110 protein-coding genes, 2 tRNA genes, 1 pseudogene and 2 riboswitches (1 of these 115 only partly in view) are annotated in these 110,252 nt (G+C 62.1%); of the genes and pseudogenes, 55 read left to right on the forward strand and 58 right to left on the reverse strand.

The window, feature by feature from the left end:
* Positions 1-48 precede the first annotated feature (48 nt).
* From N6L27_RS13885 to N6L27_RS13920, 8 genes are all read right to left on the reverse strand, one after another.
* Complete coding sequence (locus tag N6L27_RS13885) at positions 49-1,062, reverse strand: GlxA family transcriptional regulator (protein WP_271907884.1); 1,014 nt, start codon at positions 1,060-1,062, stop codon at positions 49-51.
* Positions 1,063-1,080: 18 nt separating this feature from the next.
* Complete coding sequence (locus N6L27_RS13890) at positions 1,081-1,977, reverse strand: homocysteine S-methyltransferase family protein (protein WP_271907885.1); 897 nt, start codon at positions 1,975-1,977, stop codon at positions 1,081-1,083.
* A complete protein-coding gene (locus tag N6L27_RS13895) occupies positions 1,974-3,044 on the reverse strand; it encodes an alcohol dehydrogenase family protein (RefSeq protein WP_271907886.1) in 1,071 nt (356 codons plus the stop codon). The genes N6L27_RS13890 and N6L27_RS13895 overlap by 4 nt, the downstream gene beginning before the upstream one ends.
* A 45-nt stretch (positions 3,045-3,089) precedes the next feature.
* A complete protein-coding gene (locus N6L27_RS13900; protein ID WP_271907888.1) occupies positions 3,090-5,537 on the reverse strand; it encodes a GcvT family protein in 2,448 nt (815 codons plus the stop codon).
* A gap of 15 nt (positions 5,538-5,552) precedes the next feature.
* Positions 5,553-5,924: a GFA family protein gene (locus N6L27_RS13905; protein WP_271907889.1), complete on the reverse strand. Its 372-nt coding sequence runs from the start codon at positions 5,922-5,924 to the stop codon at positions 5,553-5,555.
* Between the two features lie 10 nt (positions 5,925-5,934).
* Positions 5,935-6,504 carry a helix-turn-helix domain-containing protein gene (locus tag N6L27_RS13910; RefSeq protein WP_271907891.1) on the reverse strand — a complete coding sequence of 190 codons (570 nt, stop codon included), beginning with the start codon at positions 6,502-6,504 and terminating at the stop codon, positions 5,935-5,937.
* 190 nt (positions 6,505-6,694) lie between these two features.
* Positions 6,695-7,150 (reverse strand): GAF domain-containing protein, encoded by a 456-nt coding sequence (locus N6L27_RS13915; RefSeq protein WP_271907893.1) that lies wholly within the window; start codon positions 7,148-7,150, stop codon positions 6,695-6,697.
* A gap of 97 nt (positions 7,151-7,247) precedes the next feature.
* Positions 7,248-8,420, reverse strand: a complete 1,173-nt coding sequence (locus N6L27_RS13920) for an acetyl-CoA C-acyltransferase (protein WP_271907895.1) — start codon at positions 8,418-8,420, stop codon at positions 7,248-7,250.
* 95 nt (positions 8,421-8,515) lie between these two features.
* Between N6L27_RS13920 and N6L27_RS13925 the strand changes: the two genes are divergently transcribed.
* The 3 genes from N6L27_RS13925 to N6L27_RS13935 all read left to right on the forward strand — a co-directional run bounded on the left by N6L27_RS13925 (position 8,516) and on the right by N6L27_RS13935 (position 11,220).
* Positions 8,516-8,860 carry an STAS domain-containing protein gene (locus tag N6L27_RS13925; protein ID WP_271907897.1) on the forward strand — a complete coding sequence of 115 codons (345 nt, stop codon included), beginning with the start codon at positions 8,516-8,518 and terminating at the stop codon, positions 8,858-8,860.
* Between the two features lie 35 nt (positions 8,861-8,895).
* Entirely contained in the window at positions 8,896-9,345 is a 450-nt protein-coding gene (locus N6L27_RS13930; RefSeq protein WP_271908142.1) for an ATP-binding protein, read from the forward strand.
* A 300-nt stretch (positions 9,346-9,645) separates the two neighbouring features.
* Positions 9,646-11,220 carry a gamma-glutamyltransferase family protein gene (locus N6L27_RS13935; RefSeq protein ID WP_271908143.1) on the forward strand — a complete coding sequence of 525 codons (1,575 nt, stop codon included), beginning with the start codon at positions 9,646-9,648 and terminating at the stop codon, positions 11,218-11,220.
* A 37-nt stretch (positions 11,221-11,257) separates the two neighbouring features.
* Here the strand turns inward: N6L27_RS13935 and hspQ are convergent, their stop codons facing one another.
* Entirely contained in the window at positions 11,258-11,584 is a 327-nt protein-coding gene (gene hspQ / locus N6L27_RS13940) for a heat shock protein HspQ (RefSeq protein WP_271907898.1), read from the reverse strand.
* Between the two features lie 337 nt (positions 11,585-11,921).
* Between hspQ and N6L27_RS13945 the strand changes: the two genes are divergently transcribed.
* Positions 11,922-12,509, forward strand: a complete 588-nt coding sequence (locus N6L27_RS13945; protein WP_271907899.1) for a transglycosylase SLT domain-containing protein — start codon at positions 11,922-11,924, stop codon at positions 12,507-12,509.
* Positions 12,510-12,702: 193 nt separating this feature from the next.
* Here the strand turns inward: N6L27_RS13945 and N6L27_RS13950 are convergent, their stop codons facing one another.
* The 4 genes from N6L27_RS13950 to N6L27_RS13965 form a co-directional block, all read right to left on the reverse strand.
* On the reverse strand, positions 12,703-13,287 hold the full coding sequence (locus tag N6L27_RS13950; protein ID WP_271907901.1) for a LolA family protein: 585 nt from the start codon (positions 13,285-13,287) through the stop codon (positions 12,703-12,705).
* A gap of 80 nt (positions 13,288-13,367) precedes the next feature.
* Positions 13,368-16,388 carry a DNA translocase FtsK gene (locus N6L27_RS13955; RefSeq protein ID WP_271907902.1) on the reverse strand — a complete coding sequence of 1,007 codons (3,021 nt, stop codon included), beginning with the start codon at positions 16,386-16,388 and terminating at the stop codon, positions 13,368-13,370.
* Positions 16,389-16,503: 115 nt separating this feature from the next.
* Complete coding sequence (locus tag N6L27_RS13960; protein ID WP_271907903.1) at positions 16,504-17,682, reverse strand: aminotransferase class I/II-fold pyridoxal phosphate-dependent enzyme; 1,179 nt, start codon at positions 17,680-17,682, stop codon at positions 16,504-16,506.
* Positions 17,683-17,791: 109 nt separating this feature from the next.
* On the reverse strand, positions 17,792-19,123 hold the full coding sequence (locus tag N6L27_RS13965) for an amidase (protein ID WP_271907905.1): 1,332 nt from the start codon (positions 19,121-19,123) through the stop codon (positions 17,792-17,794).
* 110 nt (positions 19,124-19,233) lie between these two features.
* Between N6L27_RS13965 and N6L27_RS13970 the strand changes: the two genes are divergently transcribed.
* Positions 19,234-20,460, forward strand: a complete 1,227-nt coding sequence (locus N6L27_RS13970; protein WP_271907907.1) for an FAD-dependent monooxygenase — start codon at positions 19,234-19,236, stop codon at positions 20,458-20,460.
* A 24-nt stretch (positions 20,461-20,484) separates the two neighbouring features.
* Here the strand turns inward: N6L27_RS13970 and N6L27_RS13975 are convergent, their stop codons facing one another.
* The 3 genes from N6L27_RS13975 to N6L27_RS13985 are packed head-to-tail and all read right to left on the reverse strand — an operon-like array spanning position 20,485 to position 22,268.
* Entirely contained in the window at positions 20,485-20,673 is a 189-nt protein-coding gene (locus N6L27_RS13975) for a Trm112 family protein (protein WP_271907908.1), read from the reverse strand.
* Positions 20,670-21,314 (reverse strand): LON peptidase substrate-binding domain-containing protein, encoded by a 645-nt coding sequence (locus tag N6L27_RS13980; RefSeq protein ID WP_271907909.1) that lies wholly within the window; start codon positions 21,312-21,314, stop codon positions 20,670-20,672. Before N6L27_RS13980 ends, N6L27_RS13975 begins: the two co-directional genes overlap by 4 nt.
* Before the next feature lie 27 nt (positions 21,315-21,341).
* Positions 21,342-22,268 (reverse strand): tetratricopeptide repeat protein, encoded by a 927-nt coding sequence (locus tag N6L27_RS13985; protein ID WP_271907911.1) that lies wholly within the window; start codon positions 22,266-22,268, stop codon positions 21,342-21,344.
* A gap of 119 nt (positions 22,269-22,387) precedes the next feature.
* On the opposite strand from N6L27_RS13985, the gene N6L27_RS13990 reads away from it, so the two are divergent.
* On the forward strand, positions 22,388-22,864 hold the full coding sequence (locus tag N6L27_RS13990; RefSeq protein WP_271907913.1) for a DUF6653 family protein: 477 nt from the start codon (positions 22,388-22,390) through the stop codon (positions 22,862-22,864).
* 143 nt (positions 22,865-23,007) lie between these two features.
* Here N6L27_RS13990 and N6L27_RS13995 read toward each other — a convergent pair whose 3' ends face one another.
* Positions 23,008-23,796: an exodeoxyribonuclease III gene (locus tag N6L27_RS13995; protein WP_271907915.1), complete on the reverse strand. Its 789-nt coding sequence runs from the start codon at positions 23,794-23,796 to the stop codon at positions 23,008-23,010.
* Between the two features lie 231 nt (positions 23,797-24,027).
* Positions 24,028-24,714, reverse strand: a complete 687-nt coding sequence (locus N6L27_RS14000; protein ID WP_039184779.1) for a response regulator transcription factor — start codon at positions 24,712-24,714, stop codon at positions 24,028-24,030.
* Between the two features lie 172 nt (positions 24,715-24,886).
* On the opposite strand from N6L27_RS14000, the gene ribA reads away from it, so the two are divergent.
* Positions 24,887-25,975, forward strand: coding sequence for a GTP cyclohydrolase II (gene ribA, locus N6L27_RS14005; RefSeq protein ID WP_271907917.1), 1,089 nt, complete (start codon positions 24,887-24,889; stop codon positions 25,973-25,975).
* A complete protein-coding gene (locus tag N6L27_RS14010; RefSeq protein WP_271907918.1) occupies positions 25,975-26,484 on the forward strand; it encodes a L,D-transpeptidase family protein in 510 nt (169 codons plus the stop codon). Before ribA ends, N6L27_RS14010 begins: the two co-directional genes overlap by 1 nt.
* A gap of 20 nt (positions 26,485-26,504) precedes the next feature.
* Here the strand turns inward: N6L27_RS14010 and N6L27_RS14015 are convergent, their stop codons facing one another.
* Positions 26,505-27,155: a YggS family pyridoxal phosphate-dependent enzyme gene (locus tag N6L27_RS14015; protein ID WP_271907919.1), complete on the reverse strand. Its 651-nt coding sequence runs from the start codon at positions 27,153-27,155 to the stop codon at positions 26,505-26,507.
* Positions 27,156-27,277: 122 nt separating this feature from the next.
* Complete coding sequence (locus N6L27_RS14020; protein WP_271907920.1) at positions 27,278-28,285, reverse strand: porin; 1,008 nt, start codon at positions 28,283-28,285, stop codon at positions 27,278-27,280.
* 311 nt (positions 28,286-28,596) lie between these two features.
* Here N6L27_RS14020 and N6L27_RS14025 point away from each other — a divergent pair, with 311 nt between their 5' ends.
* From N6L27_RS14025 to N6L27_RS14045, 5 genes are all read left to right on the forward strand, one after another.
* Positions 28,597-29,082 (forward strand): DUF3576 domain-containing protein, encoded by a 486-nt coding sequence (locus tag N6L27_RS14025; RefSeq protein WP_271907921.1) that lies wholly within the window; start codon positions 28,597-28,599, stop codon positions 29,080-29,082.
* A gap of 88 nt (positions 29,083-29,170) precedes the next feature.
* Positions 29,171-31,735, forward strand: a complete 2,565-nt coding sequence (leuS, locus tag N6L27_RS14030) for a leucine--tRNA ligase (protein ID WP_271907922.1) — start codon at positions 29,171-29,173, stop codon at positions 31,733-31,735.
* The gene (gene lptE / locus N6L27_RS14035; RefSeq protein ID WP_271907923.1) at positions 31,722-32,237 is read left to right on the forward strand and encodes an LPS assembly lipoprotein LptE; all 516 of its coding nucleotides are present in this window, start codon (positions 31,722-31,724) and stop codon (positions 32,235-32,237) included. Before leuS ends, lptE begins: the two co-directional genes overlap by 14 nt.
* Positions 32,234-33,262, forward strand: coding sequence for a DNA polymerase III subunit delta (gene holA, locus N6L27_RS14040; RefSeq protein WP_271907924.1), 1,029 nt, complete (start codon positions 32,234-32,236; stop codon positions 33,260-33,262). Before lptE ends, holA begins: the two co-directional genes overlap by 4 nt.
* Positions 33,263-33,338: 76 nt before the next feature.
* Positions 33,339-33,929: a glutathione S-transferase family protein gene (locus N6L27_RS14045; RefSeq protein ID WP_271907925.1), complete on the forward strand. Its 591-nt coding sequence runs from the start codon at positions 33,339-33,341 to the stop codon at positions 33,927-33,929.
* On the opposite strand, the gene N6L27_RS14050 is transcribed toward N6L27_RS14045, so the two are convergent.
* On the reverse strand, positions 33,902-35,101 hold the full coding sequence (locus N6L27_RS14050; RefSeq protein WP_271907926.1) for a TIGR03862 family flavoprotein: 1,200 nt from the start codon (positions 35,099-35,101) through the stop codon (positions 33,902-33,904). The two genes, N6L27_RS14045 and N6L27_RS14050, sit on opposite strands and share 28 nt — an antisense overlap.
* Before the next feature lie 68 nt (positions 35,102-35,169).
* Between N6L27_RS14050 and N6L27_RS14055 the strand changes: the two genes are divergently transcribed.
* Complete coding sequence (locus N6L27_RS14055) at positions 35,170-35,463, forward strand: HNH endonuclease (protein ID WP_271907927.1); 294 nt, start codon at positions 35,170-35,172, stop codon at positions 35,461-35,463.
* Here N6L27_RS14055 and N6L27_RS14060 read toward each other — a convergent pair.
* The 4 genes and pseudogenes from N6L27_RS14060 to N6L27_RS14075 form a co-directional block, all read right to left on the reverse strand.
* Positions 35,460-35,672, reverse strand: a complete 213-nt coding sequence (locus N6L27_RS14060) for a hypothetical protein (protein WP_241482658.1) — start codon at positions 35,670-35,672, stop codon at positions 35,460-35,462. The genes N6L27_RS14055 and N6L27_RS14060 overlap by 4 nt on opposite strands.
* A 195-nt stretch (positions 35,673-35,867) precedes the next feature.
* Positions 35,868-36,152: pseudogene (locus N6L27_RS14065) on the reverse strand (VOC family protein); the annotation flags it as partial.
* Positions 36,143-36,754, reverse strand: coding sequence for an enoyl-CoA hydratase/isomerase family protein (locus tag N6L27_RS14070; protein WP_271907928.1), 612 nt, complete (start codon positions 36,752-36,754; stop codon positions 36,143-36,145). The pseudogene N6L27_RS14065 and the gene N6L27_RS14070, both read right to left, overlap by 10 nt.
* Positions 36,751-37,500 (reverse strand): SDR family oxidoreductase, encoded by a 750-nt coding sequence (locus tag N6L27_RS14075; protein WP_271907929.1) that lies wholly within the window; start codon positions 37,498-37,500, stop codon positions 36,751-36,753. Before N6L27_RS14075 ends, N6L27_RS14070 begins: the two co-directional genes overlap by 4 nt.
* 135 nt (positions 37,501-37,635) lie before the next feature.
* On the opposite strand from N6L27_RS14075, the gene N6L27_RS14080 reads away from it, so the two are divergent.
* The 5 genes from N6L27_RS14080 (at position 37,636) to lpxK (ending at position 43,712) form a co-directional block, all read left to right on the forward strand.
* Positions 37,636-39,159, forward strand: coding sequence for a DUF2125 domain-containing protein (locus N6L27_RS14080; protein ID WP_271907930.1), 1,524 nt, complete (start codon positions 37,636-37,638; stop codon positions 39,157-39,159).
* A gap of 122 nt (positions 39,160-39,281) precedes the next feature.
* Positions 39,282-40,628, forward strand: coding sequence for a TldD/PmbA family protein (locus N6L27_RS14085; protein ID WP_271907931.1), 1,347 nt, complete (start codon positions 39,282-39,284; stop codon positions 40,626-40,628).
* Positions 40,615-41,418 (forward strand): inositol monophosphatase family protein, encoded by an 804-nt coding sequence (locus N6L27_RS14090; protein WP_271907932.1) that lies wholly within the window; start codon positions 40,615-40,617, stop codon positions 41,416-41,418. The genes N6L27_RS14085 and N6L27_RS14090 overlap by 14 nt, the downstream gene beginning before the upstream one ends.
* 112 nt (positions 41,419-41,530) lie before the next feature.
* Positions 41,531-42,724, forward strand: coding sequence for a 3-deoxy-D-manno-octulosonic acid transferase (locus N6L27_RS14095; RefSeq protein WP_271907933.1), 1,194 nt, complete (start codon positions 41,531-41,533; stop codon positions 42,722-42,724).
* Positions 42,711-43,712 (forward strand): tetraacyldisaccharide 4'-kinase, encoded by a 1,002-nt coding sequence (gene lpxK, locus N6L27_RS14100; RefSeq protein ID WP_271907934.1) that lies wholly within the window; start codon positions 42,711-42,713, stop codon positions 43,710-43,712. Before N6L27_RS14095 ends, lpxK begins: the two co-directional genes overlap by 14 nt.
* 77 nt (positions 43,713-43,789) lie before the next feature.
* Here lpxK and N6L27_RS14105 read toward each other — a convergent pair whose 3' ends face one another.
* Together N6L27_RS14105 and N6L27_RS14110 are read right to left on the reverse strand one after the other, a co-directional pair.
* A complete protein-coding gene (locus tag N6L27_RS14105; protein WP_271907936.1) occupies positions 43,790-44,461 on the reverse strand; it encodes a DsbA family protein in 672 nt (223 codons plus the stop codon).
* Positions 44,458-44,985, reverse strand: coding sequence for a DUF721 domain-containing protein (locus N6L27_RS14110; RefSeq protein WP_271907937.1), 528 nt, complete (start codon positions 44,983-44,985; stop codon positions 44,458-44,460). Before N6L27_RS14110 ends, N6L27_RS14105 begins: the two co-directional genes overlap by 4 nt.
* Before the next feature lie 84 nt (positions 44,986-45,069).
* Between N6L27_RS14110 and mutY the strand changes: the two genes are divergently transcribed.
* Together mutY and N6L27_RS14120 are read left to right on the forward strand one after the other, a co-directional pair.
* Positions 45,070-46,134: an A/G-specific adenine glycosylase gene (mutY, locus tag N6L27_RS14115; protein WP_271907938.1), complete on the forward strand. Its 1,065-nt coding sequence runs from the start codon at positions 45,070-45,072 to the stop codon at positions 46,132-46,134.
* Positions 46,135-46,218: 84 nt separating this feature from the next.
* Complete coding sequence (locus tag N6L27_RS14120; protein WP_271907939.1) at positions 46,219-47,352, forward strand: alkane 1-monooxygenase; 1,134 nt, start codon at positions 46,219-46,221, stop codon at positions 47,350-47,352.
* Between the two features lie 3 nt (positions 47,353-47,355).
* Here the strand turns inward: N6L27_RS14120 and N6L27_RS14125 are convergent, their stop codons facing one another.
* From N6L27_RS14125 to N6L27_RS14140, 4 genes are all read right to left on the reverse strand, one after another.
* Positions 47,356-48,744, reverse strand: coding sequence for an adenylate/guanylate cyclase domain-containing protein (locus N6L27_RS14125; RefSeq protein ID WP_271908144.1), 1,389 nt, complete (start codon positions 48,742-48,744; stop codon positions 47,356-47,358).
* Between the two features lie 195 nt (positions 48,745-48,939).
* Positions 48,940-50,043 carry a site-specific DNA-methyltransferase gene (locus N6L27_RS14130; RefSeq protein ID WP_271907940.1) on the reverse strand — a complete coding sequence of 368 codons (1,104 nt, stop codon included), beginning with the start codon at positions 50,041-50,043 and terminating at the stop codon, positions 48,940-48,942.
* Positions 50,044-50,150: 107 nt separating this feature from the next.
* A complete protein-coding gene (locus tag N6L27_RS14135) occupies positions 50,151-50,768 on the reverse strand; it encodes a ribonuclease HII (RefSeq protein ID WP_271908145.1) in 618 nt (205 codons plus the stop codon).
* Between the two features lie 98 nt (positions 50,769-50,866).
* On the reverse strand, positions 50,867-51,382 hold the full coding sequence (locus N6L27_RS14140; protein WP_271907941.1) for a hypothetical protein: 516 nt from the start codon (positions 51,380-51,382) through the stop codon (positions 50,867-50,869).
* Positions 51,383-51,549: 167 nt separating this feature from the next.
* Between N6L27_RS14140 and N6L27_RS14145 the strand changes: the two genes are divergently transcribed.
* From N6L27_RS14145 to N6L27_RS14155, 3 genes are all read left to right on the forward strand, one after another.
* The gene (locus N6L27_RS14145; protein ID WP_271907942.1) at positions 51,550-51,843 is read left to right on the forward strand and encodes a hypothetical protein; all 294 of its coding nucleotides are present in this window, start codon (positions 51,550-51,552) and stop codon (positions 51,841-51,843) included.
* On the forward strand, positions 51,815-52,516 hold the full coding sequence (locus N6L27_RS14150) for a winged helix-turn-helix domain-containing protein (protein ID WP_271907943.1): 702 nt from the start codon (positions 51,815-51,817) through the stop codon (positions 52,514-52,516). Before N6L27_RS14145 ends, N6L27_RS14150 begins: the two co-directional genes overlap by 29 nt.
* Before the next feature lie 138 nt (positions 52,517-52,654).
* On the forward strand, positions 52,655-54,229 hold the full coding sequence (locus N6L27_RS14155; RefSeq protein ID WP_271907944.1) for a DUF427 domain-containing protein: 1,575 nt from the start codon (positions 52,655-52,657) through the stop codon (positions 54,227-54,229).
* Between the two features lie 126 nt (positions 54,230-54,355).
* Here N6L27_RS14155 and N6L27_RS14160 read toward each other — a convergent pair whose 3' ends face one another.
* Both N6L27_RS14160 and N6L27_RS14165 read right to left on the reverse strand, forming a co-directional pair.
* On the reverse strand, positions 54,356-55,390 hold the full coding sequence (locus N6L27_RS14160; RefSeq protein ID WP_271907945.1) for an ACP S-malonyltransferase: 1,035 nt from the start codon (positions 55,388-55,390) through the stop codon (positions 54,356-54,358).
* Positions 55,387-57,576 carry a dehydrogenase E1 component subunit alpha/beta gene (locus tag N6L27_RS14165; RefSeq protein ID WP_271907946.1) on the reverse strand — a complete coding sequence of 730 codons (2,190 nt, stop codon included), beginning with the start codon at positions 57,574-57,576 and terminating at the stop codon, positions 55,387-55,389. Before N6L27_RS14165 ends, N6L27_RS14160 begins: the two co-directional genes overlap by 4 nt.
* On the opposite strand from N6L27_RS14165, the gene N6L27_RS14170 reads away from it, so the two are divergent.
* The 10 genes from N6L27_RS14170 (at position 57,553) to N6L27_RS14215 (ending at position 65,116) form a co-directional block, all read left to right on the forward strand.
* Positions 57,553-57,786: a hypothetical protein gene (locus N6L27_RS14170; protein ID WP_271907947.1), complete on the forward strand. Its 234-nt coding sequence runs from the start codon at positions 57,553-57,555 to the stop codon at positions 57,784-57,786. The genes N6L27_RS14165 and N6L27_RS14170 overlap by 24 nt on opposite strands.
* Positions 57,787-57,828: 42 nt before the next feature.
* Positions 57,829-57,915, forward strand: a tRNA-Leu gene (locus N6L27_RS14175).
* A gap of 369 nt (positions 57,916-58,284) precedes the next feature.
* Entirely contained in the window at positions 58,285-60,126 is a 1,842-nt protein-coding gene (locus tag N6L27_RS14180) for a M10 family metallopeptidase C-terminal domain-containing protein (RefSeq protein WP_271907948.1), read from the forward strand.
* 173 nt (positions 60,127-60,299) lie between these two features.
* Positions 60,300-60,914 (forward strand): ribonuclease D, encoded by a 615-nt coding sequence (locus N6L27_RS14185; protein WP_271907949.1) that lies wholly within the window; start codon positions 60,300-60,302, stop codon positions 60,912-60,914.
* Positions 60,911-61,879: a KpsF/GutQ family sugar-phosphate isomerase gene (locus tag N6L27_RS14190; RefSeq protein WP_271907951.1), complete on the forward strand. Its 969-nt coding sequence runs from the start codon at positions 60,911-60,913 to the stop codon at positions 61,877-61,879. Before N6L27_RS14185 ends, N6L27_RS14190 begins: the two co-directional genes overlap by 4 nt.
* 19 nt (positions 61,880-61,898) lie before the next feature.
* Entirely contained in the window at positions 61,899-62,498 is a 600-nt protein-coding gene (lptC, locus tag N6L27_RS14195; protein WP_271907952.1) for an LPS export ABC transporter periplasmic protein LptC, read from the forward strand.
* Between the two features lie 3 nt (positions 62,499-62,501).
* Positions 62,502-63,014: an LptA/OstA family protein gene (locus N6L27_RS14200; RefSeq protein WP_271907953.1), complete on the forward strand. Its 513-nt coding sequence runs from the start codon at positions 62,502-62,504 to the stop codon at positions 63,012-63,014.
* Positions 63,014-63,772 carry an LPS export ABC transporter ATP-binding protein gene (lptB, locus tag N6L27_RS14205; protein ID WP_039184848.1) on the forward strand — a complete coding sequence of 253 codons (759 nt, stop codon included), beginning with the start codon at positions 63,014-63,016 and terminating at the stop codon, positions 63,770-63,772. Before N6L27_RS14200 ends, lptB begins: the two co-directional genes overlap by 1 nt.
* Before the next feature lie 268 nt (positions 63,773-64,040).
* Complete coding sequence (gene hpf, locus N6L27_RS14210; RefSeq protein ID WP_271907954.1) at positions 64,041-64,598, forward strand: ribosome hibernation-promoting factor, HPF/YfiA family; 558 nt, start codon at positions 64,041-64,043, stop codon at positions 64,596-64,598.
* A gap of 53 nt (positions 64,599-64,651) precedes the next feature.
* A complete protein-coding gene (locus tag N6L27_RS14215) occupies positions 64,652-65,116 on the forward strand; it encodes a PTS sugar transporter subunit IIA (RefSeq protein ID WP_260016615.1) in 465 nt (154 codons plus the stop codon).
* A gap of 318 nt (positions 65,117-65,434) precedes the next feature.
* On the opposite strand, the gene N6L27_RS14220 is transcribed toward N6L27_RS14215, so the two are convergent.
* The 8 genes from N6L27_RS14220 to cysQ all read right to left on the reverse strand — a co-directional run bounded on the left by N6L27_RS14220 (position 65,435) and on the right by cysQ (position 74,500).
* Complete coding sequence (locus tag N6L27_RS14220) at positions 65,435-66,871, reverse strand: sulfotransferase family 2 domain-containing protein (protein ID WP_271907955.1); 1,437 nt, start codon at positions 66,869-66,871, stop codon at positions 65,435-65,437.
* A gap of 6 nt (positions 66,872-66,877) precedes the next feature.
* Complete coding sequence (locus N6L27_RS14225; RefSeq protein WP_271907956.1) at positions 66,878-68,578, reverse strand: DUF5927 domain-containing protein; 1,701 nt, start codon at positions 68,576-68,578, stop codon at positions 66,878-66,880.
* Complete coding sequence (locus N6L27_RS14230; RefSeq protein ID WP_271907957.1) at positions 68,575-69,561, reverse strand: glycosyltransferase family 2 protein; 987 nt, start codon at positions 69,559-69,561, stop codon at positions 68,575-68,577. Before N6L27_RS14230 ends, N6L27_RS14225 begins: the two co-directional genes overlap by 4 nt.
* Before the next feature lie 193 nt (positions 69,562-69,754).
* Positions 69,755-70,795 carry a glycosyltransferase family 2 protein gene (locus tag N6L27_RS14235; protein ID WP_271907958.1) on the reverse strand — a complete coding sequence of 347 codons (1,041 nt, stop codon included), beginning with the start codon at positions 70,793-70,795 and terminating at the stop codon, positions 69,755-69,757.
* A 2-nt stretch (positions 70,796-70,797) separates the two neighbouring features.
* Positions 70,798-71,781, reverse strand: coding sequence for a UDP-glucose 4-epimerase GalE (galE, locus tag N6L27_RS14240; RefSeq protein WP_271907959.1), 984 nt, complete (start codon positions 71,779-71,781; stop codon positions 70,798-70,800).
* A gap of 49 nt (positions 71,782-71,830) precedes the next feature.
* Complete coding sequence (gene galU / locus N6L27_RS14245) at positions 71,831-72,724, reverse strand: UTP--glucose-1-phosphate uridylyltransferase GalU (RefSeq protein ID WP_271907961.1); 894 nt, start codon at positions 72,722-72,724, stop codon at positions 71,831-71,833.
* A 178-nt stretch (positions 72,725-72,902) separates the two neighbouring features.
* A complete protein-coding gene (locus N6L27_RS14250; RefSeq protein WP_271907962.1) occupies positions 72,903-73,703 on the reverse strand; it encodes a 3-deoxy-manno-octulosonate cytidylyltransferase in 801 nt (266 codons plus the stop codon).
* The gene (gene cysQ / locus N6L27_RS14255; protein ID WP_271907963.1) at positions 73,703-74,500 is read right to left on the reverse strand and encodes a 3'(2'),5'-bisphosphate nucleotidase CysQ; all 798 of its coding nucleotides are present in this window, start codon (positions 74,498-74,500) and stop codon (positions 73,703-73,705) included. Before cysQ ends, N6L27_RS14250 begins: the two co-directional genes overlap by 1 nt.
* Before the next feature lie 111 nt (positions 74,501-74,611).
* Between cysQ and N6L27_RS14260 the strand changes: the two genes are divergently transcribed.
* Positions 74,612-75,433, forward strand: a complete 822-nt coding sequence (locus tag N6L27_RS14260; protein ID WP_271907964.1) for an ABC transporter permease — start codon at positions 74,612-74,614, stop codon at positions 75,431-75,433.
* A 265-nt stretch (positions 75,434-75,698) separates the two neighbouring features.
* Here N6L27_RS14260 and N6L27_RS14265 read toward each other — a convergent pair whose 3' ends face one another.
* Positions 75,699-76,346 carry an alpha-ketoglutarate-dependent dioxygenase AlkB family protein gene (locus N6L27_RS14265; protein WP_271908146.1) on the reverse strand — a complete coding sequence of 216 codons (648 nt, stop codon included), beginning with the start codon at positions 76,344-76,346 and terminating at the stop codon, positions 75,699-75,701.
* Complete coding sequence (locus N6L27_RS14270; protein WP_271907966.1) at positions 76,306-77,406, reverse strand: acyltransferase family protein; 1,101 nt, start codon at positions 77,404-77,406, stop codon at positions 76,306-76,308. The genes N6L27_RS14265 and N6L27_RS14270 overlap by 41 nt, the downstream gene beginning before the upstream one ends.
* A gap of 308 nt (positions 77,407-77,714) precedes the next feature.
* Here N6L27_RS14270 and dnaK point away from each other — a divergent pair, with 308 nt between their 5' ends.
* The 3 genes from dnaK (at position 77,715) to radC (ending at position 81,948) form a co-directional block, all read left to right on the forward strand.
* The gene (gene dnaK / locus N6L27_RS14275; protein ID WP_271907967.1) at positions 77,715-79,661 is read left to right on the forward strand and encodes a molecular chaperone DnaK; all 1,947 of its coding nucleotides are present in this window, start codon (positions 77,715-77,717) and stop codon (positions 79,659-79,661) included.
* Between the two features lie 77 nt (positions 79,662-79,738).
* Entirely contained in the window at positions 79,739-80,899 is a 1,161-nt protein-coding gene (gene dnaJ / locus N6L27_RS14280) for a molecular chaperone DnaJ (protein WP_271907968.1), read from the forward strand.
* A 284-nt stretch (positions 80,900-81,183) separates the two neighbouring features.
* Positions 81,184-81,948: a RadC family protein gene (gene radC / locus N6L27_RS14285; protein WP_271907969.1), complete on the forward strand. Its 765-nt coding sequence runs from the start codon at positions 81,184-81,186 to the stop codon at positions 81,946-81,948.
* A gap of 38 nt (positions 81,949-81,986) precedes the next feature.
* On the opposite strand, the gene N6L27_RS14290 is transcribed toward radC, so the two are convergent.
* Positions 81,987-82,062 (reverse strand) — tRNA-Lys (locus N6L27_RS14290).
* A gap of 187 nt (positions 82,063-82,249) precedes the next feature.
* Here N6L27_RS14290 and dapF point away from each other — a divergent pair.
* From dapF to N6L27_RS14305, 3 genes are all read left to right on the forward strand, one after another.
* Complete coding sequence (gene dapF, locus N6L27_RS14295; RefSeq protein WP_271907970.1) at positions 82,250-83,092, forward strand: diaminopimelate epimerase; 843 nt, start codon at positions 82,250-82,252, stop codon at positions 83,090-83,092.
* A complete protein-coding gene (gene mtaB, locus N6L27_RS14300; protein ID WP_271907971.1) occupies positions 83,089-84,351 on the forward strand; it encodes a tRNA (N(6)-L-threonylcarbamoyladenosine(37)-C(2))-methylthiotransferase MtaB in 1,263 nt (420 codons plus the stop codon). The genes dapF and mtaB overlap by 4 nt, the downstream gene beginning before the upstream one ends.
* Positions 84,352-84,544: 193 nt before the next feature.
* A complete protein-coding gene (locus N6L27_RS14305; protein ID WP_271907972.1) occupies positions 84,545-84,982 on the forward strand; it encodes a glyoxalase superfamily protein in 438 nt (145 codons plus the stop codon).
* Between the two features lie 79 nt (positions 84,983-85,061).
* On the opposite strand, the gene N6L27_RS14310 is transcribed toward N6L27_RS14305, so the two are convergent.
* From N6L27_RS14310 to N6L27_RS14330, 5 genes are all read right to left on the reverse strand, one after another.
* Positions 85,062-85,850, reverse strand: a complete 789-nt coding sequence (locus tag N6L27_RS14310) for a cytochrome c1 (protein WP_271907973.1) — start codon at positions 85,848-85,850, stop codon at positions 85,062-85,064.
* Between the two features lie 19 nt (positions 85,851-85,869).
* On the reverse strand, positions 85,870-87,204 hold the full coding sequence (gene petB / locus N6L27_RS14315; RefSeq protein ID WP_271907974.1) for a cytochrome b: 1,335 nt from the start codon (positions 87,202-87,204) through the stop codon (positions 85,870-85,872).
* Positions 87,205-87,216: 12 nt separating this feature from the next.
* The gene (gene petA, locus N6L27_RS14320; protein ID WP_039147478.1) at positions 87,217-87,777 is read right to left on the reverse strand and encodes a ubiquinol-cytochrome c reductase iron-sulfur subunit; all 561 of its coding nucleotides are present in this window, start codon (positions 87,775-87,777) and stop codon (positions 87,217-87,219) included.
* 211 nt (positions 87,778-87,988) lie between these two features.
* Positions 87,989-88,591 (reverse strand): glutathione S-transferase, encoded by a 603-nt coding sequence (locus N6L27_RS14325; protein WP_271907975.1) that lies wholly within the window; start codon positions 88,589-88,591, stop codon positions 87,989-87,991.
* A gap of 88 nt (positions 88,592-88,679) precedes the next feature.
* On the reverse strand, positions 88,680-89,303 hold the full coding sequence (locus tag N6L27_RS14330; protein ID WP_271907976.1) for an FMN-binding negative transcriptional regulator: 624 nt from the start codon (positions 89,301-89,303) through the stop codon (positions 88,680-88,682).
* A 158-nt stretch (positions 89,304-89,461) separates the two neighbouring features.
* A riboswitch (FMN riboswitch) is annotated at positions 89,462-89,610 on the forward strand.
* Between the two features lie 78 nt (positions 89,611-89,688).
* Between N6L27_RS14330 and N6L27_RS14335 the strand changes: the two genes are divergently transcribed.
* Positions 89,689-90,126 (forward strand): 6,7-dimethyl-8-ribityllumazine synthase, encoded by a 438-nt coding sequence (locus N6L27_RS14335; RefSeq protein WP_271907977.1) that lies wholly within the window; start codon positions 89,689-89,691, stop codon positions 90,124-90,126.
* On the opposite strand, the gene N6L27_RS14340 is transcribed toward N6L27_RS14335, so the two are convergent.
* Genes N6L27_RS14340 through thiB form a run of 3 tightly spaced genes read right to left on the reverse strand, consistent with a single transcriptional unit; the run spans position 90,123 to position 93,311 of the window.
* Positions 90,123-90,815, reverse strand: coding sequence for a thiamine ABC transporter ATP-binding protein (locus N6L27_RS14340; protein ID WP_271907978.1), 693 nt, complete (start codon positions 90,813-90,815; stop codon positions 90,123-90,125). The genes N6L27_RS14335 and N6L27_RS14340 overlap by 4 nt on opposite strands.
* The gene (locus N6L27_RS14345; RefSeq protein ID WP_271907979.1) at positions 90,802-92,358 is read right to left on the reverse strand and encodes a thiamine/thiamine pyrophosphate ABC transporter permease ThiP; all 1,557 of its coding nucleotides are present in this window, start codon (positions 92,356-92,358) and stop codon (positions 90,802-90,804) included. Before N6L27_RS14345 ends, N6L27_RS14340 begins: the two co-directional genes overlap by 14 nt.
* Positions 92,334-93,311: a thiamine ABC transporter substrate binding subunit gene (gene thiB / locus N6L27_RS14350; protein WP_271907980.1), complete on the reverse strand. Its 978-nt coding sequence runs from the start codon at positions 93,309-93,311 to the stop codon at positions 92,334-92,336. The genes N6L27_RS14345 and thiB overlap by 25 nt, the downstream gene beginning before the upstream one ends.
* 32 nt (positions 93,312-93,343) lie before the next feature.
* A riboswitch (TPP riboswitch) is annotated at positions 93,344-93,435 on the reverse strand.
* A gap of 232 nt (positions 93,436-93,667) precedes the next feature.
* On the opposite strand from thiB, the gene aroC reads away from it, so the two are divergent.
* Together aroC and N6L27_RS14360 are read left to right on the forward strand one after the other, a co-directional pair.
* Positions 93,668-94,768, forward strand: coding sequence for a chorismate synthase (aroC, locus tag N6L27_RS14355; RefSeq protein ID WP_271907981.1), 1,101 nt, complete (start codon positions 93,668-93,670; stop codon positions 94,766-94,768).
* Between the two features lie 86 nt (positions 94,769-94,854).
* A complete protein-coding gene (locus N6L27_RS14360; RefSeq protein WP_271907983.1) occupies positions 94,855-96,009 on the forward strand; it encodes an AAA family ATPase in 1,155 nt (384 codons plus the stop codon).
* Between the two features lie 3 nt (positions 96,010-96,012).
* On the opposite strand, the gene N6L27_RS14365 is transcribed toward N6L27_RS14360, so the two are convergent.
* The gene (locus N6L27_RS14365) at positions 96,013-96,429 is read right to left on the reverse strand and encodes a MerR family transcriptional regulator (RefSeq protein ID WP_271907984.1); all 417 of its coding nucleotides are present in this window, start codon (positions 96,427-96,429) and stop codon (positions 96,013-96,015) included.
* A 73-nt stretch (positions 96,430-96,502) separates the two neighbouring features.
* Between N6L27_RS14365 and N6L27_RS14370 the strand changes: the two genes are divergently transcribed.
* Complete coding sequence (locus N6L27_RS14370) at positions 96,503-97,141, forward strand: cation transporter (protein ID WP_271907985.1); 639 nt, start codon at positions 96,503-96,505, stop codon at positions 97,139-97,141.
* Between the two features lie 114 nt (positions 97,142-97,255).
* Here the strand turns inward: N6L27_RS14370 and N6L27_RS14375 are convergent, their stop codons facing one another.
* A complete protein-coding gene (locus tag N6L27_RS14375) occupies positions 97,256-98,758 on the reverse strand; it encodes a malonate--CoA ligase (RefSeq protein ID WP_271907986.1) in 1,503 nt (500 codons plus the stop codon).
* A gap of 94 nt (positions 98,759-98,852) precedes the next feature.
* Between N6L27_RS14375 and N6L27_RS14380 the strand changes: the two genes are divergently transcribed.
* Positions 98,853-99,788, forward strand: coding sequence for a DMT family transporter (locus N6L27_RS14380; protein ID WP_271907987.1), 936 nt, complete (start codon positions 98,853-98,855; stop codon positions 99,786-99,788).
* A gap of 104 nt (positions 99,789-99,892) precedes the next feature.
* Here the strand turns inward: N6L27_RS14380 and N6L27_RS14385 are convergent, their stop codons facing one another.
* Positions 99,893-100,597, reverse strand: coding sequence for an SDR family oxidoreductase (locus N6L27_RS14385; protein WP_271907988.1), 705 nt, complete (start codon positions 100,595-100,597; stop codon positions 99,893-99,895).
* A 96-nt stretch (positions 100,598-100,693) separates the two neighbouring features.
* On the opposite strand from N6L27_RS14385, the gene N6L27_RS14390 reads away from it, so the two are divergent.
* Entirely contained in the window at positions 100,694-101,530 is an 837-nt protein-coding gene (locus N6L27_RS14390) for a LysR substrate-binding domain-containing protein (RefSeq protein WP_271907989.1), read from the forward strand.
* A gap of 3 nt (positions 101,531-101,533) precedes the next feature.
* On the opposite strand, the gene N6L27_RS14395 is transcribed toward N6L27_RS14390, so the two are convergent.
* Positions 101,534-101,905: an SPW repeat domain-containing protein gene (locus tag N6L27_RS14395; RefSeq protein WP_271907990.1), complete on the reverse strand. Its 372-nt coding sequence runs from the start codon at positions 101,903-101,905 to the stop codon at positions 101,534-101,536.
* A gap of 113 nt (positions 101,906-102,018) precedes the next feature.
* Entirely contained in the window at positions 102,019-102,999 is a 981-nt protein-coding gene (locus tag N6L27_RS14400; RefSeq protein WP_271907991.1) for an AraC family transcriptional regulator, read from the reverse strand.
* Between the two features lie 137 nt (positions 103,000-103,136).
* Between N6L27_RS14400 and N6L27_RS14405 the strand changes: the two genes are divergently transcribed.
* Positions 103,137-103,661 (forward strand): DUF4142 domain-containing protein, encoded by a 525-nt coding sequence (locus N6L27_RS14405; protein WP_271907992.1) that lies wholly within the window; start codon positions 103,137-103,139, stop codon positions 103,659-103,661.
* On the forward strand, positions 103,652-103,981 hold the full coding sequence (locus tag N6L27_RS14410) for a cupredoxin domain-containing protein (RefSeq protein WP_271907993.1): 330 nt from the start codon (positions 103,652-103,654) through the stop codon (positions 103,979-103,981). The genes N6L27_RS14405 and N6L27_RS14410 overlap by 10 nt, the downstream gene beginning before the upstream one ends.
* Positions 103,982-104,056: 75 nt before the next feature.
* Here N6L27_RS14410 and N6L27_RS14415 read toward each other — a convergent pair whose 3' ends face one another.
* A complete protein-coding gene (locus N6L27_RS14415) occupies positions 104,057-104,923 on the reverse strand; it encodes a branched-chain amino acid aminotransferase (RefSeq protein ID WP_039184938.1) in 867 nt (288 codons plus the stop codon).
* A 162-nt stretch (positions 104,924-105,085) separates the two neighbouring features.
* Here N6L27_RS14415 and N6L27_RS14420 point away from each other — a divergent pair, with 162 nt between their 5' ends.
* From N6L27_RS14420 to dxs, 6 genes are all read left to right on the forward strand, one after another.
* Complete coding sequence (locus N6L27_RS14420) at positions 105,086-105,589, forward strand: MarR family winged helix-turn-helix transcriptional regulator (protein ID WP_260016650.1); 504 nt, start codon at positions 105,086-105,088, stop codon at positions 105,587-105,589.
* 6 nt (positions 105,590-105,595) lie between these two features.
* The gene (locus N6L27_RS14425) at positions 105,596-106,297 is read left to right on the forward strand and encodes a response regulator (protein WP_271907994.1); all 702 of its coding nucleotides are present in this window, start codon (positions 105,596-105,598) and stop codon (positions 106,295-106,297) included.
* Positions 106,298-106,519: 222 nt separating this feature from the next.
* The gene (locus N6L27_RS14430) at positions 106,520-107,446 is read left to right on the forward strand and encodes a histone deacetylase family protein (RefSeq protein ID WP_271907995.1); all 927 of its coding nucleotides are present in this window, start codon (positions 106,520-106,522) and stop codon (positions 107,444-107,446) included.
* A complete protein-coding gene (locus N6L27_RS14435) occupies positions 107,443-107,685 on the forward strand; it encodes an exodeoxyribonuclease VII small subunit (protein WP_019297546.1) in 243 nt (80 codons plus the stop codon). Before N6L27_RS14430 ends, N6L27_RS14435 begins: the two co-directional genes overlap by 4 nt.
* A 3-nt stretch (positions 107,686-107,688) precedes the next feature.
* Positions 107,689-108,573, forward strand: a complete 885-nt coding sequence (locus N6L27_RS14440) for a polyprenyl synthetase family protein (RefSeq protein ID WP_271907997.1) — start codon at positions 107,689-107,691, stop codon at positions 108,571-108,573.
* Positions 108,574-108,615: 42 nt separating this feature from the next.
* A protein-coding gene (gene dxs, locus N6L27_RS14445; protein WP_271907999.1) for a 1-deoxy-D-xylulose-5-phosphate synthase crosses the window boundary here: on the forward strand, positions 108,616-110,252 show its 5' portion. It continues 292 nt past the right edge of the window; the window shows 1,637 of its 1,929 coding nt (coding positions 1-1,637); its start codon is at positions 108,616-108,618; its stop codon lies off the right edge, out of view.

The raw sequence follows: 110,252 nt of genomic DNA on the forward strand, positions 1-110,252 counted from the left end.
TCACGAACAGGCGGCGCAAAATGCATCAAAAACGTCAGGCTGCCAGGATTATTCTCCGGCCTTCAGGTTTTTTTCCGATCCGTCCTCACCCAGCCGCCGGCGCTTGCGCAGGGCAAAGGGCGTAATGCCGAAAAAGCTTTTGTAGAGACTGGAAAACCCGTTCGGGAACCCGCAGGCCAAACCGATTTCCCGCACGCTCATCGTCGTGTTGAGTAACAGGTTGTTGGCCTTTGACAGCCGCATTTCGCGGTAAAAGCCGTTGGGAGTGGTTCCCAGGAAGGTTTTGAACTTGCGCTCTAGAGAACGCGTGGAAATACCCAATTCATCAACGATATCGCTGATCGGCACCGGCTCCTCGATGTTGTCCTGCATGATGCGGATGCAGTGGTCCAGATCACTGTCGCCGGTGATGGTCGGCTTGGCGCCGGCAAAGGGCTGCAGCGAGGAGAAATCGCGCACCTGTTCATGCAGCATGATGTTTGCAACGGTCATCTGAGCTGCTGCAGACGTGAGCCGCCCGACAAGCGCCAGGATGATATCGACAGTGGAGCCCATGCCTGCACAGGTCACTACCATCCCGTCCTCGCTGGCCAGCGCGTGGCTGGAGTCGTTCAGCCCCATTCGCTCTCGCAGCAGGGCAGAGTTTTCCCAATGGGTCGTCAGCCGCCCGGCAGCACCCCCCTGGTCGCGAATGTAGCGCGCTGCGGCCTCGGCCAGCAGATAGACTTTGATATCGCGGCAGGTGTAGCTGGAGATCACCCGCCCCAAGCTGAGGCCCGGATGATCCGGGTCCGAATTGCCAAGGAAAAAGGCGAAATCAGCGTCCGGCTTGGCCGCGAAGGGTTCGGTATCCACGCTGAGGCCTGCCCGGCAGCCCACACGGCCGCCCTGCAGCGAGCGGACGGTCCATTTGAACGGCGGCTGGGCCAGCACGCGGTTGGCGATCCGCAGCACCTCCAGAATCGCCGACATCTCGATCAGAACGAAACCTTCGGTAACGATGATGTCGATGTTCCAGACCCGGGCCGGGTCTGCCGCTTTGAGTTTTTCCGGAGCTGCCATGCTGATCCCCTCCCCTGGTCAGACGATCCGATGCCCGGCCGCGCGCAAGCAGCGGGCCAGTTCGGCAATATGGTCCGGGCCGACTTCGCAGCAGCCGCCGACGATGGTGGCGCCTTGGGAAACCCAGCCCATGGCAAATTCCGCGTAGGCCCCGGGCCCCAGATCCTGGCGCTGCTCCAGCGCGTCCACGGTTGGGGCATCCTGCAGGAAGCCTTCGGATATCCGGGTGAAGCCGTTGGCATAGGCGCCGAAGGGCTTGCCGAAGCCCTTCACGATTTCCAGGCCTGCGCCGACAACCTCGGGGCGCGAACAGTTGAGAAGAACCGCCTCCGGCTGGAATTCCCCGACCACCGGCGCGAGGTCTGCCAGCGGCTCGCCGGAGCGCAGCAGCGTTCCGTCCTCATCGGAAACCGAGGCCGCCAGCCACACCGGTTTGGCCGTGCCGGCGCATCCGAGCAAGGCGCCCCTGGCCTGCTCAACCGAGGAGACGGTTTCGATCAGGAACAGATCCGCCTGCGGCTCCAGCAGCTGAACAAGCTCTGCGTAGACAGGTGCGGCCTGCTCATGCGGCGGACAGATGTCAGGCCGGTAGGAGGCAATCAGCGGGCCAAGAGAAGCGGCAACGCGTCCAGAACCGTATGCGTCGCGCGCGGCAGTTGCCTGGGAGGCAGCCTTCGCCAAAAGTTCCTCGAAATGCCGCTCGATACCTGCGCGGACCAGGCGGTCGCGCAGAACCGCATAGGTGTTCATCGTGGCGATTGTGGCGCCCGCGGCAAAATAGTCGGCGTGAATGCCGCCAACAACATCCGGACTTTCGATCATCACGGAGGTTGACCACAGCGGCGTCGCGCGGTCACCGGACCGTTTGACAACCTCCTGCCCGATCGAGCCATCAAGTAGGATGATATCTGTCATGGGGCCTCCTGCGGCGGAATCAAAACCAGTTTTCCCGGAAATGCCTTGCTCATGAAATCCGCCTGCGCCCTGGCGATGTCCTGCAGCGGATAAGTTGCTGAGACCAGCGGGCGAATTGCACCAGAATTGATCAGCTCCACCAGTTCGGCAAAGACCGCGCGGGGGGAGAAGGTGCAGCCGTGGATTGTGATGTCGCGCAGGTAAATCTCGCGCAGGTCCGCTGTGACGATCGGGCCAGCAATGGCGCCGGAGACCGCGTAGTGCCCGCCAGGCCGAAGCGCCTGTATCAGCGCGGGCCAGGCCGGGCCGCCGACCACATCGATGACAGCGTCATAGTAGACCGCTTCAGGGGTATCATCACGGCCAATGATGCTGCCCGCCCCCATCGCAATGACGGCTTCCGCTTTTGCGGGTGATGTTTGGCCGGTGACATCTGCACCAAGGTGGGCTGCCAGCTGCACCGCAGCCAGCCCGACCCCGCCGGAAGCGCCGGTCACCAGCACCTGCTGGCCATCAGAAACACCGGCGCGGTGCAGCAGATTCCAGGCGGTTCCATAGGCACAGGGCATCGCCGCAATCTCGGTATCGGCCAGGGGAGAGGCGCTGACATCAAACAGCTCTGTTGCGTCCAGCAGACAGTATTGCGCGAAAGCGCCATCAAGCTCTGATCCGAGGGCAACAAATGCCACGGGATTGTCCGGCTGCGGCCGAGGGATATTGATCTGGCTGGTGACCCGCTGCCCCAAGCGGATGGCCTCGGCACCGGGGCCGGTCTGAACCACCACGCCGCACAAGTCGCCGCCCTGTATCCGGGGAAAACTCAGGGCGCCGCCCCAACCGCCGGCCTCGATCTCTGCGTCATCGACGACAGCATCCGTGGCCCCCGTCACGTCTGACGAATACCAGCCGATCCGGGTGTTGATGTCGGTGTTGTTGACGCCGGCTGCCAGAACCTTGACCAGCACCTGCCCCGGCCCTGGGACCGGAACAGGAATATCTTCACGCCATTCGAGCGCATCCGGCCCGCCATGCCGGGTCAAATAGACGCCTTTCATCATCTGGGCCATCTCTGAAGCCTCCTGAGTTAAGCGTAACGGGCCGACCATAGTACATCAGGCGCGCAAGCGCTCGTTGGCCGGATCCCACAATGGTTCGTCCTTCTGAACCACCGCACGGCACTTCTCGCCGTAGATCTCGACCTCCAGCTCGGTGCCAGGCACCGCCATATCGCTGCGCACCATGCCCAGCGCGATGGAGGCGTTCACACGGTAACCCCAGTCGCCCGAAGTGGTCTCGCCCACGATCTCGCCATCCTTCCAGATGCAGGACATGTAAGGCGCGTCTGCGTCGCCAGCCTCGACGATAAGGGTCACAAAGGACTTCTTCGCGCCCTGCTGCTTTTCATTCTGGATCGCAGCCTTGCCCGGGAAGTCCTGCGGCTTGTCCAGTTTGACGAACCGCTCCAGCCCGCCCTCAAGCAACGAGTAGTCGGTGCTGAGGTCACCCTTCCAGGTGCGGTAACCCTTCTCGATCCGCAGGGAGTTCAGCGCATACATGCCGAACGGCTTGGCCCCGCCTGCCAGCAGGGCATCATAGATTGCCGGCTGATGCTCATTGGCGCAGTGCACCTCCCAGCCCAGTTCGCCTGCATAGGACACCCGCGCCAGGAAAGCAGGCTTGCCTGCAACGGTGGCTTCCTGATGGGTCAGCCAGCCGAGCGACAGGTCGGCGTCGGAGATACCTGCGAACAGTTCACGCGACTTCGGGCCGGTAACAATCATGGTCGCGAATTCGGTGGTGTGGTCGGTCAGCGTCAGGCCATCGGGCAAGGCCTTCTTCAGGATCTCGAAGTCGTGCCACTGTGCCGAACCTGCGGTGATCATGGTGAAGTGATCTTCGCCGTGACGAACACAGGACATCTCGGTCAGGATGCGGCCGCGGTCGTCTGAGAAGTAGACCAAGTTCATCCGTCCCACTTTCGGCAGGCCGCCGGTCACCAGGCCGCGCAGGAATTCTGCAGCGCCTTCGCCGCTCAGGTTGAAGCGGGAGAAGCCCGGCAGGTCCAAAACGCCAACACCATCGCGGACCGCTTCGCATTCTTCTTTGATGCGCTGCTGCCACGGGCCGGAGCGGCCCCAAGTATGGGTGGCTTCCTCGGAGATGTCGTCACCCGATTGCGCGAACCAGTTGGCACGCTCCCAGCCGTTGTAGGCGCCCATCACGCCGCCCAGTTCTTTGATCCTAGCGTGCACCTGGCTGACTTTCTTGTCGCGCGCAGCAGGCCATTCGTGGTGCGGGAAGTGCATGGCGTATTCGTTGCCGTAGACTTCCATGCCTTTCTTGTCGCAATAATCCTGGTCGGTGTAGTCGGTGTAGCGGCGCGGATCGACTGACCACATGTCCCACTCGGTCTGACCGTCTACGATCCATTCCGCCAGCACCTTACCGGCGCCGCCGCCTTGGGCAATGCCGAAGGTAAAGACACAGGCCTCGAACGCGTTTTCGACACCCGGCATCGGGCCGATCAGCGGCAGACCGTCGGGGGCGTAGGGGATCGGGCCATTGATCACGCTGGACACGCCGGAGGAGGCCATCAGCGGCACCCGCTCCATCGCGTCGGTCACGATGTCCTCGATCCGGTCCAGATCGTCCGACCACAGCTGGAACGAGAAATCGTCCGGCATCTGGTCGTCCTCGGTCATCCAGTGGCCTTTGCAATTCGGCTCGTACGGCCCAAGGTTGTAGCCATTCTTCTCCTGGCGCAGATAATAGGAGACATCCACGTCGCGGATCAGCGGAAGTTTCTTGCCGGTATCCTTGGTGTGGGCTTCGATTTCCGGGATCTGCTCAGTCAGCAGATACTGGTGGCTCATCACCATCATCGGCACAGTACGGCCGCCGTACTCCTTGAACCACTCACCCACACGCTGGGCATAATAGCCGGCGGCGTTCACGACATAATCGCATTCAATATCGCCTTTGCCGGTGTGCACGATCCAGGATTTGTCTTCCTTCTGGGTCACGCCAGTGGCCGGGCAGAAGCGAATGATCCTCGCGCCCATATCGCGGGCGCCTTTGGCCAGCGCCTGCGTGACCTGCGCCGGGTCAATGTCGCCATCCGACGGATCCCACAGCACCCCTTCCAGATCGTGGGTCTCCAGGAACGGATAGTTCTCCTTGGCCTGCTCCGGGGTCCAGATTTCCATCCCGATGCCCTGATAACGACCCATGGAGCAGGCGCGCTCGAACTCCTGCATCCGCTCCTTGGTGTGCGCCAGACGGATCGAACCGGTCTGGTGGTAGTTCATCGGATAGTCGACCTCCTCCCCAAGGCGGGAATAGAGCTCGGTCGAATAGCGCTGCATGTTCATGATCGACCAGGAGGTCGAGAAGGTCGGGACGTTGCCGGCCGCGTGCCAGGTCGAGCCGGCGGTCAGTTCGTTCTTTTCCAGCAGCACACAATCGGTCCAGCCTTTCTTCGCCAGATGAAAAAGCGACGAGCAGCCAATGACGCCGCCGCCGATGATGACCACTCGGGCCTTGGTTGGAAAATCAGACATGTTCGCTCCCTAGTCTCAGTCTTCTTGCGGCACGCCGTCCGCAATCCGGTAGTAGTCGCCCTTGGAGGCGGTAAAGATGTGCTTTTCGACGCTGAGACCGGTGTTCCCGTCGACAGCGCCCAAAGCGAAACTGGTGGTGTCTTCCGCCGTTCCTTTCCAGAACAGGAAGGAGCCGCAGCGCTGGCAGCTGCCGCGCTTGGCTTGCGGTGTTGCCTCAAACCAGCTCACCGGTCCGATAATCGTGAGGTCTTCATCACACACTTGGGCAGAGGCCCAGATACCGCCGGATTGTTTGCGGCACTGGCTGCAATGGCACATTGAGGCGCCTTTCGGCTGGGCCGAAGTTTCAAAACGAATGTCGCCGCAGAGGCAGGATCCCTTGATCATCATCTTTCTCCTAGTAGACCGGCGGCGCGATCACCCAGACCGCCACCGCAGGTGCGTCGTAAGGGTTAGACCATTGATAAGGCTCATGCTTGATCCGGAAGCTGTCGCCGGGGCCGACAGTGAAGCTGCGCCCCCCGATCATCAGGTCCAACTTGCCTGAAATCATATAGCCGACCTCCTGTGTAGGCCGGTTGGCTGGCGTTTGCATCTTTGAGCGCGGCTGGAAAGTAGAGTGCACCATTTCGAAGTCATCGGTCAGGTCCGGCGACAGCAGTTCTTCGATCAGCCCTTCCTCGCCAGAGCCCATCGGGCGGCGGGATCCGGCCCGCACAACATAGCCATGTTCCTCTGCCGGGGCTCCTGCATGAGCAAACAGCATCGACATCGGCACGCCCAGCGCTTGGGCAATCTGGCGCAAGTCAGAGATTGAAGGTTCGGACATGTCCCGCTCAACCTGGCTCAGCCAGCCGACGGAGCGGTTCAGTATCGCGGCGATATCCGACAGCGTCAGCCCGCGCGCCTTCCGCAGGGCCCGGATGTCGGCCCCGAGTGTTGCTGCTGCCACTATCTGGTCGTTCACCGGTTCTCTCCTCAGCTCGTGAAAAATTCATCTCCTTTTTCACGATGCATCGGGTTCATGAAATTTCCAAGGCTTTTTTCACGAAACGGGTAGGCTGCATGAAAAAACCCAGCGCCTTCAGGCGCCGGGCAGCTACTTTCGGAACAAAAAACTCTGTGGCAGAGGCCGCAAAGCCCTTTGCACAGGCGAATCAGATACGGCTGAACACCTGCCGCAGAATTGCAGTCATTTGATCTGCATCCTCCTGCACGAAGGCCTCCGGCTGGTCGCTGTCGATGTCAAAAACCCCGATCAGTTCCCCTGCAGAATTCCAGACCGGCAGCACCAGTTCTGACCGGGTGGAGGAGGCACAGGCGATATGGCCGGGGAAGGCATCGACATCCGGCACCAGCTGCACCTTGCCGGTGCGCGCGGCGGCACCGCAAACACCCCGGGAGAACGGGATCTGCAGGCAGCCGTGGCCGCCCTGATAGGGGCCGATTTTCAGCAGCTCCGGCGCCACGGCCCGGTAAAATCCGGTCCAGTCAAACCGATCGTCAGCGTGATGCACCTCGCAAGCGACGGTGGCCATAAGCGCCACTTCATCCGTCTCACCTTCAGTCAGCGAGGCGATGGTCTTGGCTAGTATTGTGTAATCGGCCCGCATGGGCAGCTCTCCTGAAACGCAGCGGAGGGGGCTGTGTGCCCCCTCTAGACCTGACGGTCAATTCACCCCGAGGATATTTCGGGCCGGATGAAAGGGATCACACCCGCTCGATTGCGATTGCAGTGCCTTCACCGCCACCGATGCAAATGGCTGCGACGCCGCGCTTAAGGCCCCGCTTTTCAAGAGCGTTCAGCAAGGTGACCATGATTCGCGCGCCGGAGGCGCCGATCGGATGGCCCAGCGCACAGGCGCCGCCGTTCACGTTCACCTTATCGCGGGGCAGGCCCATTTCGTGCATGAATGCCATCGGCACGACGGCAAAGGCCTCATTCACCTCCCAAAGGTCGACTTCCTCGACCTTCCAGCCGATGTTCTTGAGCAGTTTCTGGGCGGCCGGAACCGGAGCGGTGGTGAACCAGCCCGGTGCCTGCGCATGGCTGGCATGACCCAGAATGCGGGCGCGGACCTTCAGGCCCTGTGCTTCTGCCGCATCGGACGAGGCAAGAACCAGAGCCGCTGCGCCATCCGAGATCGAAGAGGCGTTGGCCGCGGTTACAGTGCCGTCCTTGCGAAACGCAGGCTTCAGTGTCGGGATTTTTTCCGGGCGTGCCGATTTCGGCTGCTCATCAGCAATCGTGACAACTTCGCCCTTACGGGTTTTCACAGTCACAGATGCGATTTCACCGTCAAAAGCACCGCTTTCCTGTGCCTCCAGCGCGTTGGACAAGGATTTAAGGGCGTATTCATCCTGGGCCTCTCGGGTGAACTGGTACTTTTCTGCACAATCTTCAGCAAAGGTGCCCATCAGGCGGCCCTTGTCATAGGCGTCTTCCAAACCATCCAAGAACATATGGTCGATAACCTGGCCATGGCCGATACGGGCTCCGCCGCGCATTTTCGGCAAGATGTAGGGGGCGTTTGTCATGCTCTCCATACCGCCGGCAATCATCGTATCCGCGTGGCCCAGCGCGATCTGATCAAAGGCGATCATCGCGGCCTTCATGCCGGAGCCGCACATCTTGTTGAGGGTCGTGGCCGGCACATCTTCGCCAAGCCCAGCTGCAAAACCGGCCTGTCGCGCAGGCGCCTGCCCCTGGCCTGCAGGCAGCACACAGCCCATGAGCACCTCATCCACGGTGGCAGATCCAGCGCCTTCCAAGGCCGCCCGGATCGCCGCACCACCCAGTTCTGCAGCCGTCACCCCGTCGTACATGCCCTGGAACCCGCCCATGGGCGTCCGGGCCGCTCCGGCGATAACAACATCTTTCATGCAATTTTCCTCCAATCGTCGAAATTATACCTACAGAAAAGTAAGCTTTGCGGTCTAGAGTGCTGCCTAATGACGTTACATCCCGGGGGATCAAAATGAGCCTGACGACCACCATGACGGACGGTGCACAGATCGTCAAAGTCAATGCCGAGCGCATTGATGCCGCCATGGCTATCCAGTTCAAGGAAGACATGCGCACGGAAACCGAAGCCGGACCGGAGCGCGTCATTCTGGACCTGTCCGAGGTGCAGTTTATTGATTCCAGCGGACTGGGAGCGATCGTCGCGGCCATGAAACAACTGGGCGGCAGCCGCAGGCTTGATCTGGCCGGCCTGACCCCAATGGTTGAAAAGGTTTTCAGGCTGACCCGCATGGACACGATCTTTGATCTCTACAGTTCGCTGAGTGAAGCAACCGCCCCGGCCAGCGCGAACCCTTGAAGACGACTGCGCTGGCGGCGCAAAGCGAGAAATTGATGGTAAAAACCTTTGCCTGCTCGTTCACGGCCACTAATCTGGATGCCCGCTCTGGCGTCTCATCCGTTGTGGACCGGTTGCGGACCCTGGGAATTCCAGCGGCCCGGGCGGACGAGGTGCAAATTGCGCTGACTGAAGCTGTCAACAACGTGGTCGAGCATGCTTATGCAGAGAATGACCCCGGGGACGTCCGAATCAAGGCAGAACTTTCTCCAGAACGCCTGTGGGTCAGCATTCAGGACGCTGGTGCCCCCTATCCAGGCGGCCAGTTGCCTGAAGGGAAACCTGCCGATGTCAATGTTCCTGCCAAGAATTTACCGGAAGGCGGATTTGGCTGGTTCTTGATCAGGGAACTCGCGAGCCAAGTTCAATATGAGCGTTCCGAAGGCAGCAACAGCCTGTCACTCTGTTTTGAGATCCAAGTCACCAATCCTTCGGCTGAACCCTGAGACATATCCAGCGAAACTCGCGCCTGAGTAAGCGCAACTTTAACGCTTTGCCACAATCGCGCCGCATTGCCGGCCAACCCCGGCCCAATAGATATGCGAATCCTTACCTGTAGCTGAAAAGAGCTTCCCCTGGTGCCGTGTGTTCTTGCCCCCACCAGAGCACGGCACCGGGGACATCTCTCAACAGCCTATAATTCTCTTCCACTGATGTGACGCTCCGTCTGCTCCGAGCAGCGGCAATTTGATTTGCCTTCAGGCCGCTCATCCCTAGGCTTGTCGTGTCAAAGCGGAAAGAGAGCCATGCGAGACTTCCATTTACCCGGCCGTTCGGCTGTTTTTGCAACTTCCGGGATGTGCGCCACCTCGCATCCGCTGGCGGCCCGCGCGGCTCTGGACATTCTTCAGCGCGGAGGCAATGCCATGGACGCGGCTTTGGCCGGAGCTGTACTGCTCGGCATCTGCGAGCCGCAAATGACCGGTATCGGCGGAGACTGCTTTGTACTGTATTCAAGGCCCGGGCATGGCATCCGGGCGTTGAACGGCTCAGGACATGCACCTCAAGGTGCTTGTGCTGCAGACCTGCGAGCAAGGGGCCTGACGGCGGTGCCGTTGACCAGCGCGGACGCAGTGACCATTCCAGGCGCCATGGATGCTTTTTGCCGGCTTGCAGAAACTGAAGGACAGTTAGGGCTGGACACCCTGCTGCAGCCCGCCATCCACTACGCCGAACTCGGCGTTCCAGTTGCGCCACGCACCGCTTTTGACTGGAAAAACAGTGCTGATACCCTGCAGGGCGCGGCACGCATGCATTACCTGACTGACAGCCGTGCCCTGAGATCCGGAGAGGTGTTCCGCGCGCCAGGTCAAGCCGAAGTGCTACGACGAGTCGCGAAGCACGGGCGCGATGCATTTTATTCGGGGGAAGTGGCGGAGGACATGATTGCTGCATTGTCAGCTTACGGCGGCACACACACTATGCAGGACTTTGAAGCAGCAGACAGCTTTGCCACGTGTCCGGTTGAAGGCTACTACAAGAATAGCTGTCTGGCCGAACACCCGCCCAACGGGCAAGGTGCGACGGCGATCCTTCTCCTGAATATCCTCAAACACTTTGATCTTGGCAGCTTGGATCCTTTCGGGGCGGAGCGCGCGCATCTCGAAGCGGAGGCGGCCAAACTGGCCTATGACGCGCGCAACCGGTTCCTGGCAGACCCAGACCACACCTCACGGCTCGGCCACATGCTTTCGCCTGAAACCGCAGCGCGGCTTGCGGCTCTGATTGACCCAAAGCGTGCGATCCCTGCCGCTGCTCCGCTGACCGAAGCCGTGCACAAGGACACCGTATATATTACCGTGGTAGACAAAGACCGGATGGCCGTGTCGCTGATTTATTCGATTTTCCATGGTTTCGGCTCTGGTATCGCCTCGGAGAAGTATGGCATTTTGCTGCAGAACCGCGGCGCAGGCTTTACGCTTGAGGAAGGTCATCCGAACGAGCTTGGTCCCGGTAAACGGCCGATGCACACGATCATTCCAGCAATGCTGAAGCAGGGGGAAGATGTGATCATGCCCTTCGGCGTGATGGGCGGCGGATACCAGCCGACTGGCCACGCAAGGCTGGTATCAAACCTTTTGGATTTCGATATGGACCTGCAATCCGCAATCGATGCCCCGCGATGCTTTGCCGATGGCGGTGTTTTGAAGGTTGAGCGCGGCTATTCTGCTGCAGTCTGTCAGCAGTTGTGCGAATTGGGGCACCAAGTTGAAACTCCGGACACTCCGCTGGGCGGTGCGCAGGCGATCCGTATCAATGACTCTGGCGTGCTGGAAGGCGGCAGCGACCCGCGCAAGGACGGCTGTGCTTTGGGCTACTGAAGCCTGAAGTTCGTTCCTCAAGAGCCAGATACAGATTTCAGTTCAGCTGATAGTGCAGAGAATAGGCACCGCCGTCAAAATTGCCAAACATTTCAGGCACGTCAGGATGACCAACAGGCTCGCCGGAGTAATCCGCAACGAGGTTTTGTTCGGAAACGTAAGCGACGTAGTAGCTTTGGTCGTTCTCGGCCAGAAGATGATAAAACGGCTGCTCCTTGATCGGCCGGCTGTCCTCCGGGATCGCTTCATACCACTCTTCGGTATTCGAGAACTCTGGATCAACATCAAATACGACACCGCGGAAGGGATGCTTCCGGTGACGGACGACCTGCCCAAGATTGTATTTTGCGCGTGTTCTCATCATGGTCTTATAGCCCCCGTTCTATCTAAATAGCGCGTGAGCCGGGGAAAAGTCCAACTCTTGAGACTAATTTTCAGGGAAACAGACTGTGGAGGCCGCTTTGACAGTGGCAAAGACACTCCATTTTCAGGTTCCGCTTCTTGCCTGCTTGGGAAAGAGTGACGGCAAGCGCCCGCCCCCCTTCGAATGGAGCAAGTGAATTTGCGGGAGAGGTACGTTTCGGTACGAGGTTTTCCCGCAACTGCCGCGGCTGTCGTTTCCGGAAATGTGATTTCCTCGCCTACGACAATCCGCTAAACTTGCCGCAAAACAAACCCAAAACAAAAAATGGGCAGAGGCAATGAGCAGACTCATCAGCGCCCTCGTTCTCCTCATGGCGGTTGCGTCTTGCGGAGGCGGGCACAAAGCGCCGCCGCGCAATTTGGATAATGCATGCAGCATCATCCAGCAGCGCCCTGAATACTTGAAAGCCTTCCGGGCAACCCAGCGCCGTTGGGGTGTTCCTGTGCATGTGCAAATGGCAACCATCTATCATGAAAGCCGGTTCCGCGGCGATGCCAGGACACCGCATCAGTACTTGCTGGGGGTGATCCCGGTCGGGCGTCAATCCAGCGCGTATGGCTACAGCCAAGCCCTGGACGGGACCTGGGACGATTACCGTAGCGACACCGGGCGGCGGCGTGCAAAACGCGACCGGATTGGTGACGCCACGGACTTCATGGGCTGGTACATGCGCAAGAGCCTCGAGAAGAACGGCATCCCTCTTTATGATGCGCGGAACCAGTACCTGGCCTACCACGAAGGCCACAGCGGCTATGCCCGCGGCAGTTACCGCTCCAAGGCCTGGCTCATGCGCGTTGCCGGTCAGGTCGAAACGCGGGCCCAGACATACCAGGCGCAACTGGCCACCTGCCGCAAGTTCCGTTGAAACACAGAACGCAGGCTCTCACGGCCGCTTAAAAAGCTTCCTTTGGCCAACTCTCAACCATTGGAACAAGCAGCGCGCAATGCGCGCTGCGTTTCCGTGTTCATTTCGCCGTTGGAGCAGCGGGAACACAGTTAGGCGCGTGCCGCTGCAACAGAGCCAGCGCAGCGGGCTTCTCTTGGCGGGCAGTCCTGGCTCAGCGAGAGCGGCCGGTGGTCACGAAAAGGCTTGAGGACAGCTTAACGCCGGTTTCCATCGCCCCCAGGATAACGGTCGTCTGACCTCCGGCGCCGTCGTGGATAACCCACTTGCGCAGTTCCACCGGACTGCCTGTGAACATCATTTCGATGCTGCCATAGTCCGGGTTTTCCGGGTCCTGCGCCCGAACAATCGTTGAAGTGCCATCAAAGCTGTGCCCAACCACCATGTTGGCTCGGCCCAGATCCACTCTGCGGTTCAAAATGATCGACAGCGGTGTCCTCTTCAGCGGATAAGTTTCAGGGGGCTGATTTGATTTCGGATCGTGGATCACCACAGCGCCGCCGCCGGCCACAACGGTGCCGCCACCTTTGCCGTCATATTCAAACCGCATTCGCCCGGGCCGGTGCATATACAGCTTGCCTGTAGACAGGCTTCCATCGTCATTGATTTGGGTGAAGGGTGACGATGCCGTGGAAATTCCGTTCAGGTAACGGGAAATCTCGTTGAGGCTCAGTTTCTCCGCCGCCCAGGAGGCCGGGGCAATGAGGGTCAGCGCAAGCGCAAGTGCAATCCTTTTCATGGGGTCAACATATGCTCGCTGCTGCAGAAGTGAAGATGCCGGCGCCTTCACAGCACCGGCATCGGCAGAAATTTGTCAGCTTACTGTTCAGGAACCAGAATTTCCCGCTTACCTACATGGTTGGCGGCAGAAACGACACCCTCATCCTCCATCTGTTCCACCAGGCGCGCTGCCTTGTTGTAGCCGATCGCCAGCTTGCGCTGGATGTAGGAGGTGGAGCATTTGCGATCCTTGACTACGATCGCAACAGCCGTGTCATAGAGTGCGTCCTCGGTGTCGGTATTGCCGCCGGTGTTCAGCCCCAGCACCGCGTCGATATTGTCAGCCTTGTCCTCATCCGGACCATCCAGCACACTGCCTACATAATCCGGCGGACCGAATTGCTTCAGGTGGTTTACCACCTCCTCGACCTCTTCATCTGAGCAGAACGGACCGTGGCAGCGGGTGATCTTGGCGCCGCCCGCCATATAAAGCATATCGCCCATGCCCAGGAGCTGCTCAGCGCCCATCTCGCCCAGGATGGTGCGGCTGTCGACCTTGGAGGTCACCTGGAAGGAAATCCGGGTCGGGAAGTTGGCCTTAATCGTGCCGGTAATCACATCGACCGAGGGGCGCTGGGTTGCCATGATCAGGTGAATGCCCGAGGCTCGCGCCATCTGCGCCAAACGCTGGATGCAGGCCTCGATCTCCTTGCCCGCGACCATCATCAGGTCGGCCATCTCGTCGACGATCACCACGATGTAAGGCAGCGCCTTGGGTTCAAACTCTTCGGTCTCAAACACTGGTTCGCCGGTGTCATCGTCAAACCCGGTCTGTACCGTCCGCGAGAACATCTCACCCTTGGACAAAGCGTCCTTCACGCGGCCGTTGTAGCCTGCAATGTTGCGCACGCCCATCTTGGACATTTTGCGGTAGCGGTCCTCCATCTCGCCGACCACCCACTTGAGGGCAACAACCGCCTTCTTCGGGTCGGTTACAACGGGCGAAAGCAGATGCGGGATACCATCATAGACGGAAAGTTCCAGCATCTTGGGGTCGATCATGATCAGGCGGCATTCATCGGGTGTCAGCTTGTAAAGCAGCGACAGGATCATGGTGTTGATCGCCACCGACTTACCGGAGCCGGTGGTGCCCGCGATCAGCAGGTGAGGCATCTTGGCGAGGTTCGCGACCATGGCGTCGCCGCCGATGTCCTTGCCCAGTGCCAACGGCAGCGCGTGGTTGCCATCCCCGAAGTCACGGGAAGACAGGATTTCGCGCAGAACCACCTTCTCGCGCTTCTCGTTCGGCAGTTCGATGCCGATCACGGTGCGGCCAGGCACAGTCGAAACCCGCGCCGACAGCGCAGACATGGACCGCGCGATGTCATCTGCAAGTCCGATCACTCGAGAGGCTTTGAGACCCGGCGCGGGCTCAAGCTCGTACATGGTGACAACAGGGCCGGGACGAACTGAGACGATTTCGCCCTTCACACCATAGTCATCCAGCACTGTTTCCAGCATCCGGGCATTTTCTTCCAGCGCTTCATCGCTCAGATGATGGCGTTCGATGCTGACCGGGTTGGTCAGCAGGTTCAGCGGCGGCAGTTCGAAATCACTGCTGCTGTCGTCAAACGCAAGGTTGGGCTGGGCTTCTGCCTTGGCGCGCGCTGAGGGTTGAACCGGCTTGCGTGCCGGTTTCTCAACCACCGCCTTACGCGGTTCAGCAACCGGCAGATCAACGGTCAGCATCGGCCCCGGTGCTTTTGGCTTTGGGAGCGTGTCCTGGAGCGGAGCCGTTGCTTCAGGAAGGGTCTCCGCCGGCACATGGTCCGGAGTCAGCATCCCAGGCACGCTGTTAAAGCCGCCGCTGGCATCTTCCTGCTGTTCGGTAGTTTCAGGCGCCTGCGGTACATAAACTTCTTCTTCTGCCGCCTGCCAAGACAGCGGCGGCTCTTCAGTCATTGGCGGCGCAGCCATTTGTGCTGCGGTCAGAGGCGGCTCTGCAGGAAGTCCCCCCTGTGCGGCTGCGGGATTGAAAATCAGAGGTGCCGGCCGTTGTCCGCGGCCCTTTGTCAGCGGCAGGTTTGGATCCAATTCCGGCGGGGTATCAGCCGCACGGCGAATCCTTACCGCGTTGGCAATTTTCCTGGAGATCCGGTCTTCGCCATCAGCCCCATCGTCATACTCCTCTTCACCGGAATATTGCAGATCGGCCGCGTAAGCTTCTTCAGGTGCCGGCGAAACAGGAGCAGCCCGGCGGATCAGCCCCGGAACACGCGACAACAGCCCACCCTTGGAGGGCGCCTCGGGCTCCTCCTCAAGGCTGTCAGCCGCATAGGTATCTTCTGCATAGTCCTCGAACATCTCGGGATCGTCGCCGGCGCCTGCGTAGGCCTCCGCTCCGTCGTCATGAATACGTTCGGCCCGTTCCTTGCGGTAGGTCATTGCGGCCTGCAGCCCGCTGGAGGCACCGCGGCCAAGCAGGGCCGCGACAGCACCGTACCCAAGAATCAGACCGATCATCACTTTGTGCAGGCCCTTTTTCACCTCAGGCCAGGTGAATCCCAGCACCACGCAGCCAAGTGCCAGCATACCTGCAGCACTCAGCAGCGACATGATCTTAACCATAAAGTGCAGGCCGACCGGCAGCAGGGCCAGCAACGCGCCTAGGAATGTGTAGCCAACCATGCCGCCAAGGCCAAAATCATAGTTCTGCTGCCAACTGGTGCTGGCGTTCAGAGTTTCCATGTGCAGGGCCACCACCAGCAGCCACGGCACTGACAACAGCAGAGGCCAGATCACCCGGTCCTCACCCCGGTGCAGAACAAACCGCAAGCCCCAGGCCGACAGAAACAGCGGCATTGCCCAGCTGGCCTTGCCGAACAGGGTGATCAGGATAAAGGAGACAGATGCGCCCGGGCGGCCCAGCCAGTTCTGTACCGGAGCGTCGGTGGACACCGTCCAATTCGGGTCTTCGGGCGTGTAAGAGCCGAGCATGGCCGCAACCATCAACCCCGCCAGGATCAGGGCAATCCCGATCAGTTCCTTGCCGCGCTTTTCAATGGCCGCCTGCATATTGCTGTCGAGCAGCGGATCGCGGCTGCGGGTTTGAAATGCCATGCCTACCTCAGTTCCGTTTCATTCGCCCCTGCCCCGCTGTTCACCGATGGGTCAAAGGCCTGTCCGTTCTTAGTTTTGGCTGAGCGGCCCCCAGCCGAGGGCCGCTCAGCAGAATTCAGTAAAGACAGCCGCGCAACGTCCTAAGCGCTTTGCGGGTGTCTTCGGCGGGGGCGACCAGCGCCACCCGGATGTAAGTTTCGCCCGGGTTCTGGCCGGTCGCGCCCTGCGCCAGATAGGCGCCGGGCAGCACCCGCACCCCGGTTTCCTTCCACAGCTTCAGCGCAGCCTGCTCGCCGTCTTCCACCGGAAGCCACAGGAAGAAGCCCGCCTCGGGCGCCATGTAGCCGTTGAGGCCGTCAAAGACCTCATCGGCAATCTTGTACTTCTCCTGATAAAGCACGCGGTTCTCTGCCACATGGGCCTCATCCGCCCAAACCCGGGCGGCGGCGGCCTGCAAGGGACCCGGCAACGGCGCACCGGAATAGGCACGCAACTGTTTAACCCGCTTGATGGTTTCCGGCCCGCCGGCAATCAGCCCCGATCGCAGACCCGGCAGATTCGAACGTTTCGAAAGCGAGTTGAACAGCACCACACGTTCGGGATCGGCGCCCAGTTCCCGCGCAACGGTCAGCGCACCCACGGGTGGGTCATCGCGATAGATCTCGGAGTAGCATTCATCCGCGAAGATGCGGAAGTCGTATTTCTCGGCCAGCTGGATCAGCCGGGTCCAATAGGCGCGCGAGGCCACGGCGCCCTGCGGGTTGGCGGGCGAACAGATGTAGGCGACCGCCGTGCGGTTCAGAACATCCTCCGGCAGGTCTTCATAGTCCGGCAGATGGCCGGTCGCTGCTGTTGCCGGGACAAACACAGGCTCTGCCCCGACAGAAATCGTCGCCACCATATAGACCTGATAGAAGGGGTTCGGGATCAGCACCACTGGCTTTTGCCCGTTCCTCTGCTCCGGGCACAGCGCCATGGCGGCATTGTAGAGCCCCTCGCGGGTGCCGTTCAGCGCCATTACTTGAGTCTCGGGGTCCTTGATCACACCATAGCGGCGGTGGATCCAGTCCGAAATCGCACCGCGCAGCTCCGGCGTGCCGTCATTGTTGGGGTACTGGTTAAATCCGGCGGCATTTTTTGCAATGACATCCGTAACCCATGCCGGAAAGGCATGTTTCGGCTCGCCAATGGTCATATGCACCACATCCCCGCCGGGGGTGTGGTGGTCCAACAGCGCTCTCAGGCGCGGAAACGCATAGGCTGGCAGGTTCGAAAACCGCTCAGGAAAATCCATATCTTATGCCTCGGTCACGGGATCATTGGCGCCCCGTTTGCGCCTAAGGTTACAGGGGGCGGGCGGACGCGTCCACCCGGTGATGCGGCCGATGGGCCGAATGTGGCTTTCAGGCCAAGGCAACCTTGATCGCTGCACCGGTGCGCAGCAGGGCTTCCTCGCAGTCCGGCTGCCCCAGCACCTGCAGGCCGCAGCTGGACGTGCCGGTGGGCAGCGACAGGCCGCACAGCCCCATCAGGTTGCCGATCCGGGTGTTACGCAGCGCCATCAGGTTGGATTGGATGTAATAGTCGTGGTCGCTCTGCAGCCGGTCCAGGTTGGGCGGCAGGATCGGCGATACAGGGCTGAGCACCGCTTCATATCCGGCCACCGCCTGATCCCAGGCCATGCGGCACTGCTCCAGCTTGGCCCAGGCAGCGACATAATCCGAACCACTGAACTGCGCACCGGACCGAAAGCGTTCCAGAATTTCCGGGAACATCAGCTGCGGAGACGCTTCGATCACGTCCTTCCACAATCCATAGGCCTCAGTGGTGTAGAGAATCGGGCTGAGGCCCATCGCCTCGTCCAGCGCAGGCACCTCAAGCGGCACGATCTCTGCCCCCGCGCATTTCAGCCTTTCCAGAGCTTCGATGTGGGCGGCGGCAACTTTAGGATCGAGATCGTCCTGCGCCACGTTCTGCAAATCAGCAAACCGTCGGCCTTTCAGTGAGCCTGGGTTGCGCAGGTCAGGCCCCCCGGTCCCTTCCAGCACGCCCAGCAGCAGCCCGGCATCTTCGACTGACCGAGCCAGCGGGCCGACGGTGTCAAACTTCAGGCACAGCGGCACGACACCCTCCAGCGTGATCCGGCCGGAAGTTGTCTTGAGCCCCACAAGATCGTTCCAGGCAGAGGGGATTCGCACCGAACCGCCCGTATCAGAGCCAATGCCGCCCGCGGCAAGCCCATATGCCACCGAGGCAGCCGCACCGGAAGATGACCCGCCGGGCGCGGCCTTCTGGTCGTTCACGCAGGGCGGTGTTTCCTTGACCGGGTTAAAGCCAAGGCCGGAGAACGCCAGCTCGCTCATGTGGGTTTTGCCGAGGCAGACCGTGCCCATGAGCGTTGCATTGGACAGCACGGCCGCATCCTGATCCGGCACTCGCCCCTTAAGCAGATCCGAACCGGATTCGGTTGCAGTGCCTGCGCTGTCGAACAGGTCCTTCCAGCTGATCGGCACCCCGTCCAGCAGCGAGCGGCGCAAACCCAGACCGGCGCGTTCCTCAGCAGCCTCTGCCTCGGCTAGGGCACGTTCATGCGTGACTTGGGTGTAGATCCGGTCATTCAGCGGATGGGCGTCTATTGCATCCAGATAGCAGCGGGTCAGCGCCACTGGGCTGATTTCACCTGCCTCAATCCCCCGCCCCAGATCGGCAGCCGTCATTGTCAGCCAGTCATGCATGCACCCTCTCCCCGCAAACCGTTGCCGGTGACGGTAGCTGCAGCAGGACGCAGGTACAATCCCACGCTTCCGGCATGGACAATCCTGCCAGCAGGCGCATATTGCGGGGCATGAAAAATGCGTCCGATATCCTGATCGTGGGCGGCGGGCTGAATGGTCCGGCGCTGGCCCTGGCCTTGGCCCAGACCGGTCACAGCGTTACTGTTGTCGACTCGCTGACCCCAGACAAATTCGCCGATGAAGGATTTGACGGCCGCGGCTATGCGCTGGCGCTGGCCTCGCAGCGGCTGTTGCAGCAGACCGGCGTCTGGCAGCATGTAGGCGACAACGCGCAACCCATGCTGGAGATCAAAGTGACGGATGGCCATGCGGGCCACGGGCCGTCGCCGTTCTTCATCCACTTCGACCACGCGGAGCTGGAAGAAGGCCCGATGGGATACATGGTCGAGGACCGCTTCCTGCGCCGCGCGTTCCTGCAGGCGATGGAGGATGCGCCCGGGATTACACTGGCGTCCGGACGCACCGTGGTCGCGCAGGTGCCGGATCAAACCGGTGTCACAGTCACGCTGGATGACGGCGGAGAACTGCGCGGCCAGGTCCTGGTCGGCTCTGACGGGCGCCGCAGCGGCACCGCTCAGCGCGCGGGAATCAAGCGCACGGGCTGGGATTACGGCCAGACCGCGCTGGTCTGCGCTATCGACCACGAAAAGCCGCACCATGGCATTGCCCATCAATTCTTCATGCCGCCCGGGCCATTGGCGATCCTGCCGCTGCCAGGCAACCGGTCATCAATTGTGTGGAGCGAGCGGACCGAAACCGCCAAGGCAATCCACGCCCTGGATGACGCGGATTATATCCAGGCGCTGCGGCCCCGGTTCGGCGATTTCCTGGGGGAGATTTCCCTGGCGGGCAAACGCTTCACCTACCCGTTGAACCTGACCATCGCCAACAGTTTCATCGGCGACCGCCTAGCGCTGATCGGCGATGCCGCGCACGGCATGCATCCTATTGCCGGTCAGGGCCTGAACGCGGGTCTGCGCGATGTTGGCGCATTGGCAGAAGTGATCACCGAGGCGACACGGCGCGGCGAAGATATCGGCTCCTCCTTGGTGATGGAGCGCTATCAGCAATGGCGCCGGTTCGACACCGCCTCGCTTGCGGCCGCAACTGACGTTTTCAACCGGCTGTTTTCCAACGACAACCCGCTGCTTCGGCTGGGCCGGGACATCGGCATGGGGCTTGCGGGGGCCGTCCCCGGCCTGCGCCGCGGTTTCGTGCGCGAGGCGGCAGGCCTGACCGGCGATTTACCGCGGCTGCTGAAAGGGCAGGCGATTTAAGCGGAATTAGTGCCGCCGGCCGGATCAATCCAGCTCGCGCGCCTCATCCACCAGCATCACCGGAATACCGTTGCGGATCGGGAAGGCCAGGCTGGCTGCGCGCGAAACCAGCTCCTGCGCCTGGGCGTCGTATTCCAGCACTGTCTGGGTCAGCGGACAGACCAGTGCTTCCAGCATCCGCCGGTCAAAGGCTGGCGCCTGTGTTTCGGTCATTGCAGGGTTTCCTCCTGAGAGCCGCCGCGCAGGGCAAACTCGATCAAAGTGACAAGCGTTTCCCGCCTTGTGGCAAGGCATGGCGCCTCAAGCAAGGCCTGTTTGTCCTCGGTATCGAACTCGAGCAGCATCGCCAGAGAATTGATCAGCAATTCGTCATCCGCATCCTTCAGCGCTTCCCAGTCGGTAGACAGATTCCGGGCGGAAAAGAAACGGTCAAGAAGATCCAAGAAGGAAGTGCGGTCAAGGGTTTCATCCGCCTCGCAGCGCCCCAGGTCCCTGTCGAACCCCGTCCAGCTTACATCGCAGCGCCGGTAAGGCGTGAATCCGTTTGTCTCACGGGTAATCCTGAACCGGGAAACCCCCGACAGCGTGACAAGGTACCGTCCGTCTTCTGTTTCAGAGAACTGTGTCACCCGGCCGGCACAGCCGATGCTGTGAAGCTCTTCTCCGTTACCGTGCGGGGGAGGACAGGGTTGAACCATGCCAATCAGCCTTTGCCGTGTTTTCAACGTATCTTCAAGCATTTGCAGGTATCTCGGTTCGAAGATATGCAATGGCAAACGCGACCGGGGCAGCAGAAGCGCCCCGGGCAAGGGAAACACGGCGATCGTGTCCGGCAAATCGGCAGGCTGGATCATGGGAGAGAGTGTAGTGCTGCCCCGGTCTTAGGCAAATATCATTGAGCTCAGTTTGCGGCGCCCGTTCAGCACCACCGGGTCATTCGGCTTCAGTGCGTCGAAGATTGTGAACAGCTGCGTCTTGGCAGCACCATCGTTCCACTCGCTGTCACGGCGGAACAGTTCCAGCAGCTCTGCAACCGCCGCCTCTGCATCCCCTGCTGCATGCAGCGCCTGCGCCAGATCGAACCGGGCCTGATGGTCCTCCGGGCTGGCGTCCACCGCGGCACGCAGTTCAGCCACCGGACCGGCATTTTCCGCCTGCCGCGCTAGCGCGATTTGCGCGTGAACCGCCTCGATCTCAGCCGCATTGGAAATCTCCGCAGGCGCGCCGTTCAGAACCGCTTCGGCCTGATCCAGTTCACCCAAAGCGATATGGGCGCGTGCCAAACCGCCATAGGCGGCAGCATTCTTGTCGTCTTCGCCCAGGATCGCCGCGAAGGTCTGGGCCGCATCTGCGACAGCACCTTCGGCCAGCATCTGCTCTGCCGCTTCCAGCGCCTCCCCGAGGCCGCCATCGGCAGTGCCGCCTGCGGCCTCAATCACCTTCTTCACAAAGGCATCGATTTCGGATGCAGGCAGCGCACCCTGGAACATGTCGACAGGTCGCCCCTGGACAAACGCCACAACCGTCGGAATCGACTGCAGCGGCAGGCCTTGCTGTGCCAGAGCCTGTGCCAGGCGCTGATTCTCATCCACATTGATCTTGGCCATGGTGGCCGCGCCCTTAGCTCTCGTGACAGCTGTTTCCAGCATCGGTCCCAGAGTCTTGCACGGGCCGCACCAAGGCGCCCAGAAATCCACAATCACCGGCGCCTGCATGGATGCTTCCACCACATCCTGCATGAAGGTGGCTTCGGTCACGTCTTTGATCAAATCGTCCGCCGGTGCGGTGCTACCAAGAATTTCGCTCATCAGATTGTTCTCCGCTAGGAACTTGCCCCCTATATGGAATCCTGTGCGCCAGAAACCAAGAGAGGAGTTGGCCATTGGCCCGTCACTGGTTCGATCTGTTTGCCTTATCAGAGCGTCTGATGAGGATGGATGACGCCGCCTGGGCACGGCATGCAAACCCGTGGAGCGTCTACAGCCGCATGTCGGTGCTGCCACTGATGACCCTGGCCATCTGGTCCCGGATCTGGCTGGGTTGGGTTGCCCTGCTGCCGGTTCTGCTGGTGCTGTTGTGGACTTGGTTGAACCCGCGCGCTTTTTCGCGGCCTGCCGGCACCGATAACTGGGCCTCCCGCGGCACCTTTGGCGAGCGGGTGTTTCTGAACCGGGTGCAGGTTCCTGTTCCACAGCATCATGTAAAGTGGGCAATGGGCCTCGCCTGGGTGTCGGGCATCGGTGTGCTTCCCTGGGTTTTTGGCCTTTGGACTTTGAACCCCGGCATCACCTTGGCTGGGCTGACCCTGATGATTGGTGGCAAGTTGTGGTTCGTCGACCGGATGGTCTGGCTCTATCAGGACATGCAGGAAAAACATCCGGACTATGCCCGCTGGCTGCTCTGAATAGAAACTCTCCCGCCTCAGCTGCAAGCCTAGCTGCACCATAACCTCGCGGCGAACCTCCTCTGCTCAGCAGCTCAGTAGCACGCCGAACAGAAAAGAAACATCCCACGGATATTTGAGATCAGGCGGGAGAGCTCCGTCCCTTAAAGATCGAAGGTAGCGAACACCGGCGCATGATCGCTTGGCTTCTCCCAGCCGCGCGCATCGCGGAGTATTCGGCTGGAATGCGCCGCTTGGCTGATATCCGGCGTCGCCCATACGTGATCCAGACGGCGCCCCTTATCGGCGGCATCCCAGTCTTTGGCCCGGTAGCTCCACCAACTGTATAGGCGGCCTTCGGGGATGTCGTTGCGGGTCACGTCCAGCCACCCGCCGGCGTCCATCACATCGGCAAAATGCTCTACTTCAACCGGCGTGTGGCTGACGACTTTCAGCAGCTTCTTGTGATCCCAGACATCATCCTCGCGCGGGGCAATATTGAGATCGCCAACCAGAATCGACTTCTCCGGCTTCTCTGCGTGAAACCAGTCGCGCATGCCTGTCAGATAATCCAGTTTCTGGCCGAACTTCTCATTCTGCTCCCGGTCCGGCACATCGCCGCCCGCCGGCACATAGAAGTTTTGGATCACAACCCCGTTTTCCAGCCGCCCCGCAACATGCCGGGCATGGCCCAAGCCTGCAAAATCCTTGTCGCCAATGTCCTCAATTGGCAGGCGCGACAGGATCGCGACCCCGTTGTAACCTTTTTGCCCGCGGGCAATCATGTGCGTGTATCCCAGAGCCGCGAAGCCTTCCAACGGGATTTTGTCCACGGGACTCTTGCATTCCTGCAAACACAGCACATCCGGCCCTTCCTCCTGCAAGAGCTTCTGCACAATCGGCTCGCGCAGGCGGACAGAGTTGATGTTCCAAGTGGCAAGAGTAAATGGCATTTCGCGCCTCGTGATGTCATGCGGGTTTGGCGGCGATACTGCCTGTGCGTGCCTGGAAGTGCCAGAGACGTTTTCACGACCCGCCAAAATACCGGAACAAAAAAGGCCGGGCCCAAAGCCCGGCCAAGTCCAACAGGGAGGTGCATATCATGACCCGGATATGCGCGGGTGTAAGGCCATTCTAAAGATGTCCCTCAGGCTGCTCTTTGATCTGGCTCAACGCCAGCAGTATCAGGCGACCAGGCGGTATCCCCCGGACTCAGTTACCAGCAAGCGCGCATTCGAAGGATCGGGTTCGATCTTCTGCCGCAGGCGGTAGATGTGGGTTTCCAGTGTGTGGGTGGTCACACCTGCGTTGTATCCCCAGACCTCATGCAGCAGCACATCACGCGGCACAACACCATCGCTGGAGCGGTACAGGAACTTGAGAATATTGGTTTCCTTCTCCGTCAGCCGTATCTTGCGCTCATCTTCGGTGATCAGAAGTTTCATCGACGGTTTGAATGTATATGGCCCAAGCGCAAAGACGGCATCTTCCGACTGCTCGTGCTGGCGCAGTTGCGCCCGGATACGGGCCAGCAGCACAGGAAACTTGAAGGGCTTGGAAACATAGTCGTTTGCGCCCGCATCCAGTCCCAGGATCGTATCTGCATCTGTGTCGTGGCCGGTCAGCATCAGAATCGGTGACTTCACCCCTTGTTTCCGCATCAGGCGGCACAATTCGCGGCCATCGGTATCAGGCAGGCCGACATCCAGAATGATCAGATCGTACAAAGCCTCCTTGGCGCGCTCCATAGCGCTTTGACCATTCTCAGCTTCGAACACGTCAAAGTCTTCAGTCATCACCAGTTGCTCGCTCAAGGCCTCTCGCAGGTCCTCGTCGTCATCAACCAGCAGAATTTTCTTCAGTTGCGCCATCGGCTCGCCCTCCTGTTCTCCTGACCACACATGCGCATCCCTTGCACCCGCGGCAAGATTTGCTGCAAAACTCTCACGCCGACGTGTCCATGGCATGGAAATTGTTTCACATCCGTTGCATTTAGGCGTAAAGACAGCGAGCTTTGTTACAAAATAACATCGGAAACCCCGCATGAGCCTGATGCCCACAATGATCGAACTGTTGGCCCGTGCCCGGGTCGATCTGCGCATGGGACTGCCGGTTGTCTTGACCAACGGAAGCGAGGCCGCACTGGCGATTGCCGTGGAAGCTCTTACCGACGCACGCCTTTCGGACTTACGGTCCCTGGGGCCATTGTCCCTGGCTCTGACCGCGCGTCGCGCGAAAACGCTAAAGGCGCGGGTTTATGACGAAGATACTGCGCGTGTGGAAGTGCCAGCATCCGAAGGGCGCAAATGGATCCAGGCGCTTGCAGACCCGTCGGGTGATCTGGATACACCGATGAAAGGCCCGCTTTCCAGCGTGCGTGGCGGCAGTGCCGATCTGCACAGGCTCGCAATTGCCTTAGCAAAATCCGCCCGCATGCTGCCGGCTGCCGTTCTTGTGCCTTTGAACGGTTCCTCGGCATTTGCGGCAAGCCACGGTCTGACGCTCATTTCACGCAGTGCGGCGGAACCACTGCTGAGCGAAAGCTCCCCGCTGCATCCGGTGGCAGCTGCCCGCCTGCCAATGACGGCTGCCGAGGCTGGGCGGCTCCATATCTACCGTCCCGAAGATGGTGCGGAAGAGCACTATGCGGTGGAAATCGGCCGGCCTGACCGCAGCAAACCAGTCCTTGCCAGACTGCATTCGGCGTGTTTCACCGGTGATGTTCTGGGTTCTTTGAAATGCGACTGCGGACCGCAATTGCACGGTGCTTTGGCACAAATGGGAACAGAAGGCGCAGGTGTGCTTCTGTACCTCAATCAAGAAGGCCGCGGCATTGGCCTTGCCAACAAGATGCGGGCCTACTCACTGCAAGACCAGGGCTTTGACACAGTAGAAGCCAACCACCGGCTCGGCTTTGAAGATGATGAACGGGATTTCCGGCTTGGCGCTGCCATCCTGAAGAAAATGGGCTTCTCACAGGTGCGGCTGCTGACCAACAACCCGAACAAGATCGCAATGATGGAAAAAACGGGCATTCAAGTGACTGAACGGGTGCCACTGAAAGTGGGGGAAAACGCCCATAACCAGCATTATTTGGCCACCAAGGCCCGCAAGTCCGGGCATATGCTGTAGTGACGCCTGCTGATTTGGTCCTGACCCCGGCAGGCGTCCGTTTTATGGGACGGATGCTGCCCTGCACAATCGGCAGAGGCGGGCTGTCAGGTAACAAGCGTGAAGGCGATGGTGCGACGCCGGTGGGAACGCACAGAATAGCAGGGATGTTTTTCAGGCCGGACCGCATGCCCCGGCCGGCTCCTTGGGCGGTCCCGATTGGCCCCCGAGACCTATGGTCAGATGATTCCGCAGATGCCTTCTATAACCTTCAGGTGCGGGCACCCTATGGTTTCAGCCATGAAAACCTGCGCCGCGCAGACCCGCTGTACGATCTGGTTCTGATCACCGACTGGAACTGGCCAGATGCCATTCCCGGCAAGGGATCAGCCATTTTCATCCATCAGTGGCGCCGCCCCGGTTACCCCACAGAAGGGTGTATCGCTTTTTCCAGAACGGACCTTCACTGGCTCGCTGCCAGGGTGCAAATCGGCACAAAGATCATTGTTCCTGATTTGGCTGGCGCCTGAGCTTTTCAAAAGAATTCGCTTCAGTACGTGCGTTCGCCGAAAATTGCTGATCCGACCCTTACGTGCGTCGCACCAAGGGCAATCGCTGTCTCGAAATCTCCGCTCATCCCCATGGACAGGCCTTGCAAGTCATTCCGCTCTGCGATCTTGGCAAGCAGCGCGAAATGCAAACCTGGCTCCTCAACCACTGGCGGGATGCACATCAGGCCCTTCACCGGCAGATCCAGCTTGCGGCACTCGGCAACAAAGGTATCCGCATCGGCTGGCATCACGCCTGCTTTCTGCTCCTCTTCGCCAGTGTTCACCTGGATAAACAGGTCCGGGCATTTCCCCAGCTCCTGCGCCAAGCGCGCAATTGTATTGGCCAGTTTGGGACGGTCCACCGAATGGATGCTGTCAAACAGCTCCATCGCCTGGCGGGCCTTGTTGGTTTGCAAGGGGCCGATCAGGTGCAGATCAATCCCGTCGAATTGCTCAGCGAAATCCGGCCATTTGCCGGCTGCCTCCTGCACCTTGTTCTCGCCAAAGCAGCGGTGGCCCTGCTGCAGCACCGCTTCCACCCGCTCATTCGGCTGCACCTTAGACACCGCAATCAGCTGCACGCTGCCTGGCGCGCGGCCAACCTTGGCTTCAGCCTTGGCAATTCTGGATTTGATCTCTGCAAGCGGCATGGGTCCGGCCTCATCACTGTTTGGCCGCAAAGAACACTGTTTGCCGGGAAATGTTAAGGGGCAAAAGAAAGGGCGGGTCCCGAAGGAACCCGCCCCGAAATTCACGCTAGGCGTGCTTCAGCTTAGAAGCTGAAGTGCAGACCTGCCTGCAGGGAGTTGTCGTTGGTGTCGGCTGCGGTGTTCACGTAGCCAGCAACGAAGGTCACGCCGCCGCCCAGGTCATACTCGTAGTTGATGCCGAAGGAGGTGCCGTCGGTGCGGTCCATGCCAGTAACAACGTCGGTTTCGATGTCGGTGGAGTTCACCCACGCAACGATGTTCGAGGCTGCGCCGATTTCGGCTTCACCTGCCAGGGTCACAGAGTCAGCAGTTTCGGTGGTGCCGTAGGACAGGGTTGCACCGAACTGACCGAAGTCGCCGCCGATTGCAAAGAAGCCCATGCCGTCGCCGGAGCTCTCAGTGCTGCCGTCGGTCTTGGTTACAACTGCACCGTTGTCTTCGGACTGGTATGCACCGGTCACGAAGTAGTCACCGAAGGAGTAGCTCACCATCACAGCAGTACGCTGCAGGCCGTCTGCGGAACCCAGGGTGGTGCCACCGTTGGACTGAGAGTAGGAGATGTGGCCGGAGAAGCCGCCTGCAGAGTAGAGTGCTTCAACACCGTTGCGGCCAGCGCCTGCGGAGGTGAAGGTGTCCCAGTTGAAGTTGTTGCCGATGGCCAGGGAGTTGAAGCCCATGCCGTCGATGCCGGTGCCAACAGAGGTGGTGTTCAGGTACAGGCCCGGTGCGGAGTCGATCGCGCCCCAGATGTTGCCAACGTTCACACGCAGGCCGCCGTATGCGACGTGGAACTGCGGTGCGGACCATGCAGCCACACCCGGGGTGCCGTCACGGCTTTCGGCCTGGGCACGGATACGGCCACCAACGGTCACGCCACCATCAGTTTCGGTCGACGCGTCGAACTGCAGACGGAAACGGCTGGTGATGTTGGTGTCGGAACGGCCGGCAACTGCGTCGTTTGCTTCGTTCCAGTCCAGGCCAAAGCGGCCATAGCCGGACACTTTAACTTCTGCCGCGGCCATGCCTGCGGTGGCGATCAGCGCGGTGGTCGCGAAGAGAACCTTTTTCATAGTTTTTCCCTCGGTTTCTATTCCACTGCCCAAACCGGGGAATCCGGCGTGGGTATGCCAAGGGGTTTCGCTCTTTCGCCCCCGTTTTGGCAAGACTTGCGAAAGCCGGGCGAAACGATGCGGCTGTGGATGGTGCAGCTTTGCCACAGTCCACCCTGCCTGGGTGCCTGAATCAGCCCTGATCCGCACTTCAGGAAGCACCCAACATATGAAATCCTACGCAGGAGCAGAGTCATAGAGACCAAAGCCCTTGCTCCGCCGGCGCCGCTTGCGTTAGGTGTTCGCGCAGAAAAATGGCTCCGGGAGCGGTTATGAAATTCGGAAAGACCCTGCGGGTATCAGTGATCGGCGCGATCTGTCTCAGCCTGGCGGCGTGCGGCGGCAACAGAAGCGGCAAGGCGCCGGCAAGCACAGCCCGGACCACCAGCCACAAGGAAGAGATCCAAGGCGAAGCGACGAAATCCTCCGTCTTTGACTTCCTGAATGCCAAGCCAGACCAGACCGTTCAGGTAAACCGTTACCTGTGGACCGCCAGCCTGGATGTGCTGAGCTTCCTGCCGGTTCAGTCGGTTGACCCCTTCACCGGAGTGATCGTGACTGGTTACGGTACCCCGCCCGGCGGCGGACGTTCGTACCGCGCCACCATTCACATCAAGGATCCGGCGCTGGACGCACGCTCCCTGAATGTTGCATTGCAATCCAAAGGCGGCCCGGTCAGCGCCAGCACCACCCGCGCGGTCGAGGATGCCATTCTGTCCCGCGCGCGCCAGCTGCGCATCGCTGACGGAAAACTCTGACGCGCTGCCCTCTGGAAACACCAGCAAAACCCCATTATCAGAAGCGCCGGGCCACCAGCCCGGCGTTTTTATGCAAAGGACCGCTCTGATGCCGCGTTACTCCGCCACCGAAATCGAAGCAAAATGGCAGGACGCCTGGGAAAAGGCCGGGATCTTCCAGGCCAAGCGTACCGGCGGCAAGCCGAAGTACTATGTGCTGGAGATGTTCCCCTACCCGTCGGGCAAGCTGCACATGGGGCATGTGCGCAACTACACGATGGGTGACGTGATCGCGCGCTATAAGCTGTCTACTGGCCATAACGTGCTGCATCCGATGGGTTTTGACGCCTTTGGCATGCCGGCCGAGAACGCTGCAATGGCCTCGGGCGGGCACCCCAAGGACTGGACCTATTCGAACATCGATACCATGGTCGAGCAGATGAAGCCGCTGGGCCTGTCGCTGGACTGGAGCCGGATGTTTGCCACCTGCGACCCGGAATATTACGGCCAGCAGCAGGCGCTGTTCCTCGACTTCCTGGAGAAGGGCCTGGTCTACCGCAAGAACGCGGTGGTGAACTGGGACCCGATTGACATGACCGTGCTGGCCAATGAGCAGGTCGAGAACGGCCGCGGCTGGCGCTCTGGCGCGCTGGTGGAGCGGCGCGAGCTGACCCAGTGGTTCTTCAAGATCTCCGATTTCTCCGAAGAACTGCTGTCGGCGCTGGACGGCTTGGAAAACTGGCCCGCCAAGGTCCGCCTGATGCAGGAAAACTGGATCGGCAAGTCGCGCGGCCTGCAGTTCTCGTTTGAGCGCACCGATGGCGGTGAGCCGATTGAAGTCTACACCACCCGCCCCGACACACTGATGGGCGCATCTTTTGTCGGCATCTCGCCCGATCATCCCATCGCCAAGGCGCTGGAGACCGAATCGGACGAGGTTGCAGCCTTTGTCGCCGAGTGCCGCAAGGGCGGCACCACCGAGGAAGCCATCGAGACCGCCGAGAAGCTGGGCTATGACACCGGCATCCGCGTCAAGCATCCGCTGAACCCGGAGTGGGAACTGCCGGTCTGGATCGCCAACTTCATCCTGATGGATTACGGCACCGGCGCGATCTTCGCCTGCCCGGCGCATGACCAGCGCGATCTGGACTTCTGCCGCAAATATGATCTGCCTGTCATCGACACGTTCTTTGCGCTGGACAATGACACTCCGGTTGCAAACGAAGCCTTTGTGCCGGCAAAAACCGAAACGGTCCGCTGGGTCGACCATTTCGCCGGTCTGACCGAGGCAACCGGCGAGGAGGCCATCAACGCCACCGTTGACTACGCGGAAAAGGCAGGCTGGGGTCAGGGCGTCACCAAATACCGCCTGCGCGACTGGGGCCTGAGCCGCCAGCGCTACTGGGGGTGCCCGATTCCCGTGGTGCATTGTGAAGACTGCGGCGTGGTTCCCGAGAAGAAAGAGAATCTGCCGATCGCCCTGCCCTATGACGAAGACGGCAAGGCCATCGACTTCTCGGTGCCGGGCAACCCGCTGGACCGCCACCCCAGCTGGCGCAACTGCGCCTGCCCGTCCTGCGGCAAGCCGGCTTTGCGCGAAACCGACACCATGGACACCTTCGTCGATTCGTCCTGGTATTTCGCCCGTTTCACCGCACCGCGCGCAGAAACCCCGACCGACATGGCAGAGGCCGAATACTGGATGAACGTCGACCAGTACATCGGCGGTATCGAGCACGCGATTCTGCACTTGCTTTATTCCCGCTTCTTTGCCCGCGCGATGCAGATCTGCGGCCACCTGCCCCAGAAATCGGCCGAACCGTTTGATGCGCTGTTCACCCAAGGCATGGTGACCCATGCGATCTACAAGACCACCGGCAACAATCACCGCCCGGTCTACCACTATCCCGAGGAAGTGGAGCTGCGCGACGGCAAGGGCTTCCTGAAGGACGGCACGGAGGTGGAGATCATCCCCTCCGCTAAAATGTCCAAGTCCAAGAACAACGTAGTAGACCCTCTGCACATCATCTCGTCTTTCGGCGCGGACACGGCCCGCTGGTTCGTGCTGTCGGATTCGCCGCCTGAACGGGATGTGGAATGGACCGCCTCCGGTGCCGAGGCGGCCTATAAGCACCTGAACCGGGTTTGGAACCTGTGCGACCGGATCAGCGAAATGGATCGGAACGCAGAAGGTGAAGGAGACGAGGAGTTGCTGCGCGAGATGCATAAATGCATCCGCGACGTGACACTGGGCATCGATGCCTTCGGCTTCAACGCAGCAATTGCCAAGCTTTACGCCTTCACTGGCACACTCAGCAAATCCAAGGCCGGCTACAAGGCGCAGCGCGAAGCAGTGATGACTCTCGCCCAGCTGATGTCGCCAATGACCCCGCACTTGGCGGAAGACATCTGGAACCACCAGGGCGGCGAGGGCCTTTGCGCAATGGCACCTTGGCCGGTTGCGGACGAAACGATGCTGGTCGAGGCCACCGTGACTCTGCCGATCCAGATCAACGGCAAGCGCCGCGGCGAGATCGAGGTCGCCAAGGATCTGGACAAAGCAGAGGTTGAAAAACTCGCGCTGGCACACGAAGCTGTGCAGAAGGCGCTGAATGGCGGCGCTCCGAAAAAGGTAATTGTGGTGCCGGGCCGGATTGTGAATGTCGTTGCTTGATCGCAGAACCCTGCTGCTGGCCCTGCCCCTGGCGGCTGCGGCCTGCGGCTTTACACCCGTTTACGCTCCAGGCGGAACCGGGTCTGAGCTGCACGGCAGGATCGAAGTTCAAGACCCTGAGGAAATCAAGGGCGCCAGCGGAGCTGACGCCTATTTCCTCGTGCAGAACCTTGAGCAGCGCCTGGGCCGGGGCAGCAGCCCTGCATATGCGCTTGATCTGACGCTCAGCACCCGGGAAGAAGGTCAGGCAATTACCGCGGACAACGAAATTACCCGTTACTCTGTCGTCGGAACCGCAAGTTTTTCGCTAATCCGCTTGTCTGACGGTAAAGTTGCATCCAGTGGCACTGTGCGGAACTTCTCCGGCTACTCTGCTACCGGCACCACGATAGAAACGCTGGCAGGTGAACGGGATGCGCATGAACGGCTGATGGTGGTTCTGGCAGACCAGATCACGGCACAGATTTTGGCAACCGCGGATCTCTCCGCCGCTGCTGAATGAAGCTATCCCCGCGCGAAGCTGACGGCTATTTCGCCAAGCCCGATCCCGGCAAGACCGGCATCCTGATCTATGGCGCCGACGCGATGCGCGTTTCCTTGAAACGGCAGCAGGTGCTGGCCGCCCTGCTTGGCCCCGGCGCCGAGGAAGAAATGCGCCTGACCCGCCTGCCAGGCGGCGACCTGCGCAAGGATCCGGCACAGCTTTTGGATGCGGTCAAGGCGGTCGGGTTCTTTCCCGGTGTCCGGGCGGTTTTTGTCGAAGGTGCCAACGACACCGCCACTCCCGCCATTACCGCGGCTCTGGAGGAATGGCAGCCGGGTGATGCGCAGATCGTGGTCACGGCCGGCCAGCTGAAAGCGTCCTCCAAACTGCGCAAGGCGTTTGAAGGCCACGGCAACGCCTATGCGGTTGGCATTTACGACGACCCGCCCTCGCGTGCCGAGATCGAACGCATTCTGGGCGAGGCCGGCATCCGCGACGTGCCCGGCGACAGCATGTCGGCGCTGACCGATATCGCCAATGACATCGGCCCCGGCGACTTTTCCCGCATGATCGAGAAGCTGGCGCTATATAAACACGGCGACAGCAGCCCGCTGTCACTGGATGACATCGGCGCCGTCGCCCCGCAGTCGACCGAAGCCGCGCTGGATGACGTGCTCAACGTGGTCGCGGAGGGCCGCAGCCCCGAAATCGGCCCGCTGATCCGCCGCCTGCAGGCACAGGGCACCAACGCCGTGACCCTCTGCATCGGTGCCACCCGGCATTTCCGCACGCTCTACACCATCGCCTCCGCTCCCGGCGGCCCGGCCCAGGGCATCGGTCAGCTGCGCCCGCCGCTCTACGGCAAACGCCGCGACCGGATGTTGCGGCAGGCCCAGAACTGGGGGGCAAACCGGCTGGAAACTGCGCTGACGATCATCACCGACACCGACCTGGCGCTGCGTTCTGCCGGCCAGACCGCGCCGGCGCTGGCCCTGATGGAGCGGGCTTTGATCCGGCTTGCCATGCTCAGCCGCGCCCGCTGATCCCGAAACGCACCGTCCCGCTTGAACCGCCTTACAGCTCCGCCCATCATGGCACGGTAAGAACAGGAGAAAGACGATGTATACGGTCACCGGTATTCCGCTTACCCGCACCTTTCGGGTGCTGTGGGCGCTTGAAGAGCTTGAGCAGCCCTATGAGCTGAATCAGCATGGCCCCCGCAGTCCGGAAGTGCAGGCGCTGAATGTCTCTGGCAAGGTGCCGGTGCTGCAGGCGGAAGGTGAGGTCATCACCGATTCGACTGCTATTCTCACCTATCTGGCTGACAAGCACGGCGCGCTGACGGCCCCCGCGGGCACAATTGCGCGCGCCAAACAGGACGCGATGACCCATCTGCTGCTGGACGAGGTCGATGCCGTCCTTTGGGCCGCGGCCCGGCATAGCTTCATCCTGCCGGAGGAACAGCGGGTGCCAGAGGTGAAAGGCAGCCTGAAATGGGAGTTTGCCCATAACCTGTCGCGCCTTGAAAGCAAGATGGCAGGCCCCTTCCTGATGGGAGAGGAGTTCACCGTCGCCGATGTCATCTGCACCCATTGCCTGAACTGGGCACGCAGCGCAAAATTCCCGGTCGACGGTGAAAAGCTGCAAGACTACGGCAAGAGGATGCGGGAACGCCCGGCGTTTCAGCGAGTGGCCGAACTCGCCAAGTAATCCGCTGCAGCCCGTCCGGCCCACCGCCCGGTGGCCAGGCAGGCGGTCAGCAGATAACCGCCCGTCGGGGCTTCCCAATCCAGCATCTCCCCGGCGCAGAAGGTTCCGGGGATTTGTTTCAGCATCAGGTTGCCATCCACTGCATCGCGGCAGACGCCGCCGGCGGCCGAAATCGCCTCGTCCAACGGGCGCAAACCCGCGTGTTTCACCGGCAGCGCCTTGATCAGCCTTGCCAGGTCCACCGCCTCCTGCGGCAGCGGGCGCCCGAATTCCTGCAGCAGCGCCACGGATGCCGGTGACAGCTTCAAAGCCTTGCGCAAGTGATTGGAGAGACTCGCCTTGCCGCGCGGGCGCGACAGGCGGCGGGCAACTTCCGCAGCCTCCAGATCCGGAAGCAGATCCATATGCAGCACCGCCCCCTCCCGCACCACGGCACAGACGGAATAGATGCCGCCGCCCTCCAGCCCGCGCTGCGAAATCACCGCTTCACCGCGCGAAACCTGGCCGCCCGCCCGCAGCGCAATCCCTTTGAGCGGCTGGCCGAATTGCGGTGCCAAATGCTTGGACCACTCCACCAGCAGCCCGGCATTGGCAGGCTTGAATGGCGAGACTTCTACCGCTCGCTCCTGCAACAGCGGCCGCCACGCCCCGTCCGACCCCAGCCGCGCCCAGCTTGCGCCGCCAAGCGCCAGAACAACGGCACCTGCCTCAATCCGCACAGAACCGTCCGGCGTTTCAAATGTTAGAGCTGAGCCGTCCCAGCCTGCCCAGCGCCAGCGGGTGCGGATCTGCACGCCATAGCCGCCCAAACGGCCCAGCCAAGCCCGTAAAAGCGGCGACGCTTTCATTACCTTCGGGAAGATCCGGCCGGTGGAGCCAGTGAACAGCTCGCTCCCCAGTCCCTGCGCCCAGGTCTGCACTGCCTTCGCATCAAAGGCCCGGACCATCGGCGCCAGCCAGTCCGCCGCCTCGCCGTAGCGGGTGATCAGCTGTTCGAAAGGTTCGTCCTTGGTCAGGTTCAGGCCGGATTTTCCCGCCATCAGGAACTTGCGGGCAGCTGACGGCTTGGCCTCAGCCACCAGCACCTGGTGCCCGGCGCGGCCCAGTTCTTCGGCAGCCATCAGCCCTGCTGGCCCGGCTCCGATCACCACTGCGTCCCACGCCTCTGTCATGCCATCCCCTTGCCAGCCCTTGCCGCCGGCGTGTCTAGTGCCCGCACGAAACCAGCCGAGGCCTGTGCATGTCTGATCCGAACTGCCCGCTGTGCGGCCGCCCCATCCCAAAGGGCGCGCCGCAAAGCCTGCACCATCTGATCCCAAAACTGAAAGGAGGCAAGGGCGGACCAACCGTTCTGCTGCATGACATCTGCCACCGCGAGATTCACGCCACGCTGACAGAGGCGGAACTGGCCCGCGACTTCAACACACCGGAAACGCTGCAAGCCCATCCGCGGCTGGCAAAGTTCATCGCCTGGGTTCAGAAACGCCCGCCGGAATTCCGCTCACGCGTGCCCGGCAAGCGGCGCAAGCGCTAACTAATCTCAAGCCCCTTAAAGGCCGGGCTGTCACGCAGCTGCGCCCCGGGAATGTGCTGAAATTCCAGCGTTGTGTAGGGCCGCCGCCACAGCCATTCCCGGTTCGCCACCGACTGCAAGTCCGGGTCCGGCGGCGTCTCTTCGGTATAGGCCAGGAAATGCAGGTCGAAACCGAACTCCGCCACGTCCTGTACCGATAGCAGTTTCATGTCCGTGTGAAGGATCAGCTCAGCGGCGATGTCCCCGGTCCGCAATGTGATCTGCCCGACATGAGCCCCGCCGCCCAGAAGCTGAGCAGGATCACCAGCACCGTCAGGCCGGTTGCACAGGAAATCATGCTGCAACAGTTCCAAAGCGAACCCTTCAGGATCATGCAGATGCGCCATATAACCTATGTCGCGAAACTGATGCGGCGCCGATACCTCTATGCCCTTTTGCCGCAAGTGCTCACACGCAATATCCAGATTGGGCAGGCAGATGCCAATCTTCCAGAAGCGCTCATCGCGGGCATGAGGAGCCCGGGTTCCACCGGGCAGAAAGATAAGATCTGCGTCTTCACCTGCATAACCGGCCCGCCAGATCTCGCCGTCGGCCCAAGCCTTCATGCCAAACACATCCGCATAGAAGCCAGCCAGCCGCTTGGGGTCTTCGACTTGCAACTGGAGCCCTGAAAGCCGCTTCACCGGCATATCCGCAGGATGCCCGCCGCGACCTCCGGATTGGCCTCCAGCGAATGCGTAAGAAGATCACGGGCTGTGTCCATCAGTGCTTCCGGCTCAACGATCCGGTCCACCAATCCATAATCGTAGGCCTCCTGTGCCGTGATTTTCTGCCCGGCAGCCACAATCAGCTTGGTCCGGGCCGACCCGATCAGTGCTGACATCCGACCTGCATCCGAAGGCTGCGGCAGGTAGCCGAGCTTCATGACCGGGTAGAAGAACTTTGCCGACGGCACCGCTATACGGATATCGCAGGCCAGCACCATACCATTTGCACCACCCGCCAATGTGCCGTTCAGCGCAGCTACTTTGAGGCAGGGAACTGCTGCCATTGCCGCCGACAGCCGCTCCCATACAGGCGAGGTCGCAAGGCCTGCCCGCGCCTCCTCCAGATCGGCACCGGCGCTGAACACCTTGCCTGTTCCGGTCAGGATAAGCCCACGGGCCTCCTGCGCGCGTTCGGCGATCTCTGCCAGTTCCGTCAGCATCGACTGTGTCAAAGAGTTCGCCTTGTCCGGCCGGTTGACAGTGACAGTCCACAGCCCGTTTTGCGCGATGTCCAGCCCGATCATATCAGGCCCACCCGCTGGCGGATGCCGTCCTCACGAAGAGAGACTTCCTGACCTATGCAGTCATCTGCATCCGGCGTGCACATCCACATAAGCGTCCGGGCGGGCCATTCGGCCGGAATGTGGTCTTCCCATTCCAGCTCGCTCACCGGGTTAATGCCGCTGGCCTTGATCTCCCGCTGCATCTGGGTCGCCACAGTTCCTGGCGACAAGCCCATAGCGCGGATACCATTTGCGCGCTCCTCTAGATCGAGCGCAGAGGTCAGCATCGCTGCGCCTGCCTTGGAAGAGCAATAAGCGCTCCACCCCTCCAGCGGCCGGTGCGCCGCGCCGGAGCTGACGGTGATGATGGTTCCGCCTCCCGATGGCTTCATCAGCGGCAGAGCAGCCCGCATACCGTTGAACACGCCTTTTAAGTTGATGTCGATCAGCTTACCCCAGCCCTCCGGCGATGCGTCCTCCAACCGGGAAATCGGCTCGATCACACCGGCATTATTGATCAGGATGTCCAAACTGCCAAATTTCTGGTGCGCCGCGCCCAGCGCGGCCTCAATGGAAGCGTAGTCAGAAACGTCGCAAGCAAATGTCAGCACATTCTTGCCAATCTCTTCCGCAAGGTCATGCAGTGCGTCTGCACTTCTTGCCAGCAAGGCCAGATTGGCCCCGGCAGCGGCAAAAACACGGGCCGCATCAGCGCCGATCCCGCGGCTGGCTCCTGTAATTGCAACTGTTTTTCCGTTGAATTCCATGCCCGCAACCTCCAAGTGACTGATAACCCAAGTGGTAAAGCGGTTAGGGGGAACGGTCCAGCCCAAGGCCCCCTTGACGGCACCGCCCGCCGGGCCGACGATGTTTTCAATTATCTCTCAGAGAAAGGTTCTCTAATGTCCGTTTTTCTTGCGCGCGGCGGTGCCGCAGCGGCAATTTTGGTTGTTTCCGCTCAAGGCGCTCTCGCCGACCTGAGCGCCCAGGAGGTCTGGGCTGATTGGAAGGCGTATTTGACCAGCACCGGATACACCGTGTCCGGCACTGAGGCCGTATCAGGCAACACCCTGACTGTAACCGATGTGTCGATGGCCATGCCGATCCCCGAAGAAGACGGCTCCGGCACCATCAGCTTCCCCGAAGTCCAGTTCGTTGAGAACGGCGACGGCACCGTCAATGTGCTGCTGCCTGCCGAGTTTCCGATGGGCTTTGCGTTTTCCGGCGACGGCGAGACGTTTTCGGGCAAGCTGATCTATTCCCACGACGGTTCGCCGATGAAAGTGGCCGGTGATGCCGAAAACATGAGCTACGACTACGCCTCCTCCAAAGTGACCATGACGCTGGATGAGTTGTCAGCGGACGGCGAGCCAGTGCCCGCAGAGGTGGCAAAAGTTCAGGTCGAGATGAACGACGTTGTCACCAAAAGCACCATGAAGGTTGCCGAGGGGCGCAGCTACGACCAGACCATGACCGCCTCCAGCCTCAGCTATGACATGGGCTTCAATGATCCCGAAGGCGACGGCACGGGCGCATTTAAAGGCGCGCTGCAAGGCCTGAGCTTCACCGGCACCGGCACCGTTCCCGAGGGGCTGGAAAGCCCTGACATGGCCGCGCTGCTGGAGGCTGGCTTTGCTTTCGACGGCACCTTCACCTTCACCGGTGGCAATGGTTCGATCTCGGGTGTGGACGGCAGCGAATCCTTCGCCATGGAAAGCAACTCGCAAGGCGGTGCATTCACCGTTTCTATGGATAAGCAGCACCTGACCTATGACGTGTCGCAGGTTGCAACCAACGTGAACATCTCCGGCTCCGAGATCCCGTTCCCGCTGGCGCTCAGCATGGCGGAGACCGGCTTCAAACTGATGATGCCGCTGGCCAAGTCCGAAGAAGAGCAGGACTTCGCACTTGGCGTTACCCTGCGGGACTTTGCTGTTCCGGAAATGCTGTGGGGCATGGTCGACCCGACCGGCCAGCTGCCGCATGACCCGGCAACTGTCATTCTGGACCTGGCCGGCAAAGGCAAGGTTCTGTTTGACCTGTTCGACCCGGAAGCCATGGAAGCCGTGGAAATGGGTGAGGAGCAGCCCGGTGAGCTGAACGCGCTGACCGTGAAGCAGCTGCAGGTTTCCGCTGCAGGCGCCGAGCTGACCGGCACCGGTGACTTCACCTTCAACAATGATGACCTGACCAGCTTTGATGGCATGCCGGCACCGGCAGGCGAGGCCAACCTCAAACTGGTCGGTGCAAACACCCTGATCGACAAGCTGATCGGCATGGGCCTGATGTCTGACAGCGACGCCATGGGCGCGCGGATGATGATGGGCATGCTGGCGGTTCCGGGCGAAGGTGAAGACACCCTGACCTCCAAGATCGAAGTCACCGAAGACGGCCAGGTGCTCGCCAACGGCCAGCGCATCAAGTAACCGTCAAATCCTTTAGAAGATCTGGAAAGGGGCTGCCTCACGCAGCCCCTTTTTTGCACCCCGCACTTGCGGCATGTCGCTTCACTGGATAGCTCTTTTAAAGAGCAGAACAGAAGGTGCCCATGACCCAGTCCCCCGAAGCGCTTTGCCACGCCCTGATCGATGCCGCCCGCAAGGCCGGCGCGGATGCCGCCGACGCCATGGCGGCCGAAGGCAGCTCCCTCAGCATCGAAGTCCGCGAGGGCAAGCTGGAACACGCTGAACGTTCGGAGGGCACCGATCTGGGTCTGCGCGTGTTTATCGGCAAGCGTCAGGCCATGGTCTCTTCCTCCGACATGCGGCCAGAAACCATCGCGGCCATGGCCGAACGCGCCGTTGCCATGGCCAGGGAGGCACCGGAAGACCCCTACGCAGGCCTGGCCGATCCGTCTCAGCTGGCGAAGGATTGGGATTTGGCTGCGCTGGAACTCGAAGACACAAGCGGTGAGCCTGAGCCAGCTTCCCTGCAAGAGGACGCACTGGCTGCCGAATCTGCTTGTCAGGTGGTAGAGGGCATCACGCAGGTGCAATCCGCGGCCGCCGGATACGGCCGCCATGTTGTGCATCTGGCAGCCACAAATGGTTTCTCAGGAGGCTATCAGCGCACTGGCCGGTCTCTTTCCTGCACCGGGATCGCGGGGACAGGCACGGGAATGGAGCGGGATCACGACGGCGATTCCCGAACCTTTCAGGCGGATCTGCGCAGCGCTGAAGAAATTGGCCGCACTGCAGGTGACCGCGCGGTCGCCCGAAGCGGCGCCCGCAAGCCCAAAACCGGCAGCTACCCGGTGCTGTTTGATGAACGCATTTCCTCTTCGCTGATCGGCCATCTGATGTCCGCTGCCAACGGTGCCGCAATTGCCCGCGGCTCCTCCTGGCTGAAGGACTCGCTCGGCCATCAGGTGCTGCCCGAGACACTCTCTGTGATTGAGGATCCGCATCGGCCGCGGATTTCCGGCTCCCGGCCCTTTGACGGCGAGGGCCTGGCGACCCGCAAGCGCACGGTTGTCGACAACGGCGTGCTGACCGGCTGGACGCTGGATCTTGCCTCTGCCCGCAAGCTGGGGCTGGAAAGCACCGGCAACGCTGCCCGCGGCATCGGCGGTGTGCCCTCGCCGTCGACTTGGAACATTGCGCTGACCCAAGGCGATGCCAGCCGCGAGGATCTGATCGCACAGATGGGAACTGGCCTGCTGGTCACCTCGATGATCGGCTCCACAATCAATCCCAACGCCGGTGACTATTCCCGCGGCGCATCCGGTTTCTGGGTGGAAAACGGCGAGATCGCCTATCCGGTCAACGAATGCACCATCGCAGGCAACCTGCACGACATGCTGCGCCGGATTGTGCCAGCCAATGACGCGCGCACGTATCTGTCATCCGTGGTGCCATCACTGCTGGTTGAAGGAATGACCCTTGCCGGCAACTGACCTTTCCCTGCTTGTAAAAGCGGCGGAACAGGCCGGAGACATTGCATGCCGCTATACTGGTCCCGACGCCAAGCGCTGGGACAAGCCCGGCGGCGCCGGTCCGGTGACAGAAGCAGATCTGGCCGTAAACACCATGCTGGAAGACATGCTGCAGCAAGCGCGGCCCGGCTACGGCTGGTTGTCGGAGGAGACTGAGGACAGCCCCGCCCGTTTGGCCTGCGAGCGGGTATTCATCATCGACCCGATCGACGGCACCCGCAGCTTTGCCGAAGGCTCCCGCACCTGGGCCCATTCCATCGCTATTGCCGAAGCAGGCGAGGTCACGGCTGCGGTCATTTATCTGCCACAGCGGGAGCTAATGTACACAGCCGCAAAGGGAGAGGGTGCCGCCTGCAACGGCAGCCCGATCAGGATCTCCGCTGCGACAGAGCTCGCAGACACGGAAATTCTGGCCGCCAAGCCAAATCTGCAGCCGCACCACTGGCAGGGTGGCACCCCGCCTGAGTTCATCCGCAGCTACCGGCCTTCACTGGCTTACCGGCTCGCCAAGGTGGCGGACGGCCGGTTCGGAGCCATGCTGACGCTGCGCCCGAGCTGGGAATGGGACATTGCCGCCGGCGATCTCCTGGTGCGCGAGGCCGGCGGCATCATCACTAACAGGTCAGGCAGCCTGCTGCGCTTCAACAACCCGCATCCCCTTCTGAACGGGGTGGTTGCCGGAAACACACCCCTGCACACGGCGCTGATGGCGGCGCTGGACCCGGCAGGACCTGGCATCACTGGACATTGAACTGGCCGCAGCTTATGCGATCTGCGCTGCCTGCAATGGCATGGCGCAAGATTTTCACAGACAACACCGCATGTTGCAGCTACCTTTGGCCGGAAAAATCAAATCGAAACAGATGCAACGGCGAACCATAAACTCCAGCCGCCCTGCGGTGCTGCAGCCCCGCCCCCCTGGTGAACTGCTCTGGGTGCACGCGTCCACACCGGAACGCTACCTTGCGCTTTGCGACATCGGACGCCGTCTCAAGACCCTGCGCCCGGATCTGTCTGTGCTGGCCAGCTGGGAACCCGGATTGCATCTGACCGGCACTGTCGGCTGCGACGTCCCTGTCGGCCCGCTAGCGGAAGACACCCTGGCAGAGGCCCGCGAATTCGTCGCGCATTGGCAGCCCGATGCCTGCATCTGGACCGGCACGCCGGCCCGGCGGGTCATGCTGCGGCATTTGCGCGACCAGGGAACGGGTGTGCTTCTGGCCGACCTTCTGGACAATGAACTGCCGCACCGCACCAGCCGCTGGCTGCCGGATCAGCGGCGCAGGATGCTTGAAAGCCTGACTGGCATTCTGACACCATCAAAAACGGTTCGGGACCGGCTGATCCGGCTGGGTTTCCCGGCTGAAAGGCTGGAAATGGCCGGTAAGCTTCGCGTGTCTGCCGTTCCCCCAGGCTGCAACGACGATGAACTGGCCTCCATGCAGCAAACCCTGGGCAGCCGCCCGGTCTGGCTGGCGGCCCACGTCAAACTGGACGAGCTGCCCCGCGTACTGGATGCTCACCGGTCCGCGTTACGGCTGCTGCACCGCCTGCTGCTGGTGGTTGCTCTGGACAATCCCTCGGATCTGGAAGCGGCCCGTGACCTGGTGCAGAACAGCGGCCTGTCCTTTGCCGATTGGGAAGCCGGAGGCGAGCCGGAAGACTACAACCAGGTTCTGCTCACCGCCGGCGAGGATCTTGGCCTCTGGTATCGCTTGTCGCCAGTCGCGCTGATCGCCAGCAGTCTTGACCCGGCAGCCCAGGGCCAGTCGCCGCTTGATGCCGCGGCACTCGGATCTGCGCTGATGCATGGTCCAGGCATCCACGCCCACCGGGAGCTTTACGAGAGGCTGAGCAGGGCCGGCGCTGCAACCAGGGTGCAGACACAAGGCGAAATGTCCGACACTGTTGTTGCGCTTTCGGCACCGGACAAGGCAGCCGAGATGGCCCTGGCCGGCTGGCAAAGCGTTACCGAAAGTGCGGCCACAACAGACACACTTCTGGAAAAGGTCCAGGCCCTTTTGGATCAGCGCGAGGACAGTAATGCGGGCACCTGATTTCTGGCACAAGCCGCCGGAGAAATTCGATCTGCGGTCAACCCTGCTGGCACCCATGGGCTGGGCTTATGCGCGCGCTACCGCATCGCGGCTGGCCAAGGGCAACCCGCAATCTGTCGGTGTGCCGGTGATTTGCGTGGGCAACCTGAACGCTGGCGGCACAGGCAAAACGCCGACTGTAATTTGGCTGCTCGAGACCCTGCGCAGCCTCGGGCATGAGCCGCATGTGGTCACCCGCGGCTATGGCGGCACGCTGGAGGGGCCGGTTCAGGTTTTTCCCGGCCGCCATAAAGCCGCGCAGACCGGTGACGAACCGTTGCTGCTGGCAGCCTTTGGCGAGGTCTGGGTCGCCAAGGACCGCGCCGCAGGCGCCCGTGCTGCAGAAAATGCCGGGGCAACAGTCATCGTTTTGGATGACGGGTTTCAGAATCCCGCAGTCGCCAAGGATCTGTCTTTGATAGTCGTCGACGCTCAGCATGGGTTCGGCAACGGGCGCTGCCTGCCGGCAGGCCCCCTGCGCGAACCGGTTGCGACCGGGCTGAAACGGGCTGACGCCGTTTTGTCGCTGGGTCAGGAAATAGACCAGCAATCCTTCTCTTCCGCCTGGGGCAGCCAGCTTTGCAGCCTGCCGCATTTCACCGGCGCGCTGGAGCCGTTGCAGACCGGCATGCCTTGGCACGGCACCCGGGTTCTGGCCTTTGCCGGAATCGGCCATCCTCAGAAATTTTTCAGCACCCTGCGCGGCCTTGGCGCCGATATTGCCCGGTCTGAGGCATTGGACGATCACCAGCCGCTGACCCCTGCGCTGATGAACCGGCTGGAAAACGAGGCCAAGCTGCTGAACGCGCAGCTTGTCACAACCGAAAAGGACGCTGTCCGGCTGCCGGACAGCTTCCGCTCCAAGGTGATTACCCTGCCGGTCCGCCTGCGAATTGCCGGAGATGATGGCCTGAAGGATATGCTGAAAACTGCCGCACCTGCACCCTGACCTGCCAAAGGATTGCAAAGCAAAAACAAATAAGCCCGGGCGCCTGGCCCGGGCTTTGTCATTCTGCTTACTGACGCTCAGCTTTCCAGTTCGGCATCCAGCAGTTTCTTGAAGTCCTCGTAAGACTGGTTCGACACCTTCTCGCCGTTCAGGATGAAGGACGGCGTGGATTCGATCCCATGCTCAGTCGCGTTTTCCTGGTACCAGGTCACCAGGGTTTGCGCCTTCTCCCCATCCTGCAGGCACGCCTCCAGCTGGTCGTTTCCGATGCCAGCCAGGCGGCCGATCTTGCGCAGTTCATCAATGATCTCCGGCGCGCCGCCGGCGCGCGCCCATTCCGATTGGCCCTTGTAGATAAGGTCGGAAATGCCAAAGAACTTCTCCGGCCCGCTGCAGCGCGCAATCATCGAGGCCCACAGCCCGTAACGGTCGAAGTAAACCTCGCGGTAGATAAACTTCACCTTGCCGGTATCGATGTAGTCGGCCTTAAGCTGTTTAAAGGTGTTGTTGTGAAAGTTCGCGCAGTGCGGGCAGGTGTAGGATGCATATTCGATCAGCGTAACAGGCGCGTCCTCCGCCCCCAGCGTCATCTCGGTGATGGCCGAGGTGTCCACTTCAGCTTCCTGCGCAACCGCTGCGCCAACCAGCGGGTTTGCCGGCAGATTGCTCTGGCTGCCTAACCCCGACAGGGCATAACCGCCCGCAACCACCGCAACCGCGGCCAAGACACCAGACATCAAACGGGTCATTTGAACCCCTTTCCTTGCGTTTTCTGTTTTGACAGCACGTTTTGCCCCAGACGCTCCAGGGCGGCGCGCAAATCGTCATTTTCCACCCCTTCCGCTGCCTTGCTGGCCTCTGCCGCATCCTGCGGGTCTGGCTGCAACTGGGCTTGCACTTTGGGGGCATATTTGAATTCCACGCGGCCATCGGAAAATCCCGTCGGCGCCGTTTGCGTGATCCGCACCTTGGAAATGGCGTTAAAACCATAGACCGCGTTCACCCGCTCACGCAGGCGTTCCTTTTGCATTTCGAGCATCGGCGCATTTGCCCCGGTGGTCAGAACTGTCAGCGTGGCGCCAAAGGAGCCGCGCCCGTAGCCGATGTTCACGGGACGGGCCATCGCAGCTATATCCGGCCCGGCGATCTCCTCCCAATGGGTCAGCAGCCGGGACACCGCGAAGCCGCGGCTTTCGCCCGCTTTGCGGATCTGCTCGCTAAGGAGCTTGGAGGTCCGGGAGAACCCGCGTGTGGTGCTGCGCCTGAATGCCATGATCTAGGTTTTGCTCGACTGCCCGCCCTATTGTAAAGAGCGGTTATGCAGGCGCCAGCCAAACCGCCGCCCAAGGAATAACGAATGCGTGACTTAAAGAGCGATTCCGCCGCAATGAGCGAAGAGCTGCTTGCGTGGTATGACGAGCATGCCCGCGAGATGCCCTGGCGTGTCAGCCCGGCGGCCCGCGCCGCCGGCAACCGCCCGGACCCTTACAGGATCTGGCTCAGCGAGGTGATGCTGCAGCAGACCACCGTGGCTGCCGTGCGCGATTACTTCCTGCGCTTCACCAACCGGTGGCCAACGGTTCTGGACCTGGCCGCCGCAGAAGACGCCGACGTGATGAGCGAATGGGCCGGCCTTGGTTATTACGCCCGCGCCCGCAACCTGCTGAAATGCGCCCGCGCGGTAGCACAGGATCACGGCGGCAGCTTCCCGGACAGCTACGAGGGCCTGCTCAAGCTGCCCGGCATCGGCCCTTACACCGCTGCGGCAATCGCCTCCATCGCCTTTGACCGGGCTGAAACCGTGCTCGATGGCAATGTCGAGCGGGTGATGGCCCGTGTTCACGACATCCACGACCCGCTTCCAGGCGTCAAACCGGTGTTGAAAGACCGTGCGGCGGAACTCACACCAGTGCAGCGCCCCGGCGATTACGCTCAGGCGGTGATGGACTTGGGCGCCACCATCTGCACTCCCCGCAACCCGGCCTGCGGCATCTGCCCCTGGCGCGGTCCTTGCGCGGCCCGCGTTGCCGGAACCGCGGCCGATTTGCCCCAGAAAACGCCGAAGAAACCCAAACCCACCCGGCATGGGATCGTTTATCTGGCGGAATCGGCCGATGGCACCTGGCTGCTGGAACGGCGGCCGGACAAGGGTCTGCTGGGCGGTATGCTCGGTTGGCCCGGCTCCGATTGGAGCGATAAACCCGACCCGAATCCGCCCTTTGAAGCAGACTGGCAGGAACTGCCAGGCGAAGTGCGGCACACGTTCACCCACTTCCACCTGTTTTTGCGTGTCATGACTGCAGAACTTCCCAATGGCTTCAATCAAAGCCCTGGTCAGGAACTGATCACGCGCCACAACTTCAAACCCTCCAACCTGCCCACAGTGATGCGCAAAGCCTTCGATCTTTACAAAGGCCGCTAGGTTACCCTGCGCACCACTTGGGTTTTCAGGTGTCAGGGCATAGGGTTTCCCCAAACGCGCGCTGACTGATTTGGGAGACCCGGCATGATTGCCCCCGAAACTCTTTCCCGCTGGCAAAGCGCCCTGCCGTTCTGGATGTCTTTCCTGTTGCTGCCGCTGGTCTGGATCGCAGCGCTGCAGGGCGGCTGGGCACTGCTGCTGCCACCGCTGGTCACCTGGCACCTGTTTGCGCTGCTGGACGGGATGTTCGGGCTCAACCTGGAAAACGCCGACCCGGAAACACCGGACAGCGACCTCAAGTGGTACAAGGTGCTGACAGCTGCCTGGGTGCCGCTGCAGTTCATCACGCTGTTCGGGCTGATCTGGTATGTCAGCGGCGCGGAACATCTGAGCGCGTTCGAGAAATTCGCTGCATTCTTTGGTGTTGGCGTCGTCACCGGCGCGGTGGGTATAAACTACAGCCACGAGCTGATGCATCAGTCCAGCCGGGTGGAGCACTGGCTGGGGGATATCCTGCTGGCGATGGTGCTGTACTCGCATTTCCGGTCCGAGCACCTGCTGGTGCATCACCGCTACGTCGGCACTCCGCGGGATCCGGTTACCGCCCGCTACAATGAGGGTTTCCATCGTTTCTATCCGCGGGTGCTGCGGCAATGCTGGCACTCCGCCTTCCATGCCGAGAAGGAGAAGCTTGCCAAGAAGAACCGCCCCTGGACCGACCGCTCCAACCCGTTCTTCCGTTACTGGGCATTGCAGGCAGCCATGCTGCTACTGGCGCTGATGCTCGGCGGGCTGACCGGCATCCTCCTCTTCCTGGTGCAGGCGGGCACCGCGATCTGGCAGCTCGAAGTGGTCAACTATGTCGAGCACTACGGCCTAACCCGAAAACACCTGGGCGAGGGCAAATACGAACCGGTTCAGCCGCGCCATTCCTGGAACGCGGCGCACAAGGCTTCCAACTGGCTGCTGATCAACTTGCAGCGCCACTCGGACCACCACTACAAGCCGAACCGCCGCTTTCCGCTGCTTCAGAACTACACCGAGGCCGACGCACCGCAGCTGCCATACGGCTATCCGGTCATGACCATTGCCGCGATGATCCCGCCCTTGTGGCGGCGGGTGATGAACCCGCGGGTGCGCCGCTGGCGGCAGACTTACTATCCCGAAATCACCGACTGGCACGCCTATAACAAGGCCCAGAACCCGATGCCGCGTTAAGGATCAGACCCAAGCCAAGACAGTCATCGGCTGATCCAGCCCGCGCACTTCCTGATCCGGATGGCGGGCTGCGCCGTCCAGCAGGTCCAGCCCGGCCAGTTCAGCCTTCACCTGCGCGGCCATCGTTTCGCTGACAACAATACTGGCCTGCAGCCTGCGCGTGAGGTTCTCAAGCCGCGCGGCGATGTTCACCGTCATACCCAGGACCGCGTATTCCAGTCGGTTGGCACCGATATCACCCAGCAGCGCCTCACCATAATGAATACCGATTCCGGCCCGGATCTCGGGCTTCCCTTGTTTGGCGCGATCCCGGTTCCATCTCGCAAGCGAAGCCCGCATCGCGTGGGCGCAGGCCAGCGCATTCGTGGCGTCCTGCTTGCCGGCCACCGGCGTGCCAAAGGTCGCCATCAGACCGTCGCCCAGATATTTGTCCAGCGTGCCGTGATGGTGGAACACCTCCCGTTCCATCCGGCCATGGAATTCCCGCAACAGATCAATGACGGCATGCGGATTCATGCCTGCTGACAGCCGGGTAAATCCAATAATGTCAATGAACAGAACTGCCACGTTCTCACTGCGCACCTGCTTCAGCGGCTCATCGTTCTGGGACAGTTGCTCCACCACGTTGGGCGAGAAATAGCGCGACAAGTTCGCCCGCTCCCGCTCCAGGCTGGCATTGCTGCGCAGGAGCCCGTTGAACCGGCGCACCGAGAATCCCAGCGTTACCGCCACCAGGACAAAGACAAGCGCTTCCTGCACCCGCAACTTGACCACAAAGCTGTTCGGGTCAAAAAACTCTGCCAGTTCCGGCTCAAAGCCAAGGGCGGCGCCAACAGCCTCCGTCAGGCCAGGAACCGGGCTTGAGAACCACCATACCAGTCCCAGCGCACTCAGCCACATCATCGCGGTCCAGGTTCCGATCGCAATCACCGTGCGCCAGGAATAGGCCATAGTACCCGCTGCAAGAATGATGAAGAAGTACTGGAAGTTGTCGAACCTGTAGTGCATCGCTGCGGGTATGTCCCGGGCATCAAACGGATTGGGCACGATCAGCGCAAAGGTCATGACCGCAAGGTCAAGGAAGATCAAGAACAGCTCCAGCCGCGATTTGCCAACCTTTCCCGCCCGGCTGATGAACCAGCCGTTCAGGCACAGAAGCGCAAGAAGCCCGTGGTAGTACAGCACGCTCCAGACAGGGTTCAGAAAGACGATGAATACCGCAACAATAGGCAGCGCAATCCAGCGCGCGCGAACGGCCAGCTGCAACCCGCGCCGCTTGTGCGCGTCCAATGCGGCTTCCGCAAACCTGCCCTCCGCAGCGGAGAGATCCTGGCTGCTTGCTTCTGCCGCTCTGGCAACCCCGGTTCCGGTTGCAAACGCCGTATCGGTCATTGGCTCTCCCTCTTCCCGCTGGCTGCAGCAGTCATCGACCTTCAGATAGTGATCCTGCATCAATCAGGGAATAGCCCATCGAACCGTATACATGCAAAAAACCCCGCCTGATCCAGGCGGGGCAAGGTGTGCGCCTGCGCAAAGTGCACAGGCGCCTGCAATAGACTGTTGTGTTCTGATAAGTTCCGGGGGTCGTCAGTTCTGCATTTCTGCCCGGATCTGCTGGCGCAGAACATCGATCGGCACTGTCTTGCCATCGCGTTTGAAGCACCAGTAGGTCCAGCCGTTGCAGGACGGCGCGTTTTCCAAATGCGCGCCGACCTGATGGATTGACCCCTTGATATTGTCGCCGATCAGGGTTCCGTCAGCACGCACCTTTGCCTTGTGGCGGCGGTTCATCGAATAGAGTTCCTCTCCCGGGCGCAGCATGCCGCGTTCAACCAGCTGACCGAAGGGCACCCGCGGCGCCGCGCGCTTGCTGGCGGAAACCTCCAGCGCCTCGCGATCGAATTTGCGCACTGCCTTGATCCGCTTCTCCGCCACCTTGCGGTAGGCGTCCTCGCGCTCGATGCCGATGAACTCGCGGCCCAGCATCTTGGCCACAGCACCGGTGGTACCGGTGCCAAAGAACGGATCCAGAACCACGTCGCCCGGGTTGGTCGCGCCCACCAAGATCCGGTGCAGCAGCGATTCCGGCTTCTGCGTCGGATGCGCCTTATCACCGTTTTCGTCCTTCAGGCGCTCGTGACCGGTGCAGATCGGCAGCACCCAGTCGCTGCGCATCTGGATGCCCTCGTTCAGTGCCTTCAGCGCTTCGTAGTTGAAGGTGTACTTCGCGCCTTCGGACTTGGACGCCCAGATCATCGTCTCATGCGCGTTGGTGAACCGTTTGCCGCGGAAATTCGGCATCGGGTTGGACTTGCGCCAGATAACGTCGTTCAGCACCCAGTAGCCTTCATCCTGCAGCACGGCGCCGACACGGAAGATATTGTGGTAGGAGCCGATCACCCAGATAGAGCCATTCGGCTTAAGTACCCGGCGCGCCGCCTTCAGCCACTCGCGGGTGAACTGATCATAAGCCTGAAAGCTGGAGAACTGGTCCCAGTGGTCATCCACAGCATCGACTTTGGAGTTGTCAGGGCGGTGCAGCTGGCCTTTCAGCTGCAGGTTATACGGCGGATCCGCAAAGATCAGATCAACCGAATTGGCCGGCAGACTGTTCATTGCTTCGACGCAGTCACCGCCAATAATCGTGTTTAAAGGGAGCGCTGCCGCGCCCTTTGTCATGGTTTTATTCATTGCTCTGCCTCATAACCGCGGCGCATTTTTGCGCTCATTAGGTTGTCCACAGGATGATTCATCGCGGATTCGAGGTCAATTTGTTTATTACAACAACGCCTTACGGTTCACTCTTGATACAAGATATTGTGTACCGGCTTGAACGAGCGCCGATGATGTGGGGTTACGCCCAGCTGAACTAGCGCATCCCGGTGCTGTTTCGAGGGATAGCCTGCGTTTTTCTCCCAGCCATATCCCGGGAACTGTTGCGCCAAATCCACCATGATCCTGTCACGCGCCAGTTTTGCCAAAATCGAGGCTGCCGCGATCGACACCGATTTGGCATCACCCTTGACAACCGCCTCAGCTTGCAACGCCAGCCCCTTGGGGATCAGGTTGCCGTCAATCAGCAGGTAATCCGGCTGTGGATCCAGCGCTGCCACTGCACGTTCCATCGCCAGATGCGATGCGCGCAAAATGTTCAGGGAATCAATCTCTTCCACCGTTGCATGGGCAATGGCCGTTTGAGCCGAAGACAGGATATCTCCCTCCAGTGCCTCCCGCTTTTTCAGGCTGAGCTTCTTGGAGTCGTTGAGCCCATCGGGGATCACGCTGGCATCCAGCACCACCGCAGCAGCCGTGACCGGACCGGCCAGCGGACCGCGGCCGACCTCATCAACCCCTGCAATTCTGAGAAACCCTTTTTTGCGGGCGGCGGCTTCTAGGCTGTAGTCCGGCTGTGTCATGCCGCTGACAAAGCCAATTCCGTCACAGGATGCAAGCAGACAAAAAAAGGGGGGCAAAGCCCCCCCCAGTCTGCTGCTGCCCGAACCCGTTATCCGGATTACCGATGCACCATCCGGTAGCCGTGTTTCTTCAGGCATCCGGGCTTGTACCCGGTCCGGTTATGCTTGCCGTTCCAGAACGTCACCTTGCAGACTTGCGGCAGTTTGTGGGTGTAGCCATAGTTTCGGTCCAGGCAGCCCTTGGCCGCCAGCGGATAATTGGAGCTGTAGCGCGGGAAGTAGCGGACACAGTGCGCCGGCAGGTCATAGCGGCGCACGGACTGCGGCAGCGGTTTGACGTGTCCGCCGTGACGGTTACGGCCCTGATGCCTGTGCCTGTTATGGCTGTGGTTCTGCGGCGGATTATAGGTGCGCGTCACGGCGTGATCATCCTTATCCCTGGAATGCTTGATGGCGGCACCAAGAATGCCAAGCAGCGCCAGTCCGCCCAGAATCTTTGCGACATCATTGTCGGCGCGGGCGGGGGCTGCAGAGAAACCGGTTATTGCGATAGCGGCTGCAACGATCAGAGCAATAAACTTGCGGTGCGGCTGGGGTCGGGATGTCTGGGCCATATCTGAACCTTTCAATGGAATGAGCGGAGCGCGAAAACGCGTTTGATGCGCTCAACCTGCTCCTGCCCCGTTCAGACAGGCAATATCGGCGGTTTGTTATCGGATATCAGCCGCTCCAACCCCCTGCGGTTATTGAATTTCAAACAGTCCGGACGCAGGATGCCCCCATGAAACAGACCCTTCTAATACCCGCCCTTGCGGCTTTCCTTCTGGCGCTTTCCCCTCCGGCCCAGGCCGCTGATTGCTATGCCGACTACAAGGCCAAGCAGGACAATCCGTTGCGCCTGCATTACGGTGTTGTTCAACTGTCCGGAGCCTGCAACAAACAGGCTGCCCGCGGTGAAATTCAGGCCCGCATCGCCCCGGCCGGGTGGACGCTGTTGAATGTCCTCACCGTCTTCGGCCCCGAAGGCCTGCAGCAAAGGAAGGCTGATGCCGGACCCTACTATCTCAGTTTCTGAAGCCCGCGCTGCCGGGAGCAGGGTCATCGCTTTCGGTATCGCCGCCATTGTTGCCCTTCTCGTCATTGCCGGGACTGTCCTGCTTCTGACGCTGCCTGACGCCAATGCCTTCAACGCCCGGGTGGAGCACCTGTTCGTGGAAAACGACCTGACCACCCAGGCCGAAATCAAACTGCTGGAGATCCTGGCCCAGTCCGGCACAGCCTTTGCCGATACGCTGACGAGCTACCGGATGGTGATTTTTGTGCTGCTGGTTTTTGCCACGGCGATGATGGTGGCGGCGCTGACAGTGCTGGGAATGCTGGTGATGCTGAACCGCCGCATGGCTCAGATTGAACGCTCAGGCATTCAGGTAAACGAACTGCTGATCAGCCGCGATGAGAACACCGTCTACCTCAACAGCATGGGATTCAAGCTGACACCGGCTGCGATGGAGACTCTCTCGGTACTGGCCGAGGCCCGGCTGGACGACGACGTTCTGTCAGGCGCTGAGATCGAGGCGGTAATTTCCGGCCGCGTTTCTGCCGATTGCGAGGAAGCCGCCGGCGCCACCCGGATAAAACGCCTGCGGGACACTTTGGGCAACCAGATGGTCAGCGAGCTTTTGGTCAAGAACATAGCCAAACGCGGCTATGTTCTGGCAATCAGCAAGGACGTGATCCGCATGATCTGATCTCTGCTCCGTTCTGCTCAATATCATGTGTCCACCACTGGAAATTCTGCACGAAGCCCCCAAGTAGACCAGAACCGGCCAGCGCCGGCCGGTCCTGTTTTTGCCCTGTCACCGGCTCAAAGGACAAGGAAGCAAGGGATGGACACACAGTTACAGACCCGCAACCGGGGCTACGGCATTATTGTCGAACCGCTGCAAGGCCTGGTCACCGCCCGGCGCAACGGCACTGTTCTGGCGCAAAGCGCCCGGGCCAAGGTGATGTATGAAACCCGCCTGCCGCCAGCGGTCTACTTCCCGGCGGACGACGTAACCGCCCCTCTGTCCGCCCATACTCCCCTGCAGACTTTCTGCCCTTTCAAAGGCACCGCAAGCTACCGCGATATCCTGCTGCCAGACGATGCCGTGCAGAACGCTGTCTGGGCCTACGAGGACGCCTTGCCCGAGGCCGCCGCCATTTCCGGCCACATCGGTTTCATGCCCAGCGCAGAGGTCGAATTCGATTTCGGCAGCAACACCGTGGAGATGCCGGATTACGGCAATATCTCCGGCCCGGTAATTGACTGGCTTTTGCGTGATGCTTCGATGGTGGCAACTCCGGAAGAACTGACCGCCGCGCTGGCAGAGAAATTCGTAGAGCAGGGCATCTACTTGTCCCGGCTCTCGGTCATGGCTTGGTCCCTGCACCCGCTGATCGCGGGAAAGAACTACATCTGGCAGAAGAAAACAGGCGAGGTCACGACCTACGCCCCCTCCTATGAAATCCACGACCACCCGGCATATCAGAACAGCCCGCTGCGCCATGTCTCCAACGGGCTGGGCGGGGTGCGGCACCGGCTGGACGCCTGCTGCACCGACGATGCTTTTCCCATTCTTGAGGATTTGCGCAAGGAAGGCGCCACCGATTATGTCGCCATGCCGCTGCGGTTCTCGGACGGGCGGATCAATGTGCTGACACTTACCAGCGACCATCCGAATGGCTTTTCGACCGCCAACCTGGGCCTGATTTTCGAATGCTCCGGGGTGATCGCCCGCTACTACGAGATCTTCATGCAGCGCGAGAACGCCCAGGCGCTACTGGAAACATACGTGGGCAAGCGCACCGGCGCCCGGGTGCTCGGCGGCGAGATCCGCCGCGGCGACGGCGACGAAATTGACGCCGCCATCATGTTCTGCGATCTGCGCGGCTCCACCCGGCTGGAGGAGCAGCTGGGCCGCCGGGACTACATCGCGCTCTTGAACCAGTTCTTCGAGACCGCCTCGACCATCGTGCATGATCACGGCGGCGAAGTGCTGAAATTCATCGGCGATGCTGTGCTGGCCGTCTTCCCGGCGGGCAGCAACCCGGACAGGGCGCGCGCACAAGCCCTGGACAGCGCCCGCGCCATTGTTGCCCGGCTGGAAGAGATCGCCCAAGAGGAAGAAGGCCACCGCTGCGAGGCCGCCATCGGCATTGCCTATGGCCGGGTGACCTATGGCAACATTGGCTCGCGCGAGCGTCTGGACTTCACGGTAATCGGCCAGGCCGCCAATATCGCCGCCCGGCTGGGCGACTACGGAAAAACCGCTGACCACGCGATTGTCGTCAGCCGTGACATCTTGGGTGACACCTCTCAAGGCATCTCGCTCGGCGCAGTCAGCCTGCACAATGTCTCCCAGCCCGTCAGCTGCTTTGCAATTCAAGCCGGCGGAAATTCCCAGGCAGCTGCAGAGTAACCCTGCCACAGGCAGTCTTCTCAGCCTCCCCTTCGGCACTGCCCCCAGGGCAGTGCCGTGCCCAAGGCTGCTTTGCCGGTATCTGTGATGCAGGCAAAAGGCACGGGAGCCCCTCCCGCCGCTCGATCAGCCCGCCGCCAAGGAGCGCTGCCCCGCATCGCCCATCGAGACCAGCAGCGGCGCCTCCGCCTGCCGCGCCTTGAAATCCGCCTTTCCGGCCATCCCATGCCAGCCTGCCTGCACCAGAGATTGCGCAACCGCGCCGCCCAGCGTTGTGCCCGGACCAGTCACGATGAACAGGTCCGGCGCAAACTCATAAGCTGCATTCTGCACCGCGCGGGTGAAATCATAGGTCTCCACAACCTGATGACCCAAAGTGTAATCCCACAGGGCCTGCGTATCCGTGGCACCCGGCCACCAGATCTGCCCGCGCCCGTCGACCAGCGGCACATCCGGCTGGGTGAACATCTCCGCCCCCAGCTGCTTACGCCCCTCCGCCGCAACCGGCGCCTGCAGGCGTGTGTGAAATGCCGCGTGGTTTGCCAGCCGCATTGGGAAACGTTCCTCCACCACTGGCACTGCGCCCTCAAACGCCGCCAGCCCGGCCTCGTTTCCGGCCAGCACCAGCATCCCGCCCAGATCAATCGACAGCGCCAGGTCATGCCCCTCGCGCGCAGTGATCTCTGCCGCCAGCGCCAGCAGCTCCGCCTTGCGCACAGGGTTGTTCAACCAGTCCGCTCCGGCAAAGGGATAGACCAGCTGGCCGCCGATCAGCTGGTCCTGCATCAGCGTGCCCATGGTGTTCACCACCTTGAACCCGTCCGTTGCGCTCAGCGCCCCGCCAGCCGCCAGCGCAATATACCAGCCCATTGAGTTGCCGGTGACTGCAACCACCTCGATATCCTCAGCCAGGGACTGCGCATCCGCCAATGCGGACGCATAGATCAGCGGCGAGGCATTATCCCCGCGCGAATACTTCGACACGGAGAACCGCGCGGCCCCGTCCAGCGCGGTGATCTCTTCCTGCCCGGCGTCCCGGCGCTGCGCGTCAAAGCCCGCAAACAGCGCCGCCTTGTCCGCGTGGTGGCGGTGCAGATAGCCCAGCTCCGCCTTGTTGTAGGTGCCCCGGCCGGGGCAAATCAAAACGGCGGTGCGGGTCATAACTTGCCTCCTGCCAGCTTCAACGCAGCCGAAACAATGCTATCCTTCGACGGCAGCGTCGCACCATAGGCCGGCCCGGTTGCAATAAAGCAATCGCTGGCGGCGATCCGAGCCGTTGGAGTATCATTCTGTTCTGCAAACAGCGCCATCAGCGCTTCCGACTGGCTGCCGGTGATGCGGCATTCATCAACGATCAGAACGTTCTTGCAGCCCTCAACAGCCTCCAGCAATGCCGCCTCCGGCAGGGGCGCCAGCCAGCGCAAGTCCACAATTCGCGCATCCACGCCCTGCGCCGCCAGTTCGGCCTGCGCCTGGGCCGACAGGTAACGCCCATTGCCATAGGTCACGATGGCCAGATCGCTGCCCTCCCCATGCACGCCAACCTCCCCCAAGCCGATTTGCCGGTCCGGCGAGGGATAGCTCCGCATCCAGCCGCCATCCTTGGCCTCATGCAGGTCCCGCATCGGATAAAGCGCGATGGGTTCGACAAAGACCACCACCCGCTGTTCCTCGCGCGCCAACCGCACCGCCTCGCGCATCATCATCGCGGCCTCCGCCCCGTCCGACGGGCAGGCAATCACCAGCCCCGGAATGTCGCGCAGCACCGCCAGCGAGTTGTCGTTGTGGAAATGGCCGCCAAACCCCTTCTGATACCCCAGCCCTGCAATCCGCAGCACCATCGGGTTCGAAAACTGCCCGTTGGAGAAAAACGGCAGCGTCGCCGCCTCGCCGCGCAGCTGGTCCTCGGCGTTGTGCAGATAGGCGAGGAACTGGATTTCCGGGATGGGAAGGAAACCGTTGTGCCCCATGCCAATCGCCAGCCCCAGGATCGACTGCTCGTCCAACAGCGTGTCGATCACCCGGTCTGGCCCGAACCGCTGCTGCAATTTCTGGCTGACGCCGTAGACCCCGCCCTTGCGGCCCACGTCCTCGCCCATCATGACGATCTCGCCGTGCTCCAGCATCAGGTCGGTCAGCGCCCAATTGATCAGGCGCGACATCGGCTGCGGCTCCTCCATCGCCCGCATGTCGCTGCCGAACGCCTCTGTGCGCGCTTCGGCACTGGGGCCGTTGGTGGGCGCGCACTCCCGCTTGGGCGGGATCAGGCTGGCCGCCACATCGTCAGCCGTTTTCAGATGCGGCCGTGCCACCGCCTCAGCCCGGATCCGCTCCACCCGCGCGCAGGTCTCTTGATAAATCTTCAGCGCCCCGGCCGGCTTCAATGCCCCGGCCTCATCCAGCAGCCGCACCGAATGCAGCAGCGGATCGTTGGCCTCATCCGCCTCCACCTCTGCCTTGGCCATATATGTGGTCGGCACATCCGCCCCGGCATGGCCATACAGGCGCACGGTGCGTAAATGCAGGAACGCCGGCTTCTTGCGGGTTCGAACATACTCCGCCGCCTCCTGCGCCACAGCAAAGGCGTTATAGATATCCAGCCCGTCTGCCTTGAAATACTTGATGCCTGGCCGCCCGGCCATTGAGGTCTCGATCCAGCCCTTTGGCGTCTTGGTCGAAATACCGATGCCGTTGTCCTCGCAGACAAACAGCAACGGCAGCGGCGTCGACTGCACGGAGGTCCAGCCCGCGGTGTTGATCGCGCCCTGCGCGGTCGAGTGGTTGGCTGAGGCATCTCCGAAGGAACACATGACAATGGCATCCTCCGGCAGCATCTGATGCTCTGGCTGGTGCCGCTTGGCGGCACCGATGGAATAGGCCGCGCCCACTGCCTTGGGCAGATGCGAGGCAATGGTCGAGGTTTGAGGCGGGATCATCAGCGCCTTGGATCCCAGCACCTTGTGCCGCCCGCCAGAGGTCGGATCTTCGCTGGAGCAGGCAAAGGATAGCAGCATGTCCCAAGCAATCCGCTGCCCCGGCACCTGATCGGCACGGGCGATCTGAAAAGCCGCATCACGGTAGTGCAGGAACGCCATGTCGGTGGGGTGCAGCGCACGGGCCACCGCCGCCATCCCCTCGTGCCCGGAAGAGCCGATGGTATAGAACCCCTGCCCCGCTTTCTGCATGTCGCGGCTGGTCAGATCCAGCGCCCGGCTCAGGACCTGCGCGCGGAAGGCGGAAACTGCTTCGGCTGCGGCCAGCGGCCCGGCTGGTGCAGCGCCTGCAGGCAGATTCCCGGCCTTGACCCGGTCCAGGAAATTCTGATGCACGATCTGAGCGCGGTCCATGCGGCCTCCTTACGCTGGCTGACCGTGCCTTTATCCGCGAAACCGGAACTTGAAGCCAATGAGATTGCGCACTGGCATCATTCCAAAACGGAATGCCAGACCCGCCAATCAGTCCGGATTTTCACTCAAAGCCTTAAAGCGCCGCACTTAAGCCAAACGCAGCAATCCAATGCTCAACCACAGTTGGCTCTGCCCGCCTTTTCCGTTTGACGGCCTTGGCGAACCATCTTATACGCCCTCCCCACGACACCTGCCCAGGTGGCGGAATTGGTAGACGCGCTAGCTTCAGGTGCTAGTGTCCGTATGGACGTGGAGGTTCGAGTCCTCTCCTGGGCACCATCCCCCTTTCAACATTCTGTTTCCTTTTGCGAACCAAAAAGCGCAAGCAGTTGTTTTCACCTGCTTTTGCCGCCAATCGCAACCATTTCACGCAACGTTCGCGCCACATTCCCGCAAAAGTAAGATCAGCCGGGCTTTCATAGACTCTTTATAAATGGTTAAAGCGCAAAGATTGCAGGCGCAAAAGAGTCGCCACCAATAGTTGTTTTAACAGTTCAACGTTTCCCAGTACGTCGAAGGCAAACAGGAAGATAATTTATGTGTTTAGATTGCATTGAACGTTCCGCATCCGATGGTCAGGACAATGTCAATTCTGCCAGAATTGTTGAAATCTCGGACGCCGGGCATGGAACCTGGACCTCATACCGCATGTCCCCCGGTGACACGTTCGAAGGCACACTTTCCAGTGACGGAGACCGGGACTGGGTCGCCATCACTCTGACGGCGGGTGAAACATACGAAATTGAACTGAGCGGCGCAGCCGGCGGCGGCGGCACTTTGATCGACCCCTACCTGCGGCTTTACAATAGCCAAGGCAGCCTTGTCCGAAGCGACGACGACGGCGGTCCAGGTTATGATTCCGCGATAACCTTTACAGCGTCATCCAGCGGCACTTACTACATCAGTGCCGGCGCATACTCCGACAGTTATTCTGGCAGTTACACGATCTCAACCGATGTGGATGAACCTGCACAGTACGGATCGCTGAGTGACCTGGCCGGCTATCTGACAGATGGCTATTGGGAAGACAGCGGCCGGACTGGCCGCAGCTTCGACACTTCGGGCAGCAATGTCATTACCGTCAACCTGACTGGGCTGACCGCAGAAGGCCAGCAGCTCGCACGCTGGGCCCTGGAGGCCTGGGAGATGGTCGCAAACATCGAGTTTTCCGAAACCACCGGCAGCGCGGACATCACGTTTACCGACGACGAAAACTATGAAACTGCATATTCAACCTCCGAAGTCGCAAACGGCGTAATCACATCATCAATAGTGAACGTCTCGCTTCCTTGGTTGAATTTCTATGGCACCAGTATCGATAGCTATTCTCTTCAGACTTACATTCACGAGGTCGGCCACGCACTTGGGCTCGGACACCAGGGCGACTACAACGGCACCGCGACATACGGGTCCAGCGAGGAATTCACAAACGACAGCTGGCAGCTGTCAATCATGTCCTATTTCAGCCAGACAGATAACACCAGCGTGGACGCAAGCTATGCTTATCTGCTGACACCGATGATGGCAGATATCATTGCCATTCAGGAACTGTACGGCGCACCAGGAAGCGGAGCGGCAACTGCCGGAGATACTGTCTGGGGTCCGGGCTCAACCCTGCCCGGCACCCTTGGCGATCTGTTTGGCGACCAGAATAATATTCAGGGCAACGCCGTTGCCTTTACTGTCTATGACCAGGGCGGCACAGACACTCTGGATGTCAGCAGCTATGACGAGGCAAGCCGTATCGACATGCGCCAAACCCAGTTCTCCGATGTTGGAGGGCTGACAGGAAATGTCGGCATTGCCCGCGGAACCATTGTCGAAAACCTGATCACAGGATCCGGCAACGATACTGTGATCGGCAACGATGTCTCCAACACTATCCACACCCATGACGGCAATGACATTGTCCGGGGCAGGATCGGCCACGACCGGATTTATGGCGGCAACGGCAATGACAGTCTGTATGGCGACCTGGGCTGGGACCGTTTGTTCGGCGGCAGCGGCAACGACCAGCTGACCGGCGGCGATGGCGGCGACCGCCTGTACGGCGGCAATGAATACGACTTGCTGGCGGGCGGAGAAGGCACCGACTGGCTGTATGGTGGCAACAACAATGACCGCATGTATGGCGGCGGCGGCAACGATCAGCTGTACGGCGGCTGGGGCCGGGATCAGCTCTACGGCGGGAACGGTGACGATCTCCTGAACGGCGGGTTCGGCAGGGATGTCATGGCGGGCGGGTTCGGCCACGACACCTTTGTCTTCGCCAGCAACCACGGTCATGACCGCATTCTGGACTTCAGCACCAATTCGAGTGCCGAACGTATCGACCTGTCCCGCATTTCACAGATCGAAGATTTTGACGATGTGCTGGCTAATGCAACCACCACTGCAGATGGTGTGTTGATCACGACAGGCGCAAACGGCAGCATCCTGCTCGAAGATGTGCAGATCAGCAGCCTTGCTGCGGATGACTTCATCTTCTGACCGGCTGCCGGCATAACTTCTGCACGGGACAGGTTTGTTTGTGTGCCGTGCAGGAGTCTTCAGGGATTCTTAGGACCCTTTGCCGTTTTTGAGGGCACAGTTGAGTTTGCAGGCCAAAGCGCCTATTTCCTCTGCAACAGCCCCGGTGCGGTGAATATCAAAAGGGAATTCCAGTGGCCAATTACCTGTACAAGAACGACCTGCCCGACGGGGTGGATCTCGGCCCCGTTGTCGCCATTGACTGCGAGACCATGGGTCTGAACCCGCACCGCGACCGCCTCTGCGTGATCCAGATGTCCGGCGGCGACGGCAATGCTCATATTGTTCAGGTGGAAAAAGGCCAGACTGGGGCTCCCAACCTGTGCCGGATGCTGGAAGACCCGAATGTTCTGAAGCTGTTTCATTTCGGCCGCTTCGACATTGCTGCGATGTACCACGCTTTTGGCGCCCTGGCTGCACCGGTTTACTGCACCAAGATCGCCAGCCGCCTGGTGCGCACCTACACTGACCGCCACGGGCTGAAGAACCTGACACAGGAACTCTTGGGCATCGACATCTCCAAGCAGCAACAGATGAGCGATTGGGGCGCAGAGGAATTGACCGAGGCGCAGCTCGACTATGCGGCTTCCGACGTCCTGCACCTGCACAAGCTGCGCGACGCACTGGACAAGCGCCTGGCCCGCGAGGGACGCACCGAAATGGCTCAGGCCTGTTTTGATTTCCTCCCCATGCGCGCCAAGCTGGATCTTGCCGGCTGGCCCGAAATTGACATCTTCGCCCACTCATGACCGATACAGAAAAATTCCTCGTCACCGCCCGGCAGGTGATCACCGATGAGGCCAATGCGCTGAACAGCCTGGCCGAAGGTCTTGACGAACGCTTTGCCGAAGCTGTGCAGCTGATCCTGCAAGCCAAGGGCCGTATCATCGTCAGCGGTATCGGCAAGTCCGGCCATATCGGCCACAAAATCGCAGCGACACTGGCCTCAACCGGCACCCCCGCCTACTTCGTGCATCCGGCTGAGGCCAGCCACGGCGATCTCGGCATGCTGTCCGAAGGCGATGTGGTGCTGGCGATCTCTAACTCGGGCGAGGCACCGGAACTGGCCAACCTGCTGGCCTTCACCCGCCGTTTCGCCATCCCCTTGATAGGCCTGTCCAGCAAGATGGACAGCACCCTGATGAAACAGGCGGACGTGCACCTGCAAATCCCCTCGATGGGCGAGGCCTGCGGCTTTGGCATGGTGCCCTCGATCTCCACCACGCTGACGCTGGCAATGGGCGACGCCCTGGCAATCGCGCTGATGAAGCACCGCGATTTCCGCCCGGAAAACTTCCGCGATTTCCACCCGGGCGGCAAACTCGGCGCCCAGCTCAGCAAGGTGCGCGACCTGATGCATGCGGACGGCGCGCTGCCGCTTGTCTCTGAATCCACCCCGATGGCAGACGCACTGATCGAAATCAGCCAAAAGGGTTTCGGCGTTGCAGGCGTTGCCGCCGCCGATGGCGCGCTGGCCGGCATCATCACCGATGGCGACCTGCGCCGCCATATGGACGGGCTGCTGAACAAAACCGCGGCCGAAGTGATGACCGCGGACCCTGCCACAATTGCTCCCGGCGCCATGGCGCAGGAGGCGGTTGCGGTGATGAACCAGCGCAAGATCACCTGCCTGTTTGTGGTTGACCCGGAGAAAGGAAGAAAGGCCGAAGGCCTGCTGCATATCCACGACTGCCTGCGGGCTGGGCTGGGCTAACAGAGGCGCGGAGCAGGGCATGGACAGCCATTCAAGAGCCGTCGCATATCTCAAGGTGCTGCTGCCGCTGGCAGCACTTGTTCTGCTGTCGACTTTGTTCCTGATCTCGCGCGGAGTGAACACGGACGCAGTGATCCCCTTTGCGCAAAAGGAAATCGAGGACCGGATGAGAGGCCAGCTGGTCACCGCTCCCTACTTTTCCGGCACCACCGCAAATGGCGACGAGATTCTTGTGACCGCCTCTACCGCACGCCCTGGCCGGAACGGCGCGCCAGCGATAGCCAGCGAAATGTCCGCGGAGATCCATTTGGCGGAGGGCGGCAAGATCACGCTGGCCTCCGAAACCGGAGCCATCAATCCGGCCCAGGACACCGCCCGCTTTACCGGAAATGTGATCATCACCTCGGCCGATGGCCTTGTTGTCGAGACTGAGGAGCTGAATTCTATTCTCAGCGGATTGTCGGCCCACAGCCCGGGGCCGGTCCGCGCGACCGGCGACATCGGCGTGCTGACGGCAGGCAACATGCAGATCGAGTCAAAAACTGACGGCGGCCCGGTCCATATGCTGTTCAAAAACGGGGTGAAGCTGCTATATCAACCCCAGCAACCGGAAAGATAACCTGTGTCTTATTTGCGCGCATTGATTTTCTGCCTGCCTCTCGCGGTATTTCCCGGCCTCGCACTGGCGCAAACGGCCTCCGTTGCCTTCGGCGCGGTCAAGGCCGACCCCAGCCTGCCGGTTGAAGTCACCGCTGACAACCTTGCCGTGAACCAGGCCGACGGTTCGGCTGAATTCACCGGCAATGTCTTGATCGTGCAGGGCGTCATGCGGCTGTCCGCCGACACGGTTCTCGTCATCTACAAGACAGCAGAAGAAGGCGGCGGAGAGGCCGGCGTCGAACGCCTGGAGGCCACCGGAAATGTGGTTCTGGTCAGCGGCCCGGACGCTGCCGAGTCTCAGTACGCAGAGTATACCATCGACCGGGGCACGGTCGTGATGACCGGAAACGTGCTGCTCAATCAGGAAAACGGGACCCTCGCCTCTAACCGGCTGGAGGTCAACCTCACTTCCGGAACCGCGCAGATGGCCGGCCGCGTGAAAACCATTCTCAATCCGAACGGCGGCAGCAACTGATGGCGAAACCAGACCTGAAAGTGACGGAAGGCTCCTCCGGGCTGCGCATTGAACGGCTGCGCAAATCCTACCGCAAGAAGGTGGTGATCCGGGACGTCTCCCTGTCTTTGAACCGGGGTGAGGTTGTGGCCCTGCTTGGTCCCAACGGCTCTGGCAAGACCACAAGCTTCTACACGATTGCCGGCCTGGTGTTTCCCGAAGCGGGCACCGTCACCATTGACGGCCAGAACGTGACCGGCCTGCCGATGTACCGCCGTGCGCGCCTCGGCATCGGCTATCTCCCGCAGGAAATGTCGATCTTCCGCGGATTGTCGGTTGAGGATAACATCTCTGCCGTTCTGGATATCTCGCAAAAGCACGAGCACAAACGCCGCGAGCGGCTGGAAGAACTGCTGTCGGATTTCTCGATCGAACACCTGCGCCGCGCACCGGCGCTGGCGCTGTCGGGCGGTGAGCGCCGCCGGGTCGAAATCGCCCGCTGCCTGGCGGCCAACCCGAAATACCTTCTGCTCGATGAGCCTTTCGCCGGCGTCGACCCGATTTCCGTCGGGGACATCCGCCACCTGGTGGCAGACCTCAAAAAGCGCGGCATCGGGGTACTGATCACCGACCACAACGTGCGCGAAACACTGGAAATCGTCGACCGCGCCTATATCCTGCACGACGGCCAGGTGCTGATGTCCGGCAGCCCCGAAGAGGTGGTGGAAAACGAGAACGTCCGCCGTGTCTACCTCGGCGACAACTTCCGCATTTCCTGACCCTTTTCACGCCTCCGCGGCAGCAAATAACTGCTGAAAACCGGGGCTTCTTTTTTCGCGTTGTCCATTGACTCTCCCGCTGTCTTGCCGTCGAATTGATCCATGGCATACGCGCAGTCCGATGCAGTCCGAACAACAGCCTTGGCGACAAGGCCCGGACCGATGCAACCGGACGGCTGGCCTGCCCCCCGGTTCCGGACCTGACGTGACACCGCCAAGGATTGCCTTGGCGGCGGGCCCGGCCGCAATAAATTGTGAAGGAGATCACATGCGTTACAAAATCAGCGGCAAACAGATCGACATCGGCGAGGCTCTGCAGGTTCATGTGCAGAACGAGCTGGGTTCGGCCGTACAAAAATACGCCGAGCGCCCAACCGACGCGACTGTGGTCTTTTCCCGTTCAGCGCATGAATTTGTGTGTGAAGCAACCGTCCACCTGTCGACCGGGCTGAGCGCGCAGGCGAAAGCCCACGAAACCGAAATCTATGCTGCCTTCGACGCTTGCTGCGAGAAAATGGAAAAGCAGTTGCGCCGCTACAAGCGCCGCCTGAAAGATCACCACAAGGATCGCAGCGAGCCGGTTGAACATCTGGGCGCCAACTCGTATATCCTCGCCTCTGAGGAAGCGGATTCTGAGCCGGACTCGCTGCAGCCGATCATCGTCGCCGAAATGGAGACCCGTATCCCCTCCCTGTCTGTCGGGGAAGCGGTGATGCAGATGGAACTGGCAGGCGCACCGGTACTGGTCTTCCGCAATGAAGGCAAAGACGGATTGAATGTGGTCTACCGCCGCGACGACGGCAACATCGGCTGGATCGATCCGTAAACACACCTAAGGCATCGGCGCCCCCGAACGGGGCGCCGGAACGGAGCAGACACATGCAGATTTCCAGCATCCTCAAGCCAGAGGCCGTCCGGGTTATCGGTGCGGTCTCCAGCAAGAAGCGCTTGTTCCAGGAAATCGCGGATGTCGCTCAGGCCGCCTACGGGCTGGACGCGCAGCCCACGGTCGAGGCTTTGCTGGACCGCGAGAGCCTTGGCCCCACCGGCGTCGGCCACGGCGTCGCCCTGCCGCATGCCCGGCTTGAGTCCATCAGCGAGGTCTGCGGCACGTTCCTGATCCTGGAAAAACCGCTGGAGTTCGGCGCGGTCGACCGCCAGCCGGTTGATATCGCCTTTGCCCTGTTCGCGCCCGAAGACGCCGGCGTCGAGCACTTGAAAGCACTGGCGCTGGTGTCGCGCACCCTGCGTGAACAGAGCTTCTGCACCAAGCTGCGCGCCAATCACGATCCGGCCACACTCTATACCATTCTGACCGAAGGCCAGTCCGTCCAGGCCGCCTGAGGCAGCAAGCAGCATCTGCTGGTCCCCACAGCCTCTCTTCCCCGGCACTTCGCATCTTTGCAGCCGGAAATTCTCCCGCCCGTCATCGGCTGCCTGACGGCAGCGCTCTTCCCGTTGGGTCACGCCCGGCCACGCGGCCTGCGGCCCCGGCCGGGCAGCGCCGCTCTCTTTTTCACGTGTCTGCCTGAGAGCTGCCGTAGCCTCGGCAGGCCAGCGCCGCACCCCGTGCGGCGCCCGGCCCAAGGCCGTTGCGGCTGTTCAGCCCGCTGAACATCCGGCGGGCGCGGGAGCCCCCGTTTTTTTGGCCGTCGCGCAGGGTCAGCCTTGCTGCCAGGGACCGAAGCCGAAGGCCAGGTAATCGCGCTGATAGACTGAGGCAATCAGCGCTTCCAGCTCCGCATCATAGATATCCGCCAGCGTAAAAGGCGCCTCCGGCTTGGTCTCCGGGACCGCCCCCGGCTCCATCCGGCCCAGCTTGCGGGCCAGCGCGGGCAGGTCTTCGCCCATCTCCTCCTCGCGGATCAGCAGATCCGGGGTGCCCAGTTCGGCGAATCCGGCCAGTGCCTGGGCTTGGGTTGCCCACTCCGCATCCAGCCGCACCGGGGTTTGCCCGGCAAGGCTGGCGCGCACAAACTCCAGAAACCCGGCAAAGGCCTCGCGGTGCTGGGCACGCGAATAGCCGGCGCCTGGCCCCTCCTCCGGAATGGGCAGTTTGAACTGCCGCCGCAGGGTGTTGCGGATCTGCCCGTAACTGCCCGCGCCTGCATTCAGGATCCGCCGGCAGAATACAGCATGCGCCCGCGCCGCAGGATGGCGGAGCACGGTGAAACTGCGAAACCCCTTGTTGCGCCGTTTCCACTGGCGCAGCTGCTTCTGGTTCATACCCTGAATCAGGCTTTCCGGCGCCACCTGGTCCAGTCCGGCCATCCACTGCACCACGCCTGCCTCCGGCCCGCCCCTCACCGGCAGATACAAGAGCGGCGTCACCGCCCCCGCCACGTAGCCCGGCACCGCCGGGCCGCGGCGCGGTTCGAAATTCGGGGTCCGCGTCAGATTGAACCGGTCCATACCGGCCAGCGCTTCCTCCATCTCGTCAGGATTGGCCACCTTGGCCAGCACCGGCGCCGGGTTCTGCCGCTTGAGACTTCCGTCAAGCACCTCCAGTTGCTGCGGAACGCCCAGCCAGCGGGCCAGACCGTTCATCACTTCAAGGCTCTGCAAGTCTTCGTAGGCCACGTAAAACGCCGTTTGCCCCAGCGCCTGCAGCCGGTTCAGGAGGCGGACCTGGAACTCCTGCAGCGCCTCCACGTGGGCCGCGAACTCCGCCGCGTCAAACCGCGCCTTGGCGTCCTTGCGCCGCTTCACATCAGTCAGTTTCCACTGGCCGGTTTCCTGGGCGATCTTCCACGAGACATAGCTGTCGAGCGGGTTGCGGGTCAGGATCACCTTGGCGCAGCGCGGATCCTCCAGCATCAGATCCAGCACCCGCGGGTCGTGATCGTGGAAGTAGCGAAAGCCACCCAGAACGCCTGGCTCTGCCTTGATTTCCTGGATCAGCCGCGCCGGATCGGCGTCCCGCATCGCCTGGGTCACGCCCAGGATTTCTGTACTGTTCGGGTAGCCGATGAAATGCGGGTTAAACGCCTCTCCATGGCATGCCAGCCGGTCGAAGGCGTTCAGGTTGCTTTCCAGGAAATTGGAGCCGGTCCGCATTTCGGCGAAGACGGTGAAGTAATCAAAGGAGGGTTCAGACATAATGGATTATCGCACCAGATAAGGTTTGCGCTGCGGCTTGGACGGGCTGGCAGGGCTGTGCTCGACCGGAAAGTCGCCCATCAGATATGGGTGCATGCCCTGGTTCTTCAAATTCTGCAGAAACTGCCCGAAGCCTTCAAGATCCACCATCCTGGGGGCTTCGCTCAAATGCCGCGCGGACAGCGGTCCGATTTCGTCGATGATGGTCTGCAAGGGCTCCATCGGCGCTTCGACAAACTCCGCCATGGTCCAGATCCGCACCCGTGCCTTGGTCCATTGGGAGCGCAGGATCTGCAATTGGTCCGCCTCTCTCTGCTGCAGCCTGGCCGCCTCCTGTCGCAGTTCCGCGAAACTGCGGCTGGACTTGAACAGCGGAATCGCCCAGGCACCGCTGATGACCGAGACCTGCGCGTTGGTATCCCGCGCCACCAGCCAGTTCACCGCCTGATTGCTGCGCGGTCCGAACTGAAAGCACTGACGCTCACCTCGGGTGTTCCAGATCAGGCTGGTAAGAAAGCTTTCCGGGTTATAGTCGCGCAACCCTGCGCTGCCGTTCAGGCAGCCGTTGATCAGGCTCTGCCCTTCACAGAATTCCGCCCCCTCCGGTGCAAAGATATGCCCGTGCACCTTGCTGCCGGTCGTGCGTGCCAGCCAGGTTTCGAAATCTTCAAACAGCTCGGAAAAGCCCTGAAAAACCGAATAGGGGCTAGAAGTGACCCCGTTCTCTGAGCCATGGCCGGGAAACCGGCTCTGCATATAGAGACCGGGCCGTCCGCGGGTGCGCCGCTCCACCGCCTTGGCAAAGATCCGGTCGATCTTGCCGGGGTTCGGTTCCGTCCGCTTCATCACCCCTGCCTGATCGCTCAGAAAGGCCTGATACAGCCGGTCGGCATGCGGCCAGATCTTGCGCGCTACAAAACAGTCCGAGCGGCGCAGAAGCTGCAGATGATCGTCGTAGAAGATATGCGGCTTGCCCTGGAAGTCGAACTTGCTCAGCGTCAGGGAGCGGCTTTCAATGTTGCCCGAGTCCTGCCGCACCAGGGTCTGAAAGTAGCTTTCATCCGGGATCCAGACCTTGCGGAAATAAGCGTCATAGGCAGGGCGTTCCGGATCCTGCAGGATCGCCGCCAGGGTCTTGCGTGTGAGGCACCACCACTGGCTGCCCATATGCGGCACCAATCCTGAGGGGATCCGCCGCTTGAACCGCAGCTTGCGCTGCAACGCCACGTAACGGTCGAACAAGTAGCGGTGCCGCTTCCAGGAAAACGGGAACCGCAGCGTGAACCGCTCATGGCTGAGGCCGCCGACAATCCAGGGCACGTCGGCAGTGGTGGCGCTTTCAATGAAATCGGTATCCGGGCGCGCAGCCAGGTAATCGGCCAGTTCCTGCACCGGCCTCAGCGGCAGGCAGGAGCCGGAGGCCAGATAGACATGGCGCACATCCGGAAACTCCGCCAGCATCACCTCTGACGCCGATTGCGAGGCCGCGACGATGCCCCAGGTGCCCCATTCGCAGCGGTGGCGGGCTGAGAACCGCACCAGCGGGTTGCCATCCAGTTCCTGGCGGAAGCGGCCGAACACCGCACGGCTGACATTGCGGTCGACATGCAGCACCACCGGACACCCCGCTGCGGTCCAGTGGCGTACCACCTGCGCCGCCCGGTCCAGCGCCGTGTGCACCAGCATGACCACACCGACCGAATTCATGCCCAATTCCCTTTGGACATCAGCCCCAGGATCTCAAGCTGACGCCAGTTGATGTATTTCTCGCTCCACTTGCACCACAGTTCCGGCTGCTCTGCCAGTTTGGCGGCATAGGCTTTGTATTCTGCCGATCCGCCGTAATGCTGGCCGCGCACCAGCTCCTCTTCGGCCTTGGCAGTGAAGGTGTCCAGAAACTTGGCGTGCAGCAGCATGCCGCTGGCCTTTTCACCGCCATTGGTCTCATACACCTGGTTCAATCCGCGCGGCAGCAGGGAGTGGGTGGAACTGGCATAGGCATAGCGCCGGTGCCATTTGACCAGCGGGATCTTGTTCAGCGCAGGCGCCTTCTTGGGCGCATCGGCAAAGAACACCCGCGCCCGCGGCCCGCCCTGGATCCACAGGTTGCCGTATTCCGGGTTGCGGCTGATGGTGTAATTGCCGCTGTCGAACCAATGGGCGATCTCCAGCGGGTTCTGCCCGGCCTGATACGGCACTTCACTGATCCGGCCCTTGGGGTACACATCCAGCAGCATCGCTGAGAAGCTGCGGATTGCCGAATTGTCCAGCCAGTCCGTCAGCGCCCGGATCGGCCGAGTGTCGCAGAACGGGTAGATGAAAAACTCATCCGGATCGACCACCAGCACCCAGTGATCATGCGCGTACTTGCGCTTCAGATAGTTCATCCAGTCGATGCCGAAGCCCGCGCGCTTGTAGCTGGCGCTGGTGTGCCACAGCGAGACGTCCTCCATCCCGCGCAGGTACTCCGCCGTGCCGTCGGTCGAGTCATTGTCCACAAACAGGAAATGATCAATGCCCATGCTGCGGTAGTACTGCAGGAAATAGGGCAGCCGGATCTGCTCGTTGCGCATGGTGCAGACCAGCAGGATATCCCTTGGCCGGATCGCCCGGGTGTGGTCCTGCAGCGCGGTCAGCTCACCGGATTTGCGCACCGCGCGGACCAGCCGGCGTTTGCGCCGCAACCGCATCCGGTAAGAATCCCAAAGCCCCACGTTTACTCCAAACCATTTTCCAAGGAGCGCACCCGCCTGCCACGGCCTTCTGGCCATTGGCAAGTTTCCGCTCAATATGTCACGAGCTCAGTGTATTAACAACGGATTTAGAAACGGTTACGCGGGCGCACGGCGCGGCTGCAACAGTCAGGATTTCCCGCCCCCGGCGTCACCAGTCAATTGCTGTCATCAACCCCAAGGCAGCCAGCTGGTCCGGCCCCTGATACCGCACCGCCCCGGCGTGCCACATATCCGGGGCCCCGGTGATCCGGTCATAATAACCGTCAAACAGATGCGGCGTATGAAAATGCTGCTGCCGCTGTTTTTCCGTTGCCGATTTAGAAACAATCTCCGGCAGGAACTTCGTATGCAGCAACACTCCGGAAGGCGCCCTGCCGCCCGGCCCGTCGTACAGCGCATTCATCTGCGGCGGCAGCATGGAATGGGTTGAATTGACGTAAGCATAACGCCGGTTCCATCGTACCAGCGGCAGCTTGTTCAACGTGGGCGAGTGTTCCGGCTGATCAGCGAAAAACATCCTTTCCCGTGCACCGCCCTGAACCCACAGATTGCCCTTCGGCTGCTGCCGCGCCGCCCGGTAGGGGCCATCATCAAACCAGTGCAGCACCTCGCAGGGGTCCTGGCCCGGTGCATAGGTCTGGCTGTCCAGCGGCCCCTTCGGGTACAGATCCAGCATCAAGGCGCCGAACCCCTCACGGCCGACCTGCTCCAGCCGCTGCGTCAGGCCGCTCAGCCCGTGCGCCTCCATCCCGGAATAGATCAGCAGTTCATCCGCATCCACGGTCAGGCACCAGCGCCGGTGGCCGTACCGGATCAGCAGCCAGCCCAGCCAGTCAAGGCCAAAGCGCGTGTCCCGGTAGCTGGCCTGCGTTTGCCACAGGGAGACATCCGGCTGCGCTGCCAGCAGCTCTGCGCTGCCGTCATCGCTGCCATTGTCGACCATCAGGAAATGCGCCGCGCCCAGCCGCCGGTAGTGTTCCAGGAAAAAGGGCAGCCGGGTGCTCTCATTGCGAAGTACGGTAAAGACCAGAACACCCTGCCCGGCGATCTCCCGGGTCCGGTCTGCCACCTTCTGCAGCTGATGGCGCGCGCGCAGTGCCCGCCAAAGCAGCCGTCGCCGCTTCCACCGCAGCCTGTAGGCCCCGGTGAGGCCCAGCGGCGGAAGATCAGGCGCGGCGGTCTGTGCCATTCTCAGCTCTCGTAATGGCCTGTCTTATGCCATTTCCAGGCGTCGGCAATCATCGTTTCCAAGGTGGAGCGATGCGGCTCCCAGCCCAGGTCGGTGACTGCACGGGTGGAGCCGGACACCAGCTTGGTGCAGTCGCCCGCCCGGCGCGGCCCGGTGGTGCAGGGCACTTTCTGCCCCGTCACGGCCTCAGCCTTATCCATCACTTCGCGCACCGAAAACCCGCTGCCGGTGCCCAGGTTGAACACCTGGCTGCCCTTACCGCCCTCCAGCCATTTCAGGCCCAGCACATGCGCGTCCACCAGGTCGCAGACATGCACATAGTCGCGGATGCAGGTGCCGTCCGGCGTGTCATAGTCAGTGCCAAAGATGGTCAGCGCGTCGCGTTTGCCCGCAACCGCATCCAGCACCAGCGGCACCAGGTGGGTTTCGGGGCGGTGAAACTCACCCACCTCTGCCTCAGGGTCCGCACCTGCCACGTTGAAATAGCGGAAGATCACCGACCGCAGACCATGCGCGGCGCCGAAATCCTTCAGGATATCCTCCACTGCGCGCTTGGAGGCGCCATAGGCATTCAGCGGCAACTGCGGGGTGTTTTCATCCAGCACCACATTGTCATGCTCGCCATAGGTGGCGCAGGTGGAGGAGAAGACAAAGTCCAGGCAGCCCGCCGCGACCGCGGCCTCGATCAGGTTGAGCGACCCGCCGGTGTTGTTGGCCCAGTAGCGGCCCGGCTCGCTCATCGCCTCGCCCACCTGGCTGAGTGCCGCAAAATGCATCACCGCAGCGGGCTGATACCTGGCAAACACCTCATCCAGCCGGGCGCGGACGCTCAAGTCGCCCTTCTCAAAGGGGCCGAACTTGACCGCATCCTGCCAGCCGGTCACCAGGTTGTCGTAGGTCACGGGCGTATAGCCCGCCGCCTTCAGCGCCTTGCAGGCATGCGAGCCGATATATCCGGCGCCGCCGGTCACGAGAATATTGGTCACTGTCTCTGCCCCATACACACAAAGCCGCCCCGAAGGGCGGCCCGCGAGGTTACTGCGCGGCCTTGCCGACCTGCGCGATCTCGGTGATGTAGTTCATCAGATCGTCCCGCAGCTCATCGCGCGCCAGCGCAAAGGCCACAGTTGCTTGCAGGAAGCCCGCCTTGGAGCCGCAGTCGAAACGCTGGCCGCGGAAACGGTAGCCGTAGACCGGCACATCCTTTGCAATGTCTTCTGCGATCGCGTCGGTCAGCTGGATCTCTCCGCCGGCACCCTGCTTCATCTTGTTGAGGTTCTTCAGAACCGACGGTGCAAGGATGTAACGGCCGATCACCGCCAGATTCGACGGCGCATCTTCCATCTTGGGCTTCTCGACCATGCCGTTGGCTGCAACCACCTGGCCCATATCGTCCTTCACGTCGAGCACACCGTAGGACGAGGTCTTCTCCGGCGGGACCTCCATCGCGGCAACCATGTTGCCGCCGATTTCCTCATAGGCCTCGACCATCTGCTGCAGGCAGGGCTTCTCTGCCGCGATCACGTCATCCGGCAGGATCACCGCAAAAGGTTCATTGGCGATCAGGCGGCGGGCACACCAGACAGCATGGCCCAGGCCCAGCGCCTTGTGCTGGCGGAGATACGCAATCGCGCCGGATTCCATGTCGGTGCTCTTGAGGATTTCCAGCAGGTCATCCTTGCCCTTCTTGCGCAGTTCCTGCTCCAGAACCGGCGAGTGGTCAAAATAGTCCTCCAGCGCGCCCTTGCCGCGCGAGGTGACAAAGATGAATTCCTTGATCCCGGCAGCACGCGCCTCGTCGATGGCGTATTGCACCAGCGGCCGGTCGACCAGAGTCATGATTTCCTTGGGCACGGATTTGGTTGCAGGCAGGAATCTGGTGCCCAGTCCCGCAACCGGAAAAATCGCCTTGGTTACTTTTTTACGCATGATGTTCTCTCTGTACTCAAATTCCGGGCTGGACGCCTGCACCGGCGTCAGACGCAGCGAAGCTGACGCGCATCATACCCGTCTGTCTCCAAAAAAATGTAAAGCAACTGCCCGCTGCCCCTTGCTGCCGTTCCGGAGCAGCTTTCTGATTGTTCCGTTTCTCATTACCATACTGCACTCACTCGAGCCCCATCTTCTCCATCATGGCTTCCAGCCGCGGCACGTCTTCCGGGTTGTTCAGCTCCCAGAACTCGCGGCCGCGCGCCTCCACCTCAACACACAGCACCTTGCGCCCGTTCTCCAGAAACCGCAGCTGCTCCAGCCCTTCGAGCCGTTCCAGCGGCCCTGTATCCCAATCAGAATACGCCGCCAAAGCATCCGGGCGGTAGGCATAGACGCCGACGTGGTGAAAGACCGGCGTATTTTCGCCATCACCATAAGTCTGACCGCAATAGGGCACCACCTCCTTGGAGAAATAGAGCGCACTATGGTCCGCGGCAAATACTGCTGTGGTGCCACCGACCCGGCCGGCCTTGCGGTCAGCCAGCAGGCTGTTCAGCGTTTCGCCGTTGCAACGCAGCACCGGTGTTGCCAGCCCCATGCCGGGCGCGGCCTTGAGCCCGGCCACCAGATCCTCGACAAACCAATGCGGGGTCAGCGGCGCGTCGCCTTGCAGGTTCACCACGATCTCATAACCGCCGCCCAGCGCCGCATGCGCCTCCGCACAGCGTTCGGTGCCGTTGGCGCAGGATTCCGAGGTCATCACGACCTCAGCGCCAAAACCCTCCGCCGCCTGTTTGATGCGATCGTCATCGGTGGCCACAACCACACGGTCCACGCCCTGCACTGAACAGGCCGCCCGCCACGAGCGCTCCACCAGCGAGCGCTTTTCCCCGCGGGCCCCGGTCAGCGGCACCAGCGGTTTTCCAGGATAGCGGGTGGAGGCATAACGGGCGGGGATGACGATCAGGACGGACATCAGGCTTCCTTCAGTTCCACAGCTGGTGCATAGGCGATGAAGAACGGGTTCGCATAGCCCTCTTTACCGTATTTCAGCGGGGAGTGATCGTCAAAGCGCACCACCTCTCCGCCAGCGCCGGCGAGCACCGCATGGCCGGCCGCGGTGTCCCACTCCATGGTGCGCCCGACTCGCGGATAGAGATCCGCTTCGCCGGTGGCCACCAGGCAGAACTTCAGCGAGGAACCGGCGCTTTTGCTGTCCTTCACGCTGTATTTGCCGATGTAGTCGTCAGTGGCCTGATCGCGGTGCGATTTGGACGCCACCACCATCAGCGCCGAATTGTCGCTGTCGGCGACCCGGATGGGGCGGGTCTCGCCGATGATCTGCGGGTCAAAGGCACCAGTCTCCTCGACCGCGCTGCCATCGGCCAGGGTAAAGAACATCCGCTGCCGCGCCGGCGCATAGACCACGCCCCGGGTCGGCACGCCCTTCTCCACCAGCGCGATGTTGACGGTGAAATCGCCGCGGCGGTGGATGAATTCCTTGGTGCCGTCCAGCGGATCGACGATCAGGAAGGTATCGCCGCGCTCCTTGTGCGAGGCCGCCTGCTCCTCGGTGACCAGCATCATGTCCGGGAATGCTGCCCGCAGCCCCGCCGAGATCAGTGCATCCGCCGCTTCATCCGCTTCGGTCACGGGGCTGTCGTCGGATTTCACCTTCACGTCGAAATCGTCGGAATTGTAGATCTCCATGATCTTCGCGCCGGCCTCGATGGCCAGCTTGCGGATCACGGGCACCAGGTCTTCATAGGTCACGCGGGTCTCCCTGATACGGGTTTAATTGAAAATTTGCCTCTTGCCCCTTATGATCCGCAGACAGCAGAACGGCAAGCAGCCGCATCATATTCGAGCAGAGAACGCAGGTTCATGTTTCAGCAGCGCACACAGCCTTCCTGGATGTCCGGCTTCTTCGCCTTGTGCGAGGTGGTGTTCCATTCGATCGTGCGCAGTGTCCGCTCCAAGCACAACAATGCCTTCATCGCGCTCGGCCTGAACCTGCTGCAGACGATTTTGTTCGTGCTGGCCTTCTACGTCATGTTCGCGGTTCTGGGCCTGCGGGGTGCCGCCCTCCGCGGCGACTTCCTGCTCTATGTGATGTCTGGCGTCTACCTGTTCATGGTCCACACCAAGACTGTCAGCGCTGTTGCCGGCGCCGAGGGCCCCAGCAGCCCGATGATGCAGCACGCGCCGATGAACACGATGGTCGCCCTGCTGTCCGCCGCCATTGGCGCGCTCTACATTCAGGTTCTGTCGCTGATCATCATCCTGTTTGTCTATCACGTCGCCTACACGCCCGTGCACATCGAGGAACCCATTCCCGCCTTCGGCATGGTGCTGCTGTCCTGGATCACCGGGTTCAGCGTCGGGCTGGTGTTCCTGGTGCTGAAACCCTGGGCGCCGAGTTTTGTCAGCATTCTGATGATGATCTACCAGCGCGCCAATATGATTGCCTCGGGCAAGATGTTCCTGGCCAACACGCTGCCCGGCTTCATGCTGGCAATGTTCGACTGGAATCCGCTGTTTCACTGCATTGACCAGGCCCGCGGCTTCGTCTTCATCAACTACAATCCGCACTTCAGCTCCTGGCAGTACGCGGCCTGGGTGGCGCTGGTGCTGATCGTGATCGGCCTGATGGGCGAATTTTACACCCGCCGCAATGTCTCCCTCAGCTGGAACGCGCGGCGCTAGTCCCGGAGAAGTTCTTCAAAATACGGGAGCAGTTCAGCATAGGTGGTTCAGAAGCCGTCCGTACCGAGATGATTGGAAGCACGGTACGCCATGAACAACTCCGCTCTCAATTCCTGGACCGTTTGCCGTGTGCTATGCCGTGCTGCGTCTGCAGCCGCTTTGAATGACCCGTAGTGCGCGTATGCATTGAATTGCTGCGCAAACTCCAAAACCGACTGCCTGTTACCTGGCGAGGGCAGGTCCTCAAAATTCAATTCCTCCGCCATCACGTCACCACCCTGAGCGTCAGATTGATCCGCCCGCCCTTGGGCAAGAGCCGTGACGACTTGAACCGGATCCGGTCCACCCCGTGATAGGTCAGCCGCGCCGCGCCTCCCATCACCACCACGTCGCCCGAGCTCAGCCAGACCGATTCCGTCTTGCCGCCCCGTGTCTGGTTGCCAATCCGGAACAGCCCGTCATCCCCCAGCGAAATGGACACCACGGGAAAGGAAAAATCCGCCTCATCCTTGTCCTGATGCAGCCCCATCCTTGCGCCTTCGCCGTAGTAGTTGAGCAAACAGCACTCGGGCTGCCGTTCCAGCCCGGTCAGCGCACGCCAGATATCCAGCACCTCTGCCGGGATTGCAGGCCACTCCCGCCCCGCGGGATGCCGCTCCGCATAACGGTACCCCTTGGCATCCGAATACCAGCCGAACTGCCCGGCCGAGGTCATCCGCACCGACATCTGCCCGCCGCCGGGCACTTCGGGCGAAAACAAGGGCGCGGCCTTCAGCACCGGGCGAAGGGCATCGATCAAAGCCTGCTGGCGAAGCGGATCGAGGCACTCTTTCCAGACCTGAATCCCCCGAAGAAGCAATGGTTTCGGCCTGTCAGCCAACAGACTGCCGGGCGGGGGGCTGACCGGTTTCATCATTCTCTGCCGCACTCTCCTTGCCCCCGGGCCCTGGCGGGCGGGTCGGGAATTTTTCCTTCAGTGCCGCGATTGGGCGCTCCATGCAATACCACGAAACACTGGCCGCCAGCAGCGAAGCCGCCGACATGATCACGAAGGTCCGCGGCCCGCGTTCATAGAGGCTGCGGTCGCCATAGTGAACCAGAAACCACCACAGCGGCAGGTGATAGATATAAGCGCTGTAGCTGATCCGGTTTACGAACCCCGCCAGACGGCCGCCCAGCAGATACCCGGCAGGCCCCTTGTAACCCTCCCAGGCGCCGGCCACGATCACAGCCAGCGCCAGGATCAGCAGCACACGGTAGACTTGGGTTTGACCAAATCCGGCGCTGAACAGAAGCGGCGACAGCACAAACACGCAGGCAGCAAGCCCGGCAGCGGGCGCGCTCAGGACCCGCCAGACTTCGGGGCGGTTCATGGAAAGGGCCAGCAGCGCACCCGCCGCGATCGAATCGAAACCGACGACAATCCCGGTCCATTTGCTTCCCTCAAGCGCAGCCGCATAAACCACAGCAGGCAGGACCAGCATAACCGCGGTTATTTGAACAGCCCGGCGCAGCGGCAGCAGCAGGATCACCAGCGGCCAGCATGCATAGAACTGCTCCAGCATGTTGAGGCTCCACAGATGCGCAGTGATCCAGGGGTCCCAGCTCCGGTTCAGGAAGGCGTGCAGATTGGTAAGCTGGAAAATGTGCCACGGCAGGCTGCTGCGGATGCCTTCCATGTCTAAGGCGGCAGCAAAGGCAAGCACCAGAAGCAGGGGCGGCAGCAGGCGCAGCGCGCGGCGGATGTAGAAGTTCCGGGCCGTCCGAAAGCGCCCTCCATGCTGGCGCGCCCGCAACAAGATGACAGTAATAAGAAAGCCGCTGACAACAAAGAACAGCGACACCCGGGCATGTTCGATAACCGGAAACTCGTTCCAGAAATGCACATAGAACACACCCAGCATGGCAATCATCCGCAGCCCGTCCACCTGCCTGCGCCTGCCGCCAGCAATTTCTGAAAAGCTTTGTGCCACCGTCTCTTTCCTGCGTGCCTGCGGACTGCGGCCCAGGGCCGCTGCCGGAGCACAAGCTGGGGCAAGAGCCGCCAGGGTCAAATGCAAAAGCCCATCGCTGCGGCAAACACGGCAGATTCAGCAGAATTGGGGCTTGCTGGACAAACCCTTGCCAAATTCAGGCGGATTTGCCGTAACCGGCGCGACCGAACGCTTGCAGGGCCGTTTTCACGCCCCTATATACGCCGGGACGCGGCAAGGCACAGTCCAGGCCGCAACTTCCATCGGGGCCGGGATGCCGCAACGGGTTCAGGCCTCGGGTAATCGCCTTGAGTAGTAAAAAGGGATCGCAAATGAGCAAAGTTATCGGCATCGACCTGGGTACCACCAACTCCTGCGTGGCCATCATGGATGGCTCCCAGCCCCGCGTGATTGAAAACGCCGAGGGCGCGCGCACCACCCCGTCGATCGTTGCCTTCACCGACGACGAGCGCCTGGTCGGCCAGCCGGCCAAACGCCAGGCCGTCACCAACCCCGACAACACCGTGTTCGGCGTCAAGCGCCTGATCGGCCGCCGGTTCGACGACCCCGCCGTCGCCAAAGACAAGAAGATGGTGCCGTTCTCCATCGTCAACGGCGGCAACGGCGACGCATGGGTCGAAGCCAAAGGTGAGAAATACTCCCCGTCGCAAATCTCCGCCTTCACCCTGGGCAAGATGAAGGAAACCGCGGAATCCTACCTGGGCGAGGAAGTCACCCAGGCGGTGATCACCGTTCCGGCCTACTTCAACGACGCCCAGCGTCAGGCCACCAAAGACGCCGGCAAGATCGCGGGCCTCGAAGTGCTGCGCATCATCAACGAGCCGACCGCGGCTGCGCTGGCCTATGGCCTGGACAAGGAAAACACCCAGACCATCGCCGTCTATGACCTCGGCGGCGGCACCTTCGACGTGACCATCCTGGAAATCGACGACGGCCTGTTCGAAGTGAAGTCGACCAACGGCGACACCTTCCTGGGCGGCGAAGACTTCGACATGCGCATCGTCAACTACCTGGCGGATGAGTTCAAAAAGGAAAACGGCGTCGATCTGTCCAAGGACAAGATGGCCCTGCAGCGCCTGAAAGAAGCCGCTGAAAAAGCCAAGATCGAGCTGTCCTCCACCTCGCAGACCGAGATCAACCAGCCGTTCATCTCGATGGACCCCTCCTCGGGCCAGCCGCTGCACATGGTGATGAAGCTGACCCGCGCCAAGCTGGAAAGCCTGGTCTCCGACCTGATCAAGCGTTCGATGGACCCCTGCAAGGCGGCCCTCAAGGACGCAGGCCTGTCGGCTTCCGACATTGACGAGGTGGTTCTGGTCGGCGGTATGACCCGGATGCCGAAAGTCATCGAAGAGGTCTCCAAGTTCTTCGGCAAAGAGCCGCACAAGGGCGTGAACCCGGATGAAGTGGTCGCCATGGGCGCCGCCATCCAGGCCGGCGTTCTGCAGGGCGACGTCAAGGACGTGGTGCTGCTCGACGTGACCCCGCTGTCGCTCGGCATCGAAACCCTGGGCGGTGTCTTCACCCGCCTGATCGACCGCAACACCACCATCCCGACCAAGAAGTCGCAGGTGTTCTCGACCGCGGAAGACAACCAGAACGCCGTGACCATCCGCGTGTTCCAGGGTGAGCGTGAAATGGCAGCCGACAACAAGATGCTCGGCCAGTTCAACCTCGAGGAAATCCCGCCGGCACCGCGCGGCATGCCGCAGATCGAAGTGACCTTTGACATCGACGCCAACGGCATCGTGTCGGTCGGCGCCAAGGACAAGGCGACCGGCAAGGAACAGCAGATCACCATCCAGGCATCGGGCGGCCTCTCGGACGAAGACATCGAAAAGATGGTCAAGGACGCCGAGGACAACGCCGAGGCGGACAAGGAACGCCGCGAGCTGATCGAAGCCAAGAACCAGGCCGAATCGCTGATCCACTCGACCGAGAAATCGGTGGAAGAGCATGGCGACAAGGTCGACCCCTCCACTATCGAGGTGATCGAGCTGGCCGTGGCCGCACTGAAGGACGATCTGGAAAACGAGAAATCCTCTGCCGAGAAGATCAAATCCGGCATCCAGAATGTCACTGAAGCCGCGATGAAACTGGGCGAGGCGATCTACAAGGCGCAGGCCGAAGAAGGCGGCGACGATGAGCCGGCTGCTGCGGACGAAGCTGCAGGCCCCGGCGACGACGACATCGTCGATGCCGAATTCGAAGACCTGGACAACGACAAGCGCTAACGCCTGACCACTCAGGCCAAGGCGGGCCGGTCCGACCCCGGACCGGCCCATTTTCGTTGAGGCAGATGGGGTAACCGATGTCAAAACGTGACTATTACGACGTTCTGGGCGTGGCCAAAGGCGCCACCGCAGACGAAATCAAAAAGGGCTTTCGCAAGAAGGCCAAGGAATTGCACCCCGACCGGAACAAGGACAATCCGGACGCCGAAGCGCAGTTCAAAGAGGCCAACGAGGCCTATGATGTCCTGAAGGACGCCGAGAAAAAGGCGGCCTACGACCGCTTTGGCCATGCCGCCTTTGAAAACGGCATGGGCGGCGGCCAGCGCGGCGGCGGCGGCCAGGGCTTTGGCGGCGGCGATTTTTCCTCCGCCTTCTCCGACGTGTTCGACGACCTGTTCGGGGATTTCATGGGCGGCCAGCGCGGCGGCGGCGGCGGACGCCAGCGGGCATCGCGCGGCGCCGATCTGCGCTACAACCTGCGCGTCTCGCTGGAGGAAGCCTTTGGCGGGTTGCACAAGACCATCAAGGTGCCCGCTTCGGTCTCCTGCACCTCCTGCGAGGGCACCGGCGCCGAGGGCGGCGTGGAACCCACCACATGCCCGACCTGCTCCGGCATGGGCAAGGTCCGCGCGCAGCAGGGCTTCTTCACCGTTGAACGCACCTGCCCGACCTGCTCGGGCCTGGGCCAGATCATCAAGAACCCCTGCAAGTCCTGCCACGGCCACGGCCGCGTCGAAAAGGACCGCTCGCTGTCGGTGAACATCCCGGCAGGCGTGGAAACCGGCACCCGCATCCGTCTCGCGGGCGAAGGCGAAGCCGGCCTGCGCGGCGGCCCTCCGGGCGATCTCTACATCTTTGTCGAGGTCGGCCCGCACAAGCTGTTTGAACGCGACGGAAACAACCTCTACTGCCGGGTGCCGGTCAGCATGGCCAAGGCGGCGCTTGGCGGCTCCATCGAGGTGCCGACCATCGACGGCGGCCGCGGTCGGGTGCAGATCCCCGAGGGCAGCCAGTCCGGCCGCCAGATGCGCCTGCGCGGCAAGGGCATGCCGGCGCTGCGCGGCGGTGCCACCGGGGACATGTTCATTGAACTGGCGGTGGAAACCCCGATGAACCTCACCGCCCGCCAGAAAGAGCTTCTGCGCGAGTTCGAGGACATCTCCGAGGAAAACACCAACCCCGAATCCCGCAGCTTCTTCTCTTCGGTGAAAAGTTTTTGGGATGGGATGAAGGGGTGAGGCCCGTCTAGGAAACCGTCCGCGGGGCGGTTTCAGGGCCGAACGGGCGGAGCCCCGGCCACCATCCGCAAACGACGCCATAGAAAGCGCCCCAATTCGGGGCGCTTTTCTTTTGCGCATCCTTTACGCAACTCCAAGCCCCAGGCGCCCCTCGCCGCACCGCGGCGGTGCACAGGGGGTGTACAGGGGGTGCACGTCTGTCACCCCCCAGCTGCCGCCCCTCCGCCGCTCCCCGACGCCACCCGTTAACACTTCCTCAACCATGATGGCGGCACCATGGCGCCATGGCACAGGACCCCGCATTCGAGGACGTCTCCCTGCCGCTGTTTCCCGGCAGCGAGGAGGCCCCTGCGGCCCCGCTCTCCCCCGGGCGCCTGCCCTCCTACATCAAGGACCACCGCGCCCGCCTGCGCGAGCGTTTCATGGCCGGCGGGGCCGCTGCCATGCCCGATTACGAGCTTCTGGAGTTGGTCCTGTTCCGCTCCATCCCGCGCCGGGATGTGAAACCCTTGGCACGGCAACTGCTTGATACCTTTGGTGATTTCAATCGTGTGGTGACGGCCTCCCCGGAACGGCTGGCGCAAGTGAAGGGCATCGGCGACGCGGTCATCACCGACCTCAAGGTGCTGGAGGCCGCAGCCCACCGCATGGCCCGCGCCCGGGTGATGCAGCGGCAGGTGATCTCCAGCTGGGACGCGCTTTTGGATTATTGCCACACCACCATGGCCCACCGTGAAACAGAACAATTCCGCATTCTGTTTCTGGACCGCAAGAACGTGCTGATCGCCGACGAGGAACAGGCCCGCGGCACCGTCGACCACGTGCCCGTCTACCCCCGGGAGGTCGCCAAACGTGCCCTGGAACTGAACGCCAGCGCGTTGATTTTAGTGCATAATCACCCGTCCGGAGACCCCACACCCTCGGACAGCGACATCGGCGTGACAGAGCAGATGCAGGCCGCGCTGACTGCGCTGGGAATCACCTTGCACGATCACCTGATCATCGGAAAATCCGCCGAACTCAGCTTCCGCGCCCAGGGCTACCTGTAGCGGTTCCGGGTGTTATTTTCAGCGGTTTTGGTAGGAAGTGGTGAGCCGTGCAGGATTCGAACCTGCGACCCACTGATTAAAAGTCAGTTGCTCTACCAACTGAGCTAACGGCCCACTTCTTCGTCGCGGTCTAAGTGTTTTTCCCAAGAAGTTCAAGCACTTATTTCGCTTTGGTCCGGCGTGGCGGTGTGTGTCACGCTGTCCCGATAGGCGGCGTATCTAGGGCCAGTGCGGCGGGGGGTCAACCCCTTTTTTCAACTTTTCTCGCCGAAGGCTGGATTCATCTTCGCCCCGGGTCTATATGCCCGCCATGAGCACCTCGGCAGACATCAAAATCCCCTTCATGAAGATGCACGGGCTGGGCAACGACTTCGTCGTTGTCGACGCACGCGCGCAGGACATTGCCATCACCCCGGCCATGGCCAAGGGAATCGCCCACCGCCAGTTCGGCGTCGGCTTCGACCAGCTGACGGTGATTTCAAACGGCCCGGGTGACGCGCATCTGACCTTCTACAATGCCGACGGCTCCACCTCCGGCGCCTGCGGCAACGCCACCCGCTGCATTGCCCGCCACCTGATCCTGGAAACCGGCACACCAGAGCTGCATCTGACCACCGACCGCGGTGATCTTTATGCCCGTGACGCCGGCAACGGGCTCACCTCCGTCAACATGGGCGCGCCGCAGCTGGACTGGCAGGATATTCCGCTGGCCGAGGAAACCGACACGCTGGAGCTGCCGATCGAGGGCGGCCCCACGGCCACCGGCATGGGCAACCCCCATTGCACATTCTTTGTCGAGGACGCCGAGGTCATCCCTCTGGCAGAGTTCGGCCCCCGCTACGAACATCATCCGCTCTATCCCCAGCGCACCAATGTGCAGGTCGCTCAGGTGACCGGCCCCGACCGCATCCGCATGCGCGTGTGGGAGCGCGGTGTGGGGGTGACACTGGCCTCCGGCTCCTCCTCCTGCGCTACCGCCGTTGCAGCCGCACGGCGCGGCCTGACGGGCCGCAAGGTGCAGATCGATCTGGATGGCGGCACCCTTTGGATCGACTGGGCCGAGGACGGCGTCTGGATGACCGGCCCGACCATGCATGTATTCGACGGCAGCTTCACCCGCGAATTCCTGGAGACGCTGGCATGAGCGTGCCCAAGTTCACCACCCTCGGCTGCCGCCTCAACGCCTATGAGACCGAGGCGATGAAGGAGCTGAGCCAGCAGGCGGGTCTGGAGAACGCCGTGGTGGTCAACACCTGCGCGGTGACGGCGGAGGCCGTGCGCAAGGCGCGCCAGGAGATCCGCAAGCTGCGCCGTGAAAACCCGGAGGCGCCGATCATCGTCACCGGCTGCGCGGCCCAGACCGAACCGGAAACCTTTGCCGCGATGGAAGAGGTCACCCGCGTCATCGGCAACACCGAGAAGATGCAGCCCGAGACCTGGCAGCAGATCGCCAAGGGGCCGGATTTCATCGGCACCACGGAGAAGGTCCAGGTCGACGACATCATGTCGGTGACGGAGACCGCAGGCCACCTGATCGACGGCTTCGGCACCCGCTCCCGCGCCTATGTGCAGGTGCAGAACGGCTGCGACCACCGCTGCACCTTCTGCATCATCCCCTACGGCCGCGGCAACTCCCGCTCGGTCCCCGCGGGCGTGGTGATCGACCAGATCAAACGGCTGGTGGACAGGGGCTATAACGAGGTGGTTCTGACCGGAGTGGACCTCACCTCCTGGGGCGCCGATCTGCCCGCACAGCCCCGCCTGGGCGATCTGGTTATGCGGATCCTGAAACTGGTGCCGGACCTGCCGCGGCTGCGCATCTCCTCGATCGATTCGATCGAGGCAGATGAGAATCTGATGCAGGCCATCGCCACCGAACCGCGCCTGATGCCGCATCTGCACCTGTCGCTGCAGCATGGCGACGACCTGATCCTGAAACGCATGGCCCGGCGCCACCTGCGCGATGACGCCATCGCGTTTTGCGAGGAGGCCCGCCGCCTGCGACCGGAAATGACCTTTGGCGCCGACATCATCGCGGGCTTCCCGACCGAGTCTGATGCGCATTTCGAGAACTCGCTGAAACTGGTCACTGACTGCGACCTGACCTGGCTGCACGTCTTCCCCTACTCCAAGCGCGAGGGCACCCCGGCGGCGAAGATCCCGAACCAGGTGAACGGCAATGTGATCAAGGAGCGCGCGGCCCGGCTGCGCGCGGCTGGCGATGCGCAGGTCGAACGCCACCTGGCGGCGCAGTTCGGCAAGATCCACCGCATCCTGATGGAAAACCCGCATATGGGCCGCACCGAGCAGTTCACCGAGGTGGCCTTCTCCGAAGCGCAGAGCGAGGGCAGTATCGTCACTGCTGCCATCACCGGTGCGGCAGGCAGCCAGCTGGTGGCCTGAACATGCGGGGAATTGCTTTCCCCGCTCCGGCCCGCTAAATCTGACATCACAGGTCCCGGATACCTGCCGCTCGCGGCCGCTGGCCATGGTGAAATCCGGACAAGGTTTATCCTGACGCCTGGGTGCACGCCCGGACAGCAATGCGAGCCCTGTCTGCAACGGCACATGCACCCTTTTTGCGAAAGGTACATCCATGCAGACCAACTCTGCCCTTCCTTCTGTTGCGCAGCTCAAGGCCGAGGCCCGGCTCTTGCGCAAGCATTCCAAGGCCCAAGGCCTGCCCATCCCCCACAGCACCGCATTGGAGCAAATCGCCCAGTATTACGGTTTCCGCGACTGGAACACGCTCCACGCCCGCGCGTCCAACGCGCCGGAACTGCAGGTGGGAGTGCGGGTTGAGGGGCGCTACTTGGGCCAGCCCTTCACCGGCTATGTCCACGGTCTGGCCGCCTGCGGCGGCAATGGCCACCGGCGGATCACCCTGCAATTCGACGCGCCCGTGGACGTGGTCCAGTTCGACAGCTTCTCCTCCTGGCGCCAGCGGGTGTCCGCGGTGATCAATGCTGACGACCGCTCGCCCCAGAAGACTTCCAACGGCCTTCCGCACCTGACGGTCAGCCCGCTGGAATAGCTTCCTCCACAAAGAAAAACCCCCGCAAGCATCACTTGCGGGGGTTTGATGTTTTCAGCGCTGTGTCAGCCGTCAGGGATCAGTGCTTGCCCTTGTGCGGCGCCCACAGGCGCTTGTTGGTCAGATACAGCATCACAGACAGCAGGGTCAGGAACAGCACGCCGACAAAACCGGCCTGCTTGCGGGCCATCATCTTGGGCTCCGCGGTCCACATCAGGAAGGCCGCGACGTCCTGCGACATGGCTTCCACGTCGTTGGCATGGCCGTCGGCGAACTCAACCTGCTCATCCGACAGCGGCGGCGCCATCGAGATCCAGCCGCCCGGGAAGGCGGTGTTCTCATAGAAGATGGTGCCTGCTTCTTCCTTTTCCTCACCGGTGTAGCCAGCCAGCAGCGAGGCGATGTATTCGGCACCGCCCATGCCCTTGAACAGCTGGTTGATACCCAGGCCATAGGGGCCGTGGAAGCCCGCACGCGCCTTGGCCATCATGCTGAGATCCGGGGCGCCGGCATTGTTGTTTTCCGGGAAGAAGTCCACCGGCTTGGCCGGGCGGTCCTCATCCAGTTCCGGATCGTAGACGCTGAAGTTGTCAGCTGCGTAGGCACGCACCTGGTCCTCCGGCAGCTGCGGGCCGCCCTCGTCTGCCAGGGTGCGGATCGGCACCAGCTTCAGCCCGTGGCAGGCTGCGCAGACTTCAGTGTAGATCTGCAGGCCGCGCTGCAGCTGGTTGCGGTCGTAGGTGCCGAACGGGCCCTCAAACGAGAAGGCGTAGTCGGTGATATGCTGGTCGCCGCCGCCTGCTGCGAAAGACGCAGCAGGGATCATGGCCAGAGCGAAGGCGGCACCGGTTGCCAGTTTCTTGAACATTGTCAGGTGTTCCTTCTTTTTACTCGGCGGGAGTGGCTTCAGCAGAAGATTTCTTGCCGTAGTGGGCGTCGAAATCGTCTTCGATGGTTGCAGGCTGTGCCAGCGGCTTCTCGATCACACCCAGCAGCGGCAGGATCACGAAGAAGTAGCCGAACCAGTAGGCCGATGCGATCAGCGAGAACGATGCATAGGGCTCTTCCGCCGGCATCGCGCCCAGCCACATCAGGGCAAAGAAGTCGACGACCAGCAGCGCGAACCACCATTTGAACATCGGGCGGTAACGGCCCGAACGCACGTTGGAGGTGTCCAGCCAGGGCGCCAGCGCCATGGCCAGGATCGCACCGAACATGGCGATCACGCCGAAGAACTTCGCATCCACGATACCGCCGGTCACGAAGGAGGCGAACTGCACCACCCAGACCTCGGAGGTGAAGGCACGCAGGATCGCGTAGAACGGCAGGAAGTACCATTCCGGAACGATGTGCGCCGGGGTCACCAGCGGGTTGGCTTCGATGTAGTTGTCCGGGTGGCCAAGGTAGTTCGGCATGAAGCCGACGATGGCCCAGAAGATCACCAGCACAACGGCCAGGCCCAGGAAGTCCTTGATCACGAAGTACGGCCAGAACGGCAGGGTGTCCTTCTCGGCTTCCGCCTTGGACCCTTTGCGGACATCAACACCGGTCGGGTTGTTGTTGCCAGTGGTGTGGAAGGCCCAGATGTGCACGATCACCAGCGCTGCAATCACGAAGGGCAGCAGGTAGTGCAGCGAGAAGAAGCGGTTCAGGGTGGCGTTGTCCACTGCGGGCCCGCCCAGCAGCCAGGTCTGGATCGCTTCGCCGATGAACGGGATCGCGCCGAACAGGCCGGTGATAACGGTTGCACCCCAGAAGGACATCTGGCCCCAGGGCAGCACGTAGCCCATGAAGGCGGTGCCCATCATCATCAGGTAGATCAGCATGCCGACGATCCAGGTGACTTCGCGGGGCGCCTTGTAGGAGCCGTAGTACAGGCCGCGGAAGATGTGGATGTAGACGGCAACAAAGAACAGCGAGGCGCCGTTCATGTGCAGGTAACGCAGCATATGGCCGCCGTTCACGTCGCGCATGATATGCTCGACAGAGGCGAACGCCAGGTCAACGTGCGGGGTGTAGTGCATCACCAGGACGATGCCGGTGACGATCTGCAGCGCCAGGCAGAACGCCAGGACGATGCCCCAGATCCACCACCAGTTCAGGTTCTTGGGGGTGGGGATCATGATGGTGTCATAGATCAGGCCGACGATGGGCAGGCGGCTGTGCAGCCACTTTTCTGCGCCTGTCTTCGGCTCGTAATGGTCGTGCGGAATACCGGACATGAGCGCGTTTCCTTATCCCAGCTTGATGGTGTTGGCGTCGGTGAACTCAGCCACCGGCACGTGCAGGTTCTCAGGCGCCGGGCCTTTGCGGATGCGGCCTGCGGTGTCGTAGTGCGACCCGTGGCAGGGGCAGAACCAGCCGTTGAATTCGCCGGCACCGTCGCCCAGCGGCACACAGCCGAGGTGGGTGCAAACACCCATCATCACCAGCCATTCGCCGGCGTCGTCCATGGTGCGGTTCACGTCAGCCGCGTCGGTGCCCGGCTTGTTGGCGTTTTCCGACCGCGGGTCGATCAGTTCGGACAGCTCCACGGCACGGGCTGCCTCGATCTCTTCCTGGGTGCGGCGGCGGATAAACACCGGCTTGCCAAGGAACATGACCGAGATCTGCGTGCCAACTTCCACGCCGCTGACATCGACCAGGATCGAGGACAGCGCTTTCACGTCGGCGGAGGGGTTCATCTGGTTGACCAGGGGCCATACGGCGGCACCCGCGGTCACTGCCCCGGCGCCGGCAGTGGCGTAGTAGAGGAAATCTCTCCGGGTTCCTTCGTGGTCTTCTGCGTGGGACACGAGGTTTTCTCCAATTCCAGCGCCCGTTTAGGGCAAACATGCGCATGCACCGCGATTGCTCGCAGTGACTCAGGCGCGTGTCTAGCGGGGAGAAGCCGCTTCGTCCAGCGGTCATAGGCGCGCAGAAAGCCGCAGACGGCAATTCTGTCACGCCTGAGTGACAGTGCCGCACCCATATCGGCGCGGCACCTGTCCGTTTCAAGGGGCCTGCTCAGGCCGCGGGCGGTTTTGTGGCCTGCATCGCGGGGCGCGATTCGAAATCTGCGAACCAGTCTGCCAGCGCCTCATTGCCTTGGCGCCAATTGGTGTCCGGGTGGCGGAAATCCACATAAGCCAGCGCACAGGCCACCGCGATCTGGCCGATGTCCAGCGGCCCCTGCAGGTGGCTCATCCAGCGCGCATTCAGCGCCGAACAGCCGCCCAGCACCTTCCCCTGCTGCGCGTCCAGCCAGCTGTCCCACTGTTTGTCTTCGGGTCGCAGCCGTTTTTCGTAGGACATCAGCACCGCCGCATCCATGATTCCGTCGGCAGTGGCCTCCAGCACCATGCTGTCCCAGCCACGGCCATACAGCCTGCCGCCGGCGCGTTCGTCCAGATAGGCGCAGATCACCCGGCTGTCATAGAGCGCCGGCCCGTCGTTGCGTTCCAGCGCCGGGATCTTGGCCAGCGGGTTGCTGGATTTCACATCCGGGCTGGGGCTGAGGGGCGTGGTGGTGACGTCCAGTATCTCGACGTCCTCCAGCTGCCCGGTTTCGTGCAGCAGCACCATAACCTTGCGGGCAAAAGGGGATGCTTGGGAATAAGTGAGCCTCATTTTAAATCCTCCGCTGTTTGGCCGCAGCCTACTGCAAGCGGACCTGAGGGGAAGGGGCAATTACAGCACTTCGCGCCGTGACAATACGTTAGGACCTGACCGGCCCATGACGCATCAGCGCAGCCAGCTCCTCCAGCTCTGCACCTATGCCGCCGGCTATGGCCTCTGCCGCTCCGGCGCGCGCGGCGTCAGTTTTGTTCTGGCTGAGCTTCCAGGTGCCATCGGTGCCCGTGATCCGCATCCGGGCAGGCACGATCATCCGCATCATCCGGTCCAGCGCCTCTGCGCCCATCTTGCTGGTGGTCCAGGGCGGCTTCGGCGCCAGCCGCGCCTCATAAAACGCAGACTGCCGGTCCAGCAGGCCGCGCAGTTCTTCATCCGGGCGCAGCTCCAGTGCGCCGGTCAGATGCACCGCGACATAGTTCCAGGTCGGCACCTGGTCCGGCACCCCGTACCAATCGGGTGAGACATATCCATCCGGCCCGCTGACGGCGATCCTGGCCGGACGCGCCTCCTTCAGCATCCGCACAATCGGATTGGAGCGCACCAGATGCAGTTCCGCCCATTCCCCGTCTTCGGAAATCAGGAACGGCACATGACTGATCAGCGGCGCCTCCTGCCCGGACACAGCCAGCACGCCAAAGGCCCGCGCACGGGCAAACGCCAGATTCTGCGCCGTCTCAGCGTCATGGAAAACCGGATTGGGATGCATGCTCTTTCTCCTGTGCCTGCCCGTCCCGCATACTATGGAACCCGGCCTTGCAATTTGAAAAGCTCCACTTGCCTGCTCAGGAACAATACCAATTTCACTTCCCGGCCGGGCGTCCAGCGTTCCGATCTTGAAATCGGCCGCGGTGCTTGGCAATGTCCGCATGTTCTCAGGGCGGGGCGGAATTCCCCACCGGCGGTAAGCGGGCAGGTCCCGTAAGCCCGCGAGCGGCTTCCAAGGTTTGGAAGTGTCAGCAGATCTGGTGCGACTCCAGAGCCGACGGTCACAGTCCGGATGGAAGAGAACGTGCAGAAGGGCGGCGCCAGGCGTGCGCCCGTCTGCTCGTGATCGCCTTGGGTGACGTGTCAAACCTATAGGAGATTACGAAATGACACACACCCGCTATGCCTTCATCAAGGCGCAATGGCATGTTGATATTGTCGACCGCGCGCTGGAGGGATTCCTGCAGCTGATCCCGGCGGATCAGGTCGACGTCTTTGATGTTCCCGGCGCCTTTGAAATGCCCCTTCTGGCGCAGGAGCTGGCGAAAACCGGCAAATACGCCGCCGTGGCCTGCGCCGCCCTCGTGGTGGATGGCGGCATCTACCGGCACGATTTCGTGGCTCAGGCGGTGGTCGACGGGCTGATGCGCGCCGGCATGGACACTGGTGTGCCGGTGCTGTCGGTCTCGCTGACCCCGCATCATTTCCAGGAAACGGAGCATCACATGGCCATCTACCGCGCGCACTTCGTGCAAAAGGGCAACGAAGCCGCCAGTGCAGCCCTGATGATCACCAAGACGCGGGAAGAAGCGCTGACCGCCTAACCCAAATAGGCCTTCAACGCAGGCGGCGGGTTGTCCAGCAGTTCCGCCGTCTGCTGCGGCGGATGCGCCTTGCCGTCCGCCAACAGCACCACCTGGTCCGCGATCCGGCGGGCGTCGTTCGGGTCATGGCTGACCATCAGCACCGTGGCACCGCTTTCGCGCGCCAGCTCCGCCACCAGATCCAACATCTCTGCCTTCAGCGCCGGGCCCAGCGCGGCAAAGGGCTCATCCAGCAGCAGGATGTCCCGCCCCTGCACCAGCACCCGCGCCAGCGCCACCCGGCTTTGCTGACCGCCGGACAGCGCCGCAGGCTTGCGTGTGCCCATACCGCCCAGGCCAACCCGCTCCAGCGCGGCATCAACCCGGCGCCACTCCGACGCGCTCAGCCGCAGGTTCGCATGCAGCCCCAGGCCCACATTCTGTGCCACGGTCAGGTGCGGGAACAGGTTGCCGTCCTGAAACAGCATCGCCACCGGCCGCTTGCCCGGCGCCTGGCGGGTCAGCTCCGCGCCGTTCCACAAAATACGCCCGCGGGTGACGGGCAGGAAACCGGCCACTGCCTCCACCAGAGTGGATTTCCCGGCGCCGGAAGGGCCGATCACCGCCACGCAGGCGCCGGGCGCGATCTCCAGATCCGCCTCCACCGCGTAGTCGCCGTTCATGATCCGGCAGGTCTCAAGCCTCAGCATGCCAGCGTCCTCCGCGGTCCAAGATCCAGAATGCCCCCATCGACAGCACAAGCAGCAGCAGCGCCGCGCCTGCCGCCGCCTCCATCCGGTAGGCCCCCATCAGCCGGTAGATCTGCAAGGGCAGCGTCGCAAAATCCGGATCGGCAAACAGCGCGACAACGCCCAGGTCGCCCATCGACAGGGCGGCTGCCAGCCCGGCGGCAAACCCTGTCTGCGCCCGCATCCGCGGCAGGTAAACCCGGCGCACAAAGGCCCATCCCTGCATGTCCAGCGACAGCGACAACCGGCCATAGCGCCCAAGCACCTCCCGCGCCCGCGGCACCAGGATGCGCATGGCAAAGGGCAGCGCCATCACCGCATTGACCAGCGCCGTCACCGGCAGCGCCAGCGCAAACGGGTCCGCGATGGGATAGATCAGAATGAACAATCCGGTGCCGATCACCAGCGGCGAGGCCGCAAGGCCGAGGATACCCGAAAGTTCGGCGATGCCGCTGCGCCCGGCAGCAGCCGCAGCGGCCATCGGCAGGGCCAGCATCAGCAGAATCACGGTGCTGAGCGCGGCAACCAGAATCGAGTTGCCCGCCGCCTGCCAAACGGAGCCTTTCAAGGCAGCCAGCCCCGGCAGACCCGCCAGCACGATTGCCGCCAGCGGCAGCAGCAAAAACGCCGCCGACAAGACAATCCAGAACCCGTCCAATCCGCGCGCCAGCGCCCCCTGCCCGTCCCAGCGCTGCACAGCCCGGTCAAGCCCGGCCCCAAACCCCTCACCCGCCGACACCCGCAGCGCCACCAGCGCGGCAGCGCCGGTCAGCAGCAGTTGCAGACCCGACAGCAGCGCCGCGCGGCCCAGGTCGAAATCAAAACGGAACGCCTGATAGATGGCGAGTTCGATGGTGGTCGCCCGGGGGCCGCCGCCCAAGGTCAGCGCCACTGCAAAGCTCGACAGGCAAATGGCAAAGACCACCGCCAGCGCGCCAGGCGCCACCCGCCGCAGCATCGGCCCTTCCAACAGCCGCCACATCGCCAGCGGCCCGGCATCCAGTTGCGCCGCCAGGCGGAAGCGTTCGGCAGGGATCTCCTGCCAGCCCTGCAGGATCAGCCGGGTTGCCAGCGGCAGGTTGAAAAAGACATGCGCCAGCACCACCCCGTGCAGCCCGTAGATCTGCACCGGCTCCATCCCGAACAGACCCAGCAGGCCGCTCAGCCACCCGGCGCGGCCGAAGACCGCCAGCAGGCCAAGAATGGCCACGATAACAGGCAGAATGAAGGGCGCGCCCAACAGCGCAATCAGCAGGCTCCGCCCCCAAAACCGCCGCCGCGCCAGCGCGCGGGCAACGGGAATGGCAAGGCCAACACTTAGCAAGGCCGACAGGCTCGCCTGGGTCAGCGTGAACCGCAGCGCGGCCCAGTCGCTGGCGCCAAACCCGCTGCCGGCCTCAGCCCTGAGGGCAACAGCCCCCAGCGTCCCCAGAATCAGCGCCGCCACCAGAAGGGCCGCGCTGATACCGGGGTAAGCGCTTACTGGCTGAGCGCGTCCAGCCATTCGCCCAGCGCCGCATCGCGCACTTCCGCCGCTTCCGTTTCACTCAGCAGCAGCGATTTTTCAGGCGCAATCAGGGTGCCGAACCCTTCCGGCAGGCCCGCCGACGGGATCACCGCCGGATACATCCAGTTGGTGGTCGGAATGATCGACTGGAACGCATCCGACACCATGAAGGCCAGGAACTGGTCCGCCAGTTCCGGCTGGTCGGAGTTCGCCAGCTTGCCGGCAACTTCCACCTGCATGTAGTGCCCCTCATCAAAGGCCGCCGCCGCCTTGGAGCCGTCTTCCTCGGCAATCAGATGATAAGCGGGCGAAGTGGTGTAGGACAAAACCATGTCGGCCTCGCCTTCCAGGAACATGCCATAGGCCTCGGACCAGCCCTTGGTCACGGTCACCACGTTGTCAGAGAGGCCCTTCCAGATCTCCGGTGCCTCGTCGCCATAGGCCGCCTTGACCCACAGAAGCAGCCCCAGACCCGGCGTCGAGGAACGCGGGTCCTGAATGACGATCTTCTTGTCGCTGGCGGCCAGCGCCTTGAAATCCGCAGGTGCCGCGGCATCGGCGTTGTGGACAAAGGCGAAGTAACCCCAGTCATAGGGCACAAAGGTTGCGTCGTCCCATGCAACCGGCAGCGCAAATTCGGCACTCACCGAATGCTCTGCAAACAGGCCGGTTTCCTTGGCCGCCGCGGTCAGGTTGGTATCCAGCCCCAGAACCACATCCGCATCCGAACGCGCGCCCTCCAGCTTGACCCGCGCCAAGAGCGCCGCGCCATCGCCTGCGCCAACCAGCTTCAGGTCGCAGCCGCACACCTCTTCAAACGCTTTTTCCACTGCCGGGCCCGGGCCCCAGTCGGAAACAAAGCTGTCATAGGTATAAACGGTGAGTTCGGGCGTCTCGGCAAAAGCGGCCGAGGCGCCAAGCAGTCCCGCTGCAAATGCAAGATGTTTCATGCCATCCTCCTTTGCGGCTTTGGGCAAGGGTGGAGGCTGTCCAGTACCTTCCCTCCGCCGGTGTGATCCGGTTCAGGTTCAACGGGTGTCATCTCAGCGCTTGCGCGCACCCCGAGGTGGCGCGGACATTAGGCCCCAGCTGCAGCAATGACAAGCCAAAGCCCCGCCAGGACCTAAGGCTTGGTGAAACTGGACCGCTGCCAGCACCGGCCCCTTGTTCATCTGGCTGAAAATATCCCGGTGGAGCCGCCCCAGGCGGCGGGGGCAGCGCCCCCTCTCGCCTTTGCCGCAGAGGAATCCGCTTGAGGCACAGCCCCCTGCCCGCTAAGCACGTCCCGCAAAGGAGACCGCGCCTCATGTCGATGAACAGCTTTGGACACCTCTTCCGCGTCACCACCTGGGGCGAGAGCCACGGGCCCGCGCTTGGCGCCACCGTTGACGGCTGCCCGCCGAATGTGCCGCTGGAGCCGGAAATGCTGCAGCAGTGGCTCGACAAGCGCCGCCCCGGCCAGAACAAGAACACCACCCAGCGCAATGAGCCGGACGCAGTGAAGATCCTGTCCGGCGTGTTCGACGGCATGTCCACCGGCACGCCGATCCAGCTGATGATCGAAAACACCGACCAGCGGTCCAAGGATTACGGCGAGATCTCCCAGACTTTCCGTCCGGGCCATGCCGACATCACCTATTTCCAGAAATACGGCAACCGCGACTATCGCGGCGGCGGCCGCTCCTCTGCCCGCGAAACGGCAGCGCGGGTGGCAGCCGGCGGTGTTGCACGTGAAGCAATCAAGGCGCTGGCGCCCGGACTGGAGATCAAGGGCTACATGACCCGAATGGGCGAGCTGGAGATCGACCGCCGCCGCTTTGACTGGGATGCGATCGAAACCAACGACTTCTGGATCCCCGACGCAGGCGCGGTGCAGGAGTGGGAAGATTACCTGCAAGCCCTGCGCAAGGCGCACGATTCGGTCGGCGCGGTGGTTGAGGTTGTCGCCCGTGGCGTCCCCGCCGGCATCGGCGCGCCGGTTTACGGCAAGCTGGACACCGACCTGGCCGCCGCAATGATGTCGATCAACGCTGTAAAGGGCGTCGAGATCGGCGAGGGCATGAACGCCGCGCGCCTCAAAGGTTCGGAAAACGCCGATGAGATCTTCATGGGCGCAAACGGGCCGGAATATTCCTCCAACCACGCCGGCGGTATCCTTGGCGGCATCTCCACCGGGCAGGATGTGGTGGTGCGCTTTGCGGTCAAGCCAACGTCGTCAATCCTCACTCCGCGCAAATCGATCCGCAAGGACGGCTCCGCCACCGAAGTGATCACCAAGGGCCGTCACGACCCCTGCGTCGGCATCCGCGCGGTGCCGGTGGCCGAGGCAATGATGGCCTGCGTGATCCTGGACCACCTGCTGCTGCACCGCGGCCAGGTCGGCGAAAACCAGGGCCGCATCGGCTGAACCGCTGACGGCTGACGGGACCTGTTGCGAAGCACTGCGAAACCAAGCAGGTTTTGCACAGCCCGTTTCACATCCGGTCCTTTGATATGCTGATTACCCTGGCCGTTTCCGGCTACCGCTCAATCCGTGATGCGGCCCTGCCGCTGGAGCAGCTCACCGTGGTGAGCGGCGCCAACGGCGCGGGCAAATCCTCACTCTACCGCTCGCTGCGGCTGCTGGCAGAGGTGGCACAGGGGCGCGCCATTGCTTCGCTGGCCTCTGAGGGCGGTCTGGACTCGACGCTTTGGGCCGGCCCGGAACACATCAGCGCCCGGATGCGGCGCGGTGAAATTCCGGTTGAGGGCACCCGCCGCAAGAACTCGGTCGCGCTGAAGCTGGGGTTTGCCGCCGAAGACTACGGCTATGCTGTGGATCTGGGCCTGCCCGCACCGGTGCCGCGCACGATGTTCGGCAAGGATCCTGAGATCAAGTCTGAGGCGCTTTGGGTTGGCGAGAGCCTGGGCCGCGCCAACAGCATTGCCGAACGCCGCGGTGCGGTTGTCACGGGCCGGGACGGCAGCGGCCGCAAGATCGAACTGTCGCGTGATCTGCGCCCTTTCGACAGTATGATGACCCATGCCGCCGATCCTGTGCAGGCGCCCGAAATGCTGTCCTTGCGGGAGCGGATGCGCGGCTGGCGGTTTTATGACAGCTTGCGCACCGACCGGGATTCGCCTGCCCGGCGCCCCGCAGTCGGGACCCGCACGCCGGCGCTGGCGGGCGACGGTGCGGATCTGGCGGCAGCCATTGCCACCCTTCGGGAAATCGGCGACGGGCCGGCTTTTGACGAAGCCATCGAGGATGCCTTCCCAGGCGCCAGTGCCGATGTCTCGCTGCAGGGCGGGCTGTTTTCCGTGGAGATGCAGCAGCATGGTCTGCTGCGGCCGCTGTCGGCGGCGGAGCTGTCGGACGGCACCCTGCGCTATGTGCTGCTGGCCACCGCCCTGCTGACCCCGCGCCCGCCCGAGCTGATGGTGCTGAACGAACCCGAAACCAGCCTGCACCCCGATCTGATTGCCCCCTTGGCACGGCTGATCAAACGCGCGAGCCGCGACAGTCAGATCATCGTGGTCTCCCACAACAGCCATCTGGCCCGGGAACTGGAGGACGCGGGGGCATTGTCCGTAATCCTGCAGAAGGAATTTGGTGAAACCCGCATTGAAGACCTGGAGCCGCCGCGCTGGAGCTGGCCGAAACGCTGACGCTCAACCGTGCTCGCCCGCGCATTGGCTGTGGTCGCCCAGCGCCGTCAGCACCTTGCAGCAGCCGCCATTGCCGCCGTCGCACAGGTGGCTGATCCTCTCCAGCTCAGACGCCAATTGCTCCAGCTTGCGGATGCGGTCCCGGACATTGGCCAGCTGGCTGCGGGCAATCCGGTCAGCTTCGGCGCAGTCATCGCCCAGATGCCCGTCCAGCCCCATCAGCGCTTTGATGTCCTCCAGCGAGAAGCCGAGATCGCGCGCATGTTTGATGAAACCCAGCGCGTCCATCCCGTCCTGCCCGTAGCGGCGCTGGTTGCCGGCATTGCGGCCCGGCTGCGGCAGCAGGCCGATCTCCTCGTAGTAGCGGATGGTCGGCACTTTGACGCCGGTTGCCTTGGACAGCTGACCGATGGAAAACATCGCAATGACCTCTTGATGCTCTAGTGACTAGAGGCCCTACATTGATCTCGAATCAGGAATGAGGACAAGAGCAATGGCAGGCTGCTGCAATCACAACGCCCGGTTTGACGGGGTCTCGGCGGACTACAAACGCAGGCTTTGGCTGGTGATCGCCATCAACGCCGGCATGTTCGCGGTGGAAATGGGTGCAGGGCAGCTGTCCGGCAGCCAGGCGTTGAAGGCGGACGCGCTGGATTTCCTGGGCGATGCACTGACCTATGGCATTTCCCTGGCAGTGATCGGCGCCAGCTTGCGCACCCGGGCGCTGGCGGCCCTGGGCAAGGGGATCAGCCTGCTCTTGATGGGCATGTGGGTGTTCGGCTCCACCGTCTATCAGGTGTTTTACGTCGGCGTGCCGCAGGCGCAGATCATGGGCGTGATCGGCTTCATGGCGCTGGCAGCCAACCTGATCTCGGTGCTGCTGCTGGCCCGGTACAAGGACGGTGACGCCAATGTGCGTTCGGTCTGGCTGTGTTCGCGCAATGACGCCATCGGCAATGTGGCGGTGATGATTGCCGCGCTGGGGGTCTGGGGCACCGCCACCGGCTGGCCCGACCTCATTGTGGCCGGCATCATGGGCGGCCTGTTCCTGAGCTCCGCCTTCCAGATCCTGGTGCAGGCCGTGCGGGAATGGCGCGAGGAAGAGGCGCATTCAGCGGCGCACCAGCACTAAGGCAGTGACCGCCCGCGGGCGGAAGCGAAGCGCCCGCCGTTTTGCCGGAGGCAAACCACTGGTTTGACGGGGGCGGACGGGCGCTGCCCGGGCTGTTGGCCCGAGCGAGTGTTTTTAGCTGAACAGCCCTGCGTATTCCTCGCGCAGGGCTTTCTTCTGCACCTTGCCCATAGTGTTGCGCGGCAAGGCCTCCAGCAGGATGATCTCCTTGGGCTGCTTGAACCTGGCAAGCTGGCCGGAGAGCGCCGCATTGATCGCCTCGGCACTGGTGCCGCCCCCATCAGGCACAACCACGGCCACCACACCCTCGCCAAAGTCGGGATGCGGCACGCCGATCACCGCGCTTTCCAGCACGCCGGGCAGGTCGTCGATCAGGCTTTCCACCTCCTTGGGGTAGACGTTGAAGCCGCCGGTGATGATCAGATCCTTCTCGCGCCCGACAATGGTGACATAGCCGTCGGCATCAACCCTCGCCATGTCGCCAGTGATGAACCATCCATCCGGCCGCAACTCCTCCGCCGTCTTCTCCGGCATCTGCCAGTAGCCCTGGAACACATTCGGCCCGCGCACCTCCAGCACGCCGATCTCTCCTGCGGGCACCTCGGCACCATCCTGCATCACCCGCGCCTCAACGTCCGGCAGCGGAAAACCCACCGTGCCAGCGCGGCGCTCTCCGTCATAGGGGTTGGAGGTGCTCATGTTGGTTTCTGTCATCCCGTAGCGTTCCAGGATCCTGTGGCCTGTTCGCGTCTCCCACTGCTCATGCGTATCCACCAGCAAAGGCGCAGAGCCGGAGATGAACATGCGCATTTTCGCGGCGCGTTCCTTGGTCAGCCGCGCATCCGCCAGCAGCCGGGTATAGAAGGTCGGCACTCCCATCAGCGCCGTGGCCGCCGGCATCGCCTCAAGAATGGCATCCGCATCAAATCCCGGAAGGAACACCACCTGGGCGCCCGCAAACAACGCCACATTGGTTGCCACAAACAGCCCGTGGGTGTGGAAGATCGGCAGTGCATGGATCAGCACGTCGTCCGTGGTGAACCGCCAATAGTCGCGCAGGGTCAAAGAGTTGGAAGCCAGGTTCTCATGGCTCAGCATCGCGCCCTTGGACCGGCCGGTGGTGCCGGAGGTGTACAGGATTGCCGCCAGATCATCCGCCCCGCGCTCAACCGCTTCAAATCCGTTCTGCCCATCCGCCAGATCGCGCAAGGACCCCTGCCCCACCGCATCCAGCGTCAGCACCTGCGCTGCGCCCGCAATCGCAGTGATCTCGTCCAGCCGTGCAGGGTCGCACGCCACTACCCGGGGCTTCGCATCGCCGACGAAATAAGCGACCTCTGGTCCGGTATAAGCCGTGTTGAGCGGCAGGAAGATGCCGCCCGCCATCACTGTGCCCAGGTAAAGCTCAATCGCTTGGATGGTTTTCTGAACCTGCACCGCCACCCGGTCGCCGGGCTGCACCCCCTGGGCGGCCAAGGCTGCCGCCATCCGCTCTGCGCCGGTAAACAGCGCGCCGAAAGTGACCGTACCGCCGTCCGGAAGCCGGGCAAACACATCGCCCTCGCGCCCCACGGAGGACTCACGCAGCTGGCGGATCAGGTGATTGGCATCATGCATCGGCGGCTCCTTCATCTGGCGGCGCCATTTGCGCTCCCCCGCCAGCCGAAATCAAGCCATTGATCTTTGCGGCGCTTGGGCGCAGGTTCGCGCCATGGCAAAATCCTTAACATCGCATCGGCCCATGCTGGCAATCCTGCTGAAGGTGACGGCAATCGCCCTGTTCACCGCCCTGTCCGGGATCATCAAGGCCACCTCGGAGACCGTACCGGCAGGCGAGGCGGTGTTTTTCCGCTCCTTCTTTGCAATACCAGTGATCGTGATCTGGCTGGCAACGCGCGGAGAGCTGCGGCACGGGCTGATTACCAGGAAGCCGATGTTTCACGTGTGGCGCGGCCTGGTCGGCACCTCGGCTATGGGGATGACCTTCATGGGTCTGGCGCTGCTGCCGCTGCCGGAGGTCACCGCCATCGGTTATGCCACGCCGATCTTTACCCTGATCCTGGCGGCGCTGTTCCTGGGCGAGACCATCCGCCTGGTGCGGATCAGTGCGGTGGCCATCGGCCTCTTGGGCGTTCTCATCATGATCTGGCCCCGCCTCGGCGGCGATCTGGAGGACGGCGCCATGCTGGGGGTGCTGCTGGTGGTCGGTGCGACGGTGGCGCGCGGCTTTGTGCAGATCCACATCCGCCGCATGGTGCAGTCGGAGCATACAGCGGCGATCGTGTTCTATTTCTCGCTGACCGCCTCTGGCCTAGCGCTGCTGACCGCCCCCTTCGGCTGGGTGATGCCGGATGGCCAAACCGCGGCGCTTCTGGTCGGCGCCGGCCTGGTCGGCGGGGTGGCGCAGATTCTGGTCACATCCTCCTACCGCTTTGCGCCGGCATCAATGCTGGCGCCCTATGATTACGCCTCGATGATCTTTGCGATTGTGATCGGCTATGTCTGGTTCGAGGAATGGCCGACGCTGGTGATGCTGGCAGGCGCCGCGCTGGTCATTGCCGGCAATGTGCTGGTGATCTGGCGCGAGCACCGGCTGGGCCTGCAGCGCGGCAAGGCCAAGCCGCTGATGGATCCCAAGGGCGGATAGCAGTCCCTAAAAAGGGTTTCCGGCGGCTGGAGCCCGCAGGGGCGACGCACCCGCCTTCATCAGAAGGGGCGGGTGCCCGCTGTTTGCCCATCTGCGGGCACGGCTCAGACTGCGCGGGTCAGCCCCCCGTCGACACGGATGTTCTGCCCAGTGGTATAGGCCGCATCATCCGAGGCCAGATAAGCGATCAGGGCTGACACCTCACGCGCCGTGCCATAGCGCCCCATCGGAATGCGCGCCTTGCGGTCTTCGGTCTCCGGCAGGCTGTCGATGAACCCCGGCAGCACATTGTTCATCCGCACGCCCTGGGCCGCGAACTTGTCGGCAAACAGCTTGGTAAAGCTCGCAAGCCCCGCCCGGAACACGCCGGAGGTCGGAAACAGCGGGTCCGGCTCAAACACCGCAAAGGTGGAGATGTTGATGATCGACCCCTTGCCCTGCGCCGCCATGATGGGCGCCACCAGCCGGGCCGGACGGATCACATTCATCAGGTAGTATTCCATCCCCAAATGCCAGTCCTCATCACTGATCTCCAGGATATCGCCCTTGGGCCCGTGGCCTGCCGAATTGACCAGCACATCGATCCGCCCCCAGCGCTCCAGCGCCTTGTCCACCAGCGCCTGCAGATCGGAATGCGCCAAATTAGAGCCTGTATGCCCCACCCCGCCCAGCTCCTGCGCCAGCGCCTCGCCCTTGCCAGAGGAGGAGAGGATCGCGACCTGATACCCTTGCGAATGAAGGTGGCGGGCGGCATCCGCGCCCATGCCGCTGCCCGCGGCGGTGAAGAGAGCAACTTTGGTCATGTCCATACTCCTTTTCTTGCCCTCAGGATGGCTGCTCAGGCCACGCTTGACCAATCATGTCTCATCGCGCCAGACTGTAGAAAAACTACTGGCTGAGACCTCATGCGCCTGCCCAACCTCAACGCCCTGCGGATGTTCGACGCTGCCGCCCGCCACCTGAATTTCGGGCGCGCGGCGGAGGAACTGCACCTGACCCAAGGCGCCGTGGCGCAGCAGGTGCGGCGGCTGGAGGCCGACCTGGGGCACAAGCTGTTCCACCGCCACGCCCGCGGGCTGACCCTGACCGACACCGGGCGCAGCTATCACGCGCCGGTCCGGCAGGCGCTGGCGCTGATCCGCGAGGCAACGGACACGCTGGCCCCGGCTGTGCAGCGGGTGACACTGTCAGTGCCGCCGTCCTTTGCCGCGAAATGGCTGGTGCCCCGGCTGCCGGAGTTCGCGGCGCGGCACCCGGACATCGACCTGCGGATCGTGGCAGAGGAAAGCCTGACGGATTTCAAGCAGGGCGGCATCGACATCGCCATCCGTCAGGGCAGCAAGCCGCAGGAAAGCAGCCTGAACTCCGCCCTTCTGTCGCTGGTGGATCTGGTGGCCGTGGCCAGGCCGGATTCGGCTCTAATACAGGAAGACGCTCTGGAATTGGCTGATCTCGCCCAGCACACACTGATCCAGGACGGGCACCGGCACTGGGACCATCTGCTGCGGCAGGAGGGGCTCACGGCCAAAGGCCGGGTCCTGCAATTCAACCAGACGGCTCTGGCGATGGACGCGGCAATGAACGGCCAGGGCATCGCCCTTGTGCCGCGGATTTTCCTGGGCAGCCAGCCGCTGACAGAGCTGTGGCAGGCGCCGCGGCTGGGGGATCAGGGGTTTTATGTGCTTTGGCCCAGCTCTCAGGGCCGGGCCAAGACAGTGGTGGATTGGCTGCTGCGCCAATAGCACTCAGGCAGAGGCGGCCTCAGCCCCTTCCGGCGCGCTGAGCGAGATCACCGCAACCACCGCTGCGCCATTCAGCCAGTAGAACGCTGCATCCAGCCCGGCAAAGCCGAAGACAAAAGGCGCTGCCAGAAAGGTGAGGCCGACAATCAGGTCGACCGTCAGATGCAGCTTGTAGGGCAGCACCCGGATCAGGCCGAGGTGATGGTCGGTCAGCACTGTCAGCACAAAGGCGGCGATGCCGGTTGCCACCGACAGCCACAGCGCCAGCGGATTGCTTTCGCCCAGGCCCAGCAGAAACGGCAGCCCCATCAGGGCAACGGCAACCGGGTAATCAAGGTATGCATGGATGGTGCGGGTCACGAAACGGAAGGGCATGGGTCAGGTCCTTTTGCAGAGAAATGCTGGCCGCAATTGCGGCTCTGGACCCAGACTTGCAGGATCGTCACGAACAATGAATTTCAGTAAGTTCAGCAAAACATGCAGATCGTTCAGACATTCGAACTTTCTGCAGAGGCGATTTCCCTGTGCTGCTGCCGGTACGCCGCCGGAGAGACACCGACCTGCTTCCGGAAAACCCTGGAAAATGCGGCTTCGGACGCATAACCCGCCAGCTCCGCTGCATCCGCCACATTCAGACCCTGCTCTGTCAGCCCCTGACAGGCGATCTGCATCCGCCAGCTGGTCAGGTACTGCATCGGAGTCACCTGCATCTTGGCGGTAAAGCCTTGGGCGAAACTCGTGCGCGACATGCCGGCAATGCGCGCCAGCTCTTCAACCGACCAGGTCCTGGCCGGTTCCCGGTGAAAGGCGCTCAGAGCGCGGGACAGCTGCGGATCAGCAAACCCAGCCAGAGCATCGCTGTCGGGGCTCAGGCTTTCCAGATGCACCCGGATCGCCTGCGCAAAAATTGCCTCGGACATTTTCAGCGCAATCAAATCACCGCCCATACGGGCATGCCCCGCCTCAGCGGCAATGACCCGCAATGTCGCCTCCAGCCAGGCACCGCGTGCTTCGCCATAGTCCTGAATATGCATATAGGGCGGCAAACGGTCCAAAAGCATATGCCCGGCACCGGTATGTCCTTGCGCACCATAAGAAATATGCCCACAAATCAGCTGCGTATCCCGGTCATCCTCATCGCCGCCGTAAACCAGCACGCCTTCGCCCCGGTATCCGGACAGCTCCAGCACCCGGTCCAGTGTCAGGACCGCCTCTTTGCCGGTGGTGGAGCAAAACAGCATATGTTCCGCCCCATGCGGGATCACCACCAGATCCCCCTGCGCCAGCCGGATCGTGTCATCCGTTTGCGGCAGATGCACCAGGCATTCTCCCCGGTGGGCAAAATGGAACCGCGCCACATTCTGGAAGGACGGCACATGCACCCCCCACGGCGGCGTGAATGAGGTGCGGAAATAGAGCGTCCCTTTGAGGGAAAGCCGCGTGAGAATGTCGCTTAAAAGATCCAGCATGGCAGAAGGATACGTCTTCGGTGCCGCGCGTCCAGAGTGCTGGACGATCTGCAACATCTTTCACCCTATCGCGCATTCAACGCCACAGCGTTTTCACGGATCAAAGTGAGACTGACAAAGACTAAAGGAGTCGCAAGATGACATTCCGTTTGCTTTCCGCCGCTGTTCTCGCTGGCGCCATGGTCCTGCCAGCCCATGCCGCAGAACCGATGAATGACCTCGAAATCGCCCATACCGCCTACACTGCAGGCCAGCTGGACATACGCTATGCCCATCTCGCACTGGCGGTATCTGAGAATGCCGACGTGCGCAGCTTCGCTGAAACCATGATCCGCGACCACTCAGCGGTCAATTCAGCTGCGGTTGATCTGATCACCGAATTGAACGTCACGCCTCAGGACAACGATCTCAGCCGCGCCCTGGTGCAGGGGGCTGCAGACAAGCGGGCAGAGCTGATGGGCCTCTCCGGCAGCGCCTTCGACTGCGCCTATGCGCAAAATGAGCTGGGCTACCATCAGGTTGTCAACAAAACCGTCGAGGAAAGCTTTATCCCGGCGGTCACGGTTGCGCCGCTCAAAGAGCTGCTGACGGATGCGCTGGCGACATTCAAGGTGCATGAAGGCCATGCGGAACAGATGGTCAGCAATCTGCAATGCAGCTGACACGGCGGCAGCTGATCGCAGCGGGCGGGCTGGCGGCAGCCGCAGCCGCGTTGCCCGCTGCGGCCTCACCGGCGGTTCGGGTCCGGATCCGGAAGTTCGCCTTTGACCCTGATACAGTCTCTATAAAGGCTGGTGAGCGTATCGAGTGGGTCAATGAGGACTTTGCCCCGCATACGGCAACCGAGGACGATTACAGCTGGGATACCGGAGAGCTGGGCAAAGGCAGCACCGCATCCGTCCTGTTTGAGACACCCGGGACACATTCCTATTACTGCGCGTATCATCCCCATATGAAGGCACGCATCGTAGTGACCGCATAGGCACACCTGCAAAGCAAACGGGCGCCCTGTTTTCAGGAGCGCCCGTTCACCTCAGCTGCTGCCGGTCGGCGGGAGTTAGCTCCGCACCAGCTTCTCATAATCCTCGGCGATCTCGCGGGTCAGATCTCCAACCTCAAAGGTATAGTCGCCGATCTGCCCGACCGGGGTGACCTCGGCCGCGGTGCCGGTCAGCCAGCACTGCTCGAAGCCTTCCATCTCTTCCGGCTTGATGCGGCGCTCGTGCACAGTGATACCCTTGTCCTTGAGCATCTGGATCACGGTCTGCCGGGTGATGCCATTGAGGAAGCAATCGGCCAGCGGGGTGTGGACCTCACCGTCCTTCACAAAGAACACGTTGGCGCCGGTCGCCTCCGCCACATAGCCGCGCCAGTCCATGAACAGCGCATCCGAGCAGCCCTTGGCCTCCGCCTTGTGCTTGGAGATGGTGCAGATCATGTAAAGGCCTGCCGCCTTGGCGTGAACCGGGATGGTTTCCGGGCTTGGGCGCTTCCATTCCGCGATGTCGAGCTTGGCGCCCTTCATCTTGGCGTCGCCGTAATAGGCGCCCCAGCCCCAGACCGCGACCGCCATGCGCACCGGGTTCTTGGCCGACGCCACGCCCATGTCCTCGCCCGAGCCGCGCCAGACCAGCGCCCGCACATAGGCGTCCTGCAGGCCGGAGGCTTTCAACGCCTCTTCCTTGGCTGCCTCGATCTGATCGACGGTATAGGGCATCGGCATGTCCAGCGCTTCTGCGCTCGCGATCAGACGCTCGGAGTGCTCGCGGCTTTTGAAGATCTTGCCGTTATAGGCGCGCTCGCCCTCAAAAACAGAGGAGGCGTAGTGCATCGCATGGGTCAGGATATGCACCTTGGCATCCCGCCAGTCGACCAGCTCCCCATCCATCCAGATCACACCGTCGCGGTCGTCGTAACCAGCCATGCCGCACCCTCCTGATTTCTGCGGTGATTTTCATTTATTGCGCAAGTTGAGGCCGAAGCGGACACAATCTTGCGTCAAAGCTGCGATTCGATACATCTTCACCCTTGGAATGTCAACAACACTGACATAAACTGGCAGGTAATACAGACGAGGGGGCACCACATGCCTGAAGGCCGGACAGGGCAGGGATACAGCGGCGAAAGCCTGCTGTTTCTGACAGATGAGCAGCTGCGCCAGGGGATCGAGGCAATGTTCTTTGCCTACCGCGGCTTTACCGCCGATCCGGACCGGATCCTGGCCGAAATGTCCTATGGCCGGGCGCATCACCGCGCCATTCACTTCATCAACCGCTCCCCCGGGACCACGGTGAACAATCTGCTCAGCATCCTGGGTGTCACCAAACAGTCGCTGAACCGGGTGCTGCGCACGCTGATTGGCGACGGGCTGGTGATCTCCAAGGTGGGGGAGCTGGATAAGCGCGAACGCCACCTCTATCTGACAGATCAGGGCCAGGCGCTGGAAGCGACGCTGTCGGACGCCCAGCGCGCCCGGATGCGCGCCGCCTACAAGGACGCAGGCCCAGAGGCCGTACAGGGTTTCAAGACAGTTCTTGAAGCAATGATGGACGCGGACATGCGCCGCGCCTACGCCAAGCTGCGGGACTAAACCACCATGAGCACGCACGACGCCCATCTGCTGATCGTCGATGACGATGAACGCATCCGCGGCCTCTTGAAGAAATTCCTGATGCGCTCCGGCTTTCTGGTAACGGCGGCGCGCGACGCCGCCCATGCGCGCCGCGTGCTGGCGGGGTTGGATTTCGACCTGATCATCATGGATGTGATGATGCCCGGCGAGGACGGCGTGTCCCTGACCCGTTCCTTGCGCGAAACCATGACCACCCCGATCCTGCTGCTGACCGCCAAGGGTGAGACCGAGGACCGGATCGCGGGGCTCGAGGCCGGGGCGGATGATTATCTGCCAAAACCCTTCGAGCCCAAGGAACTGCTGCTGCGGGTCAACGCGATCCTGCGGCGGATGCCGGACACCGTTGCGCAGGAGGCCGCACCCAAGGTGCTGCACCTGGGCGCCATCCGCTATGACATCGAACGCGGCGAGATGTGGCAGGGTGACGAGCTGATCCGCCTGACCGGCACCGAAAGCCAGCTGATGAAGATCTTCTCCGCCCAGCCGGGTGAGCCGGTTTCCCGCACCAAGCTGGTGGAGGACCTGGGCCGTGACCGCGGCCAGGCGCAGGAACGTGCGGTGGATGTGCAGATCACCCGCTTGCGCCGCAAGATCGAGCCGAACCCGAAACAGCCGCAATACCTGCAAACCGTCCGCGGCGCGGGCTACATGCTGGCGCCGGACTGAGACCCTGCCCGCCTCTTCGTCTGGCTGAAAATATCCCGGCGGGGGGGCGGCCCGCTCCGGCGGTGACGGGCCGGCATCCCTCCCTTTTCGCCTAAATGCTGCCAGGCCGGTGCACAGGGAGTGCACACCCGGTGCACGCATGTCACCCCCGGTTTTCCCTTGCAGCCGGACACCGCCCCCACCTAGTGTCGCGCCAAGTCCCGCAGCCGGAGGAACGCGCCCATGACCACCGCCCTGATCACCCACGCGGATTGCCTCAATCACGTCACACCTGAGGGCCACCCCGAACGGGTCGCACGGCTGGAACACATCCTGCACGCTCTGGAATCCTTGGATCTGAAGCGGGTGACAGCCCCGATGGCCGCCGAGGATGACATCCTTCGCATCCACCCCGCCTCCTACCTCTCGGACCTGCGCAAATCCTCGCCGGCGGAGGGCTGGGCGCAGATTGACGGCGACACCTTCCTGTCTCCCGGTTCGCTGGATGCCGCCTTCCGCGCAGCCGGAGCCGTAGTGCGCGGAGTGGACATGGTGCTGGGAGGCGAAGTGCAGAATGCTTTTGCCGCCGTGCGCCCGCCGGGGCATCACGCCGAAACAGACACTGCAATGGGCTTTTGCCTGTTCGGCAATGCCGCACTGGCAGCCAAGCACGCGCTCGATCACCACGGGCTCAGCCGTGTCGCGGTGGTGGATTTCGACGTCCATCACGGCAATGGCACCCAGGACCTGCTATGGGATGAGCCGCGCGCGCTGGTCATCACCAGCCAGCAGATGCCGCTCTGGCCCGGCTCTGGCCGCCCTGACGAGGACGGCGCCCATGGCCAGATCCTCAACATGCCGCTGCCGCCGGGATCGGGCCGGTCAGAGATGCAAGCAGCCTATGAGGGCGAGGCCTTCCCCCGCCTGCGCGCCTTCAAGCCGGAGCTGATCATCATTTCCGCAGGCTTTGATGCCCATCAGGACGACCCGCTCGCCAGCCTCAACTGGGCCACTGCCGATTTCGCCCGGATCACCGCCGAACTGTGCAAACTTGCCAGTGAACTGTGCAGCGGCCGTATCGTCTCGACTTTGGAAGGCGGATATGATCTGAACGCGCTGTCCGCGGCAACCCGCGCGCATGTGGAAGAATTGATGAAGGCACCGGCATGACTGAGACCCCCGTAGACCAGATGAGCTTTGAACAGGCGATGCGTGAGCTGGAAGGCGTGGTGGACCAGCTGGAACGCGGCGACGTGGCGCTGGATGCCTCGATTGCGCTTTATGAACGCGGCGCCGCGCTGAAGAAACGCTGCGAAGACGAGCTGAAACGCGCCGAGGAAAAGGTCGCCGCGATCACCCTGGACGCCAACGGCACCCCCAAGGGCACCCAGCCGCTGGACGCCGGCTGAACCATGACCGCCGCCGCAGACACCCAAACGCGCCCTTTTGCAGAGGCACGGAAAGACGCGCAAGACCTTGTTACCGCGCATATGGAGCTGCGGCTGGCGGGCAATGACGCGCTGCACGCCGCGATGCGTTACGCCATCACCGGCGGCAAGATGCTGCGCGGCTTCCTGGTGCTGGAAAGCGCCCGCCTGCACGGCGTGCCGCAAGACGCAGCGATTGAGGCGGCGCTCGCAATCGAATGCATCCACGCCTACTCCCTGGTGCATGACGACCTGCCCTGCATGGACGACGACGACCTGCGCCGCGGCCAGCCTACGGTCCATAAGAAATGGGATGAGGCGATGGCGGTTCTGGCAGGCGATAGCCTGCAAACCTTTGCCTTTGAACTGCTGGCAAGCCCGAAGGTTGGCGCCCACGCGCTGACCCTGATCCGCGGCCTGGCACAGTCCTCTGGAAAGTACGGCATGGTCTCTGGCCAGATGCTGGACATCGCAGCGGAAAGTGCTGCTGAGCCGCTCAATCTCGAACAAATCACCAAACTGCAGAGCCGCAAGACCGGCTGCCTGATCGAATGGTCCGCCACCGCCGGCGCGGTGCTGGCCGGGGACGACCCGGCACCGCTTCGGCAATACGCACGCGCCCTCGGCCTTGCTTTCCAGATTGCTGACGACATCTTGGATGTGGAAGGCGATGCCGCCAAGGTTGGCAAGGCGGTGCGCAAGGACGCAGATGCCGGAAAGGCGACCTTTGTCTCATTGCTGGGTCTGGCAGAGGCAAAAGCCCGCGCACAGTCGCTTTGCGAGGATGCCTGTGCCGCGCTGTCACCCTATGGTGATGACGCCGCAACCTTGAAGGAAGCCGCGCGTTTCGTTATTGCGCGCGACAGCTAACCCCGCGCCAAGCCTCTGAAAGGCGCAGCCCAAGGAGACACCATGTCCGACCGGCCCAAGACCCCGCTTCTGGACCAGATCACGCGCCCCGCGGATCTGAAGGGGCTGACGGATGCGCAGCTGGTGCAGGTGGCCCATGAGCTGCGGCAGGAAACCATTTCCGCGGTTTCCGTCACCGGCGGCCACTTGGGCGCAGGCCTCGGCGTGGTGGAGCTGACCACCGCCCTGCACGCGGTATTCGACACCCCGCGCGACAAGGTGATCTGGGACGTCTCCCACCAGTGCTACCCGCACAAGATCCTGACCGGGCGCCGCGACCGCATCCGCACCCTGCGGATGAAGGACGGGCTCAGCGGTTTCACCAAACGCTCCGAGTCGCCTTATGACCCGTTCGGCGCCGCCCACAGCTCCACCTCGATCAGCGCAGCCCTTGGCTTTGCCGTCGCGCGCGACCTCGGCGGTGTCATCCCCGAGGGCAACGGCGACGCCATCGCGGTGATCGGCGACGGCTCTATGTCAGCCGGCATGGCGTTTGAGGCGATGAACAACGCAGGCCACCTGGGCAAGCGGCTGTTCGTGATCCTGAACGACAATGAAATGTCGATCGCGCCGCCGGTCGGCGCGCTGTCCTCCTACCTGTCGCGCCTTTACGCGGGTGAGCCGTTCCAGGAGCTGAAGGCTGCCGCCAAGGGCGCTGTCTCTCTGCTGCCCGAACCCTTCCGCGAAGGCGCCAAGCGCGCCAAGGACATGCTGAAAGGCATGGCCGTCGGCGGCACGATGTTCGAGGCGCTTGGCTTCTCCTATCTCGGCCCCATTGACGGCCACGACATGGACCAGCTGCTGCCGGTCCTGCGCACGGTCAAGGCACGCGCCACCGGCCCGATCCTGATCCATGTCCTGACCAAAAAGGGCAAAGGCTACGCCCCGGCTGAGGCCGCCCGCGACAAGGGCCACGCCACTGCCAAGTTCGACATGGTGACCGGCGAGCAGAAGAAGGCCCCCTCCAACGCGCCCTCCTACACGTCTGTTTTCGGCAATGAACTGGTGAAACTGGCCGCCAAGGACGACAAGATCTGCGCCGTCACCGCGGCGATGCCAGATGGCACCGGCCTCAGCCTGATGGCCGAACGCTACCCCTCGCGCTGCTTCGACGTCGGCATTGCCGAACAGCACGGCGTCACCTTTGCAGCGGCGCTAGCGGCCGGCGGCATGAAGCCGTTTTGCGCGATGTATTCCACCTTCCTGCAGCGCGGCTATGACCAGGTCGTGCACGACGTGGCGATCCAGCGCCTGCCGGTGCGCTTTGCCATCGACCGTGCCGGACTGGTCGGGGCCGACGGGGCCACCCATGCCGGCAGTTTCGACATTGGCTTCATGGCCAACCTGCCCGGCATGGTGGTGATGGCCGCCGCCGACGAGGCGGAACTGGTGCACATGGTCGCCACCGCGGCTGCGTATGACGACGGCCCCATCGCCTTCCGCTACCCGCGCGGTGAGGGCGAAGGCGTCGAGATGCCGGAAACTCCGGAGGTGCTGGAAATCGGCAAGGGCCGGATGATCCAGGCGGGCAAACGCGTGGCGCTGCTGTCCTTCGGCACCCGGCTGGGCGAGGTCCGCAAAGCCGCCGAGGCGCTCTCTGCCAAGGGCATCACCCCGACCATTGCCGACGCCCGCTTTGC

It is taken from the genome of Leisingera sp. SS27 (assembly GCF_028368855.1).
Classification (GTDB): Bacteria; Pseudomonadota; Alphaproteobacteria; order Rhodobacterales; family Rhodobacteraceae; genus Leisingera.

Bases quoted from the DNA above. Each gene is read 5' to 3' on its own strand.
- N6L27_RS13885 (WP_271907884.1), bottom strand. From the start codon at position 1,062: ATGGCAGCTCCGGAAAAACTCAAAGCGGCAGACCCGGCCCGGGTCTGG.
- N6L27_RS13890 (WP_271907885.1), bottom strand. From the start codon at position 1,977: ATGACAGATATCATCCTACTTGATGGCTCGATCGGGCAGGAGGTTGTC.
- N6L27_RS13895 (WP_271907886.1), bottom strand. From the start codon at position 3,044: ATGGCCCAGATGATGAAAGGCGTCTATTTGACCCGGCATGGCGGGCCG.
- N6L27_RS13900 (WP_271907888.1), bottom strand. From the start codon at position 5,537: ATGTCTGATTTTCCAACCAAGGCCCGAGTGGTCATCATCGGCGGCGGC.
- N6L27_RS13905 (WP_271907889.1), bottom strand. From the start codon at position 5,924: ATGATCAAGGGATCCTGCCTCTGCGGCGACATTCGTTTTGAAACTTCG.
- N6L27_RS13915 (WP_271907893.1), bottom strand. From the start codon at position 7,150: ATGCGGGCCGATTACACAATACTAGCCAAGACCATCGCCTCGCTGACT.
- N6L27_RS13920 (WP_271907895.1), bottom strand. From the start codon at position 8,420: ATGAAAGATGTTGTTATCGCCGGAGCGGCCCGGACGCCCATGGGCGGG.
- N6L27_RS13925 (WP_271907897.1), top strand. From the start codon at position 8,516: ATGAGCCTGACGACCACCATGACGGACGGTGCACAGATCGTCAAAGTC.
- N6L27_RS13930 (WP_271908142.1), top strand. From the start codon at position 8,896: ATGGTAAAAACCTTTGCCTGCTCGTTCACGGCCACTAATCTGGATGCC.
- N6L27_RS13935 (WP_271908143.1), top strand. From the start codon at position 9,646: ATGCGAGACTTCCATTTACCCGGCCGTTCGGCTGTTTTTGCAACTTCC.
- hspQ (WP_271907898.1), bottom strand. From the start codon at position 11,584: ATGATGAGAACACGCGCAAAATACAATCTTGGGCAGGTCGTCCGTCAC.
- N6L27_RS13945 (WP_271907899.1), top strand. From the start codon at position 11,922: ATGAGCAGACTCATCAGCGCCCTCGTTCTCCTCATGGCGGTTGCGTCT.
- N6L27_RS13950 (WP_271907901.1), bottom strand. From the start codon at position 13,287: ATGAAAAGGATTGCACTTGCGCTTGCGCTGACCCTCATTGCCCCGGCC.
- N6L27_RS13955 (WP_271907902.1), bottom strand. From the start codon at position 16,388: ATGGCATTTCAAACCCGCAGCCGCGATCCGCTGCTCGACAGCAATATG.
- N6L27_RS13960 (WP_271907903.1), bottom strand. From the start codon at position 17,682: ATGGATTTTCCTGAGCGGTTTTCGAACCTGCCAGCCTATGCGTTTCCG.
- N6L27_RS13965 (WP_271907905.1), bottom strand. From the start codon at position 19,123: ATGCATGACTGGCTGACAATGACGGCTGCCGATCTGGGGCGGGGGATT.
- N6L27_RS13970 (WP_271907907.1), top strand. From the start codon at position 19,234: ATGAAAAATGCGTCCGATATCCTGATCGTGGGCGGCGGGCTGAATGGT.
- N6L27_RS13975 (WP_271907908.1), bottom strand. From the start codon at position 20,673: ATGACCGAAACACAGGCGCCAGCCTTTGACCGGCGGATGCTGGAAGCA.
- N6L27_RS13980 (WP_271907909.1), bottom strand. From the start codon at position 21,314: ATGATCCAGCCTGCCGATTTGCCGGACACGATCGCCGTGTTTCCCTTG.
- N6L27_RS13985 (WP_271907911.1), bottom strand. From the start codon at position 22,268: ATGAGCGAAATTCTTGGTAGCACCGCACCGGCGGACGATTTGATCAAA.
- N6L27_RS13990 (WP_271907913.1), top strand. From the start codon at position 22,388: ATGAGGATGGATGACGCCGCCTGGGCACGGCATGCAAACCCGTGGAGC.
- N6L27_RS13995 (WP_271907915.1), bottom strand. From the start codon at position 23,796: ATGCCATTTACTCTTGCCACTTGGAACATCAACTCTGTCCGCCTGCGC.
- N6L27_RS14000 (WP_039184779.1), bottom strand. From the start codon at position 24,714: ATGGCGCAACTGAAGAAAATTCTGCTGGTTGATGACGACGAGGACCTG.
- ribA (WP_271907917.1), top strand. From the start codon at position 24,887: ATGAGCCTGATGCCCACAATGATCGAACTGTTGGCCCGTGCCCGGGTC.
- N6L27_RS14015 (WP_271907919.1), bottom strand. From the start codon at position 27,155: ATGCCGCTTGCAGAGATCAAATCCAGAATTGCCAAGGCTGAAGCCAAG.
- N6L27_RS14020 (WP_271907920.1), bottom strand. From the start codon at position 28,285: ATGAAAAAGGTTCTCTTCGCGACCACCGCGCTGATCGCCACCGCAGGC.
- N6L27_RS14025 (WP_271907921.1), top strand. From the start codon at position 28,597: ATGAAATTCGGAAAGACCCTGCGGGTATCAGTGATCGGCGCGATCTGT.
- leuS (WP_271907922.1), top strand. From the start codon at position 29,171: ATGCCGCGTTACTCCGCCACCGAAATCGAAGCAAAATGGCAGGACGCC.
- lptE (WP_271907923.1), top strand. From the start codon at position 31,722: ATGTCGTTGCTTGATCGCAGAACCCTGCTGCTGGCCCTGCCCCTGGCG.
- holA (WP_271907924.1), top strand. From the start codon at position 32,234: ATGAAGCTATCCCCGCGCGAAGCTGACGGCTATTTCGCCAAGCCCGAT.
- N6L27_RS14045 (WP_271907925.1), top strand. From the start codon at position 33,339: ATGTATACGGTCACCGGTATTCCGCTTACCCGCACCTTTCGGGTGCTG.
- N6L27_RS14050 (WP_271907926.1), bottom strand. From the start codon at position 35,101: ATGACAGAGGCGTGGGACGCAGTGGTGATCGGAGCCGGGCCAGCAGGG.
- N6L27_RS14055 (WP_271907927.1), top strand. From the start codon at position 35,170: ATGTCTGATCCGAACTGCCCGCTGTGCGGCCGCCCCATCCCAAAGGGC.
- N6L27_RS14060 (WP_241482658.1), bottom strand. From the start codon at position 35,672: ATGAAACTGCTATCGGTACAGGACGTGGCGGAGTTCGGTTTCGACCTG.
- N6L27_RS14070 (WP_271907928.1), bottom strand. From the start codon at position 36,754: ATGATCGGGCTGGACATCGCGCAAAACGGGCTGTGGACTGTCACTGTC.
- N6L27_RS14075 (WP_271907929.1), bottom strand. From the start codon at position 37,500: ATGGAATTCAACGGAAAAACAGTTGCAATTACAGGAGCCAGCCGCGGG.
- N6L27_RS14080 (WP_271907930.1), top strand. From the start codon at position 37,636: ATGTCCGTTTTTCTTGCGCGCGGCGGTGCCGCAGCGGCAATTTTGGTT.
- N6L27_RS14085 (WP_271907931.1), top strand. From the start codon at position 39,282: ATGACCCAGTCCCCCGAAGCGCTTTGCCACGCCCTGATCGATGCCGCC.
- N6L27_RS14095 (WP_271907933.1), top strand. From the start codon at position 41,531: ATGCAACGGCGAACCATAAACTCCAGCCGCCCTGCGGTGCTGCAGCCC.
- lpxK (WP_271907934.1), top strand. From the start codon at position 42,711: ATGCGGGCACCTGATTTCTGGCACAAGCCGCCGGAGAAATTCGATCTG.
- N6L27_RS14105 (WP_271907936.1), bottom strand. From the start codon at position 44,461: ATGACCCGTTTGATGTCTGGTGTCTTGGCCGCGGTTGCGGTGGTTGCG.
- N6L27_RS14110 (WP_271907937.1), bottom strand. From the start codon at position 44,985: ATGGCATTCAGGCGCAGCACCACACGCGGGTTCTCCCGGACCTCCAAG.
- mutY (WP_271907938.1), top strand. From the start codon at position 45,070: ATGCGTGACTTAAAGAGCGATTCCGCCGCAATGAGCGAAGAGCTGCTT.
- N6L27_RS14120 (WP_271907939.1), top strand. From the start codon at position 46,219: ATGATTGCCCCCGAAACTCTTTCCCGCTGGCAAAGCGCCCTGCCGTTC.
- N6L27_RS14125 (WP_271908144.1), bottom strand. From the start codon at position 48,744: ATGACCGATACGGCGTTTGCAACCGGAACCGGGGTTGCCAGAGCGGCA.
- N6L27_RS14130 (WP_271907940.1), bottom strand. From the start codon at position 50,043: ATGAATAAAACCATGACAAAGGGCGCGGCAGCGCTCCCTTTAAACACG.
- N6L27_RS14135 (WP_271908145.1), bottom strand. From the start codon at position 50,768: ATGACACAGCCGGACTACAGCCTAGAAGCCGCCGCCCGCAAAAAAGGG.
- N6L27_RS14140 (WP_271907941.1), bottom strand. From the start codon at position 51,382: ATGGCCCAGACATCCCGACCCCAGCCGCACCGCAAGTTTATTGCTCTG.
- N6L27_RS14145 (WP_271907942.1), top strand. From the start codon at position 51,550: ATGAAACAGACCCTTCTAATACCCGCCCTTGCGGCTTTCCTTCTGGCG.
- N6L27_RS14150 (WP_271907943.1), top strand. From the start codon at position 51,815: ATGCCGGACCCTACTATCTCAGTTTCTGAAGCCCGCGCTGCCGGGAGC.
- N6L27_RS14155 (WP_271907944.1), top strand. From the start codon at position 52,655: ATGGACACACAGTTACAGACCCGCAACCGGGGCTACGGCATTATTGTC.
- N6L27_RS14160 (WP_271907945.1), bottom strand. From the start codon at position 55,390: ATGACCCGCACCGCCGTTTTGATTTGCCCCGGCCGGGGCACCTACAAC.
- N6L27_RS14170 (WP_271907947.1), top strand. From the start codon at position 57,553: ATGCACGATCTGAGCGCGGTCCATGCGGCCTCCTTACGCTGGCTGACC.
- N6L27_RS14165 (WP_271907946.1), bottom strand. From the start codon at position 57,576: ATGGACCGCGCTCAGATCGTGCATCAGAATTTCCTGGACCGGGTCAAG.
- N6L27_RS14180 (WP_271907948.1), top strand. From the start codon at position 58,285: ATGTCCCCCGGTGACACGTTCGAAGGCACACTTTCCAGTGACGGAGAC.
- N6L27_RS14190 (WP_271907951.1), top strand. From the start codon at position 60,911: ATGACCGATACAGAAAAATTCCTCGTCACCGCCCGGCAGGTGATCACC.
- lptC (WP_271907952.1), top strand. From the start codon at position 61,899: ATGGACAGCCATTCAAGAGCCGTCGCATATCTCAAGGTGCTGCTGCCG.
- lptB (WP_039184848.1), top strand. From the start codon at position 63,014: ATGGCGAAACCAGACCTGAAAGTGACGGAAGGCTCCTCCGGGCTGCGC.
- hpf (WP_271907954.1), top strand. From the start codon at position 64,041: ATGCGTTACAAAATCAGCGGCAAACAGATCGACATCGGCGAGGCTCTG.
- N6L27_RS14215 (WP_260016615.1), top strand. From the start codon at position 64,652: ATGCAGATTTCCAGCATCCTCAAGCCAGAGGCCGTCCGGGTTATCGGT.
- N6L27_RS14220 (WP_271907955.1), bottom strand. From the start codon at position 66,871: ATGTCTGAACCCTCCTTTGATTACTTCACCGTCTTCGCCGAAATGCGG.
- N6L27_RS14225 (WP_271907956.1), bottom strand. From the start codon at position 68,578: ATGAATTCGGTCGGTGTGGTCATGCTGGTGCACACGGCGCTGGACCGG.
- N6L27_RS14230 (WP_271907957.1), bottom strand. From the start codon at position 69,561: ATGCGGTTGCGGCGCAAACGCCGGCTGGTCCGCGCGGTGCGCAAATCC.
- N6L27_RS14235 (WP_271907958.1), bottom strand. From the start codon at position 70,795: ATGGCACAGACCGCCGCGCCTGATCTTCCGCCGCTGGGCCTCACCGGG.
- galU (WP_271907961.1), bottom strand. From the start codon at position 72,724: ATGCGTAAAAAAGTAACCAAGGCGATTTTTCCGGTTGCGGGACTGGGC.
- N6L27_RS14250 (WP_271907962.1), bottom strand. From the start codon at position 73,703: ATGTCCGTCCTGATCGTCATCCCCGCCCGTTATGCCTCCACCCGCTAT.
- N6L27_RS14260 (WP_271907964.1), top strand. From the start codon at position 74,612: ATGTTTCAGCAGCGCACACAGCCTTCCTGGATGTCCGGCTTCTTCGCC.
- N6L27_RS14265 (WP_271908146.1), bottom strand. From the start codon at position 76,346: ATGAAACCGGTCAGCCCCCCGCCCGGCAGTCTGTTGGCTGACAGGCCG.
- dnaJ (WP_271907968.1), top strand. From the start codon at position 79,739: ATGTCAAAACGTGACTATTACGACGTTCTGGGCGTGGCCAAAGGCGCC.
- radC (WP_271907969.1), top strand. From the start codon at position 81,184: ATGGCACAGGACCCCGCATTCGAGGACGTCTCCCTGCCGCTGTTTCCC.
- dapF (WP_271907970.1), top strand. From the start codon at position 82,250: ATGCCCGCCATGAGCACCTCGGCAGACATCAAAATCCCCTTCATGAAG.
- mtaB (WP_271907971.1), top strand. From the start codon at position 83,089: ATGAGCGTGCCCAAGTTCACCACCCTCGGCTGCCGCCTCAACGCCTAT.
- N6L27_RS14305 (WP_271907972.1), top strand. From the start codon at position 84,545: ATGCAGACCAACTCTGCCCTTCCTTCTGTTGCGCAGCTCAAGGCCGAG.
- N6L27_RS14310 (WP_271907973.1), bottom strand. From the start codon at position 85,850: ATGTTCAAGAAACTGGCAACCGGTGCCGCCTTCGCTCTGGCCATGATC.
- petB (WP_271907974.1), bottom strand. From the start codon at position 87,204: ATGTCCGGTATTCCGCACGACCATTACGAGCCGAAGACAGGCGCAGAA.
- N6L27_RS14325 (WP_271907975.1), bottom strand. From the start codon at position 88,591: ATGAGGCTCACTTATTCCCAAGCATCCCCTTTTGCCCGCAAGGTTATG.
- N6L27_RS14330 (WP_271907976.1), bottom strand. From the start codon at position 89,303: ATGCATCCCAATCCGGTTTTCCATGACGCTGAGACGGCGCAGAATCTG.
- N6L27_RS14335 (WP_271907977.1), top strand. From the start codon at position 89,689: ATGACACACACCCGCTATGCCTTCATCAAGGCGCAATGGCATGTTGAT.
- N6L27_RS14340 (WP_271907978.1), bottom strand. From the start codon at position 90,815: ATGCTGAGGCTTGAGACCTGCCGGATCATGAACGGCGACTACGCGGTG.
- N6L27_RS14345 (WP_271907979.1), bottom strand. From the start codon at position 92,358: ATGGCTGGACGCGCTCAGCCAGTAAGCGCTTACCCCGGTATCAGCGCG.
- thiB (WP_271907980.1), bottom strand. From the start codon at position 93,311: ATGAAACATCTTGCATTTGCAGCGGGACTGCTTGGCGCCTCGGCCGCT.
- aroC (WP_271907981.1), top strand. From the start codon at position 93,668: ATGTCGATGAACAGCTTTGGACACCTCTTCCGCGTCACCACCTGGGGC.
- N6L27_RS14360 (WP_271907983.1), top strand. From the start codon at position 94,855: ATGCTGATTACCCTGGCCGTTTCCGGCTACCGCTCAATCCGTGATGCG.
- N6L27_RS14365 (WP_271907984.1), bottom strand. From the start codon at position 96,429: ATGTTTTCCATCGGTCAGCTGTCCAAGGCAACCGGCGTCAAAGTGCCG.
- N6L27_RS14370 (WP_271907985.1), top strand. From the start codon at position 96,503: ATGGCAGGCTGCTGCAATCACAACGCCCGGTTTGACGGGGTCTCGGCG.
- N6L27_RS14375 (WP_271907986.1), bottom strand. From the start codon at position 98,758: ATGCATGATGCCAATCACCTGATCCGCCAGCTGCGTGAGTCCTCCGTG.
- N6L27_RS14380 (WP_271907987.1), top strand. From the start codon at position 98,853: ATGGCAAAATCCTTAACATCGCATCGGCCCATGCTGGCAATCCTGCTG.
- N6L27_RS14385 (WP_271907988.1), bottom strand. From the start codon at position 100,597: ATGGACATGACCAAAGTTGCTCTCTTCACCGCCGCGGGCAGCGGCATG.
- N6L27_RS14390 (WP_271907989.1), top strand. From the start codon at position 100,694: ATGCGCCTGCCCAACCTCAACGCCCTGCGGATGTTCGACGCTGCCGCC.
- N6L27_RS14395 (WP_271907990.1), bottom strand. From the start codon at position 101,905: ATGCCCTTCCGTTTCGTGACCCGCACCATCCATGCATACCTTGATTAC.
- N6L27_RS14400 (WP_271907991.1), bottom strand. From the start codon at position 102,999: ATGCTGGATCTTTTAAGCGACATTCTCACGCGGCTTTCCCTCAAAGGG.
- N6L27_RS14405 (WP_271907992.1), top strand. From the start codon at position 103,137: ATGACATTCCGTTTGCTTTCCGCCGCTGTTCTCGCTGGCGCCATGGTC.
- N6L27_RS14410 (WP_271907993.1), top strand. From the start codon at position 103,652: ATGCAGCTGACACGGCGGCAGCTGATCGCAGCGGGCGGGCTGGCGGCA.
- N6L27_RS14415 (WP_039184938.1), bottom strand. From the start codon at position 104,923: ATGGCTGGTTACGACGACCGCGACGGTGTGATCTGGATGGATGGGGAG.
- N6L27_RS14420 (WP_260016650.1), top strand. From the start codon at position 105,086: ATGCCTGAAGGCCGGACAGGGCAGGGATACAGCGGCGAAAGCCTGCTG.
- N6L27_RS14425 (WP_271907994.1), top strand. From the start codon at position 105,596: ATGAGCACGCACGACGCCCATCTGCTGATCGTCGATGACGATGAACGC.
- N6L27_RS14430 (WP_271907995.1), top strand. From the start codon at position 106,520: ATGACCACCGCCCTGATCACCCACGCGGATTGCCTCAATCACGTCACA.
- N6L27_RS14435 (WP_019297546.1), top strand. From the start codon at position 107,443: ATGACTGAGACCCCCGTAGACCAGATGAGCTTTGAACAGGCGATGCGT.
- N6L27_RS14440 (WP_271907997.1), top strand. From the start codon at position 107,689: ATGACCGCCGCCGCAGACACCCAAACGCGCCCTTTTGCAGAGGCACGG.